We start from the raw sequence: 113848 nt of genomic DNA on the forward strand, positions 1-113848 counted from the left end.
CGAATCCGATCTTCCAGGGGCTCGGATACCGCAGGCTGCGGCTCGTGATCGAGGAAAGGCAGGAGCGGATCCTCCATCTCCTCTGCGACCGGCAGGCTGGTGATGCGGGCTGCGGGGCCCCGGGTGGGACGACGCTGCACGACCGGTTCCGGCCGGACGGCCGCGGGTACCCGTGGTGGGGCGAAGGAGGGGTCCTGCCGCCGCCCCTGCTCGTCGTCTCGAGGATCGCGCCGCCGGGGCGCGCGCGCGTCATCAGCCGTGGCACGGGCCGCCGCCCGCGGCGGTTCCGGCGTGTCGTCCCAGGTCGATGAAGCATCCCAGCCCGGAGGATCGCCCCATGTCTCGTCCATGTCCATTTGCTCGGGCGGCAGGTCCTCCGGGCCAGTCTCCCCCGGGCCAGTCTCCTCGGGGGCCGCCTCCTCCGCATAGCGCGCCGCGCGGGTCTCCTGGTGCACGGCATGCTGGACGTGCCGACGCGGGTCCTCGTCATCGCGATCGTCGCGCACGCTCCGCCCGCGCTCCTGGAAGGGCGCCTCGAAATAGGGCTCATGATGCGGATATGCGCCGGCAGCGCGCGGTGGCGCACGGCGCGGCGGCTCCGCGGCCCGTTCGGGGGCTATGCGGCGCTCTTCATAGATCCGCTCTTCATAGTGCCCGTCATCATCGAAACGCCGCTCTTCGAGCCGCCGCTCGCGGGCCTCGCCGCGCAACAGGGGGGCCGCCGGCATCTCCCGCTCGAACGCCAGCTCTCGATCCACATCGGCATCGGGGAACGGCAGCGGCAGCTCGCCGCCGGCCGTCGGCGCCTCATCGGTCGCCACGTCCCGCTCCTTCGCCTTGCGGCGCGGCAGCAGGCCAAGCAGACCGCCAAAGGTGGTGCCCTCGGACTCCGCCGCCGCGGCCGAGCGGATGGCCGCTACGTCGCGTTCCACGCCAAGATCTTGAACGTGCCGAATCCCCTGGTCTTTCAGGATCTTCTGGACGCCTTTTATGGTGTAGCCTTCACTGTAGAGCAGCTGGCGGATGCCGCGCAGCAGGTCCACATCTTCCGGGCGGTAGAAGCGCCGCCCGCCGGCGCGCTTCACCGGCTTGATCTGGGCGAACCGGGTCTCCCAGAAGCGCAGCACGTGCTGCGGCAGGTTGAGCTCTTCCGCGACCTCGCTGATGGTCCGGAAGGCGCCCGGGTCCTTTTCGCTTTCGCGCGCGTCGGCCACCTGGTGTCACCCTTCTCCCGTTCTACCGGACGGCGAACGCGGGGAAGGCACATCAGAGCGCCGAATCGCGACCCGCACCGCAGGTAGGAGCCGGAATCATACTGACAACGGCTAGCAGCGGAAAGCTCAGGTCGAATGTAACGTTATCAATCCTCTTCCACGCTATCCGGCGCCTGGCCGTTGATGCGCTGCTTGAGGATGCTGGAGGGCTTGAAGACCATCACCTTGCGCGGGTCGATGGGCACTTCCTGCCCGGTCTTGGGATTGCGGCCGATGCGCTCGCCCTTCTCGCGGACCACGAACGAGCCGAACGAGGAGAGCTTCACAGTCTCCCCCCGCGCCAGGCAATCGGCGATTTCCTTCAACACCAGCTCGACCAGCGCAGCGGATTCGGTGCGCGACAGCCCGACTTGCTGATAGACGGCTTCACAAAGGTCCGCTCGCGTGACAGTCCGACCAGCCATGTGTCTCCCCGACCCCTAGAGAGGCGCGCCAATTCCATTCGAGGTTGTACTCAACCACCCTGGCGCGTCACTCCGACCGATGACATCGGTCGGATTGGACAAGATCGCGTGCCTTCCAACGTCTGCCGCCAACATCCGGAAGGACACCCGATCTGCTGAAACCTAGCCGCGGGGTGACGGTATGGTCAACGCAATTCACCAATATGCCGCACGGGCGCTTCACCAGCGCAGCAGCGCCGAACCCCAGGTGAAACCGCCGCCCATGGCTTCCAGCAGAACCATCTGTCCGCGCTGCAGCCGGCCGTCGCGCCACGCCACGTCGAGGGCCAGGGGAATGGAGGCCGCGGAGGTATTGCCGTGCAGGTCGACGGTGGTCACCACCTTTTCCGGCGCGATCCCCAGCTTCTGCGCGCTGGCGTCGATGATGCGACGGTTGGCCTGATGGGGCACGAACCAGTCGATGCTCTCGGCGCTTTCGCCGGTGGCGGCGAAGGCATCGGTGATCACGTCGGTGATCATGCCCACCGCGTGCTTGAACACCTCGCGCCCTTCCATGCGCAGGTGCCCCACGGTGCCGGTGGAAGACGGGCCGCCATCCACATAGAGCTTGGCGCGGTGGCGCCCGTCGGAGCGCAGATGGGTGGTGAGGACGCCGGCGCCCTTGGCGTCGTCATGCTGCACCGCCTCGAGCACCATGGCGCCGGCGCCATCGCCGAACAGCACGCAGGTGCCGCGATCCTCCCAGTCGAGAATGCGCGAGAAGGTCTCCGCGCCGATCACCAGCGCCCGCTCGAACGCGCCGGTGCGCAGGTGCGCATCGGCCGTGGCCAGCGCGAACACGAAGCCGGAGCACACCGCCTGCAGGTCAAAGGCGGCGCCACGGGTGATGCCGAGCTCCGCCTGAATGGTCGCGGCGGTGGCCGGAAAGGTTTGGTCGGGCGTGGAGGTCGCCACGATGATGAGATCAATGTCGGCGGCCGCGAAGCCGGCGTCGGCCAGGGCGCGTCGGGCGGCGATCAGGCCGAGATGCGAGGTGAACTCGCCTTCCGCCGCGATGTGGCGCTGGCGGATGCCGGTGCGCTGGACGATCCATTCATCGGACGTCTCCACGCGCTGCGCCAGCTCAGCATTGGTGAGCACACGCTCGGGAAGATAGGAGCCGATGCCCCGGGCGACTGACCTGATCCCGCTCACGATTGACCTTCCACCCTGGCGCACTGCGGCTGAGCTTCGGGCACCACCGGCACCCCGCAGCCGACGAGACTTTTTTCGATGCGCGCGAGCAATTCCTCGCGCACCATGTCGTAGGCGAGATCCACCGCGGAAGCGAACCCTTCCGCGTCGGTGCCGCCGTGGCTCTTGATGACGATGCCGTTGAGGCCGAGGAAAACGCCGCCGTTGGAGCGGCGCGGATCCATCTTTTCCTTCAACGCCTGAAACGCATCACGGGCGAAAAGGTAGCCGATGCGGGAGCGCAGGCTGCGCCCCATGGCGGCGCGCAGATAGGTGGCGAGCTGCTTGGCGGTGCCTTCGGCGGTCTTGAGGGCGATGTTGCCGGCAAAGCCCTCCGTCACCACCACATCCACCGTGCCGGCACCGATATCGTTGCCCTCGACGAAGCCGTGATAGTTCACCGGCACGTTGCCATCCTTCAGCAGCCGCGCCGCCTCCTTCACCTCCTCGACGCCCTTGATCTCCTCGACCCCGACGTTGAGCAGTCCGACGGACGGCTCCTCGATGCCGAACAGCACCCGCGCCATGGCCGAGCCCATGATGGCCATTTCCACCAGGCTCTTGGCGCTCGCGCCGATGGAGGCGCCCACATCCAGCACCACGCTTTCCCCGCGCAGGGTCGGCCAGATCGCGGCGATGGCCGGCCGGCTGATGCCCGGCATGGTGCGCAGGTTGAAATTGGCCATGGCCATCAGCGCGCCGGTGTTGCCGGCCGAGACCGCCGCGTCGGCGTCCCGGGTCTTCACCGCATCGATGGCCCGCCACATGGTGGATTTGTACCGTCCGCGCCGCAGCGCCTGGCTGGGCTTGTCGTCCATGCCCACCACCACATCGGTGTGGACGATGCGCGAGGCGGCCTTCAGGCGCGGGTGGCGCTCCAGTACCGCGCGAAGGCGCGCTTCATCCCCGTACAGGACGAAGGTCATTTCCGGATGGCGGACGAGCGAAATCTCCGCACCGGCGAGAACCGTCTCGGGACCATGGTCCCCGCCCATGGCGTCGAGAGCGATGCGGACGGATGCGGTCATCTAGAACACGTTTCCCACGAAATTGGCGCGGGCGCGGGCCGAAGCCCCACCCTGGCGGGCAGAGGACGAAGGGCGAAGCGACCGGCAGCCATCTCAAATCCCCCCGGCCCGGGTGCTGTCCTGGCCGACCGGGATGCCGAAGCCCCCCGGCCCTGCCAAGATACCATCCGATCCCGGGCGCGCGGACAATAGCGGCTCACCACGACATCGCAACTCCCTCGCGACGAAGATGAGTTCAAGCGTCGTTCTCGCCCTTGAGTCGGGCAAGGGCGGAGAAGGGCGAGGCCGCGGCGCTATCCTCCGCGGGCGGCTCGAAAACGGCGCCCGGCTTGCGGGGATAAGGATCAATGCCGAGCGCGAGGAACTCGACCGCGAGAGCCCCGAGGTCGATTCCCCCACCGATGATCTCGTCCGGCGGATCGAATTCCTCATCCTCTTCCGCGTGCTCAGGCAGGGGCGTGCCGGCGGGTACGAAATGCACGTCGACGGCCTCCTCCAGCGGTGCCTCGAACGGCTCGAGGGTGACGCCGCAGGTCTGCACCACGGCGGCATCCACCGTTCCCGTCACCCGAATGCCGTCGGCGCCTTCCGGCTTCACCGAGAGGCGGGCGATGAAGCGCGGCACCTCCAGCAGCCCCACGTGGCGTGCCAGAGCGGCGCGCTGTTCGGCGGTGGGCGTGAGCTCCACATCAAGGCCGTGGGACGGCACCTCGGCCACGCTCACGGTGTAGGACAATGGCAGGTCGGACATGATTCACCCTTCCCTCGGCTCGGGCGTCGGCAAGGTCAGCTCGCCCCGCTCCAGGGTTTCAAACGGCACGGCAAGGAGGGCGCGCGCGGCGCCGCGGACGTAATCCGTCAGCGCCGCCACCTCGGGCGCGGCCAGATCCCGCTCAAGGATATTGCGGGCCAGCGCCGCGGCCAGCTCCGCATCGTCGGCCTGCGCCAGCGCCTCGTCATAGGCCGCCGCGCGCCCGTAGAAGGCCGCACCGATCTTCTTCATGCGCTTGGGCACGCCGAGATCGCCGACGCCCATCTCCCGCAGGGTGCGATCCATGTCGGAGACGAAGGTATCGAACACCTGCTGTGACAAGGCGCGCTCCGCCTCCCCGCCATCTTTCAGGCGATGGCAGACCAGAATGGTGTGTAGAAGCACCATCTCGAAGCGACCTTCGATTGTGTCGGGAACACCAAAGTCGGTGTAGAAGACCGCTCGCCGCGACTGTGCCACGATCGCGCCATACAGGCGCTCGATGGTCTCACGGGTCTTGGAGCGGCGGAAGAGGCTGAACATCGTGGGTCTGGACGGTCCGTCCGGCTGGAGTCGCGGTGGCGCAGGGCCCGGGTGGGCTGTGCGAGAAGTGCTGCGCGGGGCGTAACGCGCCGCAGCCCAGGGCGCAAGAGTGCGCCCGAGACAATGAAGTTTAACACGGGCGCATGCGTTCGTGGGGTCTGTCAATCGGGGCGGGGCATCCGGAGCCGAATGCGGCGGGTGCAGCAACACATGGGGATGCGCGTAGTGACACGGCACATCGGGATTTCGCGACCGGCTCCGCAGCGCAAGGCGCAGGCCCTCAGCGTCGCGCGGGGCAAGGGCGTCGCGGCACTGACGCTGCTCTTGGCCGCCACCACCCTCTCCGCCTGCGGGTCGACGGCCATCAACGGCACCGGCTCGTCGCTGTCGGGTGTGACCCGGACCTATCATCGCGGGTATGTGCTGAGTGAAGGGGCGCTGGAGCAGGTGCCGGTGGGGTCCAGCCAGGAACAGGTGCTGCTGGTGCTCGGCACGCCGTCCACTGTCGCCACCCTGAATGGCGACGTCTTCTATTACATCTCGCAGACGCAGAAGAAGGTGGCCTTCCTCAAGCCGGAGATCACCGAGCAGAAGGTTCTGGCCGTTTATTTCGACAAGAATCGCCGCGTCACCCGTATCGCCCAGTACGGCATGAAGGACGGCAAGGTGTTCGACTTCGTCTCGCAGACCACGCCCACCAGCGGCGAGGAACTGAACCTGCTGCAGCAGATGATCGGCCTCATCACCTTCTGATCAGCAGAGCCGAGGAATGACGCGGGGGTGGACGGCATCGTCTGCCCCCGCACTGATTCACAGCGCCCCGCGGGCGATGGCGAGGAAGTCACCCGCCTTCAGGCTGGCGCCGCCCACCAGCGCTCCGTCCACATCGGGAATCGCCAGCAGGACGGCGGCATTGTCCGGCTTCACCGAGCCGCCATAGAGAATGCGCACGCCCGCCCCTTCTGCCCCGAACCGCTCGGTGAGCACCGCGCGGATGGTCGCATGCACCTGTGCCACATCCTCCGGCGTGGGGGTGCGGCCGGTGCCGATGGCCCAGACCGGTTCATAGGCCACCACCAGAGTGGCGGCGGTGGCGCCGTCGGGGATCGACTGGCGGGTCTGGCGGCTCACCACGGCGGCCGCGTCACCGGCCTCGCGCTCGGCCAGGGTCTCCCCCACGCAGACGACCGGCAGCAGGCCGGCGCGCCAGGCAGCCTTCACCTTGGCGTTGACCACGGCATCGCCCTCGCCATGGTCGGCGCGTCGCTCCGAATGGCCGACGATCACCGCCACCGCGCCGGCGTCCTTCAGCATTTCCGCGGAAATGTCGCCGGTGTGCGCGCCGCTGACGGCGGCATGGCAATCCTGGCCACCGAGCATGATGGGGCTGCCGGCGACATCGGCGGCGAAGCCCGCCAGCAGGGTGGCCGGCGGGCACACCAGCACGTCGACGGCAGCCGAGAGCGGCCGGTCGATGCCGGCGACGATGGCGCGCAGCTCGCTCTTGGAAGCCCGCAGGCCATTCATCTTCCAGTTGCCGGCGATCAGGATGCGGCGCGAGGCGGGCATGGGCGTCTCCGTGGTCTGACTTTCCTCGCCGTCACCTAGCAGAGCACAGAAAAGCCCGCAAACGGCCCCAAATGGCCGGGCCAGCGCCGTTGCGGGGCCCCCTCCCCCTCCCTATGATGCGCCGCCTCTGCGCCGGCCCCGGCGCCTACTGAACGAATGGACGATGGTACTTCAGACTCTCCGCAAGGGTGCGTCCGGCTGGATCGCCAAGCTCTTCCTCATCGTGCTCACGCTCAGCTTCGTTGTCTGGGGTATTGCAGACGTCTTCCGCGGCTTCGGCGCCTCCACCATCGCGACGGTGGGCAAGACCGAGATTCCGGCTGCCGATTTTCGCAATCAGTATCTGGAGCAGATCCAGATGATCGGCCGGCGCACCGGTCGCGGCCTGACCCAGGAGCAGGCGCGCGCCTTCGGTCTCGATCGTCAGGTGCTCAACCAGATGCTGGCCGATGCCACCCTCGATGAGGAGGCGCACAGGCTCGGCCTCGCCATTGGTGATGCGCAAATGGCCCAGGCCATTGCCGACAATCCCAATTACCGCCGTCCCGGCGCCGACAGCTTCGATGCGGCCTATTTCGACCAGCTGCTGCGGGCCAATGGCCTGACCGAGCAGCGATTCGTGGCGGCGGAAAAGAAGCGGGCCCTGCGCGATCAGGTGCTGCAGTCGCTCGGCGCCGGCATCACGGCCCCCAAGGTGCTGCTGGATGCGCTGCACCGGTTCGACGGCGAGATGCGCAATGTGTCGTATGTGCTCGTCACCGCCGGCGTCGCCCGCGACCTCGCCGCGCCCACCGATGAACAGCTCAAGGCCTATTTCGAATCGCACAAGGTGTCGTTCCGTGCGCCGGAATATCGCAAGATCTCGGTGCTCGCGCTGACGCCCCAGACCCTGGCCGGGGGCATCACCATCACCAATGACGAGGCCAAGGCGGCCTATGAGCACGAGATCGCCCGCTTCGGCTCTCCCGAGCAGCGCGAGCTGCAGCAGATCGTGTTCGCCAAGCCCGATGAGGCGACCGCCGCGCTGGAGCGCATTAAGGCGGGCACGCCGTTCGTCGACATCGCCAAGGAACGCGGCCTGACCGCCGCCGATACGGACCTCGGACTGGTGGCCAAGGGCGCCATCATCGACCCCAAGATCGCCGATGCGGCATTCGCCCTTGACGACGGCGCCACCAGCGGCCCGGTGCAGGGACGGTTCGGCACCGTGCTGGTGCACGTGGCGCGCATCGTGCCCGGCACCACCCAGCCGTTCGAGGCGGTGAAGGGGGAGCTGATGCACGAGCTGGCGCTGGCCAAGGCCCGGCGCGAGCTGCTGGACAAGCACGACGCCATCGAGGATGAGCGCGCCTCCGGCGCCACCCTGGCGGAGGCGGCGCAGAAGCTGGGCCTCAAGCTCGACGTGATCGACGCGGTGGATCGCTCCGGCCACACCCCCGCCGGCACCGCCGTCGAGGTGCCCGGCGGCGCCGACGTCATCGCCGGTGCGTTCGCCGCGGCGCCGGGCGTGGAGACCGATACGGTCCAGCTGCCGCAGAACGGCGGCTTCGTGTGGTACGAAACCAATGCGGTCACCCCCTCGCGCGACCGCACCTTCGAGGAAGCCAAGGCGCTGGTGGTGACCCGCTGGCGGGATGCGGAAATCGCCAAGGCGGTGGAGGCCAAGGCCAAGGAGTTGCTGGCCAAGGCGGAAGCAGGCACGCCGCTCGCCGAGGTGGCCGGCGCCGCCGAGCTGCCGCTGCAGACCATGGACGGCCTGCGTCGGGGCCGGGCGGATGGCAATTTCTCCACCGAAAGCGTCCAGGCGGTGTTCCAGGCCAAGGATGGCGGATTCGGCATGACCGCGGCCGCCACCGCCCCCGGCCGCATCGTGTTCCAGGTCACCAAGGTGATCGAGCCGCCGCCGGGTTCGGATCCGCGGGTCGCCGCCGACCTGACCCAGCAGATGGAGAACGACCTGCTGCTGCAGTATCTCAATGCGCTGCAGAGCCAGATCGGCGTCCACGTCAACCAGCAGGTGTTCGCCCAGTCGGTGGGCGCTGACGCCGTCAACTGAGGCGTGGATCCGGTGAGCCCCTCTTCCGATTTCGAGGCCTTCGCCGCCCGCTACCGGGCCGGCGAGGCGCAGGTGGTGTCCACTACGCTGGTGGCCGATCTTGAAACCCCGGTCTCCGCCTTCCTCAAGCTGGCGGCGGACGAGCCCAACGCCTTTCTGCTCGAATCAGTTGAAGGCGGCCAGTCGCGCGGGCGCTATTCCATGATTGGGCTGAAGCCTGATCTCATCTTTCGCGCCAGCGGCGCCATCGCCGAGATCAACCGCGCGCCGGAGCAGGACAAGACGGCATTCGTCGCCTGCGCCGCGCCGCCGCTGCAGGCTCTGCGGGCGCTGCTGGCGGAATCCGCCATCGACCTGCCGGAAGGAGCCCCGCCCATGGCGGCGGGCGTGTTCGGCTATCTGGGCTATGACATGGTCCGGCAGATGGAGCGCCTGGGCCCGGCCAAGCCGGACCCGATCGGCGTGCCCGAGGCCCTGCTGATCCGCCCCACCCTGATGGTGGTGTTCGATGCGGTGAAGGACGAGCTGACGGCGGTCACGCCGGTCCGTCCCAAGGCGGGCGTGAGCGCCCAGGCGGCCTTCGAGGCCGCGCTAGAGCGGCTGGAAACCGTGGTGAGCAGCCTTGAGCGCGCCATCGCCCATCCGGCGCCCGAGCCGTTCCACGCGCCGGTGGAGGCGACCTCCAACACCACGCCCGACGCCTATTGCGCCATGGTGGAAAAGGCGAAGGGCTACATTCGCGCCGGCGACATCTTCCAGGTGGTGCTGTCGCAGCGGTTCGAGAGCCCGTTCAGCCTGCCGCCCTTCTCCCTCTACCGGGCGCTGCGGCGGATCAACCCGGCGCCATTCCTGGTCTATCTGAATTTCGACGGCTTCTCGGTGGTGTGCTCCAGTCCGGAGATTCTGGTGCGGCTGCGCGAGGGCAAGGTCACCATCCGCCCCATCGCCGGCACCCGCCGCCGCGGCGCCACCCTGGCCGAGGACGAGGCGCTCGCCACCGAGCTTCTGGCCGATCCCAAGGAGCGCTCCGAGCACCTGATGCTGCTCGATCTCGGCCGCAACGACGTCGGCCGGGTCTCCAAGATCGGCACCGTCTCGGTCACCGACAGCTTCTTCATCGAGCGCTACAGCCAGGTGATGCACATCGTCTCCAATGTGGAAGGCGAGCTGGATCCGAAGTGCGGCCCGCTGGAAGCGTTGGCGGCCGGCTTCCCGGCCGGCACGGTCTCGGGCGCGCCGAAGGTGCGGGCCATGGAGATCATCGACGAGCTGGAGCGCGACAAGCGCGGCATCTATGCCGGCGCCATCGGCTATTTCGGCGCCAATGGCGAGATGGACACCTGCATCGTGCTGCGCACGGCGGTGGTGAAGGATGGCCGCATGTATGTGCAGGCCGGAGCCGGCATCGTTTACGACTCGGTTCCCGAAAGCGAGAACCAGGAGTGCATCAACAAAGCGAAGGCGCTGTTCCGAGCCGGCGAGGAGGCGGTGCGCTTCGCCGCCAGCGCGCGCAAAGGGCAGTGATGGGGCGCTGACCAGGCCGTGATGGGGCCCCTGCCTGCCGACCCCACCCGTTGGGCACTCGCCCGCGTGCTCGCGCTGGTGATGGGCGTGCTCGGCGCCTTTTACGCGGGCTGGGTCGCCCTCGCCTTCACCCCGGGGGCGGAGTGGCGCGCGGCAGGATGTGGTTTTGCGGCGTTCGGCTCCTGCGCCGCGCTGTTCGCCGCGCTGCTGGCCGGGCCCGGGCGCTGGCGGACCCTTCGTGCTGTTGCGGCCGCAATGTTGAGCGTGCCTTGCGGCGCTTTCCTTGCGGCCATGCTTGTCCTAGGCTCCGGCCCTGACCCGTCCGCGTGGACCTTCCCGCGCGAAGGAGCGGAATTGTCCATGTTCGTGATGCGATTTTCGGTGGTGCATCTGGGCGTTGTGACCCTGCCTGTGGCAGCGGCGGCCGCCTGGCTCGGGTGTCGATGGTGTGGCGCGCGCTGACGATCCTTCGCCGCCTTTGCTTGACCCCACCCCGCGCGGCGCGCTTTAACGGCCGCACTTTTCCCAGGCCGTCGGGCCGGAAGTCGCCGGGGCTACTCCCAGGGAACCGCCATGACCACCGTCACGCTGATCGATAATTACGACAGCTTCACCTACAACCTCGTCCATTATCTGGGCGAGCTCGGCGCCACCGTCACCGTTCATCGCAACGATGCGCTGACCATCCCTGAGATCCTGGCCGAAAAGCCGGAAGCCATCGTGCTCTCCCCCGGCCCCTGCACGCCCACCGAGGCCGGCATCTGCCTGGACCTCATCCAGGCGGCCGGCGCCAGCGTGCCCATGTTCGGCGTGTGCCTCGGGCACCAGGCCATCGGCCAGGCGTTCGGCGGCGAGGTGGTGCGCGCGCCGCAGCCGCTCCATGGCAAGCTGTCGCAGATCGAGCATACGGGCAAAAGCGTCTTCCGGGGTCTCAACCACCCGTTCCAGGCCACCCGTTACCATTCGCTGATCGTGAAGCGGGACACCCTGCCCGCCTGCCTCGAGGTGACCGCCGAGACCGCCGACGGCCTCATCATGGGGCTCGCCCACAAGACCTTGCCCATCCACGGCGTGCAGTTCCACCCCGAGAGCATCGCCTCGGAGAACGGCCACGCTTTGCTGCGCAATTTCCTGGAGCTGGCGGACGCCTTCAATGCGCGCAAGGCCCAGAGCTGAGGACGACAGATGACTGACGAGTTCAAGCCCCTGCTGGGCAAGGTGGCCACCGGCGCGACCCTCAGCCGGGATGAATCCGCGCTCGTGTTCAACAAGATGATGTCGGGCGAGGCCAGCCCCTCGCAGATGGGCGCTCTGCTGATGGGACTGCGGGTGCGCGGCGAGACGGTGGACGAGATCGCCGGCGCGGTCTCCGTCATGCGCGCCAAGATGCTGCCCGTCACCGCCCCGGCGGGCGCGGTGGACATCGTCGGCACCGGTGGCGATGCGTCCGGCTCCTACAATATCTCCACCTGCGCCTCCTTCATCACCGCCGGCGCCGGCGTGCCGGTGGCCAAGCACGGCAACCGGGCCCTGTCCTCGAAGTCCGGCGCTGCCGATGTGCTGGCCGCCCTGGGCGTGCGGCTCGATCTGCCGCCGGCCGGCATCAGCCGCTGTATCGAGGAGGCGGGCATCGGCTTCATGTTCGCCCCGGCGCACCACCAGGCCATGAAGCATGTGGGCCCCACCCGCGTGGAGCTCGGCACCCGCACTATTTTCAACCTTTTGGGCCCACTGGCCAATCCCGCCGGCGTCAAGCTGCAGATGCTGGGCGTGTTCGCCAAGTCGTGGATCGTTCCGCTGGCGGAAGTGCTGAAGACCCTGGGGGCGGAACGCGCCTTCGTGGTGCACGGCGCCGATGGGCTCGATGAAATCTCCATTTCCGGCGCCACCGACATCGCCGTGCTGGAGGATGGCCACATCCGCACCTTCGAGGTGGTTCCGGAGGACGTGGGGCTGACCCGCGCACCGGCCGAGGCGGTGAAGGGGGGCGACGCCAAGGTCAATGCGGCGGCCCTGCGCGCCGTGCTCGACGGTGCCCGCAATGCCTATCGCGACGTCTCCGTCTTCAATGCCGCCGCCGCCCTGGTGGTGGCCGGCCGTGCGTCCGACCTGCGCCAGGGGGTGGAGATGGCCACGGCCGCCCTTGATTCGGGGGCGGCAAAAGCCAAGCTGGATGCGCTGGTGCGCGTCTCCGAGGCAGCCGCGGGGGAGGCGGCCTGATGAGCAACATCCTCACACGCATCGAAGCCTACAAGCGCGACGAGATCGCCGCCGCCAAGAGCGCCCATCCGCTCGCCGAGGTGGAGGCCGCGGCCAAGGCGGCGCCACGGGTGCGCCCGTTCGCCGAGGCGCTCACCCAGACCATCGCCGAGGGCCAGACGGCGCTCATCGCCGAAATCAAGAAGGCCAGCCCCTCCAAGGGCCTGATCCGCGCCGACTTCGATCCGCCGGCGCTGGCGCGGGCCTATGAGCGCGGCGGCGCCACCTGCCTTTCGGTGCTCACCGATGCCCCCTCGTTCCAGGGCGCGCCGGACTTCCTCAAGGCCGCCCGTGCGGCCGTGAAGCTGCCGGTGCTGCGCAAGGACTTCATGTACGACACCTATCAGGTGGCCGAGGCGCGGGCCTGGGGGGCCGACTGCATCCTCATCATCATGGCCGGGGTGGATGACGCCCTCGCCGCCGATCTCGCGGCGGCGGCGGCGGCATATGGCATGGATGCCATCGTGGAGGTGCACGACGATAGCGAGCTCGACCGCGCCCTCGCCCTGCCCTGCCGGCTGATCGGCATCAACAATCGCGATCTGCGCACCTTCGAGACCAGCCTTGCCACCTGCGAGCGCCTGGCGCCGCGGGTGCCGGACGACCGCATCATCATCGGCGAGAGCGGCATCTTCACCCCGGCGGACGTGGCCCGGCTGGCGGGCGTGGGCATTCACTCCATCCTGGTGGGCGAAAGCCTCATGCGCCAGGATGATGTCGCTTGCGCCACCTCACGGCTGCTTGCGTCCTAGGCTTGCCGTATACGTCAGTTTCCGCCTTAATGCCTGGACCGGCCCAGAAGAGGCCGGCCCACATTGGGAGGAAGATGATGCGCGTGCGTTCCCTTTCGTTCGCGGTGGTGCTCGGTCTCTTGAGCACGCCGGCGCTGGCGGCGGATCCGACCGGCCTGTGGCAGACGCCGACCCGCGGTGGACAGGTGGAAATCACCCATTGCGGTAACGCGTTGTGCGGGCGGCTGGTGTCGTCGGAGGGGTTGAAGGCCGATCCGGCGCTGAAGGATGTTCACAACCAGAATGCCGGGCTGCGCGGGCGGGCGCTGAAAGGCCTCACCATTCTCACCGGCTTCACCGGCGGGCCATCGGAGTGGACCGGCGGGTCCATCTATAATGCGGATGACGGCAAGACCTATTCGGGCAGCATCGTGCTCGATGGCGACAACCGCTTGAAACTGCGGGGCTGTGTGATCGCGCCCCTGTGCAAGACGCAGACCTGGACGCGGCTGCGCTGAGGCTGATGGGCGCGGTTCGGCCGCGCACGGGGCGGTGGACAGGATGCGCCGGGGGGGCCATCTTCCCGGCTGCATATAACGATTCCCTCCCGCGAGCCCTCACTCCCATGGCGAGCCTCACCCATCTCGACGAGCACGGCGCCGCGCGCATGGTGGATGTGTCGGAGAAATCCATCACCTCCCGCGAGGCGGTGGCAGAAGGCCACGTGGTGATGGCGGCGGCGACCCTCGAGCTCATCTTGTCCGGCAATGCCAAGAAGGGCGATGTCCTCGGCGTCTCGCGCATCGCCGGCATCATGGCGGCCAAGCGCACGTCCGATCTCATTCCCCTGTGCCATCCGCTGATGCTCTCCAAGGTGGAGGTGGCGCTGGAGGCGGATGCCGCGTTGCCCGGCCTGAGGGTGACCGCGCGGGTCAAGACCGCAGGCCAGACCGGGGTGGAGATGGAGGCGCTCACCGCCGTGTCGGTGGCCTGCCTCACCGTTTACGACATGGCCAAGGCGGTGGATCGCGGCATGCGCATCGACGGCATCCGCCTGCTGGAGAAGTCCGGCGGCCGCAGCGGCCTGTGGCAGGCCGGCGCCTGAACGCGCATGGGCGGCAAAAGAAGGATTGAAAATCATGGCCCTGATGAGCGTTGAAGAGGCGTTGAGCCGCGTCACCGCATCAGCGGCGCTGCTGGGAATAGAAAATGTGCCCGTGGGCCAGGCGGTGGGCCGTGTGCTCGCCGACGACCTTGTGGCGCGCCGGTCCCAGCCGCCGGCGGACATGTCGGCCATGGATGGCTATGCCGTACGGGGCACCGACATCGCCGAGACCCCCGCCCGCCTCACCGTCATCGGCGAATCGGCCGCCGGCCGGCCCTTCGCGGGCACGGTGGGACCGGGCCAGGCGGTGCGCATCTTCACCGGCGCGGTGGTGCCCGAGGGTGCCGATACGGTGGTGATTCAGGAGAATACGGCGCGTGATGGCGATGCGGTGACCACCACGGCACCGACAGCGGCGCTGCGCAACGTGCGCAAGCGCGGCTGCGATTTTACCGAAGGGCGGGCGGGCCTCAGCGCCGGCCGGCGCCTCACCGGGCGTGACGTGATGCTGGCAGCAGCCATGAACCACGCCACCGTGCCGGTGGCGCGGCGTCCGCGTGTGGCGCTGATTCAGACCGGCGATGAGCTGGTGCTGCCCGGCCATGCTACCGGTGCGCTCAGCGAGGTGGTGGTGTCGAACGCATTCGGCCTCGCGGCCCTGGCCCGGCGCGCTGGCGCGGAGGTGACCGACCTTGGGCTGGTGGGCGACGACCTGGAGGCCATCCGCGCGGTGGTGGCCGGCGCCCTGGGCGGCGCCTTTGATCTTCTGGTGTCGTCCGGCGGTGCTTCGGTGGGAGATCACGATCTGATGGCGCCGGCGCTGCGTGCGGAAGGGGTGGAACTCTTCGTGCACAAGATCGCCCTGCGCCCGGGCAAGCCACTCATGTTCGGCAGCCGCGAGGGCGTGCGGTGCCTGGGCCTGCCGGGCAACCCGGTTTCCTCCCACGTCTGCGCGTTGCTGTTCCTGGAACCCCTGGTGCGGGCCATGCAGGGTGACAGCGCGGCCGCTGCCGCAACCGCTCCTGCCCGGCTGGCGGTGGCGGTGCCGGCCAACGACATGCGCCGCGACTTCATGCGCGCGCGGATGGCGCACGATCCGGATGGCTCGGTGCGGGTGACGCCCTTCGCCTCGCAGGACAGCGCCATGCTCAGCGTTCTCTCGGCGGCGGATTGCCTCCTGGTGCGCCCCCCTTTCGCCCCCGCCGGGCAGGCGGGCGACCCCTGTGAGATCATTCCTTTCGAGGATTAGGCCGCTTTAATCGGATCTTCACCCTTGCGGAACACAAAAGGAACAGATAGAAAACTGTTCATGATTTGTTTCGCGGGTTGCGGCTCGGCTGCAGAACATGGCGTGCCCCGTCCGGGCTGGAACGGGTGCGCGCTCCTGCAGCAGACCGCACCGTAATTGGGGGCGCGAGATGCTGACGCGGAAGCAATATGACCTGCTTCGCTTCATTCATGAACGATTGAAGGAAACTGGCGTTCCGCCCTCCTTCGACGAGATGAAGGATGCGCTCGACCTGCGGTCGAAGTCTGGCATCCATCGGCTCATCACCGCCCTTGAGGAGCGGGGCTTCATCCGTCGCCTGCCCAATCGCGCGCGGGCGCTGGAGGTGGTGCGGTTGCCGGACAGTGTCGCCCCAGGCCTCACCGTGCCCCGTGGCGCCAATCGCGGCTTCTCCCCTGCGGTGATCGAAGGCAGCCTGGGCAAGGTGCGCCCGACGGTGGAAGACGAGGAGGAGGCGGGGCAGACCGTCGCCGTCCCCGTCATGGGCCGGATCGCGGCCGGCACGCCCATTTCCGCCATCCAGAGCCGCAACGCCACTTTGAACGTGCCACCGGAGATGCTGGGCACCGGCGAGCATTTCGCTTTGGAGGTGCGCGGCGACAGCATGATCGAAGCCGGCATCCTGGATGGCGACACGGTGCTGATCCGCAAGTGCGACACCGCCGACACCGGCGACATCGTGGTGGCGCTGGTGGACGACGAGGAAGCAACCCTGAAGCGGCTGCGAAAAAAGGGCGCCTCCATTGCCCTGGAGGCCGCCAACCCGGCCTATGAGACACGCATCTTCGGTCCGGATCGGGTGCGGATCCAGGGGCGGCTCATCGGTTTGATGCGGCGTTACTGACGTTCATTCTTCTGCTGCGTCGTCGGCGCTGCGATCGGCGGGCGCAGGCGTTTGTGGCGCGCGGGAGGGATCTGGAAAGGGCACCGCCGTGCGCGTCCACGGCCGGTCGTACTGCGGGGAGCGGGTCGGCACCTCGCGCAGTTGCCCGTCTTCCACATGAAAGGTCAGCGTGCCGGTGGCCGCGAGGCTCTCCGGCGTCAGCACGCGGGCCGGGCATCCGGCCGGCGGCGTGTCCCGGGTGACGACGATGCGGGCGTTCATGCAATCGGCTGCGAGGCTCTGCGGCGTTGTGGAAACGGCGATTGTGCCGCCCTGTGGCAGCGGCGCGGTGCAACCCAGACCATCACAGCGGTAGAAGCGGGCGAGGTCGCGGTCGCGGGCTGTGCGCGGATCCCCTTCCCGCTCGAGCCATTGCTCCGCCACCAGCCGGGCGCGGCTGGCGCCGAGGATGGCGAGGCGGCCGTCCGGTCCCCGCACGGCGACGGTGGCGGCATTGGTGGCGATCAGGACATCCGGTCGCGGTGGCGGGCCGCTGGAGGCCACCGCAAGCGCCAGCAGCGGCGCGGCGATGAGGCTCAAGACGCCGCGGAGCAGGCAGAGCGTGAGGAGCGCCAGGGTGAACCAGACGACCGTAGCGGTGCGGACACCATCGAAGCGGGCGTCGGCGCCGGGCAGGCTGGCAATCCAGTCGGACACCCCGACCATGATCTCGATACCCTTGCCCATCACCGGCCAGGCCAGTTGATCCCAGCCAAACGGCATCAGCAGCACGCCGACGAGACCGAAGGGCATGACCAGGAGCGAAACCGCGGGCATGGCCAGCAGGTTGGCGAGCAGGCCATAGGGCGCCACCCGCTGGAAGTGGTAGGCGCCATAGGGACCGCTGGCGAGCCCGGCCACCAGGGAGGTGACGGCGATGCCGGCGAGGAACACCAGCGGGGCCATGGCCAGGCGCCCGGTCCGGCTTTCGGGCTGGGGCATGGCGCGCAGAGGCTGGAACCGCTCATAGGCGGCAACCAGCGCCAGAGTGGCGGCGAAAGACATCTGGGTGCCCGGTTCCAGCACCGCTTCCGGTGTCAGCCCGAGCACCAGCAGGGCGGCCACCGCCACGGTGCGCAGGGTGAGGGCGCGGCGCCCCACCAGCACGCCGCCGAGCACCAGCGCCGTCATCACGAACGAGCGCTGGGCCGGCACCTCGTTGCCGGACAGGATGAGATAGCCGGCGCTGCCCACCAGCGCCATCAGCGCGGCAGTGCCCTTGATAGGCCAGCGCAGCGCCAGGCCGGGCACCAGGGCGAGGGCACCACGCGCCAGCGCGAACAGGGTCCCCGCCACCAGCGCCATGTGGAGGCCGGAGATGGAGAGAATGTGGGTGAGGCCCGACACCCTCATGCTCTCTTCCACCTGGGGCGCGATGGCGGTGCGGTCTCCGGCCACCAGGGCGACGGCGATGGCCGCCGGCGTACCCTGCAGGCTGGCGTCGATGCGTCGGGCGAAGGCCGCACGGACGTCGGAAACGATCATGGCGAGCCGCACGTTGAGGGGCGGGTCGGCTCCGGGCAGCAGCTGGGGCCGCCCCAGGCCGAATCCGATAGCGCCGATGCCGCGAAACCAGGGTGCCCGTCCGAAATCGTGAGCGCCGGGCTGGGCCGCCTCCAGCGGGGGCAACAGCCGCGCCAGCTGGGACACATGGTCGCCCACCTTCGGCGCCGTGCCCTTGCGCAGCGACAGGCGCACCAGCTCCGGCGGCGTCGCCAGGCCCTTCACCGGGCCGGGATCGAGTCGCAGCAGGATGCGGTCGCTTTTCGGGCGCCGCTCCACCTGTTCCACATAGCCGGTGAGGCGCACCGCGTGGCTGGGAGGCGCCACCGGCACGTGCAGGATCGCCGCAGTGCGCACGACGCCGGCGAGAAAGCCGAGGGAAACAGCCAGGGCCGCCGTCGCCAGCGCAAAGGCGAGCGGGTGGCGGCGTGCCGCCACCGCAGCTGCGGCCAGCAGCGAGGGCTCATGGGATGCGCCGAAATAGAGCAGCACCCCCACGGTGAAGGCGACGGGGAGCCAGAGCACCAGCCGGCCGGAGCCCGCTTCGCGGACAAGCGCGGCAAAGAGGCTGTGGGCGAGGCGCGCCGGCAGCTCCCCTGCCCGCCCCGACGTCCACAGGCGGCCGGCGGTGGGCGCAAGCGTGCCCACCGCGGCGCGGCTGCTGGCCGGCCGTGTGCGCGTGCTGTGGTCTGGTCCGGCCCCCATGCCCTCCGGCCCGTGGTTTGCGCGCAGGTTTCTTGTCTGCTGCGCCTATGCTACACGGGCGCCTCGCGTCCGCCATGGCTGTGTGTCTCACAGACCCCGGCCGGCCTTTGCTCGTTGGCGCCGCGTCCGCCCGGATGCGCGCCCGCTTTTCGAGTGCTCCATGTCCGAGATCGTCACCCGCTTCGCCCCATCTCCCACCGGTTTCCTGCACATCGGCGGCGCCCGCACGGCCCTGTTCAATTGGCTCTATGCCAAGGCCAAGGGCGGCAAGATGTTGCTGCGCATCGAGGATACGGACCGCCAGCGGTCCACCAAGGAGGCCATCGACGCCATCCTGGAAGGGCTGGCCTGGATCGGCATCACCTGGGATGGCGATCCCATCTATCAGTTCGCCCGCGCCGAGCGGCATCGCGAGGCGGTGGAGCAGATGCTCGCTGCCGGCAATGCCTATCGCTGCTATGCCTCCGCCGAGGAATTGGAGGAGATGCGCGAGCTCGCCCGCAAGGAAGGCCGCCCGCCGCGCTATGACGGCCGCTGGCGGGATCGTGATCCCTCGGAGGCGCCTAAGGATCGCGCGCCAGTGATCCGTCTCAAGGCCCCGCGCGAGGGCGAGACGGTGATCGAGGATATGGTGCAGGGCACGGTCACCTTCCCCAACAAGGACCTGGACGATCTGGTCCTGCTGCGCTCGGATGGCACGCCGACCTACATGCTGGCGGTGGTGGTGGACGACCACGACATGGGCGTCACCCACATCATTCGCGGCGATGACCACCTCACCAATGCCGCCCGCCAGACGCAGATCTATCGGGCGCTGGGCTGGGAGGTGCCGCGCATGGCGCACATTCCGCTGATCCACGGGCCCGACGGTGCCAAGCTCTCCAAGCGCCATGGCGCACTCGGCGTCGATGCCTATCGCGACATGGGCTATCTGCCGGCGGCGCTGCGCAACTATCTGGTGCGTCTGGGCTGGAGCCACGGCGACCAGGAAGTGTTCTCCACCGAGGAGATGGTCCGGTATTTCGATCTCGACAAGGTCGGCCGCTCAGCCGCCCGGTTCGATTTCCAGAAGCTGGAGAATCTCAACGGCCAGTATATGCGCGCGGCGTCGGATGCCGAGCTGCTGGCGGCCATCGATGCCCTGGTGCCGCATCTGCCCGACGCCGCCCACCGGCTCGCCCGCATGACGCCCGAACGGCGCGCCCAGCTCGCCGCCGCCATGCCCAGCCTGAAGGAGCGGGCGAAAACGGTGGTGGAGCTGCTGGACAACGCTGAGTTCATTTTCGAAACTCGTCCGCTGCCGGTGGACGACAAGGCTCAGGCGCTGCTCACCGACGCCGCCCGTGGACATCTGGCCCAGCTGGTGCCGCTGCTGGAAGCCGCCGAATGGACTGCCGCCGCGACCGAGGCCGCGGTGCGCGCCTATGCGGAGCAGGCCGGCGTCAAGCTCGGCGCGGTGGCGCAACCGCTGCGGGCCGCGCTCACCGGCAGGACCACGTCACCGCCCATTTTCGATGTGCTGACGGTGCTGGGCCGGGCCGAGAGCCTTGCCCGCCTCAAGGATCAACTGCCGTGATCGGCGCGCGGCGACGCGAAGGCGAGGAGCCCGCCAAGCGCGTGGAGCTGGACCTGGCCGGCCTCAAATGCCCGTTGCCCGCCCTGCGCACCCGCAAGGCGCTGGAACAGTTGCCGTCGGGTGTCCGCCTGGTGGTGATCTGCACCGACCCCATGGCGGTGATCGACATTCCTCATGTGGCCCAGGAGAGCGGGGCGGTTCTGGAGGAGCGGGTTGTGGATGAAGGACGCCTGACCTTCACCCTGCGCAAGCGCGACTGAGGCGCGGCGCCAGTATTGGCGCCGCAATGGCTCGCCAATGGGCCGAACAGTGCCGTTGCACGTCGACGCGAGCTATGGTGCACTGCAACTCAATAGGGGCCCGGTCAACGGGAAGGCGGCCTTTCCGTCCGGCGCCAGGGGGGATCGATGAAGCTTCCGCGTCAGTTTTTCAAGCCGCTCGCCATTGGCGCGCCTGCGCCCTACCGCGACCTGCCCGTGCGGCTCGAACGGATGATTCACTTCGTGCCGCCGCATCTGGAGAAGATGCGCGCCAAGGTGCCAGACATCGCCAAGCAGGTGGATGTCGTGCTCGGCAATCTGGAAGACGCCATTCCCAGCGACGCGAAGGAAGCCGCCCGCAAGGGCTTCATCGAGATGGCGCAGGCCACCGATTTCGGCTCCACCGGCCTGTGGACCCGCATCAACTGCCTGAACAGCCCCTGGGTGCTCGACGACATTGTCGAGATCGTCACCGCCATCGGCAATAAGCTCGACGTGATCATGCTGCCGAAGGTGGAAGGGGCGTGGGACATCCACTATCTCGACCAGCTCCTGGCCCAGCTTGAAGCCAAGAACGGGGTTCAGAAGCCCATTCTCATCCACGCCATCCTGGAGACGGCGGAGGGCGTGAAGAATGTGGAGGAGATCGCCGCGGCGTCCCCGCGCATGCATGGCATGAGCCTCGGCCCGGCAGATCTGGCCGCCTCGCGCGCCATGAAGACCACCCGCGTCGGCGGCGGCCATCCGGAATACAAGGTGCTGGCCGATCCGGACGGAGACAAGCCGCGCGTGGGCTATCAGCAGGACCTGTGGCACTACACCATCGCCAAGATGGTGGATGCCTGCGCGGCCAACGGCATCAAGCCGTTCTATGGTCCGTTCGGCGATTTCGCCGACCTCGCCGCCTGCGAGAGCCAGTTCCGCAACGCCTTCCTGCAGGGCTGCGTGGGGGCATGGTCCCTGCATCCCACCCAGATCGAGATCGCCAAGCGGGTATTCTCGCCCGATCCCGCCGAGGTCGCGTTCGCGCTCAAGATTGTCGAGGCCATGCCCGACGGCTCCGGCGCGGTGATGATCGACGGCAAGATGCAGGACGACGCCACCTGGAAGCAGGCCAAGGTCATCGTCGATCTGGCGAAGATCGTCGCGGCCAAAGACCCGGAAATGGGCAAAGTCTACGGCTTGTGAGACAATCGGTTCAGAAGAGGAGGCGGAACATGGGTACGCAGCATAAGGAAGCCGCCCGGTCCGCCGTTGGTTCTGTGGAGGTGAGAGGGGCCATGGCCCCTCCCCCGGAGCTTCCGGCGGAATTCGATGGGCCGCAGATGCGCACGGCGAAATTCCGCATCGGCGAGGTGGTGCGCCACAAGCACTTCCCGTTCCGAGGCGTGGTGTTCGATGTGGATCCCGTGTTCGACAACACCGAGGAATGGTGGCTGTCGATCCCGGAGGACATCCGGCCCGACAAGGACCAGCCCTTCTACCATCTGTTCGCCGAGAATGCGGAGAGCGAGTATGTGGCCTATGTCTCCGAGCAGAATCTCGAGCATGACGCCTCGGACGAGCCGTTGCGCCACCCCAGGGTCACCGAGGCGCTGTCGGAAGATGGCGCGGGCGGCTGGCGGGTGCCGACCAATCTGGTGAACTGAGGCGCACATCTGGCCGGACGATCGCCGCGTGTTCAAATGAAAACGGCACGTTCCTCAGGAACGTGCCGTTTTGCATTCAGCCGGCGGACGAACGGATCCGGCGGAGCAAGGGCCCGCGCTCCTGCTGGCGCGCGGGCCCGGCCGCTACGGCATCACTTGCCGGACTGGTTGGCCTTCTCGAGCTCCTGTCCCTTCTTGAGCAGGGCCGCCTTGTTCTGCTCCTCGAGGGCCTGCTGCTTGGCGCGGGCTTCCTCCAGGCGCTTCTTTTCCTCTTCCATGGCCACCTTGGCGTCGACGCCGGGGCCATCATAGGCCTTGCCGAAGTCGGCGTTGGAGATGGGCAGGGAGAGGGTGCGGCCAACGCCGTTCACCATCTGCAGATAGACCGCATTGGCCTTCTTCAGCTTGGCGATGAAGCCGGCATCCACTTCAACATCGCCGACACAGGTGGCGCCGCCGCCCTGGATGGGCTGGCAGATGATGAAGGGAATGGCGACTGGATCCTTGTCGAGGGTGATGCGCAGGCCGGGCTGCAGCCGCATGCCCAGCGGCACCGAGACGTTGAGCCGCTTCTTAGGCTCGTCCTTCATCTCGATGATGTCGACCTTAGCGATCGCCTGGCTCTCGACACCGAGAATCTGCGTGAGCACGCAGACCTGCTTCTTGTTCTGGGGATTCTCCTGGCAGATCTTGCGCCAGGGCGAGGCGGAGAACTTGACCTCAGGCTCGGCCGCCGCACCACCCTGCGCCGCGCCATTCTGAGCCGGCTTGCCGCCCGACTGGGCCTGGGAGAATGCCGGCCCGGCCAGCGCCACGCCGATCAGCGTCGCAGCGATGCCGGCGGTGAGCCGCGCAATGGAATGGGTCTTCGTCATTGTGGCCTTTCCTGTGGTGCCTGCCGGTCGTTCAGCACACGTGCACGGCTGCGGCCCCGCACCTCCGTCATGACCCCGGCTGTGTCCGAACCAAATGGGGCAAGATGGTGGCGGCGCGCGAACGGTGCCTGCTGGGCTCGACTTTGCGTGCTACCTTGCCGACGATTAAGGCCAATACACGACCGCACTCCCAGAGAACAAGGCGCATCGACGCAGAATAGAGGAATGAAGGGGTGAGATTGCAGAAAATCCTGGCGGCCCGCTCGATGGCTTTGCTGACGGTGCTGTTCTGCCTCGGGTCTGCCCTCGCCGGCGAGAATCAGAGCACGGTGGAACCTGGCGCAGCGCTGGCGATGCGGGGCAGCCCGGACCTGCCGGCGGATTTCACCGCTCTGCCCTATGCGAATCCCGATGCGCCCAAGGGCGGGCGGCTGACCCTTTCGCTACTCGGCACATTCGACAGTCTCAATCCGTTCATCGTCAAGGGCAGCGCGCCGGGCATTCTCCGCAATGCGGTGGTCGAGCCGCTGATGGCGCGGTCGTTCGATGAGCCCTTCACCCTCTATCCGTTGCTCGCCCGCTCCGTGGCCACCGATGCCCAGCGGAGTTACGTTGAATTCAACCTTGATCCGCGCGCGCGCTTCGCCGACGGCACGCCGGTCACCGCCGAGGACGTCCTGTTTTCGTTTCATCTCCTGCGGGAGAAGGGGCGGCCCAATCACCGCCTGTATTACGGCAAGGTGGCGAAGGCGAAGCAATTGGGGCCCCTGCGGGTGCGGTTCACCTTTGCCGACGCCGATGCGGAACTGCCGCTGATCATGGGGCTCATGCCGATCCTGTCCCATAAGGCTGTCGACCCGGCGCATTTCGAGGAGGGGGGCCTGACGCCGCTCATGGGGTCCGGTCCCTACCGGATCGGCGAGGTGGATGCGGGCGCCGGCCTCACCCTGGTGCGCAATCCGGACTATTGGGGGCGCGATCTGCCGGCCAATCGCGGGCTCCACAATTTCGACGAGCTGAAATTCATCTATTTCCGCGATGCCAACAGCGAGTTCGAGGCGTTCCGCAAGGGGCTGGTGGATGCCCGCTTCGAGAGCGACCCCGGCCGCTGGGAGACCGGCTACGACTTTCCTGCCGTACGCGCCGGCGAGGTGGTCAAGGAGGTGATTCCCACGGGCACGCCGAAGCCCTATTCGGCTTTGGTGTTCAACACCCGACGACCGGTGTTCGCCGACATCCGGGTGCGCCGCGCGCTGATCGAGCTGTTCGATTTCGAATGGTTAGATCGCAGCTTCTACCACGGCCTCTACCAGCGCACCGGCAGCGTGTTCCAGGGGTCCGAGCTGTCGGCGCTGGGTCGGCCTGCCTCGGCCCGGGAGCGGGCGCTGCTGGCACCGTTTCCCGATGCCGTGGTGCCGGATGTGCTGGAAGGCACCTATCGCCCGCCGCAGTCGGACGGCTCGGGTCGCGACCGGGACCGGCTGCGCAGCGCGCTGGGGTTGCTGGCAGAGGCGGGCTGGCAATTGCGCAAGGGGGTGCTCACCAATGCGGAGGGGGCCGGGTTCTCCTTCGAGCTCATGGTGGCGACGCGCGACCAAGAGCGGCTGGCGCTCGCCTATGCCGCCCAGCTCAAACGGGCCGGCATCACCGCCCGCGTGCGGTTCGTGGATGCGGTGCAGTTCGACGCCCGCCGCAACGCCTATGATTTCGACATGGTGCCCTTCGTCTGGTCCCAATCCCTGTCACCGGGCAACGAGCAGGCCTTCTATTTCGGCGCCGCCGCCGCCGATACGCCCGGCACCCGCAACTATATGGGGGCCAAGAGCCCGGCCATGGATGCCGCCATCGCCGCCTTGCTCGCCGCCCCGGATGAAGAGGATTACATCGCGGCCGCACGGGTGCTCGACCGGGTGCTGATCTCCGGCGCCTATGGGGTTCCGCTGTTCCACACCCCCGGTCAGTGGCTCGCCCGCTGGACCCGCATCGCCCACCCTGCCCGCCCCTCCCTTTATGGCACCTTGCCGGAGACCTGGTGGCGGGCGCCTGGGCAGTAGCGGGGTGCGGGGCCAATAAAGGCCGCATTCCTCGGGCTCACTGCGGGCTGCCCCGAAGACCGTGTCGTGCCATGATGGGTGCGGAAGCTTTGCAGAGTCTGCCCGCTGTTTCAGGTCGTGGGCGGCGCGTCCGAGACGATGAAGAAGCGATGATCCACTCTTCCCATTCGGCGCCGGTGGAGGCCACCTCCGCCCGACAGGCGCGCCCGGCGATCCGCCCACGGGTGGGCATGGGCACCCGCGGCACCAGCCCGATGCGCAAGCGGGCCCGGCTCGACAGAGGGGTGTTGATCCGCTCGGTGTCGATCTCGGCGGGCGTTGTGGTGGCGGTGTTCGCCTTGCTCGCGCTGTTTCATTGGCTTGATCCCCAGCGGGTGGAGATGGCCGCCCGGGAACAGGCCCGGGAGGCCGCGGCCCGCGAAATGAACGCAAGCGTGCCGGCGGCGCCGGCATCCGCCGTGGCTCCATCCGCGATCGCCTTACCGGTCACACCCGCTTCTGGTCCGGCCGGTGCGGCAGCCCCCCATGCGATCACGGTCGCCGCCGCACCGGCGGACAGCGATGCCGCCCCGGCCGTGGCACCGGCGCCCTCCGCCGAAGATCGCTCCCGCCCCGCGTTCGTGGAACCCGAACCAGCCAGCGCCGAATCGGTGGCCGCGCCTTCGGCGCCCGTGCCTGTCGCCCGTCCGGCGCTGGCCCGCGCGGCGCCGGAGCCGGCGCGGGATCCGGATGAAACCGCCTCCATCGCGCGTCAGGGGCGCATTGCCTCCGATGTCACATTGCGCAAAGGCCCCCGCCGGGGTGCGGACGCCATCGGAACCCTCGAGGCCGGGACAAAGGTGGATATCTTCTCCTGCACTTCCTGGTGTGAGGTGGCCGCAGACGGCAAGCGGGGGTATGTCTATCGGCGGGCGGTAGATCGGTAATCGGTGAGTCCTGATGGCCGAATCCAACACCCCGAGGCCACGGCCTCGCTGGGGCTGAACAGGAAAGGGATCTGATATGAAGACGAAACTTGCTGCGAGCGCTGCGCTCCTGGCCCTGGCCCTTGCCTCCGGTTCCGTGTCTGCACAGGGCATCGTGAAGGGCGCCGAGCACGGCGCCAATAAGGGCGCTGCGGCTGGTGACAAGGCGGCCGGTCCCGTGGGTGGCGCCGTGGGCGGCACCGTGGGTGCGGTTGGCGGCGGTGTTGCCGGTGGCGTGGTCGGCGGCGTCAAGGGCGCCGGCGAAGGCGCCAGCCAGGGTGCCAAGGCGGGCGAGAAGGCCGCGGGTCCCGTCGGCGCGGCCGTGGGGGGCACCATGGGCGCCGTGGGCGGCACCGTTGAAGGCGTGCTGGGCATCCCCCAGAAGAAGTGACGGCAGGGGCGGCTCAAGACCCAAGGTCCCGGACCTCTTCCCACGGACCTCTGGACGAGCCCGCGGGGGCTTGCGCGAACCTCATCGGCTCCGGTCGACGGCCTGCCGATGGAACAAGGCCCCTGCCCTTTCGATCCCGAGGCCCGCAAGGTCCTCGGGATTTTTTATGGAGCCCTTCAGAGCCCCTTTTTTCAGAGCCCCTTTTTCTGGGCCAAAGCGGCGAGTTTCTTCAGCACCGCCAGCGTGCCCTTCAGCCGGGCTTCCGCCTTCGGCCAGTCGTGCAGGAACACCACCTTGAAGTCCGGCCGCACCTTCGCGGCGCTGCCTTCCTGGGCGATGAACTTCACCAGCCCCGCGGGATCGGCGAACTCATTGCCGCGGAAGCCCAGCACAACGCCCTTGGGCCCGGCATCCACCTTCTCCACATTGGCGGCACGGGCCAGGGCCTTGATCTTGGCCAGCTGCAGCAGATGCCCCACCTCGTCCGGCGCGGTGCCGAAGCGGTCGGTGAGCTCGGCGCCGAAAGCGTCGATCTCCTGATCTTCCTGCAAATCCGCCAGCCGGCGGTAGAGGGCCAACCGCACATGGAGGTCGGCCACGTAATCCTCGGGGATCAGCACCGGCATGCCGATGGTGATGTTGGGCGACCACTTGTCGTCCACATAATCGGTGATGCCGGCCTTGATGTGGGCGATCGCCTCCTGGAGCATCTCCTGGTAGAGCTCGTAGCCCACTTCCTTGATATGGCCCGACTGCTCGTCGCCCAACAGATTGCCGGCGCCGCGGATGTCCAGATCGTGGCTCGCCAGCTGGAAGCCGGCCCCCAGCGTTTCCAGCGACTGCAGCACCTTGAGCCGGCGTTCCGCCTGATGGGTGATGGCCTGGGCGGCGGGCGTGGTGAAGATGGCGTAGGCCCGCGCCTTGGCCCGGCCCACCCGGCCGCGCAGCTGATAGAGCTGGGCGAGGCCGAACATGTCCGCCCGGTGCACGATCAGCGTGTTGGCATTGGGCACGTCGAGGCCGGATTCCACGATGGTGGTGGACAGCAGCACATCATATTGGCCGTCATAGAAGGCGGTCATGATGTCTTCCAGGGCGCCGGCGGCCATCTGGCCATGGGCCACCGCCACCTTCACCTCGGGCACCTGGGTCGCCAGGAACTCCTGCACCTCTCCCAGATTTTCGATGCGCGGCACCACATAGAAGCTCTGGCCGCCGCGATAGCGCTCGCGCAGCAGCGCCTCGCGCACGATCAGAGGATCGAACGGCGTCACGAAGGTGCGCACCGCCAGGCGGTCCACCGGCGGTGTCGCGATGATGGAGAGCTCGCGCACCCCGGTCATGGCCAGCTGCAGCGTGCGCGGAATGGGCGTCGCCGACAACGTGAGCACATGTACCTCGGCGCGAAGCTGCTTCAGGCGCTCCTTGTGAGCGACGCCGAAATGCTGCTCCTCGTCGACGATGACGAGGCCGAGGTCCTTGAAATGGATGGCCTTGCCCAACAGGGCATGGGTGCCCACCACGATGTCGATGGTGCCGTCGGCCAGCCCCTTCTTCACCTCGGTGAGGGCCTTGCCGGTGACCATGCGCGAGGCTTGGGCGATGTTCACCGGCAGGCCTTTGAAGCGCTCGGCGAAGGTCTTGAAATGCTGGCGGGCCAAGAGGGTGGTCGGCACCACCACGGCCACCTGCTTGCCGGCGAGGGCCGCCGCGAAGGCGCCGCGCAGGGCCACCTCGGTCTTGCCGAAGCCCACGTCGCCGCACACCAGCCGATCCATGGGATGGCCGGAGGCGAGATCTTCCAGCACCGACACGATGGCGGCTTCCTGGTCGTCCGTCTCCTCATAGGGGAAGCGGGCGCGGAACTCGTCATAAAGGCCGGCGGCGGGCACCAGCTTGGGCGCCTCGCCGAGCTGGCGCTGGGCGGCGATCTTGATGAGGGCGGAGGCCATCTCGCGGATGCGCTTCTTCATCCGCGCCTTGCGGGCCTGCCAGGCGCCGCCGCCCAGCTTGTCCAGCTGGGCCTCGGTCTCCTCCGAGCCATAGCGGCTCAGCAGCTCCAGATTTTCCACCGGCAGGAACAGCTTGTCGCCGCCCGCATAATGGATTTCGAGGCAGTCATGGGGCTCGCCCATGGCCTCGATGGTCTTCAGCCCCACGAAGCGGCCGATGCCGTGATCCACGTGCACTACCAGATCGCCGGCGGTGAGCGCGGTCAGCTCGGAAATGACATCCTGCGGCCGGCGCGCCTTGCGCTTGGGCCGCACCAGACGGTCGCCAAGGATGTCCTGTTCGCCAATCAGCGCGAAATCCGGCGTCTCGAACCCGCTCTCGACCCCATAGATGGCAAGCGCCGGCTGGGTCTTGGGCAGAGCTGCGAGGCTGGCGAAGCGGGAAATGGCGGCGGCACCGGTGAGCCCATGGTCCGCCAGCACCGTGCCGAGCCGCTCGCGGGAGCCTTCCGACCAGCCGGCGAGAATGACCTTCTTGCTCTTCTGCAGCTCGCGCACATGGGCCACGGCGGCGTCGAAGACATTGCCTTCCGGATCGGCCCGCTCGGCGGCGAAGGAGCGGCCCTGCACACCGCCCACATCGATCATCTCGCCCTTGGTGCCCTCCGGCACCGCGAACGGGCTCATCTGGGCGATGCGCGCGGCGCCAAGGCGCGCCGTCCACTCCGCGCCGGTGAGATAAAGCCGGTTGGGCGGCAGCGGATTATAGATGGGGCCGCCGGCGGGGTGCTCCAGCGCCTCCTTGCGGGCGGCATAATAATCGCCGATCTGCGCCACCCGTTCCCCAGCGGCCTCTTCGGCCAAAGGATCGAGCACGATGGGGCTCTGGGCGACATAGTCGAACAGCGTGTCCATCTGCTCGTGGAACAAAGGCAGCCAATGTTCCATGCCCGCATGGCGCCGGCCTTCGCTCACCGCTTCATAGAGCGTGTCACCCTTCTGCGCGGCACCGAACGCGGCCACATAGGCCATGCGGAAGCGCTTCATGGTGGCGGTGGTGAGCTGGAATTCCGCCATGGGCACCAGGTCCAGCGCGCGCAATTGGCCGGTGGTGCGCTGGGTCTCGGGATCGAATGCGCGGATGCTCTCCAACGTGTCGCCGAAGAAATCGAGGCGGATGGGGGCATCGAGACCCGGCGGATAAAGGTCGATGAGGCCGCCCCGCACCGCATATTCGCCGGTGTCGCGCACCGTCGGGGTGCGCAGGAAGCCGTTCTGCTCAGCCCATTCCACCACGCCGTCGAGGGCGATGGCATTGCCCGGCGCGGCGGACAGCGACTGCGCCGCCACCAGCGCCTTGGCCGGCACCCGCTGCACCGTGGCATTGACCGTGGTGAGCAGCACGCTGGCGCTGCCGCCCTTCACCCGGGCGAGACGGGCGAGCGTCGCCATGCGGCGGGCGACGATGGCGGCATTGGGCGAGGCGCGATCGTAGGGCAGGCAATCCCAGGAGGGGAAGCTGTAGACGTCCAGCTCGGGGGCGAAGAAGGCGAGGCCCCGTTCCAGCGCCGCCATGCGCTGCCCATCCCGGCAGATGACGGTGACGGACGGCCAGGGCGCATCTTTTTCCGCCGAGACCGACCGGGCGAGATCGGCCACCACCAGCCCTTCCATACCCTCCGCGACACGGGACAGCAGCAGCGGACGGCCTTGCACCAGGGCCTCGGCCAGGGGACGGGGACGCTTCACAACACAACTCCGGGCAGACAGGACGGGAAGGAGGCGGCGGAAAAGCCTATTCCGGCAGGCCCCGCCCCTCGTCATGGAACGCCTTCATGCGGCGGAACAAGGGGGTGTCGTATGCCGCAGGCAGCGGGTTGGTTTCCGAGATCCAGGAGAAGATGTCGTGATCCTGGGCGTCGATGAGCAGCTCGAAATCATCCAGCTCGGGATCGGACAGGTTGCCGATCTCGGCATCGGCGAACTTGCCCATGATGAGGTCCATCTCGCGGATGCCGCGGTGCCAGGCGCGGTAGAGCAGCCGGCGGCGGCGGGGGTCGAGATCGGCGCTGGAACGCTGGCTGCCCGACATGAGATGACCTTTCCGGTGAAACGGCGCAAACGGCGCAGCCGCAAAGGCGCCGCCGTTCCTGACGGGGCTGCTTATAGAAGCATTGGACCGGGCTTGACTAGCGCCTGCGGGCCCTGGCCGGCCTCACTTGGCTTCAAACAACAGGGCGAGACGGGTCATCCACGGCTCGTCCGTCATGTCGAGCCGCAGCGGGGTCACGGAGATGCGCCCTTCATCCAGCGCCCGCAGGTCGGAGCCCGGGGCGGTGTCGAAGATGCGGCGCTCGAAGGCGATCCAGTAATACGGATGGTTGCGCCCGTCGCGCCGGGCATCGATGCGCATCAGCCGCTGGTCGCGCTTGCCCTGGAAGGTGGCGGCGATGCCGGTGATCTCGTCCGGCGCGCGATCGGGAAAGTTGATGTTCATCACGATGCCCGCCGGAATGCCCTCGTCGAGCAGGGCGCGGATGACCTTGGGCCCATGGGCTTCCGCGGTGGCATAGGTGGGATTGTCGCGGCTCTTGATGCCAAACGCCTGGGACAGAGCGATGGAGGGGATACCCAGAATGGTGCCCTCGATCGCCCCCGCCACGGTGCCGGAATAGCTCACATCCTCGGCGATGTTCTGGCCGCGATTGACGCCCGAAAGCACCAGATCCGGGGGCTGGTCGCCCATCAGGTGCCGCACCGCCATGATCACGCAATCGGTGGGCGTGCCCTTCACGGCAAAGCGCTTTTCCTCGATCTGCCGCAGCCGCAGCGGGTCGGACAGGGAGAGGGAATGGGCGACGCCCGACTGGTCGAACTCCGGCGCCACCACCCACACGTCATCGGAAAAGGCCTGGGCGATGCGCGCACAGGCCTCGATGCCGGGAGCGTGGATGCCGTCGTCGTTGGTCACCAGAATACGCATCTGCGTCCTTCCCCATGTTCATCACCGTGCCGGCGCGTCGCCGCGCCCTCAGCTCAGCTTCTCGATCACCTTCAGCCCGCCCATATAGGGCGCCAGGGCGTCGGGCACCGCCACGGCGCCGTTCTCCTGCTGGTAGGTCTCCAGCACCGCCACCAGGGCCCGGCCGACCGCCACGCCCGAGCCGTTGAGCGTGTGCAGGAAGCGCGGCGCCCCCTTGCCGTCCTTGGCATCCGCCGGGCGGAAGCGGGCGTTCATGCGGCGGGCCTGGAAATCGCCGCACACCGAGCAGGAGGAGATTTCGCGGAACGCCGCCTGCCCCGGCAGCCACACCTCGATGTCGTAGGTCTTCTGCGAGGCGAAGCCCATGTCGCCGGTGCACAGCGTCACCACGCGATAATGCAGATCCAGCTTCTTCAGCACCGCCTCGGCGCAGGCGAGCATGCGCTCATGCTCTTCCGCCGACTTCTCCGGCGCGGTGATGGAGACCAGCTCCACCTTGTTGAACTGGTGCTGGCGGATCATGCCGCGGGTGTCGCGCCCGGCGGCACCGGCCTCGGCGCGGAAGCAATTGGTGAGCGCGGTCAGGCGCAGCGGCAGCTCGTCCTCGGACAGGATGGCCTCCCGCACCAGGTTGGTCAGCGGCACCTCGGCGGTGGGCACCAGCCACAGCCGGTTGGTGAGCTCCAGCGACTTGATATGGGCCGCGAGGCTCACCTGATCGAGCGCGGCGGCGACATCCGCCCCGCCGGCGATGAGGGCGCTCACTTCCCGCGATGCGTTGACCTGCGCCTCGGTCACCGCCGCCTCGAACTCGGCCGCGCGAAAGGTGAAGAACTGATCGTCGGCGAATTTCGGCAGCTGGGCGGTGCCATACATGGTCTCGTCCCGCACCAGCACCGGCGGGTTCACTTCCATGTAGCCGTGCTCGCCCGTGTGGGTGTCGAGGAACAATTGGCCAAGCGCCCGCTCCAGCCGCGCCATCGGCCCCTTGTTCACCACGAAGCGTGCGCCGGAGAGCTTGGCCGCGGTCTCGAAATCCATCTGGCCGAGGCCTTCACCGATCTCGAAATGCTGCTTGGGGGTGAAGGCATAGGAGCGGGGCGCTCCGAACCGGCTGCGCTCCACATTCTCGTGCTCGTCCTTGCCATCGGGGACGTCGGCCAGGGGCACGTTGGGAATGGCGGCGAGCTCGTCGTTGAGCGCCTGCTCCACCGCCTTCACCTCGGCTTCCAGCGCCGGGACGTCTTCCTTGATCCTGGCCACTTCCGCCATCAGCGCCTGGGCCTTGGCCTCGTCCTTCTGGGCCTTGGCCTGGCCAATCTCCTTGGAGGCGGCGTTGCGGCGGGCGAGAAGTCCCTCCAGCCGGGTGAGGCCTGCGCGGCGCTGCTCATCGAGGCCGATCAGCTTCTTCACCAGAATGTCAGCGGCCAGCTGCGTGTCGGGCGCATTGCCGCCACGCCGCGAAAGGGCGGTGACGAGGCCCTCCGGCTGTTCCCGGATCCATTTGATATCGTGCATGGCAAGGCTCCGCCGCGTGCATCGGCGCCCGGCGCCGCCCCAGCACCTTCAGCCCGGGGGCTTGCCCGAGGCCGAGGGCACGGCGGCCCGCCGCGCGCCACAAATCGTTGCTGATGGGACGCCGTCCGCCTCAGTCGGCGGTCGATTCGGCCGCGTCGCGGGCCGCCTCTTCCGCCGCCCGCCGCTTTTCGACGAGCCCCACCAGATAGACGGACACCTCGTAGAGAAGGAGGGTCGGCAGGGCAAGGGAGAGCTGGCTGACCACGTCCGGCGGTGTCAGAACCGCCGCCAGAATGAAGACCCCCACGATGGCATATCGGCGGGACTTCTTAAGCATCTCCTGGGTGACGATGCCGATGCGCGCCAGCAGGGTGAGCACCACCGGCAGCTGGAAGCAGATGCCGAATGCCAGGATCAGCGTGGTGATGAGGGAAAGATATTCCGACACCCGCGGCAGCAGCGAAATCTCCGCCTGCCCGTCACCGCCCGCCTGCTGCATGTTCAGGAAGTAGGTCATGGCCAGCGGCATGGCGACGAAATAGACGAACGCCGCGCCGATGAGGAAGCAGATGGGGGTGGCGATGAGATAGGGGCGGAAGGCCGCCTTCTCATGCTTGTAGAGCCCCGGCGCCACGAACATGTAGACCTGCGCCGCCACCACCGGGAATGACAGGAAGGCGGCGCCGAACATGCCGAGCTTGATCTGGGTGAACAAAAATTCCTGCGGCGCCGTGTAGATGAGCTTGATGCCCGGCGCGAAGCCGGAGGCGAACTCATAGGGCCACAGAAGGATGTTGTAGATCTGCTTCGCCAGGGTGAAGCAGAGGAAGAAGGCCACCAGAAACGCCACCACCGATTTGATGAGGCGAGACCTGAGTTCAATCAGGTGGTCCATGAGCGGCGCCTTCGAGGCGTCGATATTGTCCTCGTCGCTCATTGCGGGCTCGTCGGGGCGGCAGGGCTCTGCGGGGAAGCGGGCGACACCGGCGGCTCGGCGAGCGGGAACACCGGCGGGGGCAGCGGGTCGTTGGGGGGCGGAGGCAGCATCTCGTCCAGGGTGGGCAGTGGCGCCGGGGCAACGTCCTGCGCGATCAGCGCCTCAGGAGCCGCGCCCGCCGGGCGGGTCGCGGCGCTGACGGTGGCGCGGATTTCATCGCGCACGGCGCTCAGCGGGTCCGGCGCACTGGCGGCAGGGCCGGCGAGCGGCGCCGCCGGGATCTCGGGCTCCGCCTTCGTCCCGCCGTCCGCCTTCGCGCCGCCTTCCACCGTCGCGCGGATTTCGTCGCGGATGGTGCGCAGCGGATCGAAGGTGCTGGTGGCGCCGATGGAGTTCAGCGTGGAACGGGCACTGTCCGTCACATCGCTGATCTCCTTGCGCATGTCGGCGATGTCCGCCTCGCGCAAGGCGTCCTGGAACTGCCCCTGAAACTCGCCGGCCATCCGGCGCAGCTTCGTCACCGTGCGGCCGACGGTGCGCAGCACCGAGGGCAGCTCCTTCGGGCCGATGACGATCAGCGCCACAATGCCGATCAGCATCAGCTCGGACCAGCCGATATCGAACATGAGCGCCTCAAGCCCACGGCCGTGCCGTGGCCCTCCTTCAACGCATCAGGGAGAAGTGCGGCCTCAGACGGCCTTCTTCTCGCCCTCGGTGGCGCTGGTGGTCTGGTTGGGGAGCGGACGCGGCGCCTCGGACGCAGCCGGCTTGGCCGGCTCGTCATCGTCCGCCATGCCCTTCTTGAAGGACTTGATGCCCTTCGCCACGTCGCCCATCAGGTCGGAGATCTTGCCCCGACCGAACAACAGGAGCACCACGGCCAGCACCACGATCCAGTGCCAGATGCTCAACGAACCCATTCCGGTCATCCTCCGAGAGGTGATTCTCGCCCAAGGCCGGAGCGCTCGGGTCTGGTGAAATTGGACAGTATGCCCCGCGCGCGGCGAAAACAAGGACTCCCCCGGCATCCACAGGCGACTTGCATGCAATTGATGTTGCGATGCACCAAGTGCCGGCGCGCGGGGGACATTTGGGCCGTGCCGCCGGGGGGCTCACTCCGTTTCCGCGGGGTCGTCGGAGGGGGGGGGCGACAATGTGAAGTCGAGTGGATCGGCCTCCAGCGCCTCTTCATCGGCCTGCAGCTCGGGATCGTCGGTGGGCAGGGGAATGGTGAAGCCGGCAGGGATGCGCCCATCCAGCAGCCCGGCACCCTTGAGCTCGTCCATTCCCGGTAGGTCGCCCACGGAATCGAGGCCGAAATGCACCAGGAAGGCCGGCGTGGTGCCGTAGGTCACCGGCCGGCCAGGGGCGCGCCGCCGCCCGCGCAGGCGGATCCAGCCGGTTTCCAACAGCACGTCCAGAGTGCCCTTTGAGGTGGAGACGCCGCGGATCTCCTCAATCTCCGCGCGGGTCACCGGCTGGTGATAGGCGATGATGGCCAGCACCTCGACGGCCGCCCGAGACAGCTTGCGCTGCTCGGGCGCCAAATCGGCCAGCGCCGGGGCGAGATCGGGAGCGGTGCGCAGCATCCAGCCGCCGGCGACCCGCGCCACATTCACCCCGCGACGGGCATAATCCTGGGTCAGAGCCTCCATCAGGGCGTCGAGATCCGCGCCCGCGGACAGGTGCGGGCGGAAGGCACGGGCCTCCAGCGGCTGGGACGCGGTGAATAGCAGAGCTTCGATCACCCGCAGATCCCGCGCGAAGGCGACCGCCCGCTCGTCATCGGGACGCACATCGAAAAGGTCGATCCGCGGCGCGGGCCGTGTCATGTGTCCTCGCTCCGTGGCGGCCCTGCCCCCTCGGCCGCCGCGCCCTCCTCCGGCGCATCTCCCACAGCGGCCGCTACAGCCGCCCCCCGGGCGCGCAGCCAGAGCGGCGCGAACGGCGCTTCCTGGCGAATATCCACCAGCCCCTCGCGCACCATCTCCAGGGTGGCGGAAAAGCTGGAGGCCAGCGCCGTGGCCCGCTGGTCCGGCTCGGTGAGATACTCTAGCAGGAATTGGTCGAGCCGCATCCAGTCCGCGGTCAGATCCCGCCCCAGCAGCCGTTCCAGCCGCTCGCGCGCGTCGGCCAGTGACCAGACAGCACGCATCTTGAGAGTGACCGTCGACAGGGCCTGGGTCTGGCGTTGAAGGGCGTAGGCGGACAGCAGATCATAGAGGCTCGCCACATAGACCACCGGCCGCGGGCTGCGTTCCGTGGCTTCCGGGCGGGCCCGCGCGAACAGCTCCCGCCCCATCTGCGGGCGCGCCATGAGCTGTTCCGAGGCCCTGCGGATGCGCTCCAGGTGACGCAGGCGCCGGGTGAAGGCGGCGGCCAGCTCCTCAGCGCTGGGGCCCTCCTCCTGCGGTGGCGCGGGCAATAACAGGCGGGATTTGAGATAGGCGAGCCACGCCGCCATCACCAGATAATCGGCCGCCAGCTCCAGGCGCCCGCGACGCGCCTGCTCGATGAAGCTGAGATACTGATCAGCCAGCTCGAGGATTGAGATGCGGGTGAGATCGACCTTCTGGGTACGCGCCAGGGCCAATAAAAGGTCGAGCGGCCCCTCGAAGCCGTCGAGGTCGACGACGAAGGCGCCCTCGCCACCGCCTGCGGAAAGGTCCGCCGGGTCTGCGAAGGCGCTGTCGTCGTCCACCATGCTCACGCTCCGGCGTCGAGCAGCCGGCGCACCTCCGCGCGCAGGCCTGCGGGATCCACCGGCACCGTCCCTTCACGCAGCGCCAGGGCGCGCGCGGCACGGTCGGCCGCAAGGCCTTCAAGGGCCGGCGCTGCCTCAGCCACCGGTTCCATCTCCTCCATCTTGCCGTTGCAGTGGAGCAGAAGATCGCAGCCGGCGGCGATGGCGGCACGGCTCCGGCTACCCAGATCACCCGCCAGCGCGCCCATGGACAGGTCATCGCTCATCAACAGCCCATCGAATCCGATGAAGCTGCGGATCACCTCACCGATCATCACCGCGGAGGTGGTGGCCGGCCGCTCGGGGTCGATGGCCGCATAGACCACATGGGCAGTCATCGCCAGCGGCAGGTCGCGCAACCGGCGGAACGCTTCGAAATCCGCCGCCTCAAGCACGGCGCGATCGGCTGTGACCACGGGCAGGCGCTCGTGGCTGTCGGCGGGCGCGCGGCCATGCCCGGGGATATGTTTCAGCACCGGCAGCACGCCGCAATCCAGCAGCCCGGCCGCCGCTTCGCGGGCCAGGGCGGCCACCGCCTCCGGCGTCGTGCCATAGGCGCGATTGCCGATGATGCCGTGGCCGTCGGGATGCCGCAGATCCGCTACGGGCAGGCAATCCACATCAATGCCGAGATCCATGAGATCGCCGGCGATGGCCTGGGAATTGAGCCGCACCGCGGTCAGCGCCGCCTGAGGATCGCGCAGATAGAGGGTCCCGAACGCTTCGGCCGGCGGATCGTCGTGCCAATGAGGCGGGCGCAGCCGCTGCACCCGGCCGCCTTCCTGGTCGATCAAAACCGGGGCCTGCCACCCCACGGCGGCACGCAGCTCCTCCACCAGGCCACACACCTGATCGGGCGTCTCCACATTGCGCGCGAAGAGAATGAAACCCCATGGCGCGGAGGCGGCGAAGAATGCGCGCTCCTCTGCCGTGAGCCGAAGGCCGGAACAGCCGGCAATGAAAGCCCGTGACCTCATGACCTGCCCCTATAGGCGCCGCTCGCCCACCGTCAAGGTGAACCGCACGCACGCGCCACGCAGGCGCGCATAAAAAAGGCCGGGACGAGCCCGGCCTCAGGTGGTTCTGTTGCGGACCAGGTCAGAGCCCGGCCACGTATCGGGAGGGATCGACCGCGGTCGAGCCCTTCCGGATCTCGAAGTGGAGCTGCGGGCTCTGCACATTGCCGCTCTGGCCCGCCTTGGCGATGATCTGGCCACGGCGCACCGTATCGCCGCGCTTCACATCCAGCTCGCTGGCATGGGCATAGGCGGTGACATAGCCATCGGCGTGCTTGATCAGCACCAGATTGCCATACCCCTTCAGCTCGTTCCCGGCATAGGCAACGACGCCATCCTCGGCGGCGCGCACGGCGGTGCCCGACGGCACGGCGAAATTGACACCATCATTGTGGGCGCCACCGGGCTTGGGACCGAAGGAAGCGATCACGCGCCCGCGCACCGGGGCGCGGAACTGCGGGCCGCTTCCGGCGGCGCGGGGCGCATCCTCGGGCTCGACGGCGCTCACCTTGGCGGCGGTCTCGACCTTCGGCTGCACGGCGGCGGTCTTGGTGGGCGCCGGCGCGGCGAGCGGCTGTGCGGCCACGGTGGAGGTCGAAGGAGCAGGCGCCGGAGCACGAGTCACCACCGGAGTCGGGGCGGGCCGCACGCTCGGTGCCGGGGGCGCGACGGGGCTCGCCTGCGCCACCACCGGGCGGGCCGGAGCGGCCGCGCGGGGCATGGGCGCCGGGGCGGGAGCCGCCGGGACCGCCTGCGCCAGATTGCCGGGCGCCGGCGGCGGAATGACGAGGGTCTGGCCGGTTCGCACCGTCATGCCGGGCGCGATGTTGTTCGCGGTGCCGAGGGCGGCCGGAGAGACCTGATAGTGGCGCGCCACCGAATTGAGCGTCTCGCCGGGCTGAACCACATGGGAGGCCCCGGCTGCTACGCGGGCTGCCGGCACGGCGGCGCCATAGGCAGGCTGGCCATAGGCAGATGTGCCATAGAGCGGCTGGCCGGCGGCGGGGGAGGCATAAGACGTGGCGGTGGCGCCGGGGGCCGCCGCATAGGGCGGCGCCAGGGGCTGGGTATCCACCCGTCCGGTGGGCACGGCGCCGAGAGAGCCGGTCACTTCCGGCGCTGGCGGCTGGGGGCCCGAGGCATCGGCGAAGCGCGCCACGTCGGCACTGCAACCGGCCACCGCGCCGGACACCAGCCCGATCACGGCCAGTCGCGCGAAGACTTTACGCCCGTTGGTCTCGCTGGAATTACGCATTTCACCGTACTCACACGCAACAGAACTTCGGCCATTAGAAGCCGCAGGCGTAAACGTGCGCTTAAGTCACCTCCCCTGCCCGTGACCGCTCCACGTTTTCCCCAGGATGTTGCAAAGTTGTCACATCTGGCCGCTGTCACGGCGCGCCCCTTGACCCGGGCGGCAAATCAGTTTCCCAAATCCCTGCGCCCGCGAAGCAGGGCCAGCGGAGCGGGAGCGACAGGCATCGAGATGGCGCGCAATCCAATCATCGGCGACCTGGCGGGGCACCTGGCGGCGGATCTGGCGATGGCCCTTCGGTTCTATTCCCGCCTGCCCCTGCCAGCGCGGGAGGCCGGCGACCACGATGCCCCTGCCCTGGACCGCATCGCCTATGCCATTCCCCTGGCGGGCCTCGTCATCGGCCTCATTGGCGGCGGTGTGCTGCTGCTCGCGCGCGCCCTGCAGTTCCCCACCCTGCTGTCGGCGGCCCTGGCGGTGGCGGTGATGGTGCTCATCACCGGCGCGGTTCACGAGGACGGGCTCGCCGATACGGCGGATGGCCTGGGGGGCGGGCGGGACCGGACGCAGCGCCTCGCCATCATGCGGGATAGCCGGGTGGGCACGTTCGGCGCGGTGGCGCTGGTGCTCAGCCTTCTGCTGCGGGTGGCGGCGCTGGACGCCCTGTTGACGACCACCAATCCGCTCCGCACGGCGTTCGCCCTGGCCGCCGCCGCCGCGGCCTCCCGTGCCGCCGGCATTCTGCTGCTGCGCGCCCTTCCCCCCGCGCGAGCCGATGGGGCATCCGCCGCGTTCGGCCAGCCCAGCCCGGCGGCGACCATGGCCTGCGCGTTGACGGCGGCCCTCATCGTCGCCTGTCTTGTGGTGCCGAGCTTCGGGGTCGGCGCCATGTTCGCCGGCCTGCTGGCGCCGCTGCTGGCGCTCGCCATCATCGCCCGGCTTGGCGTGCGGCTCATCGGCGGGCAGACCGGCGACCTGGCGGGGGCCACCCAGCAGCTCGCCGAGATTGTGTTCCTGCTGGCCCTGCTTATCTTCAGTCGCGGCTGAAGCTCGTCTCGCGAACCGATTCCATGACGTTCCCCACCGCGCCCCGCTTCGCTTCCGAAGCCGCCTCTCGTCTTCGCCCCGCCCCCCATGCCCCACGCGGCGGGAGGGCCTGAGCCATGCGCGGCAGCGATCGGTTGCTCTGGATTCTCCTGATCGGCCTTTTCATCGGCGTGCTGGTGCTGGTGGTGCACCATGAGCAGGGGGAAGTGGCCGGCCTGAGCCTCGACCAGTTCGGCGGGCTCGTCGGCCAATTGTCCATTGCCATCGCAGTAGGGGCGGTGGCGTGGTCCATCTTTCGGGGACGCATCGGCGAGGCGCTCATGGCCGCCGCGTTCTGGGTGGTGCTCGCCGCGCTTCTGGCGGTGGTCTACACCTATCGCATGCCGCTGCTGCAGGTGGCCCAGCGGGTCACCGCCCAGCTGGTGCCGGGCTACGCCTTCAACATCGCGACACCCGGCCATGTCACGGTGGAGATCCAGCGGGGCGCCAATGGCGAGTTCGCCGTGCGGGCCGCGGTGAATGGCGCCGGCGTGTCGATGCTGGTGGATACCGGCGCCTCGTCCGTGGTGCTGACCCAGGAGGCGGCCCGGGCAGCCGGCCTGCCGCTGGACTTCCTGACCTATGACGTGCCGGTGGAGACCGCCAACGGCCGCGTGAAGGCGGCGGCGGTGGTGCTCGACAACGTCATCGTAGGAGGCATCGTCGAACGTCGGGTGTCGGCGCTGGTGTCGCCCCCGGGCGCCCTTCGCAGTTCACTTCTGGGCATGACCTTCCTGTCGCGGCTCGAAGCGTTCGAGTTCCGTGGCGACCGCCTGGTGATGCGCGGCGCCGCCGCCGAGCCCTGAAGCTCAGATGTCCTCCAGCGCTATCTTGTGGCGCGGCGGCGGAAAGGCGGCGTCGATGGCTGCGAGATCCTCGGCATCGAGCACGATGTCGCGCGCGGCGGCATTGGCTTCCACGTGCACGATGCGGGTCGCCCGGGGGATGGCGATCACATTGGGACGGCGCAACACCCAGGCCAAGGCCACCTGGAAGGGGTCCACCCCATGCTTGCGCGCCACCGCTCCCAACGCCCCATCCCGCGGCAGGCGGCCCTGCTCGATGGGGCTATAGGCCATCACCGGAACGCCCGCCGCGGCGAGGAACGGCAGCAGATCAAATTCCGGTCCACGCCGGCTGGGGTTGTAGAGGATCTGGTCGGTGGCACAGGCCCGCCCGCCGGCGGCGAACAGCTCCTGCATGTCCGCCACGTCGAGATTGCTCACCCCCCAATGGCGTATCTTGCCGGCCTGCTGCAGCGCCTCGAAGCCCGCAAGGGTCTCGGCCAAAGGATGGCTGCCGCGCCAGTGCAGCAGGTAGAGGTCGATGCGATCGGTGCGCAGCCGCTGCAGACTGCGCGCGCAGGCGGCCACCACGCCGGTGCGGCTGGCGTTGTGCGGATAGACCTTGCTGACCAGAAACACCTCGTCGCGGCGGCCGGCGATGGCTTCACCCACCACCTCCTCCGCGCCGCCTTCGGCATACATCTCGGCGGTGTCGATGAGGCTCAGCCCCAGATCGAGCCCGGCCCGCAGCGCCGCCACTTCAGCCCCCCGGCGTTCCGGCGCCTCGCCCATGAACCAGGTGCCCTGGCCGAGGGCGGACACCGCTTCGCCGCCAGGGAGGATCACCATCTTCTGCATCGCGCGGCCCCATGAATTGACACCCCCACCTTAGCCGAGGGCGACACGGCGCTCCAACGCGGTGACGCTGTTGCCTGCGACCCAGGCGACACGCAGAAGATGTGCGCGTCAATCCATAAAACGTCCCCGCTCAAAACGTCCGCTGATGCGTCTTTTTGCTTCCCATTCCCCAGGGGAAGACATAACACTTCCGCCAATATCGGGGGGTGCGGAAATATCCATTTTTGAACAGCTCTAATCTGCACCCTCCATTTGTAGTCTATATACTCCCAAGGCGAGCCATATCCATGAAACAGCATTTTCTTGCGGCCGCTCTGGCCCTCGGCCTTGCGACTGCGCCCACCGCCCTATCGGCGGAGGAGATCACCCTTTATTCCGGTCGCGGCGAAGCCCTTGTGGGCGCGCTGATCAAGCAATTCGAAACGGAAAGCGGCATCAAGGTGAACACCCGCTTCGGCGGCTCGGCCGAGCTCGCCGCGCTGCTGCAGGAAGAGGGCGCGCGCTCGCCGGCGGATGTCTTCTGGGGCCAGGAAGGCGGGTCTTTGTCGGTGCTGGCGCCGCGCTTCGCGCCGTTGCCCCCGGCCGTCAACGCCGCGGTGGCGGCGCCCTTCCGCAATGACGCCAACAGCTGGGTCGCCACCTCGGCGCGCACCCGCACCCTCGCCTATTCCAAGGAGCGGGTGAAAGCGGCCGATCTGCCCGCCTCGGTCAAGGACCTCGCCAACCCGAAGTACAAGGGCCGGGTTGCCTGGGCCCCCACCAATGGCTCGTTCCAGGCTTTCGTCACCGCCTTCCGGGCGCTGGAGGGTGATGCCGCCGCCAAGGCCTGGCTGGTGGCCATGAAGGACAATGGCACCAAGGCCTACCGCAACAACGGCACGCAGATCGAGGCGATCGCCAATGGCGAGGTGGATTTCGGCCTGGTGAACAATTACTACCTCGGCCGCTACACCGCCCGAGACGCCAATTATCCGGTGAGCCAGACCCATTTCGCTGCCGGCGATCTGGGCAATCTGGCGCTGGTTGCCGGGGTGGGCATTCCCGCCTCCGCCGACAACAAAGCCGGTGCGGAAAAGTTCATCGCGTTCCTGATCTCCAAGCCGGCCCAGACCTTCATCACCGACAAGGGCAATGAGTATCCCGTGATCCCCGGCGTGCCGCCCAAGGCGGGTCTGGAGCCCTATGAGACGCTGGTGAAGATCACCCCCAAGGTGGACATCTCGGCCCTGGCGGATCTGGAGGGAACCCTCAAGCTGCTGCGTGAAGTCGGCTTGATCTGACCCCCATGACAGCCCAACCGGAGGCGGCGCCGCTTGCGCCGCCTCGTCGTTTCCGGCTCCGCATTCCCGTGCACGGGCCGCATCCGGCCCTGCTGGCCCTCGCCGGCCTGGTGGCGGTCGGGCTGCTGCTGCCCTTTGCCTATCTGCTGCTGCGCGCGCTGGAGGCCGATCCGGCGGCTGTGGTGGGCATTGTGCTGCGCCCACGCAACCTGATGCTGCTCGGCAACACGCTGGCGCTGGTGGGCCTCGTTCTGGCCCTATCCACGCTGGTGGCTCTGCCCCTGGCCTGGCTGACGGCGCGCTCGGACCTCGGCGCGCGCCGGCTGGTGACCGTGCTGTCGGTGCTGCCGCTGGCCATTCCCGGCTATGTGATGGCCTATGCGCTGATCGGCGTCTCGGGCTATGCGGGCCTCGCCAACACCCTGTTCGGCCTGCGCCTGCCCCGGCCCGAGGGGCTGAGCGGGGCGGCCTTCGCCCTCACCCTTTATATTTTTCCCTATCTCTTCCTCAACCTGCGTGCGGCGCTGCTGGGGACCGATGCGGCGCTTGAGGAGACCGCCCGCAGCCTTGGCCTGTCGCCCGGGCGTGTGTTCCTGCGGGTGACGCTGCCCCAACTCATCCCCGCCTTCGCGTCGGGCTGGCTGGTCATCACCCTTTACGTGCTGGGCGATTTCGGCGTGGTGGCGCTCATGCGCTACGAGGTGTTCAGCTACGCCATCTTCACCCAGTATTCGGCTGCCTTCGACCGAACCTACGCCGCGTGGCTGTCGCTGATGCTGCTGGCCGTCGGCGCCGTGGCGGTGGGGGCGGCCACCTATCTGGGCGGCCGGCGCCGCCTGGCGCGGATCGGCACCGGCGTCGCCCGCCGCGCCGCGCCCGTGCCTCTGGGCCGGCTGCGTCCGGTGGCCATCGCGTTCCTGGTGCTCCTGTTCGGAACGGCGCTCGGCCTGCCGACGGTGACGCTCGCCTATTGGATGTCGTTCCTCACAACCCAGAGAGCCGCGGCGGATGATCTGGGCGAACTGGCCACGGTGTTCGCCAACAGCCTCTCGGTGGCCGGGCCCGCGGCCGTAGGCGCCGGGGTGCTGGCGGTGCCGCTTGCCGTGCTGATGGTGCGCTATCCGAACGGGTTCTCGCGCCTGCTGGAGCGCACCACCTATCTCGGCTACGGCGTGCCACCCCTCGCCTTTGCCCTGGCCATGGTGTTCCTCACCCTCTCCCTCGCGCCCTTCGCCTACCAGACCCGGGCGCTGCTGGTGCTGGCCTTTACGCTCCACTTCCTGGCGCTCGCCTTGGGCCCGCCGCGCACCGCGCTGATGCAGATGGGCGTGCGGCCGGAGCAGGCGGCGCGAGCCCTCGGCTATGGACGCTGGAGCGCCTTCCTGCATGTGAGCGGACCGCGGCTGCGGCGGCCCGTGGTGGCCGGGGCGCTATTGGTGTTCGTGGTGGTGGTGAAGGAACTGCCCATCACCTTCCTGCTGGCGCCGCCGGGCTTCACCACCCTGGCCACCCGTGTCTTTTCCTACACCTCCGAAGGGCTGCTCTATGAGGCGGCGCCCTATGCGGCGCTGCTGGTGGTCTTCTCGAGTCTGTTCGTGGGACTGATGGTGCGCTACGAGGGCAGCCGATGACGACGCCGCTCCTCAGCATTCACGGCCTGCACAAGGTCTATGGCGATGCCGCGACGGCGGCGGTGCATGATGCCAGCTTCCAAGTGGCCCCGGGCGAGATCTTCACCCTGATCGGCCCCTCGGGCTGCGGCAAGTCCACCCTGCTGCGCATGATCGCCGGGTTCGAGGTGCCGCAGGGCGGCAGCGTGCGGCTGGACGGCCGGGACATCACTGCCGCGCCCCCCGAAAAACGTCGTATCGGCATCGTTTTTCAGGACTATGCGCTGTTTCCTCACCTGAGTGCCCGGGACAACGTGGCGTTCGCTCTGCGCGGGGGCCGACAGGACGCCCGGCGGGCCCGTGCCGAGCCGTTTCTCGCCAGCGTGGGCCTCGAGGGATTGGGGGATCGCTTTCCCGACCAGCTCTCCGGCGGCCAGCAGCAGCGGGTGGCGCTCGCCCGTACGCTGGCCGGCGCGCCGCGCCTGATTCTGCTGGATGAGCCCTTCTCCAACCTCGACGCCAGCCTGCGTGACGCCACCCGGCGGGAGATCCGCGAGATCCTGCGGGCGACGGGAGTCGGCGCCATTTTCGTGACCCATGACCAGGAGGAAGCCCTTTCCTTCGCCGACCGGGTGGCGGTGATGCGCGCCGGTCGCATTCTGCAGGTGGGCGAGCCGGAGGAGATCTATGCGCGGCCGGCGGATCGCTTCGTCGCGGGCTTTCTCGGGCGCACCAATCTCCTGCCCGCCGAGGCCCGCGACGCGACGGCGACGTCACCGCTGGGTGAGGTCATCCTTGCGGCACCGGCGCACGGTTCGGTCTTGCTGTCCCTCCGGCCGGAGCAACTGGCGGTGACGGCTGATGAGGGTACGACCCCGTCGCGCGGGGCGATTGTCTCGCGCGAGTTCAAGGGCCGCGATGTTACCCTCTGGGTGCAGCTGGGCCCACATCTGCTGCAGGTGGATGCGGGCGCGCGCAGCCCGCTGCGTCCGGGTGATCGGGTCAGGGTCACGCTCCGTGAGGGCACGCTGGCAGTGGCCCTGCCCCCGGAAGCCTGAGCGCCGCCGCGTCGGGTGCACCGGCATCACGCCCGGCGGGCGAACGCGCTCGGCGGCAGGCCGGTGGCCTTGCGAAAGACCGTGCTGAAATGGCTGAGACTGGCAAAGCCGGTGGCCAGGGCCACCTCAGTCACGGTCCGGCCCTCGGCGAGCATTTGCGTCGCGGCCTCCATCCGCACCTTGGTGAGATAGGCGTGGATGGAGTGTCCCACATGGGCGCGGAAGCCGGCCTTGAGGCTCTTCTCGTTCAGGCCGACGGCCCGGGCGAGGCGAGCGATGGTCCAGGGCTCGTGGAGCCGCTCTTCCATGAGCCGCTGCGCCGCGTCGATCTTGGATTGGTCCCGTTCCGCCCTCAGGGCCGTGTGGCCCGCGTTCAGGAAGGTACCCATCACCACCGCCAGAAGCTCCAGCGCCTTGCCTCGCAGATAGAGGCGCCGCAGGTCCCGATGGGCATAGGCGCATGAGATGATCTGAAGCGCGATCTGGAGCAGGGGTGCCGGCGCGGGAAAGCCGACCATGACGGCGCCGCGCTCGGGCACGCTGCAATCCGCCAGAAGCGCCCCGCCGTAGCGCCGCCAGAGCGGGCCGCCGAGATCCTGCAGCACCGAGGGTTGGAAGCGCACGTCCATCATGCGCAGGCGCCGGCCGCCGCGAATGGTGTCGATGCCGCTCACGGTTTGGTCGGTGGCACAGACCACTGCGGTTCCCGGAGTCACCTCCAGCGGCTGGCCGCCGTCTATGGCCAGAGTGCCCTCGCCATCCAGAAAAATGGAGACGGAAAAGGTGGCGGGGCCCTCCACCGCGATCACCACATCTTCGGTGGGCACGAGATCCAGCATGGCGATGGAAACGCCGTCGCCGAGGTCGTCGACGCTCATGTGGCGCTCCCAGCCAAGACCGTCCACGGCGGGGGCGGCGGCGGTGAGCCACTGTGCATAGCCGGCCTGGGGCGGAACGGTCATGGCGGTTCGCCCATCCATCGTCTGCGCATCCTCCTGCGAAAAGTCCCGGATCTGCAAACCACAGTCCCGATACCGTTAGACAGCCCGATGAGACAAGCATAGCGGATGAAAAAAGTCAGCGCGAACGATCAGGAATAGTTTAGATATGTTCTCAACAACGCGGCGGATCGGGATCGCATCGTCATTTGCACTTATGCCGTTGATGCTTCTGCCCACTGTTGGCTTTGCTCAAGACGCGGCCTCTGGCGCATCTTCCGAGATCAATCTCGAAGAAATCACCGTCACCGCCAACAAGCGTCCGCAGGAATTGGAGAAGGTGGACGGCGCGGTTTCGGTGCGCACCGCCGATCAGTTGCGCGAAGCGGGCGTCACCACGGTGGCCGACCTGGAGCAGGTGTTCCCCGGCCTCGTCATCCGCACCCGCGGCAATCGCGCTTACGCCAACATCACCGCGCGCGGCATGTCCTCGCCGGATTATTACAACCCCACGGTCCAGATCTATGTGGATGGCGTGCCGCAGCTGCCGTCCGCCTTCACCCAGCCCCTCGTCGACGTGGAGCGGGTGGAGTTCCTGCGCGGCCCGCAGGGCACGCTTTACGGCCGCAACGCCTATGGCGGCGTCATCAATATCGTGACCAAGACGTCCGATCGCGGTCGGGTGGATGCGAGCATCACCGCCGGCACGCCCGAATCCTGGGGCGAACTGGCCGCCACCCTGCCGGTGGTGCCGGGCAGCACCTATCTCGATGTCGCCGTGAAGGCGGAACGTGCGTTCGGCTCGGTGGACGACGTCTCCACAGCCCGCAGCAACGTGGACACCTCAACCGACATGATCGGCCGCGTCGCCCTGCGCTATGCCCCCACCGACAGCAATTTCGATGGCACCCTCGCCTTCAGCCGCGAGCATACGGAAAGCCACGAGGAACTCTATCTGCTCGACAGTCAGGTGGGCCGGCGGGCCTATTTCAGCGCCCTGCAGGGCCCCATTCCGCTGCTCGAACGCACTGTCTCGACGGTCTCCGCGACGGGGAACTGGCGCCTGGGGGACTTCAAGCTCTCCTCCATCTCGTCCTATCAGGACGTGGACATGACCCGCGACATCGCCGCGGCGCCGGGCCTGCTCATGTCCTTCCCGGAGACCGATGCGGCGTTCTCCCAGGAACTGCGCCTCGTTTACGACGCCAGTGGGCCGCTGACCTCGGTCATGGGGCTGTTCTATCAGCACGACGCCTTCACCCGCGAGGCGGATGGCTATTCGCCCTATTACGGGCCCTCGCGCAATGCGGTGGACACCAATAGCTATGCTGCGTTCGGCGAGGCCACATACAAGATCACCGACAAGTTCGACATCACCGGCGGTCTGCGCCTCTCCTATGATGAAAGCTCCATCGATTTCACGCGCTGGGGCAGCAATTACTATGGCTACTATGCCGGCAGCTTCGCCAATTCGGCGAATTTCACCAGCCTGCAGCCGAAGGTGGCGGTGGGCTACCAGTTCAGCGACACCACCCGCGGCTATGGGCTGATCTCGCGCGGCTACAAGCCCGGCGGCTTCAACCATGCCGTGACCTATCCGGACGACGCGGAAGCCTACGACCCGGAAACCGCCTGGAACTATGAAATCGGCCTGCGCACAGCGACGCCCGACCGGGCCATCGAGCTCTCCACCGCGCTGTATTACATCGCCTCGGACAACAAGCAGATCTATGTGGGCCCGGTGGGCTTCCAGGTGATCCGCAATGCCGGTCAGGCGGAAAGCTACGGCCTCGAACTGGAGGCGCGTTGGCGGGCCACAGAGCAGCTGAGCTTCGCCGCCACCGCGACCTATGGGCGCTCGCTATTCACCGACTTCACCGACCCCACCACCGGCCAGAGCTATGACGGCAACACGGTGCCCTACGCGCCGAATGCCACGGCCAACCTGTTCGCGCGGTATCTCATCGACCAGACCTGGATCGATGGAACCGTGGCCGTGACGGGGGCGGTGCACTATGTGAGCACCACCTATTTCAACGAGGCCAACACCCTCTCCCAGCCCGCATACACCACGGTGGACGCCGCGCTGGAAATGGCGTGGACCTCCGGCTTCAGCCTCAAGCTGTTCGTCGAAAACATGTTCGACGAGACCTATCGCACCTACAGCTATGCCTCGGGCGCCAACGTCTTCTCCAACGTGGCCCAGGGCCGGCTGGTGGGGCTGACGGTGCGGGGCAGCTACTGATGGCGGCACCTGCGGCACCATTGCCGCTGCCGAAGATCCTCGCCGCCATCGGCGGGGTCTATGTGGCGCAGAGCCTGGTGGGCGGGCTCACCTTCATGGGCATCCCCGCGGTGCTGCGGGCCGAGGGTGTCCCGCTGGAAACCCTCGGGCTGGTGGCGCTGCTGATGCTGCCATGGGCGCTGAAGTTCCTGTGGGCCCCGTGGGTGGAGCGCTACCGCATCCGCGTGGACGGGACGCGGCGCTCGCGACAGGTGGTGGCGCGTGGCCAGGTGGCCTGCGCCCTTGCCCTGGCGGCCCTCGCCCTCGCCGGGCCCGGCAACATCCGGATGCTGTTCGCCCTGCTGGCGCTGGTGGCCCTGGCATCGGCGACGGTGGATATCGCGGTCGATGCCTTCGCGGTCGAACAGCTCTCCGCCGCCGACCGGGGATGGGGCAACGCTGCGCAGGTGGGTGGCGGTTATCTGGGCCTGGTTTTGGGCGGCGGTGCCTTCCTGGCGCTGGTGCCACACGCGGGATGGGCGGTGGCCACCGCCACCATGGCCGGCGCCGTGCTGCTTCTCGCCCTGCCTTTCCTGTTCGGTCGCGAGCCGGCGCGCGCCCCCGCGCCGCGCCCGCACACGCCCTCCCTCTCCTATGCGCTGCGCCGCCCGCAGGTCCGCCGGGGGCTGCTCGTGACGGTTCTCTTCGAGGCCGGCGTCCGCCTGGTGCAGATGCTCGCGGGGCCGCTTCTGGTGGATCGGGGCCTGGATCTGTCGACGCTCGGCCTGCTCAACGGTGCCGGCGCCGTGGGGGCGGGCCTTCTCGGCACCGCCCTCGGCGGCATGCTGGTGCGCCACCAGGGGGCGCAGCGGGCGCTTCTCATGGCGGCAGGGGGCCAGGTGGCCGCCCTCTGCGCCCTCGCCCTGGCCGTCTCGATGGGGGTCGACGTCACCATCCTGGCGGCGCTGGTGGTGGTGAAGACCCTGGCCATGGCGACCGGCTTCGTCTGCCTTTATGCACTGCTCATGGGGTGGTCGTCCCTCAAGCAGGCGGGAGTGGATTTCACCGTCTTCCAATGCGCCGACGCCGCCGTCGCCGGTCTCGCCGGATATGGGGCGGCGCTGGTGGCCGGTCGCCTGGGCTACGGCCCTGCCCTCCTGGCCGCAGCGGGCATCGCGGCGGCGGGCCTCGTTGGCATTCGCCTCCTGCTCAGCTCCCACAGCCCGGCGCTCCCGCGCCATGCCGTTGAATCCGAGGTCTGATTGCCATGTCATCTGTGTCGTCATCCGTTGTCATTTCCGGGGCCGGCGTCGCCGGCCTTGCCGCGGCCTGGTGGCTGGGCCGTGCCGGCTGGCATGTCACGCTCGTGGAGCGCGCCACGGACCTCAGGTCCGGCGGCTACATGATGAGCCTGTCCGGCCCCGGCCACACCGCTGCCGCGCGCATGGGACTGCTGGCAAAGCTGGAGCCGCGCGCCTACCACGTGCATGAAAACGTCTATCGCGATCGCAACGGCCGGGAGGTGATGCGCCTCCACTTCCAGGAATTCATCGAGGGTCTCGATTATCTGGTGATGCGGCGCACGGACCTCATCGAGGTGCTGCGCGCCGACCTGCCCGGCCAGGTGGAGCTGCGGTACGGCACCACCATCCGTGATGTGACGGACGGCGCGGATCAGGCCCGCGTGACCTTTTCCGACGGCACCACTGCGACGGCCGATCTCGTGCTGCTGGCCGATGGCATGCGCTCCGCCCTGCGCGAGCGGTTGATCGCCCCCGCAAGCCAATGCCTGAAGCCGCTGGGCTACCGTTTCGCGGTATATGAGCTGACGGACCGGCTCGGCCTCGGTGCGGACTTCGTTTCCTACACGGAACCGGGCCACATTGCCGAATACTACACGCTGGCGGAAGGCCGGGTGGCGGCGCTCCATGTCTGGCATTCCAGCGCCGCGGGGCCGGTGGCCGCCGCCGACCGCTGGGGGCTCCTCGAAGAGGTCTGCGCCCGCAGCAACCCGGCCGTTCGCACGCAGCTCACCGCCGCGCGCAGCGAAGGGGCGGTCGTGCTGGTGGACGATCTCGCTTTGGTGGAGTTGCAGCGCTGGTCCAAGGGCCGGGTGCTGGCACTGGGCGATGCCGCCCACTGCCTCACGCTCATTTCCGGCCAGGGCGCCGGCATGGCCCTCACCTCCGCGGCGATCCTCGCCGATGCCCTGTCCCGCGCGCCGATCCCGCAGGCGCTGGCGGAACACGAGGCGCGGCTGCGCCCCTCCATCCTGCGTCTCCAGGATCGCAGCCGGAAAATGGCGGGGGTGTTCGTGCCGCGCTCGCCGGTGGCGTTCGAGCTGCGCAATTTCTTCATGCGCCACGTGCCACGCAAATGGGTGGGGCGCTACTTCATCAATGCGGTCACCGCCGAAATCCTGGCGGCGCAAGGACCGGCGGCAAAGGTGGGCTAAGCGAGCCTAGAGCAGGCTCGGCGCCACCAGCGTGCGCGCCCGCAGCTTCAGGAGCGGGCGCGACATCAAGAGCGGCAATAGCCGCCGGCTGATCCAAAGCCCAGCCGGGCTGCGCGGCACATAGCTGCGCGCGGTCGCCCGGGCGTGGCGCTGCACGGCGGTGATGACCGGGCGCAGGCGCGCCTCCCAGGCCTCCAGAACCTCCGGGAGATCCTCCTGCCCTAGCCGCTCGGCGAGCAGGAAGGCACCCGCCATGGCCATGGAGGCCCCCTGGCCGGAGAGGAAGGAGAGGCACCAGGCCGCGTCCCCCACCACCGCGATGCGGCCGCTCGACCAATGCGGCATTTCAATCTGGGCCAGGGTGTCGAGATAAGCGGCGTTCCAGTCCACCTCGCCCTCGATGAGACTCTGCAGCACCGGCGCGGTGCCGGCAAAAGCGGTCCTCACCGTGCGATGGCGGGCCTCGGGAGGAACCGCCGCCTGCTCCGCGCTGCGCCAGCACAGCAGCGTGGACAGCTCCTGCGGCCCGGACTGGTAGAGGATCGCCTGCCGCCCGACCTCCATATAGCCCTCATAAGGCGGATCTAGCCGCAGGTCGGACGCCATGCGCCACGCCGCCCCGCGATACCCCAGGGGACGCAGATAGGCGGGCGTGGGCCCGAAGGCGAGCTGTCGCACCCGGCTGTTGGCCCCATCCGCCCCCACCACGAGGTCGAAGCGGCCCGCTTCACCATCACTGAAGCGCACATCCACGCCGTTCGGCTCCACCGCGAGGGCCGCCACCTCCACCCCGAAGCGCGGCGCGCCGTGCCCCTGGGCCGCCAGAGCCGCGGCGAGAAGCCGGACAAGCGTGTCCCGCGCCACATGCAGCATCTTGCCGCCGGTAAGCTCCGCGAGCACCGACTGACGAAACCGGAACAGCTCGCGCCCCGATGCGCCGTCGCGATAGACGGAATCGGCGGCGGGCAACGCCGCCTCGCGCAGCGCGGTGAGGATGCCAAGCCGCTCCGCCACGGCCCAGCCATTGGCCTGGAGGCTCACCACATAGCCCCCGGTGTTGAGGCTCCGCGCCCGCTCCACCAGGGTCGGCGCGAAGCCGCGCCGCGCCAGGGCCAAGGCCAGGGTCAGGCCCGCCGGCCCGGCGCCAACGATGAGGATCCGCATGGCGCCCTCAGAAGCGCGCGCGGGCCTGGACGCCGATCATGCGCGGATCGCCAGGCGCCCCGTAAGGACCATATCCGTTGTCGGTGGCGACCGTGTAATAATCCTGATCGAACAGGTTGAGCGCCACGAGATAGACGCTCCATGTCTTGGCCTCGACGCCGAGCCGCGCATTGACGATGCCGTAGGCCCCCTGCTCGATGCTGTTGTCCACGTCGAAATAGAAGGACGAGCGCCAGTTCCAATCCACGCGCGCCACGCCATTGAGCTGCGCGGTGAGCGGGCGGGTGTATTGCGCCGAAAGGGAGAGCGAGTATTTCGAGGCGAGCGGCTGCCAATTGCCATCGGCGTCGCCGCCGCTCTGGGAGGCGGGGGCGTCGATGAAGCGGGCGTCGAGAAAGCCGAAGCCCGCGAACAGTTCCAGCCCCTCCAACGGCCGCGCCTTCAGCTCGATCTCCGCGCCGTAATTGCGGGATTTCGGCGCGTTGGCGATCCACACGGAATAGCCGTTGAACGAATAGATCTGCTGGTTCTCCCAATCGAAATAGAACACCGAGGCCGCCACATCGAGCTTGCCATCGAACAGCGAGGCTTTCACGCCGCCCTCGTAGTTCCAAGCGCTTTCCGGCTCGTAGGCGAGGTCTGAGGTGGGCGCGAAGGACAGGTTGTAGCCCCCCGCCTTGTAGCCGCGGGAGAGCGTGGCATAGGCCCGCACCTTCGGCGCCAGCTCATAGGCAAGGCCGATCTTCGGCGACAGGTCGGTGCTGTTCATGGAAGGGGACAGCACCTGCGCCGGCGCGCCCAGCGTCACACCGGCGACGCTGGACCGGTGGTCATAATCGATGCCCCGATGGTCATAGCTGAGGCGGGCGCCGGCAAGAATGTCAAACCGCTCCGTCACGTGCCACGTGGCATCACCATAGAGCGCCGCGGACCAGCCGCGCAGATTGGAATGGGTGCCCTCCTCATAGCCCGCCGGCAAGGTGGGCTGGCCGGGATAGAAGCTGTTGGCCGGCACGGCGTAGTTGAACCCGGTATATTCGTAGCGGGTATCATCGGAACCGAAGAGGAAGGCCCCAAGGGTCCAATCCAGCGCATCATTGGGCTTGGTGACGAGGCGCAGCTCCTGGGAGGCCTGCCCGTAATCGCGGGTGAAGCCATTCTGCCGGAAGGGCGATGGAGTGAAATCGCCCCCCTCGCCATCGCCCTCGGCGCCGCGCCAGGCGGTCACCGAAACCAGGTCCAGGCCGCCGAGGTCATAGGTGGCCTGCAGCGAGGCGCCATAGCTGGCGATGCTGGAGACATAGGGGATAGCGGCATTGTAGCCGGTGTCCCAAACCGTGCCGAACGGGCCGCGATTGCCCCGGCTGCCCTGGTCCTCCGCATAGTCGGCGGAGAACAGCAGTTCCAGCGTATCGCTGGGACGCGACACCAGTTGGATCCGCCCGCCGCCGTCCTTGGCACCGTCATAGTCGGCGCCATCGGCAAGGTTGGGCACCCAGCCATCGGAATAGTCGCCGAACGCCACCGCGCGCACCGCCAGATCGCTCCCCAGCGCGGCATTGACCACGGCGCGCCCCTGCAGGGTCATATCGGTGCCGAACAGCACATCGAGCTTGGTGTAGCTGGCGCCCAGCTCCGGCCGCGCGCTGCGCACGTTCACCGCGCCGGCGATGGCGTTGCGGCCGTAAAGGGTGCCCTGAGGACCGCGGAGGATCTCGATCTGGTCGAGATCGACCATGGTGAGGTTGAAGGTTGCGTCGTTGCCGACAAACACCCCGTCGCGGTAGATGGCCACGGTGGGATCGGTGCCGAACGCGGTGTTGGCGACGCCGCGGATGGAGATGACGGACGCATCATTGCCGCCGCGCTGGCTGCGCATGAGCGTGTTGACGCTGGCGTCGAACGCATCCTCCAGCCGCTCGATGGTGCGCGCCTCGATATCCTTCTCGGTGAACACGCGCAGGCTTGCCGCCACATCCAGGAAGGGCTGGGCACGGCGCATGGCCTCGACGGTGATCTCGTCCAGCTCGATGGTCGCCTCCGCGTCCTGCGCAGCGGCCGTGGCCGGCAAGGCAAGGGCGGCGAAAAGGAGGGGCAGGCGTGATGCGTGGGTCATGGGTCGGGATCCCCGGGCCTGGCGCCTGGGGCGCCGGATGTCTCGACCAGACTTTTCGCAAACATAGCCAATGGGTTGGACCTGAAAGACGTATGCCATCAGTCCAATTGCATATGCGCGCGGCTCACCGCCTCAGCCGCGAGGGGGCAAAGCCGAAGCGGCGGCGGAAGGCGGTGGAGAAATTCGATGGATGGCCGTATCCGGCGCGATACGCCGCCTCCGACACCGACAACCCCTCCCGCTCGATGAGCGCGCGGCCCAGCAGCAGGCGCTGCTCGGCCACATAGCCCCCCGCGCAGGTAGCGAAAGCGCTGAAGAAATCCCGCTTCAGCTTGCTGGCGCTCATGCCGAACCCCTCGGCCAGGCCGGTGAGGCTGACGATGCTCGCCGGATCATCATCAATGCGCGCGCGCACCGCCATGATGCGGTCGCGGTCGCGGGCCCTCAGCGCATCCGCTTGGCGGGCATCTCCCGTGCCGAGCGAATCGACGAGCGCAACCAGCAGATCCAGCGCGCGGCTTTCCAACACCAGCGCCGCGAGGCCCGGTACCGCAGGAGCCTGGAGCACCTGCCAGGCGATGCGTTTCAGATGTGCATCCAACGGCCGGCGTGTGACGCTCAGCGGCCGTTCCATGGCCCTTCGCAATGGCTCGAAGGCCTCCGATCCGGGACGGGCCGAGGTGGCGAACCATTCCGGCGTCACCACCAGCTCCACCGTGCGGACCGGCTGGCCGGAATGCAGCATGGTGCGGCACGGCCGGCGGTCGTTGTCCGAGGAGATCCAGACCTCGTTGGGGCGAAAGCCCCCGTCGATGCCCCGGGTCTGCGAGGTCGCGGCACCGTCCAGCACCACGGACAGGGTGCAGGCCGGGAAGCTCTCGCTCTCGAAGAGAAAGGGCACCTCGACCGACATCTCCCGGGCGAGCAGGAACAGCCCCGGCTCCACCTGCACCGAAGAGAAGCGCGTATCCGCGTCCCGTGCGGGCGCGAACGGGTGATCCAGCAGGGTGCGCAGGTCGTCGAGCGAAGTATGGCGTTGCTCGAGGCTCATGGTGATGACGTCCGTCTCCGCGCCAGTCAAAGGCGCGCCTGAAGTGACGCACAATAGAAGGGAAAACCCTCCGACTGTAGGGCATGGTGGAAGATCTGATTTCGAATAATTCCATGCAGCCCTGCACACGGAGCGCCGGAACGCGATGACGGCAGATGCCTTTACCTCGATCGGCCTGCATTCATCTCATCGAAACGTGCTTGCGTGCTCCCATCCGTCCGTGAACGAAGCGCAGAACGCGGGCCTGCCCGGACAATTGGATCTCTCTTCGGCTTGCATGGTATGCTCTGCCCCGAAAACACTCACCAGCCCGCCCTTCCCTCCGCCACCGCGCCATCTCGCGCGCGATGGAGGGGGCGGACGAGGGACTTCGACTTTTGACGTTAGAACATGACAGCCTGCGCTTCTCCGTCGCCCCGATGATGGATTGGACGGATCGTCACTGCCGGGTCTTCCATCGCACCTTCTCGCGCCGCGCGCGGCTCTATACCGAGATGGTCACGGCGCCGGCGGTGATCCATGGCGATCGCCAGCGACTGCTGGGGTTCAGCGCGGTGGAGCATCCGATTGCGGTGCAGCTCGGCGGCAGTGATCCGGCGCAGCTGGCCACAGCCGCACGCGTCTGCGCCGATTTCGGCTATGACGAGATCAATCTCAATGTCGGGTGCCCGTCCGACAAGGTGCAGGGGGGCAATTTCGGTGCGTGCCTCATGCGCGAACCGCATCTGGTGGGCGACTGCATCGCCGCCATGAAAGCCGCCGTGACGATCCCCGTCACAGTGAAATGTCGGATCGGCGTCGACGACCAGGATCCCGAGCAGGCTCTCGACACGCTCGCCGATGCGGTGATCGCGGCCGGCACCGATGCGCTGATCGTGCATGCCCGCAAGGCTTGGCTGAAAGGCCTGTCGCCCCGGGAAAACCGCGATATTCCACCACTGGACTACGGCCGGGTTCAGCGGCTGAAGCAGCGTCTGCCGCAGGTTCCCATCGTGCTCAACGGCGGCCTGGAGACCCTCGATGCCGGGCTCGCCGCCGCCGCCGGGCTCGATGGGATGATGTTCGGCCGCGCCGCCTATCACAGCCCTGAGTTGCTACATCAGGTGGACCCCCGCCTTTATGGCGAGCCCGCCCCCTGTGCCGATACCTATGCGGCGCTCGAGGCGTTCGAGCCCTATGTGGCGGCGCATCTGGAGGCCGGCGGACGCCTCGCCGACATCACCCGCCACATGCTGGGGCTGTTCGGAGGCCGTCGCGGCTCGCGGCTCTTCCGCCGCCGGCTTTCCACCGAGGCAATTCAGCCCGGCGCCGGGCTCGACGTGCTCAGGGGGGCGGTGGCCGAAGTGCGCAGCCGCGACCTGGGAATAGCGGCCTGAAGCCAGCCCTTGCGCCGCGCGCCGGGCAGACCTTCCCACCGACCCCTGGACACCGGCAACGATCCAGCGCACAGGAGCACGGGGATCAATCCTTCGCCTTGCCCTCCTCTTCCCGGTCGCGTGCCGCGGCCTTCCGGAACGCACGTATGCTCTCATCCATCGCCTGGAGCGAACTCGCCGAGCTGTCCCTGGCGCTGCTGGCTGGCGGCATCCTCACCGGCCTCATCGCCGGCCTGCTGGGGGTGGGCGGCGGCGGCGTCATGGTGCCGGTGCTCTATGAGGTGTTCCGGGTGATGGGGGTCGAGGACAGTGTGCGCATGCAATTGTGCGTGGGCACCTCGCTGGCGGTGATCATTCCCACCGCCATCACCTCCTACCGCGCGCATCAGAAGAAGGGCGCGGTGCGCCCCGACGTGCTGCGACAATGGTATCTGCCCGCCATCGCCGGCATCCTCGTCGGCAGCGCCATTGCCGCCGCGGTGTCCGGCTGGGTGTTGCAGGCGGCGTTCGTGCTCATCATCACGGGCCTTGCCATCAAGAGCCTGCTCGGGCGTGACGACATCCGCCTGGGCGAGACCCTGCCCGGCCGCCGGGCCATGCTTGGTTACGGCTTCTTCATCGGCCTCGCCTCGGCGCTGGTCGGCATTTCCGGTGGCGGCCTCGCAACCAATGTCCTGTTGCTCTACGGCGTGCCTATCCATGTGGCCGTGGCCACCTCGGCGGGCATCGGCATCATCGTGCCCATTCCCGGCATCATCGGCTATGCCGTTGCCGGCTGGCCTCACCTCGCCGAGCTGCCACCGCTGTCGCTGGGCTATGTCTCGGTCATCGGCTTTGTTCTGATGGCGCCGCTCAGCGCCCTGTTCGCCCCCGTCGGTGCGCGGATCGCCCACCGGCTCAGCCGGCGCCACCTGGAAATCGCGTTCGGCGTGTTCCTGCTGATCGTCGCCTCGCGCTTCGTGGTGGCCATCTTCTGGCAGTAAGGCGGCTCACCAGCGGTGCGAGAAGCCGGCGGTGATGCTCTTGTTCAGTTCCGATCCGGTATCCGCCAGGGTGGTGGTCACGTTGACCGCGCCGAACACCTTCTGCTGCGCACTCACGCTCGGAAGCAGCTGCGGCGTGCTATCGGAGGCGGACGCGCCGAACGAAAAGGTCGTGCCCGTGTCGATCATCTTGATGCGGAAGGCCTTGTCGGTCTGCCAGCCCCCGCCGGAGGTGCTGCGGGCGATCTCGTAGCTGTCCGAAAGCTCGGCCTTCAGTCCCTCATAGAGCGTCCAGCTGCGCGACAGGGTGGTGCCGAGCTTGCTTTCCTCATCGCTGGGGCTGACCGCCACGTTCACTGAACCCTTCTGCCACATCAGCCAGCTCGGCAGTTCGGGCAGCGCGACCTTGGCAAAGGCGGCGCCACTCACCGCCTGCGTGCCAGGCACCAGCCCCGGCACCGCGCTCGACGCCTCCGTGGACAGGCTCATGCCCACCTGGGCGCCAAGATCGGCCAGCTGCCGCTCGTAGCGCATGGAGGTGGAGCCGTCGGCATTCAGGCTGCGGCTGGTGGAGTCTCCCGAATCCGCCCATGCGCTGGCCGCCAGAGCAAGGCTCAGCGGCAGACTGAGGATGGCGGGCGCATGTCGCATGGGTCGCATCGGCCTCTCCGGCAAAGTGCTCGCTAGACGGCCGCCGCACGGCCGGACGGGAATGACAGACGTTCAGATCACCCCCGATCGCTGCACTGGTCCCAGCCTGATGCGGAAAAGTTAAGGCAGTGATGCTGCCCGACACCATTCCCGCGACCAGTGCGACTCTGCGGCCACAGCCCGTCTTTGCCGGCGCCCCGCCCTTGCTCGCCCCGAAACGGCGCCTTATCCCCACACCATGGAGGAAAGAATGCCCGCATCCCTGGACCAAAACACGATTGCCGCAGCCCTCGACCTGCTCAGCCGCATCGCCGGCGCGCTGGATCGCATCGCCCCGCCGGACCGCCTGGTGGCGGATTTCGACGCGGCGGACGCGTTCGTGTGGCAGACCGATCCGCTGCGGCTGGAGCCGGTGCCCCACGTGAACCGGGTCGAGCTTGATCTGCTGCAGGGAATCGACCGCGTCCGCGATCAGCTGCTCGACAACACCCGCCGCTTCGCCCACGGCCTGCCCGCCAACAACGCTTTGCTCTGGGGTGCCCGGGGCATGGGCAAGAGCTCTCTGGTGAAGGCGGCCCACGCCACCGTCAACCGCACCCTGCCCGCCGGCCAGGATTGGCGGCTGAAGCTGGTGGAGATCCACCGCGAGGACATCGAGACCCTGCCGGGCCTGATGGCCCTGGTGCGCGGCTCTGCCCATCGCTTCATCATCTTCTGCGACGATCTCTCCTTCGACGCCGATGACACCTCCTACAAATCGCTGAAGGCGGTGCTCGAGGGCGGCATCGAGGGGCGACCCGACAACGTCATCTTCTATGCCACGTCCAACCGGCGCCACCTGCTGCCGCGGGACATGATGGACAACGAGCGCTCCACCGCCATCAACCCCGGCGAAGCCGTGGAGGAAAAGGTGTCGCTGTCGGACCGGTTCGGCCTGTGGCTCGGGTTCCACAAGTGCAACCAGGACGAATACCTCGCCATGGTCGCCGGCTATATCGCCCATTATCAGCTGCCGGTGGAGGACAGCGCGTGGCGGGCCGATGCGCTGGAGTGGGCCACCACCCGTGGCGCCCGTTCGGGCCGCACCGCCTCCCAGTTCGTGCAGGACCTGGCCGGCCGCCTGGGCGTGGCGCTCAAGGCCCGCTGAGCCTGACGCGAAACGGGGGCGCCGGACCTGCCGCGCGCCCCCGTTTCAACTTTTAACCCCATGCTCTGGGGGTCAGTTCTTGCTGACGAGGCAGTCACCGCCCTGGGCCCGCAGGGCCTGGCATAGGTCATTGGCCTGATCGCGGGTCGCGAAGGGGCCCACCTGAGCGCGGTAATACACACCGCGGTCACCGAGATCGGCTTTCTTCACCGTCGCCACATAGGAACTCAGCAGGTTCGGATAGCGGGTCTGCAGCGCTTTCCAGGAGCCCATGGCATCCGCCTCCGACCGCTGCGACGCCACCTGCACCACGAAGTCGCCGCTACGGGCGACCTGCGGCGGGGCCTTGGCATCCGGCACGGCCACCGCCGACGGTGCGGCACCGGGGGCCTGCCCCGATGCATAGGCGGCCAGAGCGCTCAGGCCGGGGCTTGGCGCCGCGGCTGTCGTGCTGGCATCCCCGCCGAGACCATCCGCGCGAATGGGCACCGTGCGCACCCGCTTCGGTTCCGTGGACAGGGAATTGATGACCGGATCGGTGGCCGCCGGCGTACCGTTGCGAATGGCCGCCGTGGTCACATCCATCGGCTGCTCCTCGCGGGGCACCATGCGCTCATTGGCGCTGCCACCGCTGCCGAGACGATCGTAGATCATCTTCTGCTGGCCTTCCGGCGTGGGCGCGGGCGGCGCGACGATCTTGCTCGGGGTGCTATCGGCGCGAATGACCGGCGGACCTCCGGCGGTGCCCGATACCGATCCATGTACCGCCATGCGATAGGCGAACACGCCGGCGGTGCCGGCGACGATCAGGCCGAGCACCGAGGCCACCAGCAGCAGAGCGGCGCGGCCCTTGCGGCGGCGGGTCTCGCCTTCATAGACCTCATCCCCATGAGGCGGCATGTAGCCATCCTCGTCATACTGGGGATCGTAGGCCTCGTCATATTCGTCATAGTCGCCATCCCGCCGCTCCGCCGAGTAGGCATAGGCGGCCGGGTGCGGCTCGGCCGGCGCGCGCGCCGGCTCAGGAGCAGCCGCACGGCGGGGGGCGGGCTCATAATCCTCGTCGTCACGGATCGCCTCGCGCGGTGCGACGCCGCGCGGCTGAGGCGCCGGTGGCGCGGCAAAGCCGTCGTCTTCGGCGCCACGGCGCTGCGCGGGAGTGGCGGCGACCTGCGCCTGATGTGCCAAAGACCCGTAGCCGAGGCGAACCGAGGTGGCGGAGCGGTCGATGGGCGCGGCATCGGACCGAGGAGGAACGAGAGCCGCGCGGCTCGGCGCGGCTGCGGACGGCGGCTGCGGCGCCGGACGACGAGGCGGTTCCAGGGCCGCGCGCGGCGCCGGTGTGGCCGAGGAATAGGGATCCTGCTGATAGGACGCCTGCGTGCCAGCGGCCGGGCGCACCGCACGCGGTGGCTGCGCCTGCGGACGCGGCGACGCGGAGAGGTCCGGAAGGCTGGGAGCGGCACGCCGCGGAGCGGGTTCGGAGGGGGCGCGCGGTGGGACAGCAGCGCGGGCGGGTGCGGGACGCGCCGGAGGTAGCTCGTCCGGCTCATCGTCATAGGCGTCGACGGGCGCCTGTGGACGGCTGGGCGCGCGCAGGTCGCGGCGCGGATCGAAGGGACGCGCGGCCGGATCGGCGGCGCGCGGCAGCGCTGGGGCTGCAGCTGCCGGACGCGGCGGGGGGGCCGGCGGCAGGTCATCGAAATCGGCGAAGGGATCCTGCTCGGCGATCAGCCGTGCCAGTTCGGCCAGCGGGTCGTCGCTGGCAGCGGGCGCCGGAGGCGGATTGCGGCTCGGCGCGGCGGCCCGCGGCGCGGCCGCGCGGGACGGGGGCGCAAGGCGTGGATCCGCCGCGGGCGCGGCATAGCCCCGTGGGGTGGCCGGATCACGCGGGGCCTGAGCACGGCCCGGCTCCGGCCGCTGCTCCCGAGGATCCCGTGGAGCCACGCCCCGTGCGCCGGCATCATTGCTGCCCGCGTCGCGCCGATAGCGGAACCTGCTTTCGTCGACCATGTCGCCTCGATGTGTTCTCGTCCGTCCCGCCCAGGCGGAGCCTTCAGCGGCCCATTGCTGCGGTGCCTGGCCGTTTGACGAGCCGCTATTTCATCTCGTCGACGGCTTCCACCCCCAGCACGTTCAGACCCGAGGCGAGCACCGTGGCCACTCCATGCACCAAAGCGAGGCGGGCCGAGGTCAAATGTCGATCATTCTCGATAATGAAGCGTAAATGAGGCAGGTCTTTTCCCCGGTTCCACTGGGCGTGGAAATCGCTTGCCAGCTCATGCAGATAGAAGGCGATCCGATGGGGCTCGCGGGCGCTTGCGGCCTGCTCCACCAGGCGCGGCCAGGAGGCGATGCGCCTCAGCAGCCCCAGTTCGCCCTCATCGTCGAGTCGCTCGAGCTCGGCGCTGGCGAAGGCGGCCGGCTCAGCCGGCAGGTCGGGAAGGGCGGCGGCGGCGTTACGCAGGATGGATTTGGCCCGGGCGTGGGCATACTGCACGTAGAACACCGGGTTCTCGCGCGACTGCTCGATGACCTTGGCGAGATCGAAATCCAGCGGCGCATCGTTCTTGCGGAACAGCATCATGAAGCGCACCGCGTCGCGGCCCACCTCGTCCACCACGTCCCGCAGCGTCACGAAGGAGCCGGCCCGCTTGGACATGCGCACCGGCTCGCCGTTGCGGAACAGACGCACCAGCTGGATCAGCTCCACATCGAGGCTCGCCGCGCCGCCGGAAACGGCCTTCACCGCCGCCTGCATGCGCTTGACGTAGCCGCCATGGTCGGCGCCCCACACGTCGATCATCTTGAGGAAGCCGCGCTCCACCTTGTCCTTGTGATAGGCGATGTCGCCGGCAAAATAGGTGTAGCTGCCATCCGACTTCTTGAGCGGGCGGTCCACATCGTCGCCGAAGGCGGTGGAGCGGAACAGGGTCTGCTCCCGATCCTCCCAATCCTCGATAGGCGCGCCCTTGGGCGGCGGCAGGCGCCCCTCATAGACCTCGCCGGAGGCTTTGAGGGCTTCGATGGTGGCGCCCACCTTGTCCACCGCGCCGGCGGACAAAGAGCGCTCCGAGAAGAACACGTCGAACGCGATGCCCAGGGCTTCGAGATCGTCGCGGATCATGTTCATCATCTCGCCGATGGCGAAGCTGCGGAAAATGGGCAGCCACTCGCTCTCCGGCGCGGCCAGATATTCGCTGCCGTGCATTTCGGCCAGCTTCTCGCCCACCGACACCAGATAGTCGCCGGGATAGAGCCCGTCCGGAATCTCCGCCTTCTCGCCGGTGGCAGCCTCGCGGTAGCGCAGATAGGCGGAGCGGCCCAGCACATCCACCTGGGCGCCGGCGTCGTTGATGTAATACTCCCGGGTCACCTGATAGCCGGCGAAGGCCAAGAGGTTCGCCATGGCGTCGCCGAACACGGCACCCCGGCAATGGCCCACATGCATGGGACCAGTGGGGTTGGCCGAGACATATTCCACATTCACCGGTTCGTCGCCGCCGAGACTGGACCGGCCGAAGCGCGCGCCGCCATTCAGCGCCGCCGCCAGCACCTGGGGCCAGAACACCGGATCGAGAGTGACGTTGATGAAGCCGGGGCCGGCCACGTCCACCTTGGTGACATGGCGGATGCCGCCGAGCTTGCCGGCGATCTTTTCCGCGAGGTCCCGCGGCTTCAGGCCCAGATCCTTGGCCAGCACCATGGCGGCATTGGTGGCGAGATCGCCATGGCTGGCATCACGCGGGGGCTCCACCACCACGCGGGCCAGATCGAGGCCCGCGCCACGGCCCTCGGCAAAATGACCCTCGGCGACGAGGGCGGCGACGGCTTCGCGGACGTGATCGGCGAAGATCGCGTAGACGTTCATGGAATTGTCCGATCGGGTTGGTTGCCGCGCGCCTATCGCAGATCCGGCGTCGTGTCAAAGAAACGGGCGTGCTGGTCGAGGGCGTAGCGGTCGGTCATGCCGGCGATGTAATCGGTCACCCGGCGAGCGAGGCGGTTCTGATCCAAGCTTTCCAGGTCTTCATGCCAGGAGGCCGGCATGTCCCGCGGCTCTGCCATGAAGTGGGCGAACAACTCACGCAGCACGCGCTGCGCCTCGCCCATGATCGCCTCCACCCGCGCATGGCGGTACATGTGGGGATAGAGGAAGCCCTTCAGCGCCTTCTCGGCCCCGGCCATCTCCGGCGAAAATCGGATGAGCGTGCGCCCTAGCCGGCGCACCTCATCAGCGGACTGCACCCCGGCGCTGGCGGCGTTGCGCGCGCCTTCCACCACCACATCCTCGATCAGGCGGGTGATCACCCGGCGCAGCACCTCGTTGACCGTGCGCGGCATGTCGAGGCCGGGGTAACGCGCCCGGACGTCCCGGATCGCCTCGCCCACCAGCGGCAGCGGCTCCAGCTCGTCCAGGCTGAACATGTGGGCGCGGATGCCGTCGTCGAGATCATGGACGTCATAGGCGATGTCGTCCGCCAGGGCGGCGACCTGCGCCTCCGGGCCGGCGTGGCTCCACAAGTCCAGATCCTGCAAGGCGGAGTGCACGACGATGGCGTGAGGCAGGCCGCCCGCATAGTGGCCGATGCCCTGCCCCTTCCGGTCGGTCAGCGGGCCGTTGTGCTTCACCAGCCCTTCCAGGGTCTCCCAGGTGAGGTTGAGGCCGTCAAACTGCGCATACCGGCGCTCGATGCGTGTCACCACGCGCAGCGACTGGGCGTTGTGATCAAAGCCCCCATGATTGGCCATGCAGGCGTTGAGCGCCCGCTCGCCCGCATGGGCGAACGGCGGGTGGCCAAGATCGTGGGCAAGGGCGAGAGCCTCGGCCAGATCCTCGTCCAGCCCCAGGGCGCGGGCGATGGAGCGCGCCACCTGCACCACCTCCAGCGTGTGGGTGAGGCGGGTGCGGTAATGGTCGCCCTCATTGAAGACGAAGACCTGAGTCTTCTGCTTGAGGCGGCGGAAGGCAGTGGAATGAATGATGCGGTCGCAATCCCGCCGGAAGCCGCTGCGCGGCGGCATCTCCGGTTCGTGAACCAGCCGCCCACGCGAACGCTCAGGGTCGCAAGCCCATGAAACCCGGGGCTTTGCGCCGGAAACCGCCATGTCCTGCTCCTCCCGCTCGGCCTTTTCGCGAGGCCAGCCCTTTCACTTCAACGGTTCCGGCCTTACCTTATGGGCCATTGCCAGCTTCAATTCGTAAAGTCGATACCATGGAAACCACACTCGCCCCCGAGCAGGCTTCGGCCGCTCCCGATTTCGCCGTCACCGATGCTGCAGCGCGCCGCATCCGCCAGATTCTGTCGTCGGAGCCTGCGGGCACCTTCCTGCGCCTCAGCGTGGAAGGGGGCGGATGCTCCGGCTTCTCTTACAAGTACGACATGACAACCGAGCAGGGTGATGACGACCTCATCATCGAGAAGGAAGGCGCCAAGATCGTCGTCGACCGGATCTCCCTCGACTACGTCAAGGGCTCCCAGCTCGATTACGTGGCGGACCTGATGGGCTCGGCCTTCAAGATCCACAACCCCATGGCCACGGCCAAGTGCGGCTGCGGATCGAGCTTCGCCGTCTGACCGGCGCCTGAGAGCAAACACGTCCCGCCGCCGGCGCGACCTCACGGGGCCGCGCCGAGGGGGATCGCATTGCCGCGCGGCCGCGGCAGGCCTGCCGGCCAATTGTCCGGCGGGCACGGGAAGAAGCGCTCGGTGCGCGCGTAGATCAGCAGGTCGGGCTTGAACGCCTTCACATCGTTGAAGTTGAAGTCGCAGCTTCCGGTGGTCTTCAGCGAGGCATGCATCCAGCCCACGACGCTGACGTCCGCATTGGCGAACAGCCCCGCCCAAATGCCCACGGTGAACGAATCTCCCATGATCAGCACCCGCTCGCCGGTGGGCGCATAGTCCCGCGCCACCGATTTGAAGGCGAAGTGCTCATTGTGGTGAATGAGGGCGGGATCAGGCCGTTGGGGACCGGCCGGGCTCTTGTAGAGCAGCTGGAAGTTCTCCTCCTTCACCTCCGGCGGCATGCGCATGCTGCGCAGCAGGTCGCCCCGCGGCGAGGGCACCCGCCCGCCGATCACCTGGCTCACATCCACCTGCCAGCCCGGATGGCCGGCGGCGGCCATCACCGCGTTGAAGGCGAGGATGGAGCTGCGGGTGTTCCAATGGGTATCGGTGAGGAGATAGCGGGGCCAGGGCGCCCGTCGCAGCACCCGGCGCAGGTCGACCGTGGTCACCCCCTCCGCCTCCAGGCCGGCCAGGGCGAGGCTGTATTCGGTGGTGGGATAGCGCAGGAGATCGGTCCAGGCCGGCAGCTCCTCCAGCTCCACGGATTGGGCATTGGGCGGCAGCGCCACCACCACCTTGGTGCCGAGGGGCGCGAGGCTCCGCTGCATCTCGCCGATCATGGAAACGAAGCGCTCCACCTCAGGCGCGCGCACCAGGGCGCCGGCCGATTGCTCCGGCGTGCGCTCCACGCCCCAGAACAGCTGGCCATTGCGGCCGGCATAGATGGGGTAGCTGTCGGGCGCATCCAGGGCGCGGCGCAACTCCCGGCGCAGCACCGGCAGGGTGGCGCGGAAGCCGAAATTGTCATGAATGAACTCGCCGGCATTGCGGAAGATCACATGGGCCGTGCGCCCCCAGCCCCATTCGGGCGCCAGCGGCGTGCGCGCCTTCCAGGTGCCCAGCGGGTCCGGAATGATGTTCGAGAGGAACAGCAGGCCGATGATGCCGGCCACCAGGACCCCGATGTAGCGGCGATGTCGCGCGAGCAGGTTCATGGCATCAGAACCGGTAATAGAGGAAGGGCGTGGGGATGGTACCGCCCACCCAGATCACGCTCATGATCATGAGCGCGGCGATGAGGCCGTAATCCGCCACCGTGGCCAGCACCCCCTCCCCCGACAGGATCTTCCAGCGCCGCCAGCGGAAGAAGCCGATGAGACCACCAACGATCAGCGCCACGATCGATAGGGTATGGAGGCCGAAGCCGAGCGCCATGGAGGGCCGCGAGAAGCCGTTGGCCCCCACCAGGCCTGAGAAGAGATCCAGTGCCCCGGGCAGCGTATCGGCCCGGAACCAGACCCAGCCCAGCATCACCACCACCACGGCATAAAGGTGCGACACCGGCCCCGGAAGGCGCTTCAGCCAGCGGCCGAGCCAGGCCCGTTCCAGGATGAGGAAGGCCCCGTGATGGGCACCCCAGATCACGAAGTTCCAGCTCGCCCCGTGCCACAGGCCGCACAGCAGGAAGACGACGGACAGGTTCACATAGGTCCGCGCCGGCCCATGCCGGTTGCCCCCCAGGGGAATGTAGAGATAGTCCCGCAGGAAGGCCGACAGGCTCATGTGCCAGCGCCGCCAGAACTCGGTGATGGAGTGGGAGCTGTAGGGAATGCGGAAGTTGCGCGGCAGGGTAAAGCCCACCATCACGCCGAGGCCCACGGCCATGGTCGAGTAGCCGGCGAAGTCGAAATAGATCTGCACCGTATAGGCATAAACACCCAGCCACGCTTCCACGAAGGTCGGGTTGGTGGTGGTGTCGAACACACCCACCACCAGGCGCGAGACCTCATCGGCAATCAGCACCTTCCAGGCCAGCCCGATGGCAAACAGCCGCGCGCCGGCGGAAAACCGGCCCCAGGTGACGCGCCTGTCCGCGAGCTGCCGGGCGACCGTGGAGTAGCGCACGATGGGGCCCGCCACCAGCTGCGGGAACATGCACATGTAGAGCGCGAACTGGGCCGGGTCCGTATTGGCCCGCACCTTTCGCTTGTAGATGTCGGCGAGATACGAAATCGCGTGAAACGAATAGAAGGAAATGCCCAGCGGCAGGGAAATGTGGGGCTGCGGCAGGGCCACGCCCGTGGGCTCCAACAGCACATTGAGATTGCCGATGAGGAAGTCGGTATATTTGAACACCCCGAGCAGCAGCAGATTAAAGGTGACGCCGCCGATGAGGACGCGCTGCCGTTCGCGCCCCTCCTTCAGGTCCATGGCCTTGGCGATGAAGAAGTTGACGGCGACGGAGGCCAAGAGCAGCACGATGTGCGGCGTGTATCCCGAGGCGTAGAACACCAGGGAGAAGGCCAGAAAGATATAATTCCGCAGCGCGATGGTCTTCGCGGCGAAGTAGGAGACCAAGAAAAGCGGGAAGAAATAGAACAGAAACTCGATGGACGCGAACGTCATGTCGCTAGGTCACCTGGACAATGGCAAGGGTGGTGCATGCCATCCTTTTCCCCCCGCCGCAACCCTGCCGCCGGGTCGCCCCGCGTTACGTTATGTATCTGCGGACCTCCGCCGGTTGCCCCGGCCCGCGTGGGGAGTATGCTCGCCGCGCCCGAACCGACGGGCCCCCGAAGGAGCCGGATCCCCATGCGCATCGCCACCTGGAATGTGAACTCCATCCGCCAGCGGCTCGACCATGCGGTCGCCTGGCTGAAGGAGGCCAATCCGGACGTGGTGTGCCTGCAGGAGATCAAGTGCCAGACCGACGCCTTCCCCAGGGAGCCGTTCGAGGCGCTGGGCTACAATGTCACGGTGCACGGCCAGAAGACGTTCAACGGCGTCGCCCTGCTCTCCAAGCTGCCGCTGGAGGACGTGAGCCACGGCCTCGCCGGCGATGATGGCGACGAACAGGCCCGGTTCATCGAGGCGGTGGTTTCAGTGAAAACCGGCGTGGTGCGCGTCGCCTGCCTCTATCTGCCCAACGGCAACCCGCCGGATACCGAGAAATATCCCTACAAGCTCGGCTTCATGAACCGGCTCAATGCCTTTGCCGCCGACCGATTGGCCCTGGAAGAGCCGCTGATCCTCGCCGGCGATTTCAATGTGATCCCGCAGCCCATCGACGCCGCCGATCCGTCCGCCTGGCTCGGCGACGCATTGTTCCTGCCGCGCACCCGCGCCGCCTTCCGCGGCCTTCTCCATCTCGGCCTCACCGACGCGGTACGCGCCACCACCGATGCCGAACGGGTGTTCACCTTCTGGGATTATCAGGCCGGGGCCTGGCAGCGGGATTTCGGCATCCGCATCGACCATCTGCTGCTGTCGCCCCAGGCGGCCGACAAGCTCATCGGCGCCGGCATCGACAAGCATGTGCGGGCCTGGGAAAAGCCCTCAGACCACGTGCCGGTCTGGGCCGACTTTTCCATCGCTGTCTGAGGCGCAAAGCCATGGCCCCCTTTCCCGCGCAGCCCCTCGTCGGCGGTTGCCTGTGCGGCGCGGTGCGCTATCGCATCAAGCAGGTGCGCACCGCCTTCTGGTGCCATTGCACCATGTGCCAGAAGGCCTCCGGCTCCGCCGCCGTGCCGTGGGCCAGTGTCGCCCGCGACGATCTGGAGCTGACGGACGGAACGCTGACGCGCTACGCCTCTTCTGAAGGGGTGATCCGGGGGTTCTGCGGCAGCTGCGGCAGCCCGATCCTGTTCGATATGGCGTGTGAGGCGGAGGTGGATATTACCGTCGGCACCCTGGACCAGCCCGACGCCGTGCAGCCCAGCCACCATCTGTGGACCCATTCGGCCCGCGCCATGACCGCGGGCCTCGGCGCCGACCTGCCACGTTTCGCCGCCGAGCGCGACCCACCTTAGCCCAAGGCAGGCCAACGGTGCAGGCCAACGGTGCAGGCCAACGGTAGACCAAGGGTCGACCAGGGGTCGATAGCCGGCCTGCAGTCGGCGCTCTTCAGCGCCGTGCGGTCTTCAGCCAGTTTTCGAGATAGGCCAGGGCCATGGCCCGTTCATCGGGCGAGGCTTCAGCGAATACCTTTTCGTGCAGCTCCACCACCCATTTGTCTTCGGGCCGCGCCGCCGCATCCCGCGCAAGTGTGAGCCACATGAGGCCGCGTGCCGCCTGGCGGGGAACGCCCTCTTCGCCGCGGAACAGCAACTCGCCCAAGGTGGCCTGCGCCTCAAACTGCCCCTTCTGGGCGGCCAGGGTCAGCCAACGCCCGGCGTTGCGCGCGTCCTTCGGCCCGCCCACGCCTTCCAGATACAGCTTGCCCAGATGGTACTGGGCATCGGCGTCACCGAAATAGGAGGCGGCGTAGGAATACATGTCCCGCGCGCGGGTGGGATTGCGCTTCACGCCGGCCGAGGGAATGCCCACCAGATAATAGGAGCCCAGCGCGACGAACGCATTGGCCACGAAGCGCGACTGTGCCGTGCCGGGATAGTCATCCGCGTGGGAATTGGCGATCCGGCTGTAATAGGTGAAGGCCTTGGCATCGTCCCGCTTCACGCCGTCGCCATCGGCATAGATCTTGGCCAGCTTCCACTGGGCCATGGGGTGGCCCTGGGCCGCGGCATAGCCAAGAGCGTCGAGGCCCTTGGCGGTCTCGCCCTGGCGCAATGCCAATGCACCGGCACGAAACGCCTCATCCACCGGCCGCGTGGCCGGTACCACCGGCACATCCACCGGCGGGGTGATGGGCTGCTGCGCCTGGGTGGAGCCATCGAAGGCGGATGCGACCGGCGCGCTCAGCAGCAGACCGACCATGCTGGCGAACAGCAGCCCGGCCGCACGGCGCGTGGCCGGTGCGCTCACGGCGCGGCCCGGGCCACGACCCGCCCGTGGCGCCGCGCGGCGCGCTGATGGGGACAGAAGCCCGCCCCGGGGGCTTGGTAAACGTTCCGCAAACATGATGCTGGAAACTTGGCAGACGGCGGCGGCAATATCGGGGCCGAGGAAAGGCCGCCTGGCGGCCTCACTTGGGCACCGTTCCGTCGCGCTCCGCCCTGCAAGCCTATGTGCCATCCACCGCGTGCGCATCCGGACTCTACCTCAAACGCGGCGGCCGGAAACACTTTCCAGGCTACGCTCACCGCCCCGTGTCGCCCTCTGGTGTCGTGGCGTTTTGTGGCGGGATCGCGGCGTTTGCGGCGGCCGGGCCGGCGGAACCCGGGAAAGGGTGGCGGTGTGACTTTGCCGTCACACAGCCGTCAGCCCCCAACCCTGGCGGTTCCCTTGCGACTCGCGGCTGGGAGCGACCCCCGCGCGGCGGGCCGCTCACAGCCCGTTTCAGGCGCCGGACAGCTGGCCGATGGCGGCGCGCACCTTCTCCTTGCGCAGGAGATATTCGGCGCGCTTCTCCCGCTCGGCCTCGACCACTTCTTCCGGGGCCCGGGCCACGAAGCTCTCATTGGAGAGCTTGCCGTCGATGCGGGCCACTTCCTGGTCGAGCTTGCCCTCTTCCTTCTTCAGGCGGACCAGCTCGGCGGCGAGGTCCACCACTCCGGCCAGCGGCAGCGCCGCCACCTCACCGCGCACCACCATCTGCACCGACTCCCCGGGCATAGCGTCGGCAATGGTGATGTCTTCGAGCCGCGCCAGCCGGCGCAGGGCATCGTCCCACTGGGCGGCGCGGGCAGCCGTTTCGGCCGAGGGCTGCACCAGCACCAGCGGCACCTGGGCGGAGGCCGGCACGTTCATTTCGGCGCGCACGGAGCGGATCTCGGTCACGAGATCCACCACCCAGCCCACTTCGGCCTCCGCATCGGGGGCCTCCAGGCCCGCGAGGTCCGGCCAGGGCGCCAGCGCCAGCAGGCTCTCGCGCGCGGGGCCCTCCTTGCCGGTCTCGGCCCACAGCTCTTCGGTGAAGAAGGGCATGAAGGGGTGCAGCAGCGCCATGGCCACATCCAGCACATAGGCCGTGGTGGCGCGGGTCTCGTCCTTGGCGGCGCCATCCGGCCCGGACAGCACCGGCTTGGCCAGCTCCAGGTGCCAGTCGCAGAACACGTTCCACAGGAAGCGGTAGATGCCGCCCGCCGCGTCATTGAAGCGATAGGCGAGGATGGCTTCCTGCACCTCGCCGACGGCGCGGGCGGCCTCGCCGATGATCCAGCGGTTGAGGGTGCCGTCCACCTTGGCGGGATCGAAGCCGGCGCCCCGCACGCAGCCGTTCATCTGGGCGAAGCGCACCGCGTTCCAGAGCTTGGTGGCGAAGTTCCGATAGCCCTCCACCCGCGAGGTGGCGAGCTTGATGTCCCGGCCCTGGGCCGCCATGGCAGCCAAAGTGAAGCGCAGGGCATCGGCGCCGTATTTGTCCACGAGGTCCAGCGGGTCGATGACGTTGCCCTTCGACTTCGACATCTTGGCCCCCTTCTCGTCGCGGACGAGGGCGTGGATGTAGATGTCCTTGAACGGCACTTCGCCATCCATGAAGTGCAGACCCATCATCATCATCCGGGCGACCCAGAAGAAGATGATGTCAAAACCCGTCACCAGCACGCTGGTGGGATAGAATTTCTTCAGTTCCTCGGTCTCATCCGGCCAGCCCATGGTGGAGAAGGGCCACAGCGCGGAGGAGAACCAGGTGTCGAGCACATCCTCATCGCGGGTGAGGAAGCCCGCGCGCTTATCGGCATCGGCGATCAGCGCTTCGGCCTCTTCGGCGGAGAGCGTCTCGTTGCCCACATTGTGCTTGAGGGCCTGCTCGAAGGCCTCGTCTTCATCCAGCGCGACGAAGACGTTGCCAAAGGGATCATACCAGGCGGGGATCTGGTGGCCCCACCACAACTGGCGCGAGACGCACCAGGGCTGGATATTCTCCAGCCACTCGAAATAGGTCTTTTCCCAATTCTTCGGCACGAAACTGGTGCGGCCCTCACGCACCGCCGCCAGGGCCGGCTGCGCCAGAGTCTTGGCGTCCACATACCACTGGTCGGTGAGCCAGGGCTCGATGACCACGTTGGAGCGATCGCCGTGGGGCACCATGTGGGTGTGCGGCTCGATCTTCTCCAGCAGCTCCAGATTGGTCAGCAGCTCGACGATGGTCTTGCGCGCCGCAAAGCGGTCGAGCCCGCCCAGGTGCTCCAGCACGCCGGCGTCCACCGGCTCCACATAGGCCTCCGGGCGCTCGGCGCGATCATCCGCGATACCGGAGATGTCGATGCGTGCCTCGGCATCGAGCACGTTGATCATGGGCAAGCTGTGGCGCTTGCCCACCTCGAAATCGTTGAAATCGTGCGCCGGCGTGATCTTCACCGCGCCCGATCCCTTTTCCGGGTCGGAGTATTCATCGGCGACGATGGGAATGCGGCGGCCCACCAGGGGCAGGATGACGTTCTTGCCGATCAGGTCCCGATAGCGCTCGTCATCCGGGTGCACCGCCACCGCCGTATCGCCCAGCATGGTCTCCGGGCGGGTGGTGGCGACGATGATGAAGCGGCCCTTCTCCCCTTCGATGGGGTAGCGCAGATGCCAGAGATTGCCCTTCATCTCCACCGGCACCACTTCGAGGTCCGAGATGGCGGTAATGAGCTTAGGGTCCCAATTGACGAGACGCTTGTCCTTGTAGATCAGCCCCTCACGATAGAGCTGCACGAACACCTTGAGGACCGCGCGCGACAGACCCTCGTCCATGGTGAAGCGCTCGCGCGACCAATCGCAGGATGCGCCGAGCCGCTTCAGCTGGCCGACAATGGTGCCGCCCGACTCGGCCTTCCAGGTCCACACCCGCTCGATGAAGGCGGCGCGGCCCATATCGCGGCGGCCGGGCTGCTGCTGCGCCGCAAGCTGGCGTTCCACCACCATCTGTGTGGCAATGCCCGCATGGTCGGTACCCGGCTGCCACAGCACGTCCTTGCCGCGCATGCGCTCGAAGCGGGCCAGGATGTCCTGCAGCGTGTTGTTGAGTGCGTGGCCCATGTGCAGGGAGCCGGTGACGTTCGGCGGTGGGATGACGATGGAAAAGCCCGGCTTGTCCTTGCGCTCGGGGCGCCCGCAGCGGAACGCGCCTTCCTGTTCCCAAGCCTCGGCAATGCGGGCCTCGACGGATGCGGGATCGAACACTTTCTCGAGCATGGACATGAGCTCCGCGGCCGCGACGCCCCGCAGGCCCGGGCGACGCCCAGGCCGTGCCGGCATCCGTCGCGCTAGGGACAGGATGGTTTCAGATGGGGTTAAGCCGCAGCACCCGGCAAAGGTCAACAGCGGCGGCTCACAAGGCCGCCCTGCGTGCACCGAAGACGCCACCCCGCCCCTGCCTCGCCCCTGCCCCGCGACACAGCGCGCCGGAGCCCGGCTTGGATGGGAATGGCCGGCCTAGCGCCGGTTGCTGGTGACCCGCTCGATCTCGGCCCGGACCGCGCGCTCCACGATGCCGGACAGATTTTCATCCAGCCACGCCTTGAGCATCGGCCGCAGGATCTCCTTCACGAGATCCTCGATGGTGCGCTCCTGCTGGGGCAAGACCAGATCACCAAGGGAGCGGAATGCGGCCGAAACGGCCGCATCCACCGCCGGCGAGAGCAGATCCCGCCGCGGCAGCGGAACGCCGGGCGTTTCATCCGGCGCCGCCACTCTCGGCGGGGCTGGGGGGCGATCCAACGGCGAAGTGGCCGGCGTGGGCCCTGTCGCAGTCTGCGTCGTGCGGCGGCCGCTATCGCGGAGCTCCTCTTCGCGGACATCCTCGCCACCGGCAGCGTCCTCGCCATGCCAAGCGCGATCGGTCCGCTCGGCCTCCGGGCGCCAGCCCACCGGTCGCGCGGCGACAGCGGGGCTTTCGCGATGGCGACGCGCGGTCATCGGACGGAGCATGGGGCGCGCACCTCCATCCGCTGCGGCGCGGCCCACGGCTGCGCTGCCCGCACGTCCACCTTGCGCCGCCATCGGCGGTTCAAGCCAGGCGTCCGCCCCATCGCTCAGGTCATTCAGCGTGTCATCCTCCGGTCCAGGGGCCTGAGGATGCTCATGGCGGTGGTGCAACTCGTCCTGCGGCTCGGCCGCATACCGGCCCCCGGCGACCGGAGACGGCGGCCGCTCCCGGCTGTGCGCCGCCGGCGGCTCCGCCAGCCGTGCCCGCATAGGGAGGGGCGGCATGGGGTGTGGAGTGGCGGGGGGTGCCGTGACGGCGTGCGCAGGCATGGCCTGCACCGGCGCGGGTCGTGCGTCCCCGGGCCGCGCAGCACGAGCCCCTGCCGCTCCGCCAGACGGTGCGGCACGCCGTTCCGGAGCCGGGCGCGCCAGATCGGCCGAGGAGGCGGAACGCGAAGGATCGTCATCGGCGATGATGCGACGGATGGACGCGAGAATCTCTTCCATCGACGGCTCTTGCGCCTTCGGATTACCAGGCATGTCGCAACCCCGGCCGTGGCGGCAGGTGGCGCTCATATCCCGGCGCCGCCCACCCCAGAATCACCATCAGGACAGGAGTATGACACCGGCGACAGAGATCGTGCCAGCGCCCTCCCCCCGCTTTCCCGCTATTGACCGTCGGGCGTGCGCACGCCGGCCCAGCTGTCGCGCACCTGATGATAGTGCACAGCCGGGTTGTAGACGTTGACCTTGAGCTTGAGCGACTGGGCGTCGAGCTTGCCGATGGTGGACACCAGAGAATAGGCCGCCACCACCCGGTCGCGCTGGGCGATCACCAGCGCGGAGCGCGAGTTGGTCAGGTCGCGCTGTGCGTTCAGCACGTCGGTGGTGGTGCGCTGGCCGACGCGCCACTCTTCACGCACGCCTTCCAGGGCCAGGGTGTTCGCCGCGACCGAGGCCTGCGCCGCCTGAATCTGCACCTTGGTCGCCTCCAAAGCGCCCCAGTACTGCACGGCCTGGGAGCGGATGGCGTCGCGGTTCACATCCACCTCGATGCGGGCCTGCGACAGCAGCTCCTTCGCCTGGCGGATGTTCGCGTACTCCACGCCGCCCTGGTAGATCGGCACCGACAGGTTGAGCGTCACCGCCGCCGAGCCGAGGGACTGCACCGACAGCGAGGTGTCGTTGGCCTGGGACAGCTGGCCCTGCACATTCAGATTGGGCATCAGCGCGCCCTCGGCCACCTTCACCTGGAAGGTCGCCGCGTCCACCGCGAACTCTGATGCCTTGACCGCCGGATGAGTCGAAAGACCCGCGGACACCACCTTGCCGAGATTGTTCGGCAGCATCCATTCGATGGAGCGGGGCGTGGTGAGCTTGCCCGGCTCCACACCGATCACCTGACGATAAACGCCGCGCGCGGAGCTGAGATTCGCGACCGCCTGGCTCACCTGATACTGCGCATCGGCGACGCGGGCCTCGGCCTGCGCCACGTCGGTACGGGTCACCTCACCCACGTTGAAGCGGTCGCGGGTGGCGCGCAGTTCCTGTTCGAGGGCGGCCAGGTTCTGGTGCTGCAGATCCAGGAGCGCGATCGCCTGAATGACATCCATGTAAGCGGTGACGCCGTTCAGGAGGACGGCCTGCTCCGTGTTCCGCAGGGTCTCGCGGGAGCCACGCACCTGGCTTTCGGCCGACCGGGTCGAATTGGCGGTGATGAAGCCGTTGAAAATCGTCTGAGTCGCGGTCAGCGCGAAGGTCCGCGACCACAGGGTGCCGTTCTGCCGAGGCGACCCGGTGGCCTGCTGGCGCACACCTTCTGGCCCCGCGGCAGCGCTGCCGAACAAGGTCGGCCGGTAGCCGGAGAGCGCCTGAGGCACGCTTTCGTCCACCGCCCGCGTGCCGGCGCGCTGGGCGTTCAGGGTCGGATTGTTGACGTAAGCCGAGGCAAGCGCCGAATCGAGAGGCTGCGCCCCCGCGCCGGACGCCGTCACAATGACGGCGCCGACCCCCGCCAGGATAGCGATTACGTCTCGGCGAAAGCTCGTCGCAAGCGACATCTATATCTCCTGGGCCCTGCACGACGGTAAAGATACGCTGCATGCACCCGTCGTGCGGTAACGGATTGGCAACATATCCGCAGCTCACCGCTTGGGAAACCGATCGGTTCGATTTACCCGTCGCTTTTCGCCCGACCGCGGCAAACAGGCCACAGAAGTGTCAGAAAACGAAGCGTGGCGCGGCCTCGAAGCCGGGCAGGCGCGGCACGGCGGCGTTGAAAGCCGGCCATTCAGACACCTGGCCGGACACCTTCGTATAAAGGCGGGCCTGACCGGCGCCGCCCTGGCCGAAGACCGTCACCAGCCGCCCGCCCTCTTTGAGCTGACCGAACAGGGTCGGGGGAATCAGATCCACGGCGCCGTTCACGAAGATCACGTCATAGTCGGCTTCCGCGGGCCAGCCGGCCACCAGCGGGCCCTGCATCACCGCCACATTGTCCACCCCAAGCTCAGCCAGGGTCTTGGTGGCGGCGGCCGCGAGCTCCGCGTCTTCCTCCAGCGCCACCACCTGCTGCGCCAGCCGCGACAGCACGGCGGCGGTGTAGCCGGTACCAGCCCCGATATCGAGCACGTGGTCGTTTTCCTGCACATCGGCGAGCTGAATCAGCCGCGCCACCACCATGGGCTCCACCAGATAGCGGGCCGGGGTGCGCCCCTGCGCCGGGCGGATGATGAGATCGTCGTCGATATAGGCCAGGGACTTGAGGGGCGCGGGCACGAACTTCTCCCGCGGGATTTCGAGCATGGCGCCGACGATGCGGTGGTCGGTCACGTCGTTGGCGCGAACCTGGGCGTCCACCATGCCACGGCGAAGCTCGACGAAATCGATCATGTCATCCCTCCGGACCTCAGCGCGCGGGCATCAGTCTGGCTAGCCCGCCGGGTCAGTTCGAGTTCAAGAGCCACATTGCCGCCCCTTTTGCAAGGCGCCACCAGGGGTCGGCCGCCGGCCGAAAGGCAAACCCGCGCTGTGGCAGGCCGTCGCACGGGGGCAGCCCGGACTTGCCGGCCCGGCGCATGCGGCGTCAACCTTCCGGGCGCTCTCCCAGGGGGAGCCGATGCCGGAGCCTTCGCCATGACCGCCCCCCTTTCTCCCGCCCCCCTTTCTCCCGCCGCCGGGCGCCCCGCCGCCACCACCGAGCAGGCGGTGCATGATCTGGTGCACGGCTTCTATGACGTGGTACGTGCCGATCCGCTCATCGGACCGGTTTTCATGGCGCACATCGCCGCCGAAGCCTGGCCCGTGCACCTCGCCAAGATGTGCGATTTCTGGTCGTCAGTGCTGCTGAAGACCAAGCGTTACGATGGCCGTCCCCTGCCCCCGCACACCACGCTGGGGCCGTTGAACGATGCGCATTTCCTGCGCTGGCTGGCCCTGTTCCGCCCGGTGGCGCGGGCCACCCTGCCACCGGAAGACGCCGCCCGCGCCATCGCCCACGCGGAGCGGATGGCCAACAGCTTCCGCATCGGCATTGCCATGCACGCCGGCGGCGACGTCACCCGCATGGCGCCGCTGCCCAGCGAGGCGGAGGCCTGAGCCGGGCTTTTGCACAAAGCCCGGGATTGCGCCCTGCCCCAGCTTGCGCCCCCGCGACGAACCCCTTATGAAGCGCAGCTCGTGAGGCCACGTGGCGGAGTGGTTACGCAGCGGACTGCAAATCCGTGTACGGGGGTTCGATTCCCTCCGTGGCCTCCACGGCAGCCCGGAGAGCCGTCGTCCGGCCCGGCCACTTCGGCCTCGCAGCCCGCTCTGCCCATCCTTCACCACGGATCGGATCCGCCGGAACGGGCCTCTCGCGGCTCCGCCTTGAGCGCACGCGCATTGACTTGAAACGACCGCGGCGGTTCAACAACGCACCAAGCGGTGCGCATTTGCCGACCGCCGGAGAACCGCATGAACGCAAAATCGGCCCCCCCGCCGCGGGAGCCCGTGAGCAATGATGAGACGGTAAGCATCCTGCGCCGCCTTCTGCTCTCGGACGGCAAGCGGCACTGGAAAGGCTACGCTCTCGCTTTCGCCTTCATGGCCACCATGGGGGCCTGCACCGCGGGCCTCGCCTATCTGATGAAGGATGCGGTGGACGCCATCTTCGTGGCCCCCACCCCCGCCGCCGTCTGGGCGGTGGCTATCGTCGTGATGGTTCTGTCGGTGATCAAGGGCGCCTCGACCTACGGGCAGAGCATCACCATGGCGCGGATCGGCAACCGCATCGTGGCCGACAATCAGAAGCGCGCCTTCGACAAGCTGCTGCGGCAGGACGTGAGCTATTTCGCCACCCGTCACACGGCCGAGGTCTCATCCCGCTTCAATGCCGGTGCCAACGGCGCCCGCGGAACCCTCAACCTGGTGGTGGCGAGCATCGGCCGCGACCTGCTCTCGCTGCTCATGCTGGCCGCGGTGGCCATCTTCCAGGATCCGTTCCTGGCGATCATCGCCCTGGTGGTGATGCCGGCGGCGGTGTTCGGCACCCGCAAGCTCATCCGTCGCGCCAAGACCATCTTCACCACCGGGTTCAAGTCCGGCGTGAAGCTCTCGTCCATCGCCCTCGAGGTGTTCCAGGGCATCCGCACGGTGAAGGCCTACACGCTGGAGCCGGAGATGCTTCAGCGCACCCACGCTTATATCGACGAGGTGGAGAAGAACGCCAACCGGCTCGTGCGCACCCAGGCGAAGTCCAGCCCGCTGATGGAGAGCCTGGGCGGCCTCGCCATCGGCGGCGTCATCCTTTACGCGGGCTATAACGTGATCGTGGTGGGGCGCTCGCCAGGGCAGTTCTTCTCCGTGCTGACCGCGCTGCTGCTGGCTTATGAGCCCGCGAAGCGCCTGGCCCGCCTGCACGTGGAGCTGGTGAACCACCTGATGGGCGCGCGCATGCTATTCGAGCTGCTCGATTCGCCCGCACCCGAGCTCGATCCCCCGGGCACGCCCGACCTGCCGCGTCCTCAGGGGCGAGTGGAGCTGCAGCATGTGGAATTCGGCTATCGCCCCGGCGAGCCGGTGCTGCGCGGGCTCGACCTGGTAGCCGAGCCCGGCCAGACCACGGCGCTGGTGGGCCAATCGGGCGGCGGCAAAACCACCGTCATCAACCTCATCGAGCGCTTCTACGAGCCGCAGAGCGGCGCGGTGCTGTTCGATGGGGTGGACACCCGCACCGTCACCCGCCGCTCGGTGCGCTCCGCGGTGGCGCTGGTGAGCCAGGATGTCTACCTGTTTTCCGGCTCCATCCGCGACAACATCGGCTATGGCCGTCCCGGCGCCAGCGAAGATGAGATCATCGCCGCCGCACGCGCCGCCCACGCCCATGACTTCATCATGGGTTTTGAAGGCGGCTACGACACCCATGTGGGCGAGCACGGCGCGCAATTGTCCGGCGGCCAGCGCCAGCGCATCGCCATCGCCCGCGCCTTCCTGAAGGATGCGCCGATCCTGCTGCTCGACGAGGCCACCGCCGCCCTCGACAGCGAGTCGGAAGCTGAGGTGCAGAAAGCGTTGCAGCTGCTGCAGCGCCAGCGCACCACCATCGTCATCGCCCATCGCCTGCAGACCGTGGTGGGGGCCGACAAGATCTGCGTGATCGAAGGCGGCCGGGTGATGGAATCGGGCACGCACGACGAGCTTCTGGCCAAGCGTGGGCGCTATTTCGGCTTCTACCACATCCAGTTCGCCCACGAGTCCACGCCGCCGGAACCCACGGGCGGCGATGATCCGCAAGCGCTTCTGCGCGCTTGATTTCGGCACCCGACGCAGCGCACTTGTGCACACCCAATGGGGCCCGGAAGCGGAAAACCTCCGCTTTCGGGCTTCACAAGCCCGCGGGGGATTGCTATATCGCCGGCCTCGGTCGGAAACGACCTGTTCCCCGATAGCTCAGTTGGTAGAGCGTTCGACTGTTAATCGAATGGTCGCAGGTTCGAGTCCTGCTCGGGGAGCCATCTCTCAAACGCCGCGCACCGGCGTTTCTCTTTCCAGACTCGCAAATCTGCCGTTCCGCGGTGTCCCCGCCGCACTACGCCATTCCTGACGCCTGCGTCTGACGCAGGGGAAGTGGCGAGCAGCTGCATACCTCCTCCCTGCAAACTCTGCTGTCCATTGACGGAATGGCGATCTGCTCAGCGCCTGACATGGCGACCCGGGCGACAGACCACCTGCGGATGCTTGGCGCGGCACCTGCAGCGCCTGTATGCATGGCTCTTTCAACCGTGAAGGGGAGGTGGCCATGCAGCCTCCGGGCGGCCCCGCGACGCGCGAAATGTCAGAATCCGAACCCAGCCCTGAGCGCTCAGATGCGCTCGGGCGAGGACGGCTGCTTTATGTTCTCGATGTCCTTCTCACGACCCGCAGTGTGACAGCGGCGGCGCGGCAGCTTGGCCTGCAGCCATCGGGCGTGAGCCGCATTCTCGGCGAGCTGCGCACCGCGTTCGACGATACCTTGCTGATCCGTTCGGGCCGAGGGCTGGTGCCTACCCCCAAGGCGGAAAGCCTGCGCCCACAGATTCGCGACATCGTCCGCGACATCGACGCCGTCTTTGCCGATCCCGCGACCGGCAGCGCAGCGGACAAGCCCGCACCCTTCGACCGTCGTTGGAACGTGCCCTATCCCGAGACAGTGCCTCAGTTGGCGGTCGCATCCGCCACGCTCAAGCAGGACGCGGAGCCGGCGGGCCGGCGGCAGGAGCCAGACAAAGCCGAGACGCCGCCGCACGCGCAGCTCGCCCAGCTCATCGGCACCGTCGCCGGCCGCCGCAAGGCACCGGGCCATAGCCTCGATGTGGAGCAGGCCCAGACGGCCATGTCGATCATCCTCGATGGCGCGGCGGATCCGGTGCAGGTGGGCGCGTTCCTCAGCTTCATTCATCTGCAGGGCACGACCGCGACGGAGCTGGCCGGCTTCGTCAGAGCGGCCCGGCAACACGTCTCAACCCGCTTCGGGCGGCCGGATCATCTGCGCGCCGATCTGGACTGGCCCTGCTACATCTCCCCGCGAGACCAGCGTCCGCCGTGGTTTTTCCAAGCCGCCAGCCTGGTGGCCCGGGCCGGATATCGGGTGGTGCTCCACGGCAGCAGCGGCAGCGGCCTCACGGCGGGGCGCCATAGCGTGGTGGCGGACCTGCTGGGCATCGTTTCCTGCCGCACACCTGCACAGCTGGAGGCGGCGCTTGGCGCGCACGCCATCGCCTATCTGCCCTTGCCTGCTCTTTCGCCGCAGCTGTTCCGGCTGCTCGGTCTCCATGCGCTCACGGAGACGCGTTCGCCGGCCCATGAGCTGGTGCATCTGCTGCAGCCGGTGCCTGCCCGCGCCACCCTGCTGGGCGTGGGCAAGCCCTCCTATCAAGAGATCCACCGCGACACCGCCGTGTTGCTGGGTGAGCGACACCTGGCGATGATCGACAATTCGCGAGACGTGGCCCAATTCAACCCATTCCGCGCCACCACCATCCATCGGCTGGTGGACGGGGTTCCGCGCGACGACTTCGTCGCCAGCCTGCCCGCACCCGCCTCGCGGGATCGCACGCCCTTCACCAGCATGGAGCACTGGAGCGCGGTATGGCGCGGCACCGTTCGCGATCCGCGCGCCGAGAGCATCGTCATCGCCACGGCGGCAACCGCCCTCCTCTGTCTCGATGCAGACTCAGGGATCACCTTCGATGACGCCCGCCAGCGGGCATCGGAGCTTTGGGCCGCGCGCGACAGGAACTGACGCTCCGGCTGTGGACCTTGCGGAACCGCAGCCCACCCTGTGTCATTTCGGCAACACTCCGTTTCAGCTACCCCACCGAAGTGGGAACAAGCTATTGTTTTCAATTCATTTTCTAAATCGCGCGATCCACCTCATCCGCGCGCGAGCGGGGGTGCATCGCCGCTCCTCCTGAACCACAAAGGGTGGAATGATCCCTTCCGATACCCCGGCATCGTGCGTCATGGTGCATTTAGAAGCGCTCTGAATTATGCGCGTTGATACGTTGAGACACGATCCGTAATGCTCCGGTCATTTCCAGACATTCACTGAATTCTGGCGCACAATTTATAAGTATTCTTAGGAGCATATCATGCAACGGGATGGCTCGGACCTGTGCCTCAGACCCCTCATTTCCGGGGCGCGAACGACGGCGGGCACGTTGTTGGGCTTCACCGTGCTGCCTATGGCGGCATTGGCCCAGGAAGCGGATAGCGCGAATACCAGCACCACCCGGCGGGATTCACCGAACGTGGTGGAACTGGACACGGTCGAGGTGCAGGCGGCCGAACAGGGCAACACCAATTTCGCCTCGCTGGGCATCGCCCGTCTTCCGACTACGGTTCAGGACACGCCGCAGACCATCACCGTCGTTCCGCAGGAACTCATCCAGCAGCAGCAGATCACCACTCTGGGCCAGGCGCTGCAGAACGTGCCGGGCATCACCATGTCCTCTGGCGAGGGTAATGGCGGCCCGGCCGGCGACCAGTTCCGCATTCGCGGCATTCCCGCCCGCGGCGACATCTATTCCGATGGCCTGCGAGACTTCGGCATCTACACCCACGACATGTTCGACACTGAAAGCGTCGAGGTGATCATGGGGCCGAACGGCGAGGCCTTCGGCGTTGGCAATGCCGGCGGCCTCATCAACCAGACCACCAAGCGGGCGCATCGCGGCAACGTCACCAGCATCGACCAGCAGCTGGGGTCCGGCCCGCTCTATCGCACCACCATTGATGGCAACTACCAGATCGACGAGAAGACGGCGATCCGACTCAACGCTGTCTACAACAAGCAGGACGTGGCGGACCGCAACAACATCTTCACCGATCGGGCCGGCATCGCCGCCAATATCGGTTTCGGACTTGGCACGGACACCACCTGGTTCCTGAACTACATGTATCTGCATGGCGACAGCATGCCTGACATGGGCGTGCCGTTCGTCACCGCGAAAGACGGCATCGTGCGGCCCATCACCGATTTCGGCCTGGTCAGCTACGATTCCGCGACGTCTTACGCCCGCAGTTTCAATCGCGACATCACCGACGTGCAGGTGGTGACGTCCAACTTCTCGAAGGAAGTGAACAACTGGTTCACCTTCAATAACGACACCCGCTTCTCCGTCTATGCCCGTGATTTCAGCGCCACCAACCCGTCGGCGTGCACCGGCACCTGCGCGGCGACCATTCTGAGCGGCGGCAACTACCGGCTGAGCTATGGGGCCGGCGGCGGAATGACCTACAACCAGACCGGCTGGGGCTTCCAGAACGTCGCCTCGGGCCGCTTTGAATTCTCGGTCGGCGGCTTCAAGAACAAGGCGATCGTCGGCATCGACACCGTCTATCAGGAAGATCAGCGGCACATGATGACCGCCGTCAACCGCGTCAATGATCAGATGATCATCAACCCGCGCTATCTCTACCCGCAGACCTGGTTCTACTATAACGGCGTCAATGCGCGGCTGGCCAATGCCACAGACATCGGTCTGTTTGCCAGCGATCGGCTCTGGTTCACGGAGCAGCTGTCCGTGCAGGCCGGCGTGCGCTGGGACTATTTCAACAGCGAGTTCAATGGCGTCGTGGCGGGCATCGGCGGCTCGCAATCGGCGCAGGAATTCAGCCCGGCTGTCAGCATCATCTACGAGCCCTCGCGCAACTACACCTATTACGCCTCCTTCTCGCGGACCTACCGCCCCATCGGCACCGACGTGGCCGCGGCAACCGGAGGTTCTGGGTCGGAAGTGCCGCAGGACACCGTCAACAGCGAGCCGGAAAGCTCGGACCTGTATGAGCTCGGGGTGAAGGCCAACTTCCTCAACGGCCGGCTGGGGGCCACGGCTGCGGTGTTCCGGGTCGATAAGGAGAATTCCTACGCCGTCGATCCGACCACCGGCGACATCACGCCCGGCTTCTCCGATGCCGGCCTCGGCCTCAGGGTGCAGGGCGTGCAGCTCGGCCTGAACGGTCTCGTCACGCAGCAGTGGATGGTCAATCTCGGCTATTCCTACCTTGATGGCGAGACCACCTATTCGTCGACCATCGCGCAGATCGGCAATGTGGCGCCCAATGTGCCGACGAACAATTTCTCGGCCTGGACCAGCTACGACCTCGAAACCCTGGTGCACCCCGACACCAAGCTGATGGTGGGCGGCGGTGTGCGCTATGCCTCGGCCTATTGGTCCGATGCCGCCAACACCGGCCGCGTGCCCGAGACGTTCTCGCTCGACGCCATGGTGTCCCTGGAAACCCACGACAAGAAGCTCCGCATGGCGCTCAACGCCTACAACCTCACCGATCATCAGAACTACACCTCGTCGTTCAACGTGGCGCGCGTGGTTCCCGCTTCGGGGCGGACCTTCATGTTCAATATCGGCACGACATTCTGAAGGAGGCTCGTGCCATGCGTCCCCGCCCTTTCCGGTGGGGGCGCATGGCCATCGCCCATGCTGTTGACGATCCCGAATGTCCTGAACGCGGAGGAGCTCCGCGCCGCCCGCGACCTGCTCGACCGGTCGGAGTGGGTGCACGGCCGCGCCACCGCCGGCACCCTCGCCGCGCGGGTGAAGAACAACGCCCAGCTGGCGCCGGACAGCCCGCAGGCCCTGGCCCTCGGACAAATGGTGCTGACAGCCCTCGGCCGTTGCCCCAGCTACACCTCGGCGGTGTTGCCGCTGCGCGTGTTGCCGCCCATGTTCAATCGCTACGACACGGGCATGACCTTTGGCCTGCACACGGACAACGCCATTCGCGCGCTTCCCGGTGGTTCCGGCCAGCAGTTGCGGGCTGATGTCTCAACCACCCTGTTCCTGTCGGAGCCCGACGACTATGACGGCGGCGCCCTGGTGATCGAGGATACCTACGGCGCCAAGGAGGTGAAGCTGCCGGCCGGCCACATGGTGGTCTATCCCGCATCGAGCCTGCACCGCGTCACCCCGGTGACGCGCGGCAGCCGGCGCGCGGCGTTCTTCTGGGCCCAATCCATGGTGCGGGACGATGGGCAGCGGGCCATGCTCTATGATCTCGATGTGGCGATCATCGAGCTGCGCCAACGGGTGGGCGATGACGACCCGGCCGTGCAGCGGCTGGTCAGCCACTATCACAACCTTCTGCGTCGCTGGGCCGAGCTGTGAGCGCGGCGCAGGGCCCCGCCGCCCCGACCCTCGCCGAGGCGCAGCTGGCGCTGGGACAGATGGAGCTCGACCGCGGTGCGCCGGCCGCCGCCCTGGAGTGGTTCCGCGCCGCCGCCCGCAGCGGCGATCCGCAGGCCTTCAACATGCTCGGGCGCTGCCATGAACGGGGCTGGGGCATCGCCGCCGATCCGGCCCGGGCGGCGCATTACTATCAACGCGCAGTGGATCTGGGGGACGGCTGGGCCATGTTCAATCTGGCCGATCTCCACCTGCGTGGCATCGGCGTGCCGCAAAGTGACGAGGCCGCGCACGGGCTCTACGTGCGCGCGGCCCGGAAGGGCAACAGCAAGGCGTTGACCATGCTCGGCCTGCTGTACGAGGACGGGCGGATTTCCGGGCCCACGCTCCGCGATGTCGCGGCCCTCTATGAGGCCGCGGCGGAAGGCGGAGACGGCTGGGGCGCGCTGAACCTCGCGCGGCTGCTGCTGGGCGGCGGAGATGTCGCCAGCGCCTGCCTCTGGCTGGAGCGCGCCCTCGCCCACGGTTTCGGCGATCTGTTCCGCGCCATGGCCGAGCTCCTGCGCGATCAGCCCGATCCCCGCATCCGCGCACTGGCGGAGCAGGCGGCCCGGCGCGGTCAGCTGGAGGCCCGGTGCGCATGATGACGGTGCCCGCCGACTGCGTCTGCGCCCAGGATTATGAGCACTATTTCGCCGCCCGCGTCGACCCGGCGGTGCGGGCCTATGTGGACGGAAGCGCCGCCGACGGCCTCACCGCCGCCCGCAACCACGCCGCTTTCGACCGGCACCTGCTGATGCCACGCGTTCTGCGCGACATGCGGCAGGCCTCGGCTGCCGCCACGCTGTTCGGGACACCCTTCGCCTTCCCGCTGGGGCTTGCGCCCACCGCCTATCATAAGCTGGTGCACCCGGACGGCGAGGCCGCCACCGCGCTGGGCGCCGCGCTCACCGGCACGCCGATGATCGTCAGCACCCTGTCGAGCACGCCGGTGGAAACCCTCGCGGCCATCGATGGCGCGCACCTGTGGTTCCAGCTCTATGCCCAGCCCCGCTGGCCCGACACGGTACGGCTGCTGCGGCGGGCGGAGGCGGCGGGGTGCCGCGCCATCGTGATGACGGTGGATGCGCCCTTGAACGGCATCCGCAACATGGAGCAGCGCGCCGGCTTTCGCCTGCCTGCCCACATCGAGGCCGTGCACCTTCGGGACATGGCGCCCCTCGATGGCCCCGCCATGGCCCCGGGCAGCCCGGTGTTCCAAGGTCTTCTGGCCCATGCCCCCACCTGGGACACGCTGGCGGCCGTGTGCGCGGCGACGGCCCTGCCGGTGCTGGCGAAGGGCATCCTCGCCCCGAACGACGCGGAGCAGGCGGTGGCCGTCGGGTGCGCCGGCATCATCGTGTCCAATCATGGTGGGCGTGTCCTCGACAGCACGCCCGCTGCATTGGAGATGCTGCCCCATGTGGCCGCCACCATTGATGGCCGGGTGCCTCTTCTTGTCGACGGCGGCATCCGGCGCGGCACCGACATTCTCAAGGCGCTGGCGCTGGGTGCGCGCGCCGTGCTGCTGGGGCGGCCGGTTCTGCATGCCCTTGCGGTGGGCGGCCCGGCCGGCGTCGCCCACCTGTTGACGGTGCTGCGCACCGAGCTCGAGGCGGCCATGGCCCTCACCGGCTGTCCGCGCATCTCCGACATCGACGCCGGCGTGCTGGCGGCAAGCACTGTCTCGCCGCGCTGAGCCCCCCTCAGTCGAAGGCGTCGACGCGCAGGCGCCCCGAGGCGCGCCAGCGCGCGATTTCGACCGCAGCGACGTTTATGGGCAGCGCCGTGGCCTGGGCCAGGATCTCCGTCAGGGTCTCTTCAACGGCACGGGCCATGGCGCCCGCGCCGCAGATGTAGACCCGCGCCTGCTTGTTCTGCAGCCAATGGACCACCTCATCCGCCGCCTCCCGCAGGCAATGCTGGACATAGCCGGCCCCCTCGCTGTCACGGGAGAAGACCGTGTCGCAGCGGGTCAAGCTCCCATCCCGCACGGCGGCACCGAACGCCTCTGCCCACAGATGGTCGCCCGCGCGGTGACGATTCCCGAAGATCAGCCACGCCGGGCCCGCCCGCCCACTGGCCGCCCGTTCCGCCACGAAACCGGGGAACGGCGCGATGCCGGTGCCGGTGGCGATCATCAGCAGCGGCTGTGCCTCGTCCTCGGGGGGATTGAACGCGGGGTGACGCTGCAGATCGGCCACAAGCTGCCCGCCTACGGCCAGGCTGCGCACGAGAAATCCCGAAACCTCGCCGAGCTGCGTAGAGCCCATGGCATCCCGCCAACTGTGGAGCCCCACCGTGAGGCGAATGACCCGCGGCTCCAACCGGCTCGAACTGCCGATGGAATAGGCGCGGGCCCGACCGTCCTCCGGCGGGGTCAGGCGCAGCAGGTCACCCGGGCGAAACGCCACGTCGCGATCCGCGGCGAAGGCGAGGCTCCAGGTCTCCCGTGTTTCCCCCGCAGTGGGGTCATCCAGGCGCTGGCGCTCCAACAGCCGAAGGCGGACCGGAACACCGGCCTCAATGCGCGGCTGACCGGCCCAGCGCAGACGGAGGGCGTCGCGCAGGCCGTCGATCCAGTGGGACCACCCGGCCTTCGGATCGCCATCCACCCGCGCCAAGGGCAACGCCTCGCGCGCGCCGGCGGCCACCAGAGCATCGCGCAGGATCACCCCGCCCCGGCAGAAGTGCGCATAATGGCGTTCGCCGAGCGCCAGAACCGCGATCCGGGTGCCGGACAGATTGTCCTTAGCTAAGCACTGAGGTACCCGCCTTGCGCCGTCCGGCACCTCGCCATCGCCGGTGGTGGAGGCGACCAGCAAGATGAGTGGAAAGCCCCGCAACTGGGCGGGGGTGAGCGACCCGAGCGGCGCCAGTGCCACGCTCTCGCCGCCCGCCACCAGGCCATCGCGGGTGGCGGTGGCGAGCCGGGCGGCGGTACCGGTCTGGCTGGCATAAGCCACCAGAATATTGCCCGCGAGCGCCCCGCGTCGCCTCCGCCGAATGGCCCGTGCGAGCCACGACCACAGCCCGGTGACGGTCAGCAGCAGCAAGGCGCCCGAAGCCAGGAGATTGAGGAGGCCGGACCAGGCGCCGCCCCAGGTGCCCTCGTGCAGTTGCTTCACCAGATTGGGTGGACGCGTAAGGGCGCTGACGCCCCGCCCGCTGACCATGTGGACAGAGGGACCGGGCCGCGCCAGTTGCACCATCACCACACCGCCCCGCACGCGCCGTGCGCCACGAAACCCGGTGAGGTCCAGCTTGCCCGCCGCCAGCGCCAGGGCTGCGCTCATGCTCGCCGGCGCGTCAGCGCGGGATGGACGTGGCGCCTGCCCTGGCCCACCGCCCTGCCCCACATGCAGCGTCATCAGGATCGCGGTGGCGGGCGACAGAGCGATGAGCGGGAACAACAGCCAGCCGACCGCCGTATGCCAGCCCAGGAGGGTGTTGCGGAAGCGCAGCCACGCCAGCAGCGGCCCCACCAGCACCACCGCCAGCATCACATAGGTCGCCGCCTCCACCACACCCGCGAGACCCAGCAGCAAGGCCTTGTGCAGTCGTTCGGCCGTGCGAAAGACATCCGGCCAGAGCGAGGCCTCGCCGCGCCGCGCGGCGGAAGCCAGGTCCCAGCGCCCGGTGAGGCCCGCAGCGCGCCCGCGGACATCCACCGCGGTCCCGTCAGCCACCAGGCTCAGGCTGTCCATCGGCCCCAGACGCTCAAGCCCCTCCACCAGCGCCACCAGAGCCGGAACATCCACCCTCACGCTCTCGGCTGGGGTCGCCGACCACTCGGCCACCACCGGCTTCAGCGAGAGCACGGCCCCGGAGAGGATGACCGCCAGAAACACCGGCGTCAGCAGCAGCGCCAGCCAGCGGTGCGCGAAACGGAGCGCCTTGCGCAACCCGCCCATGGAAACGGCCCGGCCACGGGCAACCACGGTCGCGCTCATGGCCGGGTGCCCCCATGGGCGGGCGAGTGGCGAGCCAAGGAATGGCAAAAGCAAGCGCGCACCCGCAAAGGATGCGAGAGAAAACAATAGAACATAACGGGCAAATTCTTGAGCAAGTGGAGAGACTAAAGAGGCCGTCCACTTGTCTGGTTTTGGCCCTTGGCAATGTCAAACAGGATGATTTTTAACCGGTCCAAGTTGCGCCGACGGCAACGCCTTCAGCCGCAGCCTTGGAGGCGATCCGCCCGCTCGGACATGGTGTCCAAGCGGGCGGATCGTGTGGTTGGCGCCGGACGTCAGTGCCGCTGCGCGGCGACGGCCTCCGGTGTAACGGCGGGAGCGCTGTTGCCCCAGGCGGTGCGCAGGAAGGTGGTCAGGGCCGCCACATCCGCATCGGACAGGCGACCGGCGAAGGCCGGCATCCGCAGCTTTTCCGGCCGGGTGATGGTGGACGGCATCTCGGCGCCATTGAGAATGACGTCGATGAGGCCGGTGGTCTGCTTGGCGGTGACGATGCTGTTGCCCACGAGGGAGGGGAACACCCCCTCGGCGCCGCGCCCGTCCACCATGTGGCAGGCGTTGCAATTGTCGAGATAGAGCAACTCGCCGTGGGTGAGATCCCGTGCCGACTTCAGCTTGTCGGTTGTGGGTCCTGTTGCGGCCGCCAACCGATCGCCCAGGCTCTCCTTGAGACTGGCCGGAGACGGCGCCGGCATCGGCTTGTGCGGCACATCGGAGATCGCCCGCAGGAAGGCCACCATGGCGTTCGCGTCGTCGTCGGTCATGTATTGGAGCGAGTCGCCCACCACCAGTGTCATCTCACCTGCGACCGCCGTATGGCTGTTACGCCCGCTGATGAGATACGCCTTGAGGTCCGCATCCGACCACTGCTGCAGGGCCGAATGCGCGGTGCGCAGATCCGGCGCCGACCAGCCGCCGATGGTGCCCCCGGTGAGGAAGGCCGGCGACGTGGGATTGGTGCCATCCTCCGACATGATCAGCGTGCGCGGGCTGTGGCAGGCCGCGCAGTGCCCGGGCCCCTCCACCAGATACGCGCCACGGCTGAGCTGTGCGCTCGCCGCGATCTTCTCCGGCTTGGGCTCGAAACCGGGCTTGCCCAGCACCACCCAATTCCAGAGGCGCATGCCCCAGCGCTGGTTGAACGGGAAAGCCAGCTTGGTTTCCGCCACCCGGTTCGCAACCGGTGGAACCTCGGTCATGAGGTAGCTGTAGATGGCGTGGATGTCCTCTTCCGAGAGCTTGCGATAGTTCTCGTACGGCATGGCCGGATAGAGATGCACGCCGCCGGGCGCCACCCCATCCACCAGGGCGGCGCGGAACTGGTCGAGGGTCCAGTTGCCGATGCCTGTCTGCTTATCGGGCGTGATGTTGGATGCCCAGATCGTCCCCATGGGGCTGTTGATGGCCAGGCCACCGGCGAGCAGCTTGCCGCCGGGCGCCGTGTGACAGGCTGCGCAGTCGGCCATGCGGGCCGCGTACTGGCCCTGCCCCGCTGCCGGCTTCCAATCGGCCGGGAGGGCCTGCACGGGCTTGGTCAGTTGCGGGGGCACGAAGATGATCGCCAGCAACGCGACCACCCCGAGCACCACCAGTCCGACGAGGATGCGAAGAAGTTTGGACATGGTCTTGTTCTCCCACACATCACATCAGCGGCCGGGGCGACTTGAGGTAGTCCTTGCGGAGCGCCTCGGCCGCCCAATAGGCCAGGCCGCCGAGCGGCCCCGTGGGGTTGTACTGCGTGTTCTGGGGGAAGGCGGAGGCGCCCATGACCCACACGTTGTGACAATCCCAGCTCTGCAGATAGCGGTTGATGGCTGAGGTCTTGGGGTCCGTGCCCATCACCGCGCCGCCCACATTGTGGGTCGACTGATAGGGGCGCACATCGAAATGGGACCCGTCCGCCTTGTAGCCGGCGGAGATCTTGTCCGGCTTGAGGCTGCGGGCGATCTCCTCGATCTTGCCTTTCATGAACTGCGTCATGCGGATGTCGTTCGGCTTCCAGTCGAAGGTCATGCGCATGAGCGGCCGGCCGTGGCGATCCTTGTAGGTGGGATCAAGGTCCAGGTAGCAGTCGCGATACGACATGTTGGAGCCGTGCGAGCCGATGGACATGTTGTGCCCATACCAGTCGCCCGCGGCCTGCTTCCATCCGGCGCCCCAGCTCGGCGTGCCCGGAGGCATAGACAGCTGCTGGATGGGCCGCCCGCCGGTGTGGGAGCCGGTGATGTAGCTGCCGCCGATGAAGCCCTCCTTGGCGAAGTCGATCTGGCCGATGGAGAAGTCATCGATGGACATGCCCCCGGAGCCGGTGCCCACAAACGGGTTGAACACCTTGTCCTTGAACCAGAGGCCGGTGCCACCGGTCATCTGATAGGCATAGTTGCGACCAACCACCCCTTCCCCGCTCACCGGGTCATAGGGCTGCCCGATGCCCGACAGCAGCAGGAGATGCACATTGTGCAGCGAGAAGGCGCAGACCAGCACCACATCCGCCGGCTGGAACACCGTGTCACCGGAGTTCTCGTCGAAATAGGTCACGCCGGTCGCGGTTTTCCCGTCCTGCGCCTTCTCGATCTTCAGCACTTCGCAGCGGGTCTTGTAGGCGAAGTTGGGCTTGCGCTTGAGCGCATCGAGAATGCAGACCTGCGGGGATGACTTAGAATAGTTGTTGCACCCGAACCGCTCGCAGAATCCGCAGTAATTGCACGGGCCGAGCTGCATGCCATAGTCGTTCACATAGGCCCGGCTGGCATTGGCGGAGGGGCGCGGGAAGGGATGATAGCCGAGCTTACTGGCGGCATCCGCGAACAGCTCGGAATCCCAGGTATTCTTCAAGGGAGGCAGCGGATAGTCTTCCGAGCGCTCGGCCTCGAAGGGGTTGCCACCCTCCTGGATCTGCCCCTTGATGTTGCCCGCCTTGCCGGAGATGCCGGCCACCCGTTCAAACTTGTTCATGAACGGTTCCATTTCCGCGGCGGTGACGCCCCAGTCCTGGATCTGCATGCCCTCGGGCATGATGTTGGCGCCGAACGCTTCCTCCACATAGGATTTCAGGCGATATTCCACCTCGAGCGGGCGCCAGCTCTGGCCGTTCCAGTGCACGCCGGCTCCGCCCACGCCATCGCCCGGCAGGAAGGCACCGAGGTGCCGGTAGGGTAGCGCCGTTTCCGTGAGATTGCGGCGCACGGTCAAGGTGGACTGCGCCGGCTTCTGCATCAGGCCATAGCGGATGCCGTATTTCAGCTCGTCAAAGGCGTCCGGATATTGAAAGTCCGGCACGGTGTTGCGGTCCGCCCCGCGCTCCAGCGCCAGGATCTCCAGCCCGTCCTGCGCCAGCTCCATGCCGAGGATAGAGCCAGTCCAGCCCAGCCCGATGATGACCACGTCCTTCTTGGGATCGGTTCGCGTCGCCATGGCTCAGGCCCTCTTTCCATCGAGGGCGACCGGGCCCAGCGGGTATTTGACGTTTTCCCGTCCAGCCCACTCGGGGAAGGCCCCGCGGGCGCCGGGAAAGCCGATGTAGACCCAGGCCTGCATCTTGTAATTGCCGCCGTGGCTCGGGTCGGCGAAATAGCCTTCCTTCGTGTTCTGCAACAGCAGGCTGAAGAAGTCGCGCAGCTCGGGCGCCAGCCCGACCTCGCCCTTCTGCAAGGACGTCAGCGCGGCATCCTGCTTCTCCGCCGTCAGCTTGGCGAAGCCGGCGCCATGGTGCTCGGCGCACCAGGCATCGAACAGCGGAATGGCCTTGCGATAGACCTCTGCGGGCGTGAGCGGGCTCTGATAGCCGAGGCGCGGATCCGCCGCCGGCTCGAACGGGCCTTCCATGTACCAGGTCTCGGCCTTGCCGAACGCCCCGGCCAGTTGCCGATCGATGAACACCGGGACGCGGCACTCGATGGCCCCCGGTCCGTTGCCGTCCGAGGGAATCAGGCGCGCGCAGGCTGCCATGACGAACGCCCACTCCGGGGCGGTGAGATATTGCGGCTTGTATTGATCGAGCGGAGGGAGATCCGGGAGGGTTTCCGCTTGGGCGGGAACCGCCAGGGGAAGGAGCGCCGCACTCGCGACCGAGCCCTTGAGAAAGCCGCGCCGCGAGGGGCGGCCTGGCAGATCCGTCATTGCCTGGTCCTTTCACCGGACGAGCCGGGAGTGATCGAACTGGGTTCGGCACCCGCGACGATTCGCGCGCGCCGAGCGACTTGATCTTTACTATTCCTTTGATTCGGCAAGGCAAGTGCCGCACGCTTCACATCTTGCGGCAACTGCTGCGAGTCCGGCCGCCGCGACGGGCCACCGATTACGTTTGAATCAACGTGATTTCGTGGGCTTGCGGTATCATCGGGCGCGGCACCCGCCGGGCATGGCGCCATCGTCCCACGGGGAGAAAGAATCGTGGACGAAACCGATCAGGCATCGCGGAAGTGGAGCAGCATCCGCCCACAACCGGATTTGTGGTGGGCCTGGCAGGACTCGAACCTGCAACCAGACCGTTATGAGCGGTCAGCTCTAACCATTGAGCTACAGGCCCAGATGATCCGCGAATGGGATTCGCAGGTCACAAGGTCTCACAGGATCTAGCAACCCTTGGGGCGCGGAACAACCGTGCCGCCCGCCGCCGGTGCTAGGGGGAGCGGAAACGACAAAGCCGCATCCAGCGGTCGACCGGATGCGGCTTTGTCGTGTTTTGCGGCAGATCAGTACAGATTGCCGTTCTGCGCGCTCTTGCCCGAAGACGGCTGCGACTGACGCGCGGTCTTGTCCGCGGGCTTCTTGTCCGCGGGCTTCTTGGAGGCGGGCTTCGCCGACGTGGGCTTCGGATGCACGGCGGGGGCCAGCGCCACCTTCGGCGCGTGCGGCTTGTCCATGGCGATCAGCTGCGGAATGGTCCCGAACTTATAGCCCTTGGCGATCAGATCATCGAGCACGCGCGCCATGGCGTCGACCGTGCTGGGATAGATGTCATGGGCCAGCACGATGGCGCCCGGCTGCACCTGTTTCATGATCTCGTCGTAGACCACCTGCGAATCCCGCCGCTTCCAGTCCAGCGGATCCACCGACCAGTTGACGATGGTGAGGCCGTACTCTTTCTCCAGATGGTCCCGCAGCGCCGGCTTCATGGAGCCATAGGGCGGACGCAGGAAGTGCGGGCGCTTGCCCGTCACCTGGAACACCACCTCATTGGTGTCAGACACCTGCTTGTCGGCGGCATCGAGCTTGATGCGGGTGAGCTGCGGGTGGCTCCAGGAGTGGTTGCCGATCTCGTGCCCCTCGTCGGCGATGCGCTTCAGCACGTCCGGGTGCTTGGCGGCCATGTTGCCGAGCACGAAGAAGGTCGCCTTGATGCCCCGCTCCTTGAGCAGATCGAGCAGCTTCGGCGTGGTCTGGGCATTGGGCCCATCGTCGAAGGTCAGGGCGATATAGGGCCCGTCCACATTGAAGGAGCGGTAGATGTGCCCGGGCACCGGGCCTGCGCTCGGACCGGACGGCACCGGCACCGAATTGGTGGAAATGGAGCCGGTGACGACGGGATCAACCGCCACGGGTGGCGGGGCGACCGGCGCCACCGCGGCGACGGCGGCCACCTTGGCCGCCTCCACCTTGGCCACGGACGGCTCCTGCAGCACCGAGCTGAGGACAAAGCCCGCGCCCGCGGCAGCGCCGAGCGCCAGGACTCCAGAAACGAGCAGAAGCGGCTTCACGGCGCGGACTTTCCGAGTTGGTTTAGACGTTATATCTCCACTTTCGCGCGCCTTAGTGGATAAATCGTGAAGCAACCAAGGTCACGGTGGGGCCGCCGCTCGTCCGGAAGCGGCTCACCAATGGCCGGTGTTCGGCATCGACGCCCAGGGCTCGGCGGGCGCCTTCGGCTCCCCCTTCTGCAGCAGCTCGATGGAGATGTTGTCGGGCGAGCGAATGAAGGCCATCCATCCGTCGCGCGGTGGCCGGTTGATGGTCACGCCGGCGGCGGCGAGCCGGGCGCAGGTCTCGTAGATATCGTCCACCTCAAAGGCGAGATGGCCGAAATTGCGCCCCTCCCCATAGGCTTCCTTGTCCCAATTGTAGGTCAGCTCCACCTCGGCCACATCGGCCTGGCCGGGCGCGGCCAGATAGACCAGGGTGTATCGGCCTTGCGGCACCTCCTTGCGATGCACCTCCTCAAGCCCCAGCTTGGTGCAATAGAAGTCCAGCGACTGGTCGATGTCGGTCACGCGGACCATGGTGTGCAGGAAGCGCATCACGATGCTCTCGGTTATGGCAGGAAAGGGCGCCGGTTGCCCGGCGCTGTTCAATTATGACTTTTGAAGCCGATCTCAAGTCCGCTCAGGCCCAGCTCGGCACCTGGCTCGACACAGCCCGCCACGCCGTGGCCTTCACCGGAGCGGGGATCTCCACCGAATGCGGCATTCCTGATTTCCGCTCCCCCGGCGGTTTGTGGACCCAGAACAAGCCGATTCCCTTCGATGCCTTCCTGGCCATGAAAGCCGCGCGCAACGAGGCGTGGCGGCGAAAATTCGTGCTGGAGGAGGCCTTTGCCGGAGCCAAGCCCGGCCGCGGCCACCGTGCGCTCGCCCATCTGCTGGCGCAGGGCAAGCTCTCCGGCATCATCACCCAGAACATCGACGGCCTGCATCAGGCCTCCGGGGTGCCGGACGATGCGCTCATTGAGCTGCACGGCAACGGCACCTACGCCACCTGCCTGGAATGCGGCACCCGCTTCGAGCTCGATTGGGTGCGGGCGCGCTTTGAGGCCTCCGGGGGAATCGCACCGGACTGCCCCCATTGCGGAGGACCGGTGAAGGCGGCAACCATTTCCTTCGGCCAGGCGATGCCGGAGGGAGAGATGCGGCGGGCCGACACCCTCACCCGGCAGGCCGATCTCTTTATCGTGATCGGCTCGTCGCTGGTGGTCTTCCCGGCCGCGGGCTTTCCCCTGCAGGCCAAGGACAATGGCGCACGGCTGGTGATCATCAACCGGGAGCCCACGGATTTCGACGAGTTGGCGGATCTGGTGGTACGCGGGGAAATCGGTGAGGTTCTCGCTCCCTTTGCCCTCGATGCGTGAATGCCGCATGCGTGGCCCGTGAGTTACGCATGAGAAGGGTGGGCGAACGGTATTTGAGTTGCTATCCTGCCCACGGAAAATCCACGTGCCGCCGCGCGCGGAGGTCGGGGAGCTCATGGGGTCTGACGCATTGGGAATGGGACCGCGGGCGACCGAGGTCGTCAACGAGGGCTCGGCGGAATCCGTCGGGCTCGAGGAGGTTAGCGGCGCCATCAAGTGGTTCGACGCCTCCAAAGGCTATGGATTCATCGTGCCGGACGATGGCGGTGCCGACGTTTTGGTCCACGTCACGTGTCTGCGGCGGGATGGATTCCATACCGCCATCGAGGGCGCGCGCGTGGTCTGCGAGGCGGTGCGGCGCGCCAAGGGGCGGCAGGCCTTCCGGGTGCTGTCCGTCGATCTCAGCACCGCCGTGCACGCCCCGCCCGAGCCGCCGCGCACGCGGGTGGAAGTGGAAGCCACCGGCAGCTTCGAGCGCGCCACGGTGAAGTGGTTCAATCGCCTGCGCGGGTTCGGCTTCCTGTCGCAGGGCGACGGCACACCCGACATCTTCGTGCACATGGAGACGCTGCGTCGCCATGGCCTCACCGAATTGCGCCCCGGCCAGACCGTCCTGGTGCGCTACGGCGACAGCCCGAAGGGCCTCATGGCCGCCGAGGTCAAGGCCGACACGGGCAACAGCGGGAATCACTGATCATGTCCTTGAAGGGGATGCCGTGCGGACGGCGTTCGGGCGGTCTGCTCGGCGGCGCGGTCGCTGCGGCCCTGTCGGTGGCGACGCCCATGGTCGGCACGCTGCTGCCCGGTGCCGTGGTCAGCGCTCAGGCCATGGAGGTGCAGCCGCTGGAGATCGCCACCGCCAAGGGGGTGATCGTGCTGGAGGTGGAGGTGGCGCAGACCGACGCCGAACGCACCAACGGCCTCATGTATCGCACATCCCTCCCTGAGCAGCACGGCATGCTGTTCGACTTCAAGGAAGACCAGCCCGTCTATATGTGGATGAAGAACACCTACATCCCGCTGGACATGCTGTTCATCCGTTCGAACGGCACCATTGCCCGCATCGCCGCTAACGCGACTCCACACTCCACCGAAACCATCTCTTCGGGCGAGCCGGTGCGAGCGGTGGTGGAGATCGGCGGCGGCGAGGCCGCGCGGCTGGGCATCGCCCCTGGTGATCGCGTCGCCCCTTCCATCTTCAAGGGCAAATAGCCATCAAGGGCAGGTCGCCGGCGGCTAGCTCAAGGTGAAGAAGCCAACGGCGCCGCCCGCCAGGATGAGCAATGCCGGATTGATGCGCGGCCCGAAATAGACGAGGCCGAACACGGCGGCAGCGATCAGGCTGGTTTCGACGCCGACGATAGCGGTGCGGGCTATGGCGATGAGGCCCGCCCCCATCAGCCCCACCACGATGGGGGCCAGAGCCCGCTGCAGCGCCTCCCGCCAGACAGACCCCTCGAATCGGTTCCACAGCCGCGAGGCCCCGATGGCAATGACGGATGCCGGCAGGAAGAAGCCACCAAAGGCGAGCAGGGCCCCGGTGAAACCGGCCACGTGGTAGCCAATGACGATCACCATCAGCATATTCGGACCCGGGGCCACTTGCCCGAGGCTGTAAACGTCCCGGAACTGACTGTCGGTGAGCCAGTGGTGGACCTCCACCGTGAGCATCTTCATTTCCGGCAGCACCGCCGTGCCGCCACCGATGGCCAGCACCGAGAGCAGGCTGAACACGCCAAGAATACTGAGATCCGTATCGTTCATGGCGCGTCCTCCGGCGGCGGGCTTTTGCCGTCATCGGGCAGAGCGAGGCGCGGCCTGTAGATGAACAGGGCCAGCGGCAGCACGATCAGAAGAACGATGACCAGAGAGAGGTGGAAGCCGCTGACCAAAGCGATGGTGAGGACGATGAGCCCAATCTCGCGCAGGTGCTCCAGCTGCTTGTGGCCGATCTGAACGGTCACCGCCAGCAGCAGGCCCACAGAGGCGGCACCGATTCCCGCCAGCACCTTGTGCATATCGGGATTGCCATGGTTCTGGGCGTAGAGCACGGCGAGGCCCAGCACCAGCAGGCCGCCCGGCAGCGTCATACCCAGCAGCCCGGCGGCGGCACCGAGGGGGCCGCGCAGCCGGTCCCCGACGATCACGCTCATATTGGTGGCGTTGAGCCCGGGCAGCGCCTGGGCGATCTCGAGCACGGTGAGGAACTCGTCCTCATCAAGCCAGCGCTTGCTCAGCACCAGGGCATTGCGCAAATAGGCTACCACCCCGCCGCCGAAGCTGGTGGCGCCGATCAGCAGGAAGGTGAAGAAGATTTCACGCAGCGGCACCGGCGGCGCCGGCTCCGTCGCGGGAGGGGAAAGGCTGGGATCCATGACCGCGGGCCTCAGGGGGAGAAGGGAGCGAAGAGAGCGACGGCCTATTCCCCGTTGGCCAGGGCATGAGGACCGACGCCATAGATCATCGCGGTCTTGGTTGTGCCGAGCTGGACCCATTCCGGCGCCTCGTTCTGCAGGGCCCGGAAGAAGTCTTCGGAGAGATGCTCCGCCTTGCGGTGGATATCGTCATAGTGCTGAAACTTCGCCTGAAAGGCGAATTCGCCCACCAGGGAGCTTTCGGAGGCCCGATCCCGCCAGATGGCGATGGTGGCCTTGGCCGCGAAGCCGTGGCCGAAGTCGAAATAACCGGGATCGACCTGGATCTCCTCCACCGCCATGTTGTTGACGAGGTCGATGCGGGCATCCTGGTCGATATCGGCACTTTTCATGGAGGGAAAAACCTCCAGAATGTGGCGCAGCCCCTGGTTCAGCACCACGTTGGGCGAAATGACGATGCAGTTGTGGGAGAACAGGCTGCGCATGCCGCCCAGTTCGTCCTTCAAGGGCAGCAGCTCTTCCTTGAACTTGACCTCGGCGGCGCCGACCATGCGGGGCACCATATCCACCGCCGCCGCCTTGGCGCGGTCGGCGTTGCGGAACTTCACCGCCAGCTCATGCTCGGGGCGCGGCCAGCCATCGTCATAGAAGGTGCGCTTGCGCAGAATAAAAGAGTTCCGATACAGGTCGAAATTCGGCGTATCGTAGAATAATACCTCACGAACCTGCCGGTCGAAGGCGCGCTTGCTGGTGTTTACCACCACGCCCAGCTTGCGGCCGATGGTGTCCACCTGGTCCCAATAATCGGCAAACCGCTTCGGCGCGTAGAACTGCTCGGGCCGCAGAAGAATTTTATATTCTCTGTAGTGAATGTCTTCCATCTTGCTGCCCCAACGTGATCCAGTAAGGAGCCCGATTGGAAGCAAGTCTACGAAAAGCGGAAAAAAAAGCGATCGCGGAGCGAAGCCCGTCGGCCGGTGTGCTCAGGATTTTGTGAGGGAATGGCCCGCCTGGGTGAAGAAGCTCTCCACATACCACCGCATTTCGGCCTCGACATCCGGCTTGCCGGCCAGCTCGCACTGGTCCACCAGCCCGCTGATGCGCTCGAACATGGCGGCCACATAGGCTTCGCCATCGCCCCGCGTGCGCGCCATCTGGATCACCAGATCCCGCAGAATGAAGTGCTGCACGGTGGAGCGCGCCTGCTCCACCGCCACGGCCCTGATCAGGCCATTGAGCCATTCCAGGCTTTGCTCGTCCCCATCCATCGGTGCCCCCTGCCCTCGGCCTCGCCTTGCGCCGGCAGCCGCCACAAGGTTCAGCTTCCCCATTTGCCGCGCTGAGGCAACAGAGGTGTTGCCGCAGCGCCGGGAGGCCGCTGGTGACTTGAGCGCTCAGCCCTCGCGCAGGGCCGGATCGCCGAAGCCACCACCGGTAGGCGTGATGATGGTGATGGCCTCGCCGGCCTCCAGCCGCACCTGGTCGCAGCCGCCCAGCTCTTCCACCGTCCCGTCGGCGCGCCGGGCGAGGTTGCGGCCCAGTTCCCCGGGCGCGCCGCCATCGACACCGAACGGCGCCACCCGGCGGTGCGAGGAGAGGATGGCGCAATCCATGGGCTCCAGGAAGCGGATGGTGCGCGCGGTGCCATCACCGGAATTCCACCGCCCCTGGCCGCCGGATCCCGTTCGCAGGTGGAAATCCTCCAGCACCACGGGATAGCGGAATTCCAGGATTTCCGGATCGGTCAGCCGCGAATTGGTCATGTGCGACTGCACGCCGCCGATGCCATCGAAACCGGGGCCCGCGGGCGAGCCGGAGCAGATGGTCTCGTAATATTGGTAGGTGTCGTTGCCGAAGGTGAGGTTGTTCATGGTGCCCTGGGCCGAGCCCAGCGCCTTCAGCGCCCCGAACAGGCAATCGGTGACGTGCTGGCTCACCTCCACATTGCCGGCCACCACGGCGGCGGGATAGCGCGGCGCCAGCATGGAGCCTTCCGGCACGATGATGTGGATGGGCCTGAGACACCCGGCATTCAGGGGAATGTTGCCATCCACCATCACCCGGAACACATAGAGCACGGCCGCCTCGGTGACCGGACCGGGGGCGTTGAAATTGTCCGGCCGCTGCGGCGAGGTGCCGGTGAAATCCACCGTCGCCTCCCGCTTCTCCTTGTCCACCGTCACCTTCACCTTGATGACGGACCCCTGGTCCATCTCCACCTCGAAGGCGCAGTCGGAGAGGCGATCCAGCACCCGCCGCACGCTTTCGGCGGCATTGTCCTGCACATGGCCCATATAGGCCGCAACCACATCGGCCCCGAAATGGTCGATCATCTTGCGCAGCTCGGCGACGCCGCGTTCCGAGGCGGCGATCTGCGCCTTGAGGTCATTGACGTTCTGCACCACGTTGCGCACCGGGTAGCGCGCGCTGGTGAGCAGCTCGACCAACTCCGCCTCGCGGAAGCGGCCACGCTCCACCAGCTTGAAATTGTCGATATAGACGCCCTCTTCCTCGATGTTCGAGGCACGTGGCGACATGGAGCCGGGGGCCACCCCGCCCACGTCCGCATGATGGCCGCGGGCCGCCACATAGAACATCACGCGGCTGCCGGCGGCATCGAACACCGGGGTGACCACGGTGATGTCGGGCAAATGGGTGCCGCCGTTGTACGGCGCGTTCAGGGCATAGACGTCGCCCGGCTCGAACTTGCCCCCGTTGGCACGGATGACGCTCTCCACCGACTTATCCATGGAGCCGAGGTGCACCGGAATGTGCGGCGCATTGGCCACCAGATGGCCATTGGCGTCGAAGATGGCGCAGGAAAAGTCCAGCCGCTCCTTGATGTTCACCGAATAGGCCGTGTTCTGGAGCGTGAGCCCCATCTGCTCCGCCACCGACATGAACAGGTTGTTGAACACCTCCAGCAGCACCGGATCGACGCTGGTGCCCAAAGCCGGAGCGTGGCGCGCGGCTTCCCGGCGGCTCAGCACCAGATGGTCACGGGCGGTCACCTCCACCGCCCAACCGGGCTCGATGACGATGGTCTGGTGCGGCTCGATGAGCAGCGCCGGGCCGGTGATGGTCTGCCCCCGCGCCACATCCGCGCGCCGATAGACCCCGGCCTCATGCCAGGCACCCTGGGAATAGAAGCGGGTGCGGGCGGCCGCCTCGGGGGTGCCTTCTGTCAGCGCCGCCTCATCCTCGCGCACCTTGGAGCCCCCGCCCACGGCCTCGGCGGAAATGGCCTCGATGACCAGCACCTTGGTGGTGTCAATGAAGCCGAAACGGGTGCGATGGGCGGTCTCGAACGCCGCCTTCATCTCCTCCACGCTGCCGAACGGCACGATCAGCGCCGTGTCGGTGCCGGCATAGCGCACATGGGCGCGGCGGAAGACGGCGATGTCCGCATCGGCGACCCCCTGCCCCATCAGCTCCGAACGCACCACTTCGCCGGCGATTTCCAGCGCGGACGCGGCGGCAGTGAGGCCCTCGCCGTCCAGCGGCGCCTCCACCGCCCGCTGGCGGGTGGCGCGGATGTCGGCAAGGCCCATGCCATAGGCCGAAAGCAGGCCCGAGAAGGGGTGGATGAGCACCTTGCGCATGCCCAGCACGTCCGCCACCAGGCAGGCATGCTGGCCGCCGGCGCCGCCGAAGCACTGCAGCGCATATTCGGTCACGTCATAACCGCGCTGCACCGAGATCTTCTTGATGGCGTTGGCCATGTTCTCCACGGCGATGCGGATGAAGCCATCGGCCACCGCCTCCGCCGGGCGCCCGTCACCGATGCGCGCCGCCAGCGCTTCGAAGCCCTGGCGCACCGCCTCCCCATCCAGGGGCTGGTCGCGGCCGGGGCCGAAGATCTTCGGGAAGAAGTCGGGGCTCAGCTTGCCCACCATCACATTGGCGTCGGTCACCGCCAGCGGGCCGCCACGGCGATAGCAGGCCGGGCCGGGATTAGCGCCGGCGGAATCCGGGCCCACCGTCAGCCGGGCGCCGTCATAATGGAGGATGGAGCCGCCGCCCGCCGCCACCGTGTGAATGGACATCATCGGCGCGCGCATGCGCACGCCGGCCACCTCGGTCTCGAAAGCGCGTTCATATTCGCCATCGAAATGGGAGACGTCGGTGGAGGTGCCACCCATGTCGAAGCCGATCACCTGCCCGAAGCCAGCCAGCCGCGCGGTCTCGACGCAACCCACAACGCCGCCGGCCGGGCCGGAGAGGATGGCGTCGCGCCCCTGGAACAGCCCGGCATCGGTGAGACCGCCGGAGGACATCATGAACATCAGCCGGCAACTGCCGGTCTCACCCTGAAGCTCGCTCGCCACCTGGTCCACATAACGGCGCAGGATGGGGGAGAGATAGGCGTCCACCACCGTGGTGTCGCCGCGCCCCACCAACTTCATCAGCGGCGACACCTCGTGGCTCACCGAAACCTGGGCGAAGCCCACCTGACGGGCGATCTCCGCCACCGCCTTCTCATGCTCGGGATAGCGATAGGCGTGCATGAAGACGATGGCGCAGGCCTCTGCGCCCGCAGCGTGCGCCGCCTCCAGGTCCGCGCGCACCTGGGCAAGATCAGGCGCCGCTTCCACAGTGCCGTCGGCGCGCACGCGCTCGGCCACCTCGATCACCTGAGAATAAAGCTGGTCGGGCTTCACCACATGCTTGGCGAAGATGTTGGGCCGGTCCTGGTAGCCGATGCGCAAAGCATCGCGGAGGCCCTTGGTGGTGACCAGGACGGTGGGCGCACCCTTGCGCTCCAGCAAGGCGTTGGTGGCCACCGTAGTGCCCATCTTCACCGCAGTGATACGATCGGCGGGAATGGGGGCGCCGGGCGCCACGCCCATCAGCTCGCGGATGCCCTGGATGGCGGCGTCGCGATAGGCTTCCGGATTCTCGGACAGGACCTTGTGCGCCACCAGCGTGCCGTCGGGCCGGCGCGCCACGATATCGGTGAAGGTGCCGCCGCGATCGATCCAGAAATCCCAACCAGAAGCCGTCATCGCTCGTCTCGTCGCTCAAGACCCGGCCGGCACGGGAGATCGGGGCAGAGATGCGCAGGCCCGCGCGCCGGCGGGGCGGGCCTTCGGAGTGCGGGCGCCCCTCGCAGAAGGGCGCCCGTCGTCATGGAATGAAGCGTCAGCCTTCGGCCTTGGCCCGGGCGGCCAAAGCATGGGCGAGGCGCTCGTCGGGCGGCGCCACTTCGGTCACGAGGTCCCGCAGGTGCGCCTTGTTGCCGAGCGGCTCCAGCAGCATCTCCCGCGGCTCCAGGCGGGCGGTGCAGGCGTAGTCCACCTTGCCATCCACCTGGATCATGCATTCCTTGCAGGTGTTGGCGCTCAGGCAAGAATGCCGGATCGCCACCGTGGGGTCGAGATGGGCCCGCACGTAGCGCAGCCCGTCCAGCACCGACTGGCCCGGCGTGTAGGGCACTTCGTAGCTGCTGGTGGTGGTCATCTGCCCGCCTTCGCCACGGCGGACGGTCAATGTGGCAGTCACGGACATCAGGCAACCTCGACCAGGGTGGAACCTTCGACCGGCACCCGGTCGAGAACGATGGCATCGCCCGCGCGGCGCACCCGGTGGTGCAGCACATAGGCGGGGTCCATCAACGGGAAGTCATCGCGCTGGTGGGCGCCGCGACTCTCCTTGCGGGCGAGCGCGGAGCGGGTCACCATTTCCGCCACCTCCAGCATGGTGCGCAGGTCGAACCAGTCGAGCCGCGCCATGTCGTAGAGGCCGGGCACGCCGGGCGGAAGAGCCCCCAGCCGCGCCTTGATGGCGGCGATGCGGGCGAGCGCCTCGGTCAGGCCCGCCTCGGTGCGGAAGGGACCGACCAGATCGGCCATCACCTTCTGCAACTCCTCGATGTCGCCGGCATAGTTTTCCGTCTCGACACCAGTCGTGGCGGTCACCAGATCCAGGGCCGCCTGCGGCGCCCCAGCGGCGCGGCCGGTGCCGCGGGCGAAGCGCGCCGCGGACTCACCGGCATGCCGGCCGAACACCAGCGCCTCGGTGATGGCGTTGCCGGACAGGCGATTGGCGCCATTCGAGCCGCCATTCACCTCGCCCGCCGCATAAAGCCCGGGCACCGTGGTTTCCATGGCCCGGTTCACCCGCACACCGCCCATGTGGTAATGGGCGATGGGTGCCACCTCGATGGGCATCTGGGTCAGGTCGATGCCATTGGCCGCCAGCCGGTCGATCACCGGCCCGAAGGCGGCACGCAGGTCGGCCTCCGGAATATGCTGGAACGAGAGATAGGCACCGCCGGCCGGCGAACCCCGGCCCGCCTTCACCTCGGAGAGGATGGCGAAGGTGGCCCGGTCGCGCGTCACGTTGTAGCGGCCCTCTTCCTCGTTGCCGTAGTCGTTCACGAACTCACGGAACTCGGCATTCAACAGCTTGCCGCCCAGCTTGTAGCGGAACGGATCCCACATGATGGGGTCCATGCCCACCAGGCGCGGCGCGAGATGGCCGATGGGGAAGAACTGCACGAACTCCATGTCGATCAGTTCCGCGCCGGCCCGCAGGGCCAGGGCGAAGCCGTCGCCGGCCATGTTGGCGGAGGCACTGTTGCGCCCGTAAAGACGCGTGAGGCCACCGGTCGCGAGCACCACGGCGCCGGCGGCGATGGTGATGGCGCGCCCATCGGCCATGGAGAAGCCGACCGCGCCGGTGACGACACCATCTGTGACCGTGAGATCGGTGATGTAGAGATCGCCGATGCGGGTCACGCCCTTCTCGCGCAGCACGCGGCCGCGCAGGGTCTTGGCCACCGCCGGGCCGGTGGAGAGGAAGTCCACATAGACGCAGCGCGGACGGTCATGGCCGGGCGCATGGGCCTGGCGGATGCTGCCATCCTCGTTGCGGGCCCAGCCGACCCGCCATTCATCGAGCTTGAGAATGTCCTGCGGCCCTTCCTCGCACACCAGGGAGGAGAGCGAGGGCTCGCACAGGTCGCGACCCGCCTTGAGCGTGTCCGCGAGGTGGAATTCCCAACTGTCCGGGGTCTGCGACCCCAGCGCCACGGCCACCGTCATCTGCGCCATGATGGTGGCGCCCGAGCGGCCGATGAGGCTGCGATCGGCGATGATGACGGAGGCGCCGGCACCGCCGGCGGAGAGCGCCGCCGCCATGCCGGCCGCGCCGGAGCCGATCACCAGCACATCGGTTTCAAAATGGACGAGGTCCTGAGCCACGCGCGCGCCTTTCCCCATCAGATGGTCGCCGCCGCACGGGCAGCCTGGTTGAAGTATCCCGAGAGGGCGCGCAAGACCTCGCCCACGTCGGAGAGCATTTCTTCGGACGGACCGGAGGTGCGCAGCGGCTTCACCAGCAACTGCTCACGCACCGCCGCATAACGGGTGCAGGCTTCGATGCCGGCGGCGGTGGCTTCCACCACCTTCTCCTTGCCGGCCCGCCGCATGGTCACCAGCCCGGCCTTCTCCAGCTTGCGCAGGGCGTAGGTGGCCACATGGGTTTCCTCGATATCGAGGATGAGGGCGATGTCCGCGCACGGCTTCGGGCGATCCCGATGCCGCACGATGTGCAGGATGATGACTTCCAGCGGCGAGAGGTTCGGCGTGCCGGCCGCCGCCATGCAGCGCACCACCCAGCGCTCGAAAGCGTTCACCGCCAGCATCAGGCCGAACTCGGTCTCCGACAGGGCCGGCGAGCCCCCCGCCGCCAGATGCGCCGAGGAGACGATGGGCGCCCGCAGATCCGCGACAGCATCCGTCGCCGGCATCTCGTCCCCATCCAAACGGTTCTTGGGATCAGTCACCCGCCTCACCTTCATCCCGGGCCAGCCGCGCCAGCGCAGGCCCACCCTTACGATGAGGGGACCCTAACACCGGGCCCAAACCGCTGCCTAGAGAGATTCGATATTTTGACGATAATTTATCGACAAATTATCAGTATTGCTCACGATCCGTTGTCGCTGCTCACTTTTTGCACCAGATGATGCTCACGTTGTGGGCAGCAAGCAGGGCTTCAAATGCGAAAAGGGGCGGAGTTGCCTCCGCCCCTTCGGGGTTCGTGACTGCACCAGAGGCCGCAAGGGCCGCGGTATCAGGTCAGCCGCTCCAGCAGCGCCATGAACTGCTCGCGCTCCTCCACCTCGAGAGGCGCCAGGGTCTCCTCGGTGATCCCGTTGGCCACCGGAATGAGCCGCTCGGTGAGGGTGACGCCGGCGACGGTCAGGGCCACCACCAGGCGCCGGCCGTCCTCGGGATCGGGGCGGGTTTCCACCAGACCCCGCTTCACCAGCCGGTCGACCACCCCCTTGATGGTCGCCGCATCCATGGCCGTGCGCCGCCCCAGCAGGTTCTGGGAACAGGCGCCCTTCTCATAGAGCTTCGACATGGCCGCCCACTGGGTGGCCGTGAGGTCAACACCGAGACGCGCTGCGAAGATGGTGGTGTGCCGCTGCATCGCGCGACGCAGCATGTGCCCCACCTGATCGTCGAGGATATAGGCGGAGGCCTCCCTCGGCGTGCGCCGTCGTCGCGGCGTTACGGCCTTCGTGCTCACGTTCGGCCCTTCCCCACTGCCGTTCGCCATTGTGCTGCGCCAGGCTCACACGGCGAGATACGCGTCCCTGATTTCCGGATTGGCCTCGAGGTCCGCCATGGTGCCGGAGAATCGAATTCGCCCTTTTTCAATGATATAGGCGCGGTCGGAGATCAGCTTTGCAAAATGCAGATTCTGCTCCGAAATGATGATGCTCAAGCCTTCGCGCTTCATGGCCATGATGGCATCCGCCATCTGCTCCACGATCTTCGGCGCCAGACCTTCCGAGGGCTCGTCGAGCAGCACCAGCGAGGGGTTGCCCATCAGCGTCCGGCCGATGGTGAGCATCTGCTGCTCGCCGCCGCTCATATGGCCCCCTGGCCGCCGGCGCATCTCGCCGAGATTGGGGAACAGCTCGTAAATGCGCTCCGGGGTCCAGGTGGCGACCCCCGAACGCGGCGCCTGCCGGCCCACCACGAAGTTCTCCTCCACGGTGAGCTCGGTGAAGATCCGCCGATCCTCCGGCACATAGCCGAGGCCCCGGCGCACGATGTCATAGGTGGGCAGGCGCGAGACGTCCTCCCCCTCGAACATCACCTTGCCGGTGCGCTGGCCCACCAGCCCCACCACCGAGCGGAAGGAGGTGCTCTTGCCGGCACCGTTGCGACCAAGCAGGGCTACCACCTCGCCCTCGCCGACCGCGAAATCCACGTCGAACAGAATATGGGCCTGCCCGTAGAAGCTATTGAGGCCCGAGACTTCGAGTTTCATTGCGCGCTCTCCTCGCGGTGCCGGGCGTCATACAGCAGGCCTTCGCCGAGATAGATGGCCTGAACATGGGGATCGCGCCGCACCTCCTGCGGCGTGCCCCGGGCCACCAGCTCGCCGCGGTTGAGAACCATCACCGTGTCCGCATGCTCGAACACCACGTCCATGTCGTGTTCGGTAAACAGCACGCCGATGCCCTTCTCGCGCGCGATGGCGGCGGTCAGGCGCATCAGCTCCACACGCTCCTTCGGCGCCATGCCGGCGGTGGGCTCATCCATGAGCAGCAGGCGCGGCGTGTTGGCGAGGGCAATCGCCAGCTCCAGGCGCTTGAGATCGCCATAGGCGAGCTCGCCACAGGGCCGCCCCGCCTGGGCTTCCATGCCCACCAGCGCCAGCAGCTTGTTCGCCTCGTCCAGGAAGGCCGCGCCAGCATAGCCCAGGGCGGAGCGCAGGCGCTTGTGGAACGACAGCAACGCCACCTGCACATTCTCCCGCACGGTCATGGAGGAGAAGGTGGCGGTGATCTGGAAGGTGCGCCCCACGCCGCGCCGCCACACGGTACGCGGCGGCAGGCCCACGATCTCCTCCCCCGCCAGCTTGATGGAGCCGGCATTGGGGCGGATCTGCCCGTTCAGCATGTTGAAGCAGGTGCTCTTGCCGGCGCCGTTGGGGCCGATCAGCGCCAGGATCTCGCCGCCGTTCAGGGAGAAGGACACGCCGCGCACGGCATGCACACCCGCATAGGACTTCACCAGCCCGTTCACTTGCAGCAGCGCGCTCATCGTGCGGCCTCCACCTTGGCGACGTCCACGGTGCCCTCGGAGCCCGCTCCGCCCGGCGCCTTGGGTCGGCGATGACGCAGATCCTCCAGGAAGCCGACGATCCCCTTCGGGAAGGCCACCACCAGCAGCACGATCACGCCGCCGAGCACCAGCTTCGACAGTTCGGTCTTGCTCATGAGCCAGATGGCCAGAGCCTTGTAGACCACCGCACCCACCACCGCGCCGGAGACCGTCTCGATGCCGCCCAGCAGCACCATCACCAGGCCGTCCACCGAGGTGGGGATGCCGAGGGTCTCCGGGAACACCGAACCCTTCAGGAAGGCGAACAGGGCACCGGCGATGCCGGCGAAGGTGCCGGCCACGATGAAGGCGATCCACTGCGTGCTCTTGCCATTGATGCCGATGGCTTCGGAACGCAGGGCGCTGTCGCGGGCCGCCCGCAGGCCGAAGCCGAAGGGCGAGAACACCAGCATGCGCAGCGCCGCCACACAGACCACGACAATAGCCAGTGCCAGCCAGAAGAAGCCCTGGGGCGTCGACGCCCAGGACGAGGGCCAGATGCCGAGAATGCCGTTGTCGCCGCCGGTCACCTCCACCCACTGGAAGGCCACCGACCAGGTGATCTGAGCGAAGGCCAGGGTGAGCATGGCGAAATAGACGCCGGAAAGCCGCACGCAGAACCAGCCGAACAGCACCGCGCCGACGAGGCCCAGCACCGGGCCGATGACCAGCGCCGCCTCCATGGGTGCGCCAAAATACTTCACCAGCAGCGCCGCGCCATAGGCGCCGAGGCCGAAGTAAGCAGCGTGACCGAAGGAGGACAGGCCACCCACCGTCATCAGGAAGTGCAGGCTCGCGGCGAACAGCACGTAGACCAGGATCTCCGATCCCACGCTCAGGGTGTAATCGCCGGCGAAGAGAGGCATCAGAGCCACCACCACCACCACGGCGGCGACACCGGAGCGCTCCAGATTGGTCATGGGCCGCCAGGGCCGTATGGAGATGCCTGCCGCCGCCCGCGGGGCGCCTTCCGGCTTGCCGAACAGGCCGTAGGGCCGCACCACCAGCACCACCGCCATCACCAGGAACACGGTGATCATGGAGATCTGCGGCAGGATGAGGATGCCGAAGGCATTTAGCTCCGACACCAGGATCGCCGCCACGAACGCACCGGTGACGCTGCCGAGGCCACCGATGACCACCACCACGAACACCTCGACGATGATGGACAGGTCCATGGCATGGCTCACCGTGGTGCGCGGGATCTGCAGCGCGCCACCGAAGGCCGCGAGGAAGACGCCGAGCGCGAACACGCTGGTGAACAGCCACTTCTGGTTCACACCCAGCGAAGCGACCATTTCACGGTCCTGGGTCGCGGCGCGCACCAGCACGCCCCAGCGGGTGCGGTGGAACAGCAGCCACAACAGGCCCAGCACCAGTGGTCCAAGCGCAATCAGAAGAAAGTCATAGGAGGGCACGAGGCGGCCGAACACGCTCACCGCGCCAGTGAAGCCGGGGGCACGCGGGCCCATCAGATCCTCGGAGCCCCAGATCAGGACCACGAGGTCTTCAACCATCAGCGTGACGCCGAAGGTGGCGAGCAGCTGGAACAGCTCGGGCGCGTGGTAGATGCGCCGCAGCAGCACCATTTCCATCAGCGCGCCGACCGCTGCGACCACGAGGCTGGCCACCAGCACGCCGCCCCAGAACCCCAGCGGGCCGGCGAAGCGATCGGTCAAGGTGAAGGCGACATAAGCGCCGAGCATGTAGAACGCGCCGTGGGCAAAGTTCACAATGCGCATGACGCCGAAGATGATCGACAGGCCCGACGCCACTAGAAAGAGGGACGCGGCACTGGCGAGGCCACTGAGGGCCTGGACCAATAGGAATTCCACGGCTGAGCCTTTCGTTCACCGTTCTAAAAGGCGATCTCGTCCTGGGGATGATGGTCCTGGGGACGATGTCGTTTTGGGCAGCCCGCCGCCGCTGGCGAACCTGCCGGGTGCTGCATGTGGGGGCCGGCGCCTGCCCTGCCCTCGCGGTCGAAAGCAGGCGCCGGGAAGATCAGTCCTGCCTCACTCGGCGGGACGCATCTTGGCCGCTTCCTCTTCGGAGGGGAGGTAGTCCGGGCCCTTCTTGAACACGACGTCGACCATCACGCCCTTGCCGTCCTTGAGGGCAGTCTTGCCCACATAGGCGCCGAGGGTCGACTGGTGGTCGGCCGCGCGATAGACGATGTCACCGAAGGGCGTGGAGACCTTCAGGTTCTTCATGGCCTTGAGGAGCCCCTCGGTGGAGTGGTCATCGGTGGCCTTGAGGGCGGCGGCGATGGACTTGACGGTGGAATAACCCACGATCGAGCCGAGCCGCGGATAGTCCTTGTTGAGCTGCTGGTAGGCGTCGAGGAACGCCTTATGCTCGGGGGTATCGATCGAGTACCAGGGATAGCCGGTGACGATCCAGCCCTCGGGGGTCTCGCCCTTCAGCGGGTCGAGATACTCGGGCTCGCCGGTCAGGTAGCTGACCACGGCGCGATCCTTGAAGACGCCACGGGTGTTGCCCTCGCGCACCAGCTTCACCAGGTCGCCGGCGAAGGTGGCGTTGAGGATGGCGTCCGGCTTGGCGGCGTCGATGGCCTGCAGCACCGGGCCGGCGTCGATCTTGTTCAGCGGCGGCCACTGCTCGGCCACGAACTCCACGTCCGGGCGCTTCTTCTTCAGCAGGTCCTTGAACACGGCCACGAACGACTGGCCATACTCGTAGTTGGGGGCGATGGTGGCCCAACGCTTGGCCGGGAGCTTGGCGGCCTCTTCGGCCAGCATGGCCGCCTGCATGTAGTTCGAGGTGCGCAGGCGGAAGGTGTAGGGATTGCCCTTCGACCACACGATGGCGTCGGTCAGCGGCTCGGCCGCCAGATACATCACCTTCTTCTGCTTGGCGAAGTCGGACAGCGCCAGGCCGACGTTCGACAGGAAGCCGCCGGCGATCATCACCACGCCGTCCTTCGAGATCAGCTCGTTGGCGGCGGTGAGCGCCTCAGCGGGCTTGCCGGCATCGTCCTTGGAGATGATGACCAGCTTCTTGCCGTTGATGCCACCGGCGTCGTTGATCTCCTTCAGCGCCAGTTCCATGCCCTTGCGGTAGGGATCGGTAAACGCCGGCAGCGCCGAATAGCTGTTGATCTCGCCGACTTTGATCTCGCCCTGCTGGGCCTTCGCTGCGGTGGAGGCCAACAGAACGGCCGCCAACGCGATTCCCATCGTCTTTTTCATATGGTCTTCCCCTCTGACTTCCGACCCACCGGGCACGCGGCCCGGTGTCTGTCGAACCCACTGCGTGGCGAGCCTAGCGCAAGCCGTCCTCGCCCTTGATGTCAGTCACCGTCAGTCCGCCCACCCGCGGCAGCGGACGGCCGGAATCGGTGACGGCCACCGCAACCACGATCTCATTGGCGCGCGGCGCATCGTTGATGCTCACCTGCATGCCGTCAAAATGGCTCCGGACATAGGCCGCATCCTTGTGACCCAGCGGGATGTCCAGCTCCGCACCGAGGCCGCCACGGCGCTTGGAGGACGGGATCAGGGCCGCGCCCTTGCCCAGCACCTTGCGCACCGGTGTGCCCATCTTGGGGTGGAGAAGCGCGGCGGCGTGCTCGAGCTCGCCATTCTCCCCCACCAGCGCCGCCTTGCCGTAGCTCTGCGCCTTGTCGCCGGCGATGCCGAGGGCCTCCACGGCCTTCTGAGCCAGGATGCCGCCCAGCTCTTCCCCCTGCGCCATCAGCTCGGAGAGGTCCTCCACATAGCGACCGGCGAAGGGGTTCTCGATCACCGCCACCGCCGCGGCGCGACGGGTGGGCGGCGACACCGGCTGACCCATCTCGGTCAGCGTCTCTTCCACGAAGGTGACGATCTTGCGGATCTTCGCGCTCATCGCAGCCCGTCCTCTCCCTTGATCTGGTCCGCCGCCAGGCCACCCACGCGGGCGTGGACGCGCGGGCCGCAGGTCATCACCAGCGCGAACACCAGTTCATCGGCGCGCGGGCTGTCGGGCACGCCGACTTCCATGGAGTCGAAATGGCTGCGCACGTAAGAGGCGTTCACATGGGTGATCGGTACGTCGAGCTTGGTGCCCGGTCCGCCCACCTTCTTGGCCGACGGGACGATGGCCTTGGCATCGCCGAGGATCTCGCGCATGGCGTAGCCGCCGGGCACATGCCACAGGGCGCCGTGCTCCAGCTCACCGGCGGCGCCGACGATGGAACCCTTACCGTAGCCGTCCACCGCCGACACATCGCCGCCAAGGGCCGCCAGCAGTTCCTTGGCCATGGCAAGGCCGAGCGGCTTCAGATCGTCCATGAAGCCGGTGATGTCTTCCACATAGCGGCCGGCGTAAGGGTTCTCGATGACGGCCAGTGCAGCGCCGCGCTTGCGCGGGACGGCGGCCACCGGGCCACCCTCGTGGTAGATTTCCTCGGTGATCAGGAGTCTCTTTCGGACTTTCACTTCAGGCATGGACGGCCTCTTTGGCTTCTTCGATGGGGGCGGATGGGACGGCTGCGGGCGCGGGCGCCGCCGGCAGGCTGTCGGTGAACAGGTCGAGCTGCGGATCGGTGGAAACGCTCTCGCCCTGCAGATGAAGAGCGGCGCCACAGATGAGATTGCGCGCCACCAGGGCAACCGCGCAACTCAGGCCCTCGGCCAGCGCCGCCTTGCGCTCGGCCCTTGTGAGCTGCGGGACGTCCCGTGTCACCTTGAGCGCGCCAAGGTCGCTGTCGGGAGCCACCTCGCGGGCCGGAACCCGGATGATCCCC

Annotated in this window: 99 protein-coding genes, 3 tRNA genes and 1 pseudogene (1 of these 103 cut by a window edge); 44 read left to right on the plus strand and 59 right to left on the minus strand. The window is 67.6% G+C overall.

The window, feature by feature from the left end:
* Positions 1–955: 955 nt before the first annotated feature.
* The 6 genes and pseudogenes from ACU4E7_RS17910 to ACU4E7_RS17935 all read right to left on the minus strand — a co-directional run.
* Positions 956–1214, minus strand: a pseudogene (locus ACU4E7_RS17910) (MerR family transcriptional regulator); the annotation flags it as partial.
* Positions 1215–1360: 146 nt separating this feature from the next.
* Positions 1361–1678, minus strand: a complete 318-nt coding sequence (locus ACU4E7_RS17915; protein WP_447019685.1) for an integration host factor subunit alpha — start codon at positions 1676–1678, stop codon at positions 1361–1363.
* A gap of 219 nt (positions 1679–1897) precedes the next feature.
* Positions 1898–2872 carry a beta-ketoacyl-ACP synthase III gene (locus tag ACU4E7_RS17920; protein WP_238122634.1) on the minus strand — a complete coding sequence of 325 codons (975 nt, stop codon included), beginning with the start codon at positions 2870–2872 and terminating at the stop codon, positions 1898–1900.
* Positions 2869–3939 carry a phosphate acyltransferase PlsX gene (plsX, locus tag ACU4E7_RS17925; RefSeq protein WP_238122633.1) on the minus strand — a complete coding sequence of 357 codons (1071 nt, stop codon included), beginning with the start codon at positions 3937–3939 and terminating at the stop codon, positions 2869–2871. The genes ACU4E7_RS17920 and plsX overlap by 4 nt, the downstream gene beginning before the upstream one ends.
* Before the next feature lie 235 nt (positions 3940–4174).
* Positions 4175–4690 (minus strand): YceD family protein, encoded by a 516-nt coding sequence (locus tag ACU4E7_RS17930; RefSeq protein ID WP_447019686.1) that lies wholly within the window; start codon positions 4688–4690, stop codon positions 4175–4177.
* A 3-nt stretch (positions 4691–4693) separates the two neighbouring features.
* On the minus strand, positions 4694–5233 hold the full coding sequence (locus ACU4E7_RS17935) for a ubiquinol-cytochrome C chaperone family protein (RefSeq protein WP_447019687.1): 540 nt from the start codon (positions 5231–5233) through the stop codon (positions 4694–4696).
* A 225-nt stretch (positions 5234–5458) separates the two neighbouring features.
* Between ACU4E7_RS17935 and ACU4E7_RS17940 the strand changes: the two genes are divergently transcribed.
* The gene (locus ACU4E7_RS17940; protein ID WP_443266877.1) at positions 5459–5986 is read left to right on the plus strand and encodes an outer membrane protein assembly factor BamE; all 528 of its coding nucleotides are present in this window, start codon (positions 5459–5461) and stop codon (positions 5984–5986) included.
* A gap of 57 nt (positions 5987–6043) precedes the next feature.
* On the opposite strand, the gene tpiA is transcribed toward ACU4E7_RS17940, so the two are convergent.
* On the minus strand, positions 6044–6802 hold the full coding sequence (gene tpiA, locus ACU4E7_RS17945; protein ID WP_447019688.1) for a triose-phosphate isomerase: 759 nt from the start codon (positions 6800–6802) through the stop codon (positions 6044–6046).
* A 163-nt stretch (positions 6803–6965) separates the two neighbouring features.
* On the opposite strand from tpiA, the gene ACU4E7_RS17950 reads away from it, so the two are divergent.
* The 10 genes from ACU4E7_RS17950 to lexA all read left to right on the plus strand — a co-directional run bounded on the left by ACU4E7_RS17950 (position 6966) and on the right by lexA (position 16609).
* Complete coding sequence (locus ACU4E7_RS17950) at positions 6966–8858, plus strand: SurA N-terminal domain-containing protein (protein ID WP_447019689.1); 1893 nt, start codon at positions 6966–6968, stop codon at positions 8856–8858.
* Between the two features lie 12 nt (positions 8859–8870).
* Complete coding sequence (trpE, locus tag ACU4E7_RS17955; RefSeq protein ID WP_238122628.1) at positions 8871–10382, plus strand: anthranilate synthase component I; 1512 nt, start codon at positions 8871–8873, stop codon at positions 10380–10382.
* Between the two features lie 66 nt (positions 10383–10448).
* Positions 10449–10844: a hypothetical protein gene (locus ACU4E7_RS17960; protein WP_238122627.1), complete on the plus strand. Its 396-nt coding sequence runs from the start codon at positions 10449–10451 to the stop codon at positions 10842–10844.
* A gap of 111 nt (positions 10845–10955) precedes the next feature.
* Entirely contained in the window at positions 10956–11558 is a 603-nt protein-coding gene (locus tag ACU4E7_RS17965; RefSeq protein ID WP_238122626.1) for an anthranilate synthase component II, read from the plus strand.
* A gap of 9 nt (positions 11559–11567) precedes the next feature.
* The gene (trpD, locus tag ACU4E7_RS17970; RefSeq protein ID WP_447019690.1) at positions 11568–12602 is read left to right on the plus strand and encodes an anthranilate phosphoribosyltransferase; all 1035 of its coding nucleotides are present in this window, start codon (positions 11568–11570) and stop codon (positions 12600–12602) included.
* Positions 12602–13393 (plus strand): indole-3-glycerol phosphate synthase TrpC, encoded by a 792-nt coding sequence (gene trpC / locus ACU4E7_RS17975; protein WP_447019691.1) that lies wholly within the window; start codon positions 12602–12604, stop codon positions 13391–13393. Before trpD ends, trpC begins: the two co-directional genes overlap by 1 nt.
* A 74-nt stretch (positions 13394–13467) precedes the next feature.
* Positions 13468–13890 carry a DUF2147 domain-containing protein gene (locus tag ACU4E7_RS17980; RefSeq protein ID WP_447019692.1) on the plus strand — a complete coding sequence of 141 codons (423 nt, stop codon included), beginning with the start codon at positions 13468–13470 and terminating at the stop codon, positions 13888–13890.
* Between the two features lie 107 nt (positions 13891–13997).
* Complete coding sequence (moaC, locus tag ACU4E7_RS17985; RefSeq protein ID WP_447019693.1) at positions 13998–14477, plus strand: cyclic pyranopterin monophosphate synthase MoaC; 480 nt, start codon at positions 13998–14000, stop codon at positions 14475–14477.
* Positions 14478–14511: 34 nt separating this feature from the next.
* A complete protein-coding gene (locus tag ACU4E7_RS17990) occupies positions 14512–15726 on the plus strand; it encodes a molybdopterin molybdotransferase MoeA (protein WP_447019694.1) in 1215 nt (404 codons plus the stop codon).
* A gap of 169 nt (positions 15727–15895) precedes the next feature.
* Positions 15896–16609, plus strand: coding sequence for a transcriptional repressor LexA (gene lexA / locus ACU4E7_RS17995; RefSeq protein WP_238122620.1), 714 nt, complete (start codon positions 15896–15898; stop codon positions 16607–16609).
* Between the two features lie 3 nt (positions 16610–16612).
* Here the strand turns inward: lexA and ACU4E7_RS18000 are convergent, their stop codons facing one another.
* A complete protein-coding gene (locus tag ACU4E7_RS18000) occupies positions 16613–18856 on the minus strand; it encodes a ComEC/Rec2 family competence protein (protein ID WP_447019695.1) in 2244 nt (747 codons plus the stop codon).
* 160 nt (positions 18857–19016) lie between these two features.
* Here ACU4E7_RS18000 and gltX point away from each other — a divergent pair, with 160 nt between their 5' ends.
* The 4 genes from gltX (at position 19017) to hspQ (ending at position 22341) form a co-directional block, all read left to right on the plus strand.
* Positions 19017–20432: a glutamate--tRNA ligase gene (gene gltX / locus ACU4E7_RS18005; RefSeq protein WP_447019696.1), complete on the plus strand. Its 1416-nt coding sequence runs from the start codon at positions 19017–19019 to the stop codon at positions 20430–20432.
* Positions 20429–20692, plus strand: coding sequence for a sulfurtransferase TusA family protein (locus ACU4E7_RS18010; RefSeq protein WP_443266863.1), 264 nt, complete (start codon positions 20429–20431; stop codon positions 20690–20692). Before gltX ends, ACU4E7_RS18010 begins: the two co-directional genes overlap by 4 nt.
* Before the next feature lie 147 nt (positions 20693–20839).
* On the plus strand, positions 20840–21880 hold the full coding sequence (locus ACU4E7_RS18015) for an HpcH/HpaI aldolase/citrate lyase family protein (protein ID WP_238122617.1): 1041 nt from the start codon (positions 20840–20842) through the stop codon (positions 21878–21880).
* A gap of 92 nt (positions 21881–21972) precedes the next feature.
* Positions 21973–22341 carry a heat shock protein HspQ gene (gene hspQ / locus ACU4E7_RS18020; protein WP_447019697.1) on the plus strand — a complete coding sequence of 123 codons (369 nt, stop codon included), beginning with the start codon at positions 21973–21975 and terminating at the stop codon, positions 22339–22341.
* A gap of 152 nt (positions 22342–22493) precedes the next feature.
* Here the strand turns inward: hspQ and ACU4E7_RS18025 are convergent, their stop codons facing one another.
* Entirely contained in the window at positions 22494–23216 is a 723-nt protein-coding gene (locus ACU4E7_RS18025; RefSeq protein WP_238122615.1) for an invasion associated locus B family protein, read from the minus strand.
* A 266-nt stretch (positions 23217–23482) separates the two neighbouring features.
* Between ACU4E7_RS18025 and ACU4E7_RS18030 the strand changes: the two genes are divergently transcribed.
* From ACU4E7_RS18030 to ACU4E7_RS18040, 3 genes are all read left to right on the plus strand, one after another.
* Entirely contained in the window at positions 23483–25270 is a 1788-nt protein-coding gene (locus ACU4E7_RS18030) for an extracellular solute-binding protein (protein WP_447021663.1), read from the plus strand.
* A 71-nt stretch (positions 25271–25341) separates the two neighbouring features.
* The gene (locus ACU4E7_RS18035) at positions 25342–26196 is read left to right on the plus strand and encodes an SH3 domain-containing protein (RefSeq protein ID WP_447019698.1); all 855 of its coding nucleotides are present in this window, start codon (positions 25342–25344) and stop codon (positions 26194–26196) included.
* A 76-nt stretch (positions 26197–26272) separates the two neighbouring features.
* A complete protein-coding gene (locus ACU4E7_RS18040) occupies positions 26273–26626 on the plus strand; it encodes a hypothetical protein (protein WP_238122613.1) in 354 nt (117 codons plus the stop codon).
* A 191-nt stretch (positions 26627–26817) separates the two neighbouring features.
* Here ACU4E7_RS18040 and mfd read toward each other — a convergent pair whose 3' ends face one another.
* The 11 genes from mfd to ACU4E7_RS18095 all read right to left on the minus strand — a co-directional run bounded on the left by mfd (position 26818) and on the right by ACU4E7_RS18095 (position 39030).
* Positions 26818–30327: a transcription-repair coupling factor gene (mfd, locus tag ACU4E7_RS18045; protein ID WP_447019699.1), complete on the minus strand. Its 3510-nt coding sequence runs from the start codon at positions 30325–30327 to the stop codon at positions 26818–26820.
* Positions 30328–30373: 46 nt separating this feature from the next.
* Positions 30374–30670, minus strand: a complete 297-nt coding sequence (locus tag ACU4E7_RS18050) for an FAD assembly factor SdhE (RefSeq protein WP_238122611.1) — start codon at positions 30668–30670, stop codon at positions 30374–30376.
* Positions 30671–30793: 123 nt separating this feature from the next.
* Entirely contained in the window at positions 30794–31561 is a 768-nt protein-coding gene (surE, locus tag ACU4E7_RS18055; RefSeq protein ID WP_447019700.1) for a 5'/3'-nucleotidase SurE, read from the minus strand.
* Between the two features lie 48 nt (positions 31562–31609).
* Positions 31610–33079 (minus strand): serine--tRNA ligase, encoded by a 1470-nt coding sequence (gene serS / locus ACU4E7_RS18060; RefSeq protein ID WP_447019701.1) that lies wholly within the window; start codon positions 33077–33079, stop codon positions 31610–31612.
* 130 nt (positions 33080–33209) lie between these two features.
* Complete coding sequence (gene tatC / locus ACU4E7_RS18065) at positions 33210–34016, minus strand: twin-arginine translocase subunit TatC (RefSeq protein ID WP_238122608.1); 807 nt, start codon at positions 34014–34016, stop codon at positions 33210–33212.
* Positions 34013–34642, minus strand: a complete 630-nt coding sequence (tatB, locus tag ACU4E7_RS18070; protein ID WP_447019702.1) for a Sec-independent protein translocase protein TatB — start codon at positions 34640–34642, stop codon at positions 34013–34015. The genes tatC and tatB overlap by 4 nt, the downstream gene beginning before the upstream one ends.
* A 63-nt stretch (positions 34643–34705) precedes the next feature.
* On the minus strand, positions 34706–34936 hold the full coding sequence (locus ACU4E7_RS18075; RefSeq protein ID WP_238122606.1) for a twin-arginine translocase TatA/TatE family subunit: 231 nt from the start codon (positions 34934–34936) through the stop codon (positions 34706–34708).
* Positions 34937–35128: 192 nt separating this feature from the next.
* Complete coding sequence (gene scpB / locus ACU4E7_RS18080) at positions 35129–35848, minus strand: SMC-Scp complex subunit ScpB (RefSeq protein ID WP_238122605.1); 720 nt, start codon at positions 35846–35848, stop codon at positions 35129–35131.
* The gene (locus ACU4E7_RS18085) at positions 35845–36720 is read right to left on the minus strand and encodes a segregation and condensation protein A (protein ID WP_447019703.1); all 876 of its coding nucleotides are present in this window, start codon (positions 36718–36720) and stop codon (positions 35845–35847) included. The genes scpB and ACU4E7_RS18085 overlap by 4 nt, the downstream gene beginning before the upstream one ends.
* A gap of 2 nt (positions 36721–36722) precedes the next feature.
* Positions 36723–37736: a beta-N-acetylhexosaminidase gene (nagZ, locus tag ACU4E7_RS18090; RefSeq protein WP_447019704.1), complete on the minus strand. Its 1014-nt coding sequence runs from the start codon at positions 37734–37736 to the stop codon at positions 36723–36725.
* Positions 37737–37857: 121 nt separating this feature from the next.
* Positions 37858–39030, minus strand: coding sequence for a peptidoglycan DD-metalloendopeptidase family protein (locus ACU4E7_RS18095; RefSeq protein ID WP_447019705.1), 1173 nt, complete (start codon positions 39028–39030; stop codon positions 37858–37860).
* 231 nt (positions 39031–39261) lie between these two features.
* Here ACU4E7_RS18095 and cobS point away from each other — a divergent pair, with 231 nt between their 5' ends.
* The gene (gene cobS / locus ACU4E7_RS18100; RefSeq protein WP_238122601.1) at positions 39262–40077 is read left to right on the plus strand and encodes an adenosylcobinamide-GDP ribazoletransferase; all 816 of its coding nucleotides are present in this window, start codon (positions 39262–39264) and stop codon (positions 40075–40077) included.
* A 116-nt stretch (positions 40078–40193) separates the two neighbouring features.
* Positions 40194–40922, plus strand: a complete 729-nt coding sequence (locus ACU4E7_RS18105; protein WP_238122600.1) for a TIGR02281 family clan AA aspartic protease — start codon at positions 40194–40196, stop codon at positions 40920–40922.
* A 3-nt stretch (positions 40923–40925) separates the two neighbouring features.
* Here the strand turns inward: ACU4E7_RS18105 and ACU4E7_RS18110 are convergent, their stop codons facing one another.
* On the minus strand, positions 40926–41759 hold the full coding sequence (locus ACU4E7_RS18110) for an aldo/keto reductase (protein WP_238122599.1): 834 nt from the start codon (positions 41757–41759) through the stop codon (positions 40926–40928).
* Positions 41760–42046: 287 nt separating this feature from the next.
* On the opposite strand from ACU4E7_RS18110, the gene ACU4E7_RS18115 reads away from it, so the two are divergent.
* The 3 genes from ACU4E7_RS18115 to ACU4E7_RS18125 are packed head-to-tail and all read left to right on the plus strand — an operon-like array spanning position 42047 to position 45707.
* On the plus strand, positions 42047–43039 hold the full coding sequence (locus ACU4E7_RS18115; protein WP_238122598.1) for an iron ABC transporter substrate-binding protein: 993 nt from the start codon (positions 42047–42049) through the stop codon (positions 43037–43039).
* Positions 43040–43044: 5 nt separating this feature from the next.
* The gene (locus tag ACU4E7_RS18120; RefSeq protein WP_447019706.1) at positions 43045–44670 is read left to right on the plus strand and encodes an ABC transporter permease; all 1626 of its coding nucleotides are present in this window, start codon (positions 43045–43047) and stop codon (positions 44668–44670) included.
* A complete protein-coding gene (locus tag ACU4E7_RS18125; RefSeq protein WP_447019707.1) occupies positions 44667–45707 on the plus strand; it encodes an ABC transporter ATP-binding protein in 1041 nt (346 codons plus the stop codon). The genes ACU4E7_RS18120 and ACU4E7_RS18125 overlap by 4 nt, the downstream gene beginning before the upstream one ends.
* Before the next feature lie 26 nt (positions 45708–45733).
* On the opposite strand, the gene ACU4E7_RS18130 is transcribed toward ACU4E7_RS18125, so the two are convergent.
* Positions 45734–46669, minus strand: a complete 936-nt coding sequence (locus tag ACU4E7_RS18130) for a helix-turn-helix domain-containing protein (protein ID WP_447019708.1) — start codon at positions 46667–46669, stop codon at positions 45734–45736.
* 202 nt (positions 46670–46871) lie between these two features.
* Here ACU4E7_RS18130 and ACU4E7_RS18135 point away from each other — a divergent pair, with 202 nt between their 5' ends.
* Genes ACU4E7_RS18135 through ACU4E7_RS18145 form a run of 3 tightly spaced genes read left to right on the plus strand, consistent with a single transcriptional unit; the run spans position 46872 to position 51324 of the window.
* On the plus strand, positions 46872–48890 hold the full coding sequence (locus ACU4E7_RS18135) for a TonB-dependent receptor (protein ID WP_447019709.1): 2019 nt from the start codon (positions 46872–46874) through the stop codon (positions 48888–48890).
* Complete coding sequence (locus ACU4E7_RS18140) at positions 48890–50131, plus strand: MFS transporter (protein ID WP_447019710.1); 1242 nt, start codon at positions 48890–48892, stop codon at positions 50129–50131. Before ACU4E7_RS18135 ends, ACU4E7_RS18140 begins: the two co-directional genes overlap by 1 nt.
* A gap of 5 nt (positions 50132–50136) precedes the next feature.
* Positions 50137–51324 (plus strand): FAD-dependent monooxygenase, encoded by a 1188-nt coding sequence (locus ACU4E7_RS18145; RefSeq protein ID WP_447019711.1) that lies wholly within the window; start codon positions 50137–50139, stop codon positions 51322–51324.
* A 6-nt stretch (positions 51325–51330) separates the two neighbouring features.
* Here the strand turns inward: ACU4E7_RS18145 and ACU4E7_RS18150 are convergent, their stop codons facing one another.
* The 3 genes from ACU4E7_RS18150 to ACU4E7_RS18160 all read right to left on the minus strand — a co-directional run bounded on the left by ACU4E7_RS18150 (position 51331) and on the right by ACU4E7_RS18160 (position 55655).
* Positions 51331–52488, minus strand: a complete 1158-nt coding sequence (locus ACU4E7_RS18150) for an FAD-dependent monooxygenase (RefSeq protein ID WP_447019712.1) — start codon at positions 52486–52488, stop codon at positions 51331–51333.
* A 7-nt stretch (positions 52489–52495) separates the two neighbouring features.
* Complete coding sequence (locus ACU4E7_RS18155) at positions 52496–54604, minus strand: TonB-dependent receptor (protein WP_447019713.1); 2109 nt, start codon at positions 54602–54604, stop codon at positions 52496–52498.
* A gap of 124 nt (positions 54605–54728) precedes the next feature.
* Positions 54729–55655, minus strand: coding sequence for a helix-turn-helix transcriptional regulator (locus ACU4E7_RS18160; protein WP_447019714.1), 927 nt, complete (start codon positions 55653–55655; stop codon positions 54729–54731).
* Positions 55656–56032: 377 nt separating this feature from the next.
* Here ACU4E7_RS18160 and dusA point away from each other — a divergent pair, with 377 nt between their 5' ends.
* Both dusA and ACU4E7_RS18170 read left to right on the plus strand, forming a co-directional pair.
* The gene (gene dusA, locus ACU4E7_RS18165; protein ID WP_447019715.1) at positions 56033–57031 is read left to right on the plus strand and encodes a tRNA dihydrouridine(20/20a) synthase DusA; all 999 of its coding nucleotides are present in this window, start codon (positions 56033–56035) and stop codon (positions 57029–57031) included.
* A gap of 146 nt (positions 57032–57177) precedes the next feature.
* Positions 57178–58014, plus strand: coding sequence for a sulfite exporter TauE/SafE family protein (locus tag ACU4E7_RS18170; RefSeq protein ID WP_238122588.1), 837 nt, complete (start codon positions 57178–57180; stop codon positions 58012–58014).
* A gap of 6 nt (positions 58015–58020) precedes the next feature.
* Here the strand turns inward: ACU4E7_RS18170 and ACU4E7_RS18175 are convergent, their stop codons facing one another.
* Complete coding sequence (locus tag ACU4E7_RS18175) at positions 58021–58674, minus strand: hypothetical protein (RefSeq protein ID WP_238122587.1); 654 nt, start codon at positions 58672–58674, stop codon at positions 58021–58023.
* Positions 58675–58915: 241 nt separating this feature from the next.
* Between ACU4E7_RS18175 and ACU4E7_RS18180 the strand changes: the two genes are divergently transcribed.
* Positions 58916–59812 carry an ATP-binding protein gene (locus ACU4E7_RS18180; RefSeq protein ID WP_447019716.1) on the plus strand — a complete coding sequence of 299 codons (897 nt, stop codon included), beginning with the start codon at positions 58916–58918 and terminating at the stop codon, positions 59810–59812.
* Between the two features lie 72 nt (positions 59813–59884).
* Here ACU4E7_RS18180 and ACU4E7_RS18185 read toward each other — a convergent pair whose 3' ends face one another.
* The 3 genes from ACU4E7_RS18185 to ACU4E7_RS18195 form a co-directional block, all read right to left on the minus strand.
* Positions 59885–61825 carry an SPOR domain-containing protein gene (locus ACU4E7_RS18185; protein WP_447019717.1) on the minus strand — a complete coding sequence of 647 codons (1941 nt, stop codon included), beginning with the start codon at positions 61823–61825 and terminating at the stop codon, positions 59885–59887.
* An 85-nt stretch (positions 61826–61910) separates the two neighbouring features.
* Positions 61911–63683: an arginine--tRNA ligase gene (argS, locus tag ACU4E7_RS18190; protein ID WP_238122584.1), complete on the minus strand. Its 1773-nt coding sequence runs from the start codon at positions 63681–63683 to the stop codon at positions 61911–61913.
* Positions 63684–63715: 32 nt separating this feature from the next.
* Positions 63716–64921, minus strand: coding sequence for a deoxyguanosinetriphosphate triphosphohydrolase (locus tag ACU4E7_RS18195; RefSeq protein WP_447019718.1), 1206 nt, complete (start codon positions 64919–64921; stop codon positions 63716–63718).
* A 107-nt stretch (positions 64922–65028) separates the two neighbouring features.
* On the opposite strand from ACU4E7_RS18195, the gene erpA reads away from it, so the two are divergent.
* Complete coding sequence (gene erpA / locus ACU4E7_RS18200; protein WP_447019719.1) at positions 65029–65391, plus strand: iron-sulfur cluster insertion protein ErpA; 363 nt, start codon at positions 65029–65031, stop codon at positions 65389–65391.
* Positions 65392–65432: 41 nt separating this feature from the next.
* Here erpA and ACU4E7_RS18205 read toward each other — a convergent pair whose 3' ends face one another.
* Positions 65433–66599, minus strand: a complete 1167-nt coding sequence (locus ACU4E7_RS18205) for an alginate O-acetyltransferase AlgX-related protein (protein WP_447019720.1) — start codon at positions 66597–66599, stop codon at positions 65433–65435.
* 4 nt (positions 66600–66603) lie between these two features.
* On the minus strand, positions 66604–68010 hold the full coding sequence (locus ACU4E7_RS18210) for an MBOAT family O-acyltransferase (protein WP_447019721.1): 1407 nt from the start codon (positions 68008–68010) through the stop codon (positions 66604–66606).
* Positions 68011–68196: 186 nt separating this feature from the next.
* On the opposite strand from ACU4E7_RS18210, the gene xth reads away from it, so the two are divergent.
* A complete protein-coding gene (gene xth / locus ACU4E7_RS18215; RefSeq protein WP_238122579.1) occupies positions 68197–68985 on the plus strand; it encodes an exodeoxyribonuclease III in 789 nt (262 codons plus the stop codon).
* A gap of 11 nt (positions 68986–68996) precedes the next feature.
* Entirely contained in the window at positions 68997–69413 is a 417-nt protein-coding gene (locus ACU4E7_RS18220) for a GFA family protein (protein WP_238122578.1), read from the plus strand.
* Positions 69414–69507: 94 nt separating this feature from the next.
* Here ACU4E7_RS18220 and ACU4E7_RS18225 read toward each other — a convergent pair whose 3' ends face one another.
* The 5 genes from ACU4E7_RS18225 to ACU4E7_RS18245 form a co-directional block, all read right to left on the minus strand.
* Positions 69508–70320: a tetratricopeptide repeat protein gene (locus ACU4E7_RS18225; protein WP_273546322.1), complete on the minus strand. Its 813-nt coding sequence runs from the start codon at positions 70318–70320 to the stop codon at positions 69508–69510.
* A 522-nt stretch (positions 70321–70842) separates the two neighbouring features.
* The gene (locus tag ACU4E7_RS18230) at positions 70843–73626 is read right to left on the minus strand and encodes a valine--tRNA ligase (protein WP_447021664.1); all 2784 of its coding nucleotides are present in this window, start codon (positions 73624–73626) and stop codon (positions 70843–70845) included.
* 240 nt (positions 73627–73866) lie between these two features.
* The gene (locus ACU4E7_RS18235; RefSeq protein ID WP_447019722.1) at positions 73867–74361 is read right to left on the minus strand and encodes a PopZ family protein; all 495 of its coding nucleotides are present in this window, start codon (positions 74359–74361) and stop codon (positions 73867–73869) included.
* Positions 74362–75026: 665 nt separating this feature from the next.
* On the minus strand, positions 75027–76418 hold the full coding sequence (locus ACU4E7_RS18240) for a TolC family outer membrane protein (RefSeq protein WP_447019723.1): 1392 nt from the start codon (positions 76416–76418) through the stop codon (positions 75027–75029).
* Positions 76419–76578: 160 nt separating this feature from the next.
* Positions 76579–77250 carry a protein-L-isoaspartate O-methyltransferase family protein gene (locus ACU4E7_RS18245; RefSeq protein WP_447019724.1) on the minus strand — a complete coding sequence of 224 codons (672 nt, stop codon included), beginning with the start codon at positions 77248–77250 and terminating at the stop codon, positions 76579–76581.
* Positions 77251–77493: 243 nt separating this feature from the next.
* Between ACU4E7_RS18245 and ACU4E7_RS18250 the strand changes: the two genes are divergently transcribed.
* The 9 genes from ACU4E7_RS18250 to ACU4E7_RS18290 all read left to right on the plus strand — a co-directional run bounded on the left by ACU4E7_RS18250 (position 77494) and on the right by ACU4E7_RS18290 (position 87258).
* Positions 77494–77955: a group III truncated hemoglobin gene (locus tag ACU4E7_RS18250; protein WP_447019725.1), complete on the plus strand. Its 462-nt coding sequence runs from the start codon at positions 77494–77496 to the stop codon at positions 77953–77955.
* An 85-nt stretch (positions 77956–78040) separates the two neighbouring features.
* Positions 78041–78114: transfer RNA gene (locus tag ACU4E7_RS18255), tRNA-Cys, on the plus strand.
* Positions 78115–78312: 198 nt separating this feature from the next.
* The gene (locus ACU4E7_RS18260; protein ID WP_238122572.1) at positions 78313–80148 is read left to right on the plus strand and encodes an ABC transporter ATP-binding protein; all 1836 of its coding nucleotides are present in this window, start codon (positions 78313–78315) and stop codon (positions 80146–80148) included.
* Positions 80149–80275: 127 nt separating this feature from the next.
* Positions 80276–80351, plus strand: a tRNA-Asn gene (locus ACU4E7_RS18265).
* A gap of 317 nt (positions 80352–80668) precedes the next feature.
* Positions 80669–82117 (plus strand): glycosyl transferase family protein, encoded by a 1449-nt coding sequence (locus ACU4E7_RS18270; protein ID WP_447019726.1) that lies wholly within the window; start codon positions 80669–80671, stop codon positions 82115–82117.
* 349 nt (positions 82118–82466) lie between these two features.
* Positions 82467–84758 carry a TonB-dependent receptor gene (locus tag ACU4E7_RS18275; protein ID WP_238122570.1) on the plus strand — a complete coding sequence of 764 codons (2292 nt, stop codon included), beginning with the start codon at positions 82467–82469 and terminating at the stop codon, positions 84756–84758.
* A gap of 57 nt (positions 84759–84815) precedes the next feature.
* On the plus strand, positions 84816–85502 hold the full coding sequence (locus ACU4E7_RS18280; RefSeq protein WP_447019727.1) for a Fe2+-dependent dioxygenase: 687 nt from the start codon (positions 84816–84818) through the stop codon (positions 85500–85502).
* On the plus strand, positions 85499–86164 hold the full coding sequence (locus tag ACU4E7_RS18285; protein WP_447019728.1) for a tetratricopeptide repeat protein: 666 nt from the start codon (positions 85499–85501) through the stop codon (positions 86162–86164). Before ACU4E7_RS18280 ends, ACU4E7_RS18285 begins: the two co-directional genes overlap by 4 nt.
* Entirely contained in the window at positions 86161–87258 is a 1098-nt protein-coding gene (locus ACU4E7_RS18290) for an alpha-hydroxy acid oxidase (RefSeq protein ID WP_447019729.1), read from the plus strand. The genes ACU4E7_RS18285 and ACU4E7_RS18290 overlap by 4 nt, the downstream gene beginning before the upstream one ends.
* 7 nt (positions 87259–87265) lie before the next feature.
* On the opposite strand, the gene ACU4E7_RS18295 is transcribed toward ACU4E7_RS18290, so the two are convergent.
* From ACU4E7_RS18295 to ACU4E7_RS18325, 7 genes are all read right to left on the minus strand, one after another.
* Entirely contained in the window at positions 87266–89512 is a 2247-nt protein-coding gene (locus tag ACU4E7_RS18295) for a PepSY domain-containing protein (protein WP_447019730.1), read from the minus strand.
* A gap of 296 nt (positions 89513–89808) precedes the next feature.
* Positions 89809–91155 (minus strand): c-type cytochrome, encoded by a 1347-nt coding sequence (locus ACU4E7_RS18300; RefSeq protein ID WP_447019731.1) that lies wholly within the window; start codon positions 91153–91155, stop codon positions 89809–89811.
* Positions 91156–91174: 19 nt separating this feature from the next.
* Positions 91175–92947: a GMC family oxidoreductase gene (locus tag ACU4E7_RS18305; RefSeq protein ID WP_443266828.1), complete on the minus strand. Its 1773-nt coding sequence runs from the start codon at positions 92945–92947 to the stop codon at positions 91175–91177.
* 3 nt (positions 92948–92950) lie between these two features.
* Positions 92951–93652, minus strand: a complete 702-nt coding sequence (locus ACU4E7_RS18310) for a gluconate 2-dehydrogenase subunit 3 family protein (protein WP_447019732.1) — start codon at positions 93650–93652, stop codon at positions 92951–92953.
* 333 nt (positions 93653–93985) lie between these two features.
* Positions 93986–94061, minus strand: a tRNA-Ile gene (locus tag ACU4E7_RS18315).
* A 166-nt stretch (positions 94062–94227) separates the two neighbouring features.
* Positions 94228–95232 carry a polysaccharide deacetylase family protein gene (locus ACU4E7_RS18320; RefSeq protein ID WP_447019733.1) on the minus strand — a complete coding sequence of 335 codons (1005 nt, stop codon included), beginning with the start codon at positions 95230–95232 and terminating at the stop codon, positions 94228–94230.
* Between the two features lie 114 nt (positions 95233–95346).
* Entirely contained in the window at positions 95347–95769 is a 423-nt protein-coding gene (locus ACU4E7_RS18325; protein ID WP_238122562.1) for a VOC family protein, read from the minus strand.
* Positions 95770–95825: 56 nt separating this feature from the next.
* On the opposite strand from ACU4E7_RS18325, the gene ACU4E7_RS18330 reads away from it, so the two are divergent.
* The 3 genes from ACU4E7_RS18330 (at position 95826) to ACU4E7_RS18340 (ending at position 97808) form a co-directional block, all read left to right on the plus strand.
* Complete coding sequence (locus tag ACU4E7_RS18330) at positions 95826–96596, plus strand: SIR2 family NAD-dependent protein deacylase (protein WP_447019734.1); 771 nt, start codon at positions 95826–95828, stop codon at positions 96594–96596.
* A gap of 136 nt (positions 96597–96732) precedes the next feature.
* A complete protein-coding gene (locus ACU4E7_RS18335) occupies positions 96733–97290 on the plus strand; it encodes a cold-shock protein (RefSeq protein ID WP_238122560.1) in 558 nt (185 codons plus the stop codon).
* Positions 97291–97292: 2 nt separating this feature from the next.
* On the plus strand, positions 97293–97808 hold the full coding sequence (locus ACU4E7_RS18340; protein WP_238122559.1) for a DUF192 domain-containing protein: 516 nt from the start codon (positions 97293–97295) through the stop codon (positions 97806–97808).
* Between the two features lie 24 nt (positions 97809–97832).
* Here the strand turns inward: ACU4E7_RS18340 and ACU4E7_RS18345 are convergent, their stop codons facing one another.
* The 16 genes from ACU4E7_RS18345 to ACU4E7_RS18420 all read right to left on the minus strand — a co-directional run.
* Positions 97833–98360, minus strand: coding sequence for a chromate transporter (locus ACU4E7_RS18345; protein WP_238122558.1), 528 nt, complete (start codon positions 98358–98360; stop codon positions 97833–97835).
* A complete protein-coding gene (locus ACU4E7_RS18350; protein WP_447019735.1) occupies positions 98357–98971 on the minus strand; it encodes a chromate transporter in 615 nt (204 codons plus the stop codon). The genes ACU4E7_RS18345 and ACU4E7_RS18350 overlap by 4 nt, the downstream gene beginning before the upstream one ends.
* A 44-nt stretch (positions 98972–99015) precedes the next feature.
* Positions 99016–99852, minus strand: a complete 837-nt coding sequence (locus tag ACU4E7_RS18355; RefSeq protein WP_238122556.1) for a hypothetical protein — start codon at positions 99850–99852, stop codon at positions 99016–99018.
* A gap of 102 nt (positions 99853–99954) precedes the next feature.
* On the minus strand, positions 99955–100239 hold the full coding sequence (locus ACU4E7_RS18360) for a hypothetical protein (RefSeq protein ID WP_447019736.1): 285 nt from the start codon (positions 100237–100239) through the stop codon (positions 99955–99957).
* Positions 100240–100365: 126 nt separating this feature from the next.
* Entirely contained in the window at positions 100366–103977 is a 3612-nt protein-coding gene (locus ACU4E7_RS18365) for a hydantoinase B/oxoprolinase family protein (protein WP_447019737.1), read from the minus strand.
* Positions 103978–104113: 136 nt separating this feature from the next.
* Positions 104114–104479 (minus strand): 2Fe-2S iron-sulfur cluster-binding protein, encoded by a 366-nt coding sequence (locus tag ACU4E7_RS18370; RefSeq protein WP_447019738.1) that lies wholly within the window; start codon positions 104477–104479, stop codon positions 104114–104116.
* Positions 104479–106176, minus strand: a complete 1698-nt coding sequence (locus tag ACU4E7_RS18375) for an FAD-binding protein (RefSeq protein ID WP_447019739.1) — start codon at positions 106174–106176, stop codon at positions 104479–104481. Before ACU4E7_RS18375 ends, ACU4E7_RS18370 begins: the two co-directional genes overlap by 1 nt.
* 17 nt (positions 106177–106193) lie before the next feature.
* Positions 106194–106724: a winged helix DNA-binding protein gene (locus ACU4E7_RS18380; protein WP_238122832.1), complete on the minus strand. Its 531-nt coding sequence runs from the start codon at positions 106722–106724 to the stop codon at positions 106194–106196.
* Between the two features lie 323 nt (positions 106725–107047).
* Entirely contained in the window at positions 107048–107539 is a 492-nt protein-coding gene (locus tag ACU4E7_RS18385; protein WP_443266818.1) for a MarR family winged helix-turn-helix transcriptional regulator, read from the minus strand.
* A 15-nt stretch (positions 107540–107554) separates the two neighbouring features.
* Positions 107555–108259 carry an ABC transporter ATP-binding protein gene (locus ACU4E7_RS18390; RefSeq protein WP_238122550.1) on the minus strand — a complete coding sequence of 235 codons (705 nt, stop codon included), beginning with the start codon at positions 108257–108259 and terminating at the stop codon, positions 107555–107557.
* The gene (locus ACU4E7_RS18395; RefSeq protein ID WP_447019740.1) at positions 108256–109038 is read right to left on the minus strand and encodes an ABC transporter ATP-binding protein; all 783 of its coding nucleotides are present in this window, start codon (positions 109036–109038) and stop codon (positions 108256–108258) included. Before ACU4E7_RS18395 ends, ACU4E7_RS18390 begins: the two co-directional genes overlap by 4 nt.
* On the minus strand, positions 109035–110933 hold the full coding sequence (locus ACU4E7_RS18400; protein ID WP_447019741.1) for an ABC transporter permease: 1899 nt from the start codon (positions 110931–110933) through the stop codon (positions 109035–109037). Before ACU4E7_RS18400 ends, ACU4E7_RS18395 begins: the two co-directional genes overlap by 4 nt.
* Positions 110934–111113: 180 nt before the next feature.
* Positions 111114–112298: an ABC transporter substrate-binding protein gene (locus tag ACU4E7_RS18405; RefSeq protein WP_238122831.1), complete on the minus strand. Its 1185-nt coding sequence runs from the start codon at positions 112296–112298 to the stop codon at positions 111114–111116.
* 85 nt (positions 112299–112383) lie between these two features.
* Positions 112384–112968 (minus strand): amino acid synthesis family protein, encoded by a 585-nt coding sequence (locus tag ACU4E7_RS18410; RefSeq protein ID WP_238122547.1) that lies wholly within the window; start codon positions 112966–112968, stop codon positions 112384–112386.
* Positions 112965–113549 (minus strand): amino acid synthesis family protein, encoded by a 585-nt coding sequence (locus ACU4E7_RS18415; protein WP_447019742.1) that lies wholly within the window; start codon positions 113547–113549, stop codon positions 112965–112967. The genes ACU4E7_RS18410 and ACU4E7_RS18415 overlap by 4 nt, the downstream gene beginning before the upstream one ends.
* Positions 113542–113848 carry the end of a UPF0280 family protein gene (locus ACU4E7_RS18420; RefSeq protein ID WP_447021665.1) on the minus strand. The gene runs 629 nt beyond the window's last position, so 307 of the gene's 936 nt are visible here — the last part of the coding sequence; its start codon lies off the right edge, out of view; it ends in the stop codon at positions 113542–113544. The genes ACU4E7_RS18415 and ACU4E7_RS18420 overlap by 8 nt, the downstream gene beginning before the upstream one ends.

The organism is Xanthobacter sp. ZOL 2024 (genome assembly GCF_052932325.1).

What these genes read in the sequence shown, in the direction of transcription:
- ACU4E7_RS18360 (WP_447019736.1), bottom strand. Translation starts at nt 100,239, where the DNA reads ATGGATGGGGACGAGCAAAGCCTGGAATGGCTCAATGGCCTGATCAGG.
- ACU4E7_RS18300 (WP_447019731.1), bottom strand. Translation starts at nt 91,155, where the DNA reads ATGTCCAAACTTCTTCGCATCCTCGTCGGACTGGTGGTGCTCGGGGTG.
- ACU4E7_RS18125 (WP_447019707.1), top strand. Translation starts at nt 44,667, where the DNA reads ATGACGACGCCGCTCCTCAGCATTCACGGCCTGCACAAGGTCTATGGC.
- ACU4E7_RS18220 (WP_238122578.1), top strand. Translation starts at nt 68,997, where the DNA reads ATGGCCCCCTTTCCCGCGCAGCCCCTCGTCGGCGGTTGCCTGTGCGGC.
- ACU4E7_RS17965 (WP_238122626.1), top strand. Translation starts at nt 10,956, where the DNA reads ATGACCACCGTCACGCTGATCGATAATTACGACAGCTTCACCTACAAC.
- moaC (WP_447019693.1), top strand. Translation starts at nt 13,998, where the DNA reads ATGGCGAGCCTCACCCATCTCGACGAGCACGGCGCCGCGCGCATGGTG.
- ACU4E7_RS18115 (WP_238122598.1), top strand. Translation starts at nt 42,047, where the DNA reads ATGAAACAGCATTTTCTTGCGGCCGCTCTGGCCCTCGGCCTTGCGACT.
- ACU4E7_RS18105 (WP_238122600.1), top strand. Translation starts at nt 40,194, where the DNA reads ATGCGCGGCAGCGATCGGTTGCTCTGGATTCTCCTGATCGGCCTTTTC.
- ACU4E7_RS18340 (WP_238122559.1), top strand. Translation starts at nt 97,293, where the DNA reads ATGTCCTTGAAGGGGATGCCGTGCGGACGGCGTTCGGGCGGTCTGCTC.
- trpC (WP_447019691.1), top strand. Translation starts at nt 12,602, where the DNA reads ATGAGCAACATCCTCACACGCATCGAAGCCTACAAGCGCGACGAGATC.
- ACU4E7_RS18015 (WP_238122617.1), top strand. Translation starts at nt 20,840, where the DNA reads ATGAAGCTTCCGCGTCAGTTTTTCAAGCCGCTCGCCATTGGCGCGCCT.
- lexA (WP_238122620.1), top strand. Translation starts at nt 15,896, where the DNA reads ATGCTGACGCGGAAGCAATATGACCTGCTTCGCTTCATTCATGAACGA.
- hspQ (WP_447019697.1), top strand. Translation starts at nt 21,973, where the DNA reads ATGGCCCCTCCCCCGGAGCTTCCGGCGGAATTCGATGGGCCGCAGATG.
- ACU4E7_RS18260 (WP_238122572.1), top strand. Translation starts at nt 78,313, where the DNA reads ATGAACGCAAAATCGGCCCCCCCGCCGCGGGAGCCCGTGAGCAATGAT.
- ACU4E7_RS18155 (WP_447019713.1), bottom strand. Translation starts at nt 54,604, where the DNA reads ATGACCCACGCATCACGCCTGCCCCTCCTTTTCGCCGCCCTTGCCTTG.
- ACU4E7_RS18050 (WP_238122611.1), bottom strand. Translation starts at nt 30,670, where the DNA reads ATGTCGGGCAGCCAGCGTTCCAGCGCCGATCTCGACCCCCGCCGCCGC.
- tatC (WP_238122608.1), bottom strand. Translation starts at nt 34,016, where the DNA reads ATGAGCGACGAGGACAATATCGACGCCTCGAAGGCGCCGCTCATGGAC.
- ACU4E7_RS18140 (WP_447019710.1), top strand. Translation starts at nt 48,890, where the DNA reads ATGGCGGCACCTGCGGCACCATTGCCGCTGCCGAAGATCCTCGCCGCC.
- tpiA (WP_447019688.1), bottom strand. Translation starts at nt 6,802, where the DNA reads ATGCCCGCCTCGCGCCGCATCCTGATCGCCGGCAACTGGAAGATGAAT.
- ACU4E7_RS18355 (WP_238122556.1), bottom strand. Translation starts at nt 99,852, where the DNA reads ATGGAAGACATTCACTACAGAGAATATAAAATTCTTCTGCGGCCCGAG.
- ACU4E7_RS18085 (WP_447019703.1), bottom strand. Translation starts at nt 36,720, where the DNA reads ATGGTGGACGACGACAGCGCCTTCGCAGACCCGGCGGACCTTTCCGCA.
- plsX (WP_238122633.1), bottom strand. Translation starts at nt 3,939, where the DNA reads ATGACCGCATCCGTCCGCATCGCTCTCGACGCCATGGGCGGGGACCAT.
- ACU4E7_RS18405 (WP_238122831.1), bottom strand. Translation starts at nt 112,298, where the DNA reads ATGGGAATCGCGTTGGCGGCCGTTCTGTTGGCCTCCACCGCAGCGAAG.
- ACU4E7_RS18170 (WP_238122588.1), top strand. Translation starts at nt 57,178, where the DNA reads ATGCTCTCATCCATCGCCTGGAGCGAACTCGCCGAGCTGTCCCTGGCG.
- ACU4E7_RS18415 (WP_447019742.1), bottom strand. Translation starts at nt 113,549, where the DNA reads ATGCCTGAAGTGAAAGTCCGAAAGAGACTCCTGATCACCGAGGAAATC.
- ACU4E7_RS18270 (WP_447019726.1), top strand. Translation starts at nt 80,669, where the DNA reads ATGTCAGAATCCGAACCCAGCCCTGAGCGCTCAGATGCGCTCGGGCGA.
- erpA (WP_447019719.1), top strand. Translation starts at nt 65,029, where the DNA reads ATGGAAACCACACTCGCCCCCGAGCAGGCTTCGGCCGCTCCCGATTTC.
- ACU4E7_RS18370 (WP_447019738.1), bottom strand. Translation starts at nt 104,479, where the DNA reads ATGTCCGTGACTGCCACATTGACCGTCCGCCGTGGCGAAGGCGGGCAG.
- ACU4E7_RS18030 (WP_447021663.1), top strand. Translation starts at nt 23,483, where the DNA reads ATGGCTTTGCTGACGGTGCTGTTCTGCCTCGGGTCTGCCCTCGCCGGC.
- gltX (WP_447019696.1), top strand. Translation starts at nt 19,017, where the DNA reads ATGTCCGAGATCGTCACCCGCTTCGCCCCATCTCCCACCGGTTTCCTG.
- ACU4E7_RS18325 (WP_238122562.1), bottom strand. Translation starts at nt 95,769, where the DNA reads ATGCGCTTCCTGCACACCATGGTCCGCGTGACCGACATCGACCAGTCG.
- ACU4E7_RS18280 (WP_447019727.1), top strand. Translation starts at nt 84,816, where the DNA reads ATGCTGTTGACGATCCCGAATGTCCTGAACGCGGAGGAGCTCCGCGCC.
- ACU4E7_RS18410 (WP_238122547.1), bottom strand. Translation starts at nt 112,968, where the DNA reads ATGAGCGCGAAGATCCGCAAGATCGTCACCTTCGTGGAAGAGACGCTG.
- cobS (WP_238122601.1), top strand. Translation starts at nt 39,262, where the DNA reads ATGGCGCGCAATCCAATCATCGGCGACCTGGCGGGGCACCTGGCGGCG.
- ACU4E7_RS17980 (WP_447019692.1), top strand. Translation starts at nt 13,468, where the DNA reads ATGATGCGCGTGCGTTCCCTTTCGTTCGCGGTGGTGCTCGGTCTCTTG.
- ACU4E7_RS18195 (WP_447019718.1), bottom strand. Translation starts at nt 64,921, where the DNA reads ATGGCGGTTTCCGGCGCAAAGCCCCGGGTTTCATGGGCTTGCGACCCT.
- ACU4E7_RS18390 (WP_238122550.1), bottom strand. Translation starts at nt 108,259, where the DNA reads ATGAAACTCGAAGTCTCGGGCCTCAATAGCTTCTACGGGCAGGCCCAT.
- ACU4E7_RS18025 (WP_238122615.1), bottom strand. Translation starts at nt 23,216, where the DNA reads ATGACGAAGACCCATTCCATTGCGCGGCTCACCGCCGGCATCGCTGCG.
- ACU4E7_RS18230 (WP_447021664.1), bottom strand. Translation starts at nt 73,626, where the DNA reads ATGCTCGAGAAAGTGTTCGATCCCGCATCCGTCGAGGCCCGCATTGCC.
- tatB (WP_447019702.1), bottom strand. Translation starts at nt 34,642, where the DNA reads ATGTTCGATATCGGCTGGTCCGAGCTGATGCTGATCGGCATTGTGGCG.
- ACU4E7_RS17930 (WP_447019686.1), bottom strand. Translation starts at nt 4,690, where the DNA reads ATGTCCGACCTGCCATTGTCCTACACCGTGAGCGTGGCCGAGGTGCCG.
- ACU4E7_RS18150 (WP_447019712.1), bottom strand. Translation starts at nt 52,488, where the DNA reads ATGCGGATCCTCATCGTTGGCGCCGGGCCGGCGGGCCTGACCCTGGCC.
- ACU4E7_RS18205 (WP_447019720.1), bottom strand. Translation starts at nt 66,599, where the DNA reads ATGAACCTGCTCGCGCGACATCGCCGCTACATCGGGGTCCTGGTGGCC.
- ACU4E7_RS18310 (WP_447019732.1), bottom strand. Translation starts at nt 93,652, where the DNA reads ATGACGGATCTGCCAGGCCGCCCCTCGCGGCGCGGCTTTCTCAAGGGC.
- ACU4E7_RS18345 (WP_238122558.1), bottom strand. Translation starts at nt 98,360, where the DNA reads ATGAACGATACGGATCTCAGTATTCTTGGCGTGTTCAGCCTGCTCTCG.
- ACU4E7_RS18000 (WP_447019695.1), bottom strand. Translation starts at nt 18,856, where the DNA reads ATGGGGGCCGGACCAGACCACAGCACGCGCACACGGCCGGCCAGCAGC.
- ACU4E7_RS18350 (WP_447019735.1), bottom strand. Translation starts at nt 98,971, where the DNA reads ATGGATCCCAGCCTTTCCCCTCCCGCGACGGAGCCGGCGCCGCCGGTG.
- xth (WP_238122579.1), top strand. Translation starts at nt 68,197, where the DNA reads ATGCGCATCGCCACCTGGAATGTGAACTCCATCCGCCAGCGGCTCGAC.
- ACU4E7_RS17990 (WP_447019694.1), top strand. Translation starts at nt 14,512, where the DNA reads ATGGCCCTGATGAGCGTTGAAGAGGCGTTGAGCCGCGTCACCGCATCA.
- ACU4E7_RS18095 (WP_447019705.1), bottom strand. Translation starts at nt 39,030, where the DNA reads ATGCGTAATTCCAGCGAGACCAACGGGCGTAAAGTCTTCGCGCGACTG.
- ACU4E7_RS18365 (WP_447019737.1), bottom strand. Translation starts at nt 103,977, where the DNA reads ATGACGGCTTCTGGTTGGGATTTCTGGATCGATCGCGGCGGCACCTTC.
- scpB (WP_238122605.1), bottom strand. Translation starts at nt 35,848, where the DNA reads ATGACACGGCCCGCGCCGCGGATCGACCTTTTCGATGTGCGTCCCGAT.
- ACU4E7_RS18330 (WP_447019734.1), top strand. Translation starts at nt 95,826, where the DNA reads ATGACTTTTGAAGCCGATCTCAAGTCCGCTCAGGCCCAGCTCGGCACC.
- ACU4E7_RS18295 (WP_447019730.1), bottom strand. Translation starts at nt 89,512, where the DNA reads ATGAGCGCGACCGTGGTTGCCCGTGGCCGGGCCGTTTCCATGGGCGGG.
- ACU4E7_RS18235 (WP_447019722.1), bottom strand. Translation starts at nt 74,361, where the DNA reads ATGCTCCGTCCGATGACCGCGCGTCGCCATCGCGAAAGCCCCGCTGTC.
- surE (WP_447019700.1), bottom strand. Translation starts at nt 31,561, where the DNA reads ATGCGTATTCTGGTGACCAACGACGACGGCATCCACGCTCCCGGCATC.
- ACU4E7_RS18210 (WP_447019721.1), bottom strand. Translation starts at nt 68,010, where the DNA reads ATGACGTTCGCGTCCATCGAGTTTCTGTTCTATTTCTTCCCGCTTTTC.
- ACU4E7_RS18120 (WP_447019706.1), top strand. Translation starts at nt 43,045, where the DNA reads ATGACAGCCCAACCGGAGGCGGCGCCGCTTGCGCCGCCTCGTCGTTTC.
- ACU4E7_RS18240 (WP_447019723.1), bottom strand. Translation starts at nt 76,418, where the DNA reads ATGTCGCTTGCGACGAGCTTTCGCCGAGACGTAATCGCTATCCTGGCG.
- trpD (WP_447019690.1), top strand. Translation starts at nt 11,568, where the DNA reads ATGACTGACGAGTTCAAGCCCCTGCTGGGCAAGGTGGCCACCGGCGCG.
- ACU4E7_RS17950 (WP_447019689.1), top strand. Translation starts at nt 6,966, where the DNA reads ATGGTACTTCAGACTCTCCGCAAGGGTGCGTCCGGCTGGATCGCCAAG.
- ACU4E7_RS18135 (WP_447019709.1), top strand. Translation starts at nt 46,872, where the DNA reads ATGCTTCTGCCCACTGTTGGCTTTGCTCAAGACGCGGCCTCTGGCGCA.
- ACU4E7_RS18035 (WP_447019698.1), top strand. Translation starts at nt 25,342, where the DNA reads ATGATGGGTGCGGAAGCTTTGCAGAGTCTGCCCGCTGTTTCAGGTCGT.
- ACU4E7_RS18130 (WP_447019708.1), bottom strand. Translation starts at nt 46,669, where the DNA reads ATGACCGTTCCGCCCCAGGCCGGCTATGCACAGTGGCTCACCGCCGCC.
- ACU4E7_RS18145 (WP_447019711.1), top strand. Translation starts at nt 50,137, where the DNA reads ATGTCATCTGTGTCGTCATCCGTTGTCATTTCCGGGGCCGGCGTCGCC.
- ACU4E7_RS18275 (WP_238122570.1), top strand. Translation starts at nt 82,467, where the DNA reads ATGCAACGGGATGGCTCGGACCTGTGCCTCAGACCCCTCATTTCCGGG.
- nagZ (WP_447019704.1), bottom strand. Translation starts at nt 37,736, where the DNA reads ATGAGGTCACGGGCTTTCATTGCCGGCTGTTCCGGCCTTCGGCTCACG.
- ACU4E7_RS18335 (WP_238122560.1), top strand. Translation starts at nt 96,733, where the DNA reads ATGGGACCGCGGGCGACCGAGGTCGTCAACGAGGGCTCGGCGGAATCC.
- ACU4E7_RS18180 (WP_447019716.1), top strand. Translation starts at nt 58,916, where the DNA reads ATGCCCGCATCCCTGGACCAAAACACGATTGCCGCAGCCCTCGACCTG.
- ACU4E7_RS17915 (WP_447019685.1), bottom strand. Translation starts at nt 1,678, where the DNA reads ATGGCTGGTCGGACTGTCACGCGAGCGGACCTTTGTGAAGCCGTCTAT.
- ACU4E7_RS18290 (WP_447019729.1), top strand. Translation starts at nt 86,161, where the DNA reads ATGATGACGGTGCCCGCCGACTGCGTCTGCGCCCAGGATTATGAGCAC.
- serS (WP_447019701.1), bottom strand. Translation starts at nt 33,079, where the DNA reads ATGCACGATATCAAATGGATCCGGGAACAGCCGGAGGGCCTCGTCACC.
- ACU4E7_RS18250 (WP_447019725.1), top strand. Translation starts at nt 77,494, where the DNA reads ATGACCGCCCCCCTTTCTCCCGCCCCCCTTTCTCCCGCCGCCGGGCGC.
- ACU4E7_RS18075 (WP_238122606.1), bottom strand. Translation starts at nt 34,936, where the DNA reads ATGGGTTCGTTGAGCATCTGGCACTGGATCGTGGTGCTGGCCGTGGTG.
- ACU4E7_RS18110 (WP_238122599.1), bottom strand. Translation starts at nt 41,759, where the DNA reads ATGCAGAAGATGGTGATCCTCCCTGGCGGCGAAGCGGTGTCCGCCCTC.
- ACU4E7_RS18185 (WP_447019717.1), bottom strand. Translation starts at nt 61,825, where the DNA reads ATGGTCGACGAAAGCAGGTTCCGCTATCGGCGCGACGCGGGCAGCAAT.
- ACU4E7_RS18040 (WP_238122613.1), top strand. Translation starts at nt 26,273, where the DNA reads ATGAAGACGAAACTTGCTGCGAGCGCTGCGCTCCTGGCCCTGGCCCTT.
- ACU4E7_RS18245 (WP_447019724.1), bottom strand. Translation starts at nt 77,250, where the DNA reads ATGATCGATTTCGTCGAGCTTCGCCGTGGCATGGTGGACGCCCAGGTT.
- ACU4E7_RS18175 (WP_238122587.1), bottom strand. Translation starts at nt 58,674, where the DNA reads ATGCGACCCATGCGACATGCGCCCGCCATCCTCAGTCTGCCGCTGAGC.
- ACU4E7_RS17935 (WP_447019687.1), bottom strand. Translation starts at nt 5,233, where the DNA reads ATGTTCAGCCTCTTCCGCCGCTCCAAGACCCGTGAGACCATCGAGCGC.
- ACU4E7_RS18395 (WP_447019740.1), bottom strand. Translation starts at nt 109,038, where the DNA reads ATGAGCGCGCTGCTGCAAGTGAACGGGCTGGTGAAGTCCTATGCGGGT.
- ACU4E7_RS18225 (WP_273546322.1), bottom strand. Translation starts at nt 70,320, where the DNA reads ATGGTCGGTCTGCTGCTGAGCGCGCCGGTCGCATCCGCCTTCGATGGC.
- argS (WP_238122584.1), bottom strand. Translation starts at nt 63,683, where the DNA reads ATGAACGTCTACGCGATCTTCGCCGATCACGTCCGCGAAGCCGTCGCC.
- ACU4E7_RS18385 (WP_443266818.1), bottom strand. Translation starts at nt 107,539, where the DNA reads ATGGCGAACGGCAGTGGGGAAGGGCCGAACGTGAGCACGAAGGCCGTA.
- ACU4E7_RS18160 (WP_447019714.1), bottom strand. Translation starts at nt 55,655, where the DNA reads ATGAGCCTCGAGCAACGCCATACTTCGCTCGACGACCTGCGCACCCTG.
- ACU4E7_RS18305 (WP_443266828.1), bottom strand. Translation starts at nt 92,947, where the DNA reads ATGGCGACGCGAACCGATCCCAAGAAGGACGTGGTCATCATCGGGCTG.
- ACU4E7_RS18380 (WP_238122832.1), bottom strand. Translation starts at nt 106,724, where the DNA reads ATGCCGGCGACGGATGCTGTCGCGGATCTGCGGGCGCCCATCGTCTCC.